Genomic DNA, 115,343 nt, shown 5'->3' with positions numbered 1-115,343 from the left:
ATGGCACAATTATCCAACCGTTTACAAAGACTTGCGCCTTCGGCTACACTCGCCATGTCGCAAAAAAGCTCTGAGATGAAAGCCCAGGGCATTGACGTGATTAACTTGAGCGTCGGCGAACCCGACTTCAACACGCCCGACCGCATAAAGGAGGCTGCCAAACAGGCTGTAGACGAGAACTACTCGCGCTACTCTCCCGTTCCTGGCTACCCTGAACTGCGAAAGGCTATCGTTGAGAAGTTAAAGCGTGAGAACGGACTGGACTATACATCGAATGAGATTCTGGTGAGCAACGGTGCTAAGCAGAGTGTGTGCAACACAGTGATGGCACTGGTGAACCCTGGCGAAGAGGTGATTATTCCTGCGCCCTACTGGGTGAGCTATCCTCAGATGGCACTGCTGGCTGGCGGCACACCTGTGTTCGTTGAGGCTACTTTTGAGCAGAACTTCAAGATGACACCCGAGCAGCTGGAGGCTGCCATCACACCTAAGACACGCCTCATCATCCTCTGCTCGCCCAGCAACCCTACGGGGTCTGTCTATAATAAAGAGGAACTGCGCGCACTCGCAAACATTATATTAAAGCACGAGGATCTGTTCGTGCTGGCCGACGAGATCTATGAACACATCAACTATGTGGGTCACCACGAGTCAATCGCTCAGTTCCCTGGCATGAAAGATCGCACCATCATCGTCAATGGTGTGTCGAAGGCTTACGCCATGACAGGCTGGCGCATCGGCTATATCGCAGCACCCGAATGGATTGTCAAAGGCTGCAACAAACTGCAAGGACAGTATACCAGCGGACCCTGCTCTGTGAGTCAGAAGGCTGCCGAGTTTGCCTACACCGACAGTCAGGAGTGCGTAGAGGACATGCGCAAGGCTTTTGAACGCCGCCGCAACCTCATCGTGGAACTGGCTAAGCAGATTCCTGGACTGGAGGTTAACGTGCCCGAGGGCGCTTTCTACCTCTTCCCCAAATGCTCAAGCTTCTATGGCAAGACAACACCCAGCGGAAAGGCTATCAACAACAGCACCGACCTGGCCATGTATCTGCTGGAGGAAGGTCATGTGGCTACCGTGGGCGGCGACGCCTTTGGTGACCCGAACTGTTTCCGCATGAGCTACGCTACAAGCGATGATAACATCCGAGAAGCCATGAAGCGCATCGGCAATGCGCTAAAATCATTAAAATAATCGTTAAATGTAGTTAAACACTGACGCGATAAACGTTTATTTTGTTACCTTTGCGAGGTCAAAGTGCCCAATGGCTAAAAAGCCAGTGGTATATACGCTCGCTAACTAGCATATTATTGAACAACATACATTTAATTCATTTAATAACTCAAAAACAAAAAAAACAAAATTATGGCAACAACAAAACCTGCTGCTCCCGCAGCAAAAAAGACAAGCAGCGTTGGTATTAAGGACGCTATCTGGGTGATTGCAATTTGCGCAGTTATCGCTTTCTTGAACTTCTTCCTGAACTTCGGTCAGTCAGCTAACTTCGAAGGTGGCGATCCCGCAGGTTCTCCTCTGAACATCTGGGGTACCATCTATAAGGGTGGTGTTATCGTGCCTGTGATCCACACTCTGTTGCTCACCGTTATCTTCATGGCTATCGAGCGCGTGCTCGCTCTGAGCAAGTGTATCGGTAAGGAGAAGCTCGCTGCTTTCCTGGCTAAGATTAAGGCTGACCTGAAGGCTCTGAACTTCGACGCTGCTCTGCAGCACTGCAACGCTCAGGGTGGTTCAGTGGCTAACGTTGTTCGCGCTACTGTTATGGCATACAAAGAGGCTGACGCCGCTCAGGGTGTAAAGAAGGAAGTGAAGATCGCTCGCATCCAGGCTGCTCACGAGGAGGCTATCGCTGTTGAGATGCCTACTCTGACCATGAACCTGCCCATCATCGCAACCATCGTTACTCTGGGTACTCTGACTGGTCTGCTCGGTACTGTGGTTGGTATGATCAAGTCATTCCAGGCTCTGGCACAAGGTGGTGGTGGTGACTCTGTTGAGCTGTCTGCTGGTATCTCTGAGGCTCTGATTAACACTGCCTTCGGTATCGGTACTTCTTGGCTCGCAGTTGTATCTTACAACTTCTTCACCAACCGCATCGACAAGATTTCGTTTGCACTGGACGAGATTGGTTATTCACTGGCTCAGACCTACAACGCTACACACGCAGACGAGGCTTAATTTTGTCTAACCCTTTAAATATTAAACCACTATGGGTAAGATAAAAATTAAGAAAACCGACGTCTGGATTGACATGACGCCCATGTCGGACGTGATGGTGCTGCTGCTGACGTTCTTCATGCTGAGTGCAAACTTCACGAAGAACGAAGTGGTGAAGGTTGTTACGCCTGGTTCTACGACCATGGCTAAGGTATCTTCATCGGCAGTGCTCGACATCACTATCGACCCACAGGGCCGCGTGTTGATGGGAACAGACAAGACCGTGACGTTGGAGAAAGCGCTGGATCAGATGCTGAAAGAGCGCGAAACAACCCTCACACCTGAACAGAAGAAGGATTTCCTGGTAGGTACTCAGATTGGTATTCCCGTGAAGAGCCTGCCCGAATATCTGAGCAGAACGCACGAGGATCAGGTGAAACTGCTGAAGACTACCGGTATTCCTACCGATAGCTTGCAGAACCGTGAGGACAAGATGAGTGAATTCCAACTCTGGGTGAAAGCAATGAAGAATGGTTATAAGGAGTGGTACAACGATCTGGCTGATGCCGAGAAGGTTGGTGTTGCCAATAAGCTCGAAATCTGCATCAAGGCAGATAAGGAGACTCCTTACAGCGCGGTTAAAATGGTTATTGCAGAATTGCAGGACATCAACGAGAGCCGCTATAAGTTGGTTACACAGTTAAAGAAATTGGAGGAATAAGATATGGCTAAACAAAAAGAAAGCAAGCAGAAAAAGATGAATGTCCGCGTCGACTTCACGCCGATGGTGGATATGATGATGCTTCTTATTACCTTCTTCATGCTGTGTACAACTTTGGCTAAGCCTCAGGCTATGCACCTGACCATGCCTGCAAAGGATGATACCATGACGGCTGAAGACAAGGATAAGTCAAAGACCGAGCAGACCATCACATTGTATCTGGCTGCTGATAACAAACTGTACTACTACATCGTGGACCACAAGGAAGACTTCGGTAAGCCCGAGTTCCTGAAGGAGACCACATGGGGTAAGGAAGGTATCCGCGAAGTGCTTCGCAACCACCGTCACGCTCCTACCAAAGTGCTGATGGACGCCAAGAAGCAGTTGGACAACTGGTTTAACGCTCTGCCTAAGAGCCAGCAGGAAGCCAATGACTCTGTCTATAACCGTGCTATGATCATGATTAAGAAGGGTCACGTGGATATTGTTAACAACGACCAGCTCGATAAGGCTCGCTACGACAAGGTTGACAAGGACATGAGAGACTTTACAGAGACCAATATGGTGCCCACACTGGCTGTGAACATCAAGCCTCTGGACAACTCAAACTACGACAACCTCGTAACGATTCTGGACGAGATGCAGATTTGCTGTATCGGTAAGTACGTGATCGATAAGATTGACCCTGAAAAGGATCTGCCTATTCTGATTGAGAACGGTATTAAGATCGATTAACCCATTAAAACGAAAGAACTATGTCTAAGATAGATCTGTTAGATCAAAAATGGATTGACCTCGTATTCGAAGGAAAGAACGAGGCCTACGGTGCTTATGCCATTCGTCAGAATACCAACAAGCGTAACCTCTATGCGATGCTGGCTCTCTTTGCCGGTATCATCGCTATCGTGGGTAGCTTCCTGCTGGTTAACGTGGCTTCTGAAGCCATCGCAGCAGCACAGGCTGAACACGAGACCGAGGTAACTCTTGAGCAGATTGAGGAAGAGGCTGAGGAACAGGAAGAGGAAGAGGTGGTCTACGACGTTGAGGAGCTGGAGCAGCTCGTTGCTGAGGAGACCGTCATGAACTCTGAGAAGTTCACCGCCTATGAAATGGAAGACGACGCCCCCGATCAGGTTACTAAGACTCAGGACGAAATCGCCCAGAGTGATGTGGCCGTAGGTGCCGTTGACTATGACAAAGGTAGTGACGAGGCTGACCACGTGTTGAAAGTAACTGAAAAAGTGGTAGACGAGGTTCCCCCTGTGAGAGAAGAGACAAAGGTTTGGGACGTAGTAGAGCAGATGCCTTCTTTCAAAGGCGGCGATCAGGCTCTGATGGACTACCTCCACAAGTCAATTCGCTACCCTGCTATTGCCGAGGAAAACGGTATCCAGGGTCGTGTAGTATGTACCTTCGTCGTAGAGCGTGACGGTTCAATCACCGACATCAAGGTGGTTCGTTCCGTTGACCCCTCACTCGATAAGGAAGCCGTACGTGTGCTGAAGGCTATGCCAAAGTGGATTCCTGGTAAGCAGAACGGTTCTGCTGTACGTGTGAAGTTCACTCTGCCTGTTACCTTCAAACTCCAGTAAGCATCAAACAAAAAAAATGAATAGAACCCAATTCAATACATTATTAATTGGATTGTCACTCTTTATAGGCTTGTTCCCATCATGTGGGAACAAGCCTTCTGACGATACCTACAAGCAGCAGTCTAAGTACTTTGCTGCCGACGAGAGTCTGAGTCCCATCATCAACGAGGAACTGGACATCTTCAACATGAAGAACAAGCGCGACTCCATCTATCCGCTCTACATCAGTGAGCAGGAGGCCGTAGAGAAACTGATGAACCAGGAAGTCCTGCTGGTGTTCACCACCCGCCGACTGACCCCCAACGAAGAAGAAACGCTTAAGCAAATGAAATATAGGCCAACATGCACCGAACTGGCTTACGATGCCTTGGCCCTCATTGTGAACAAAGCCAACCCCGACACACTGATCACTGTTGACACCTTCCGTAAGATTATGGCGGGCGAGGTGACTCAATGGAGCGAATTGAACCCAGAATCAAAGATGGGCAAAATTAAAGTGGCCTTCGACAACCCCAAGTCGGGCACACTGCGCTATGTGGTCGACTCCATCATGCAAGGCAAACAGGTGAAGACCGACGGCAATGTGAAGGCCGCCATGACCAGTGCCGAGGTGGTAGAATATGTAGAGAACAACAAGAACGCCATCGGCGTGGTGGGCTCCATCTGGTTGAACGACCAGCGCGACACCACAAACCTGACGTACAACCGCAATATCACCGTGATGAAAGTGGGAAGAGCCAAGGAGGCGCTGCGTGAGAATACCTACAAGCCCTCGCAGTGGAACATCGCCTACAACTATTACCCCTTCATTCGTACCATCTATGCCATCTGCATAGACCCGCGTTCAACGGGTGTGGCTCGTGCCTTCAAGAACTTCTGCTGGCTGCCTAATCCTGGTCAGCTGATCTTCTTCAACGCAGGTCTCTTCCCTGCCCGAGCCGAGTATTCCGTGCGCGACGTTGTCATAGACTAGATTAAACGATTAGTCAGAATAAACATCAAAGGTAAAAAGGATATCAATTTAGGATACGAAGTTTAACTGTTCAAACCCAAATGATTATGAAGACAATGAAATATTTTATGATGGGTGCCCTGCTGTTTGGATGCAGCGTTGGCACAATGGCACAGGACGGCACAAGCGCCGACGTTGATGCCCTGAAGAGTTTGATTAAGAACAAGCCCGCTGACTTCAGCAAGCAGGTAAAGAACTACGTTAACAAGAACAAGAAGAACGTCGACAACCTCATGGCTTTCGGTCGTGCTTTCTACGAGGCTGGTGACTCTATCAACGCAAAAGATTGCGCTAGCAAGGCTCTGAGTCTGAAGAAGAACGACTATGCTCCCGCATATATCCTGCTGGGCGACATCGCTGGAATCAACAACGGTGGTGAGGCAGCCAGAATGTATGAGCAGGCTATCTACTCTGACCCCAAGAACCCTGAGGCTTATCGTAAGTATGCTATCATCTATAGTAAGGTGAGTCCCGAAGGTGCTGTGGCAAAGCTTGAGGAGCTCCGTCAGGAGGTTCCCGGCTATCCCGTTGACCGTCTCATCGGCCACATCAGCTACTCACAGATGCGTTATGCTACCGCTATCGAGGCCTTCTCAAAGGTAGCCAAGAACGATCTCACCCGTATGGACTTCATCGAGTATGCTATGGCCAACTACCACGGTCGTCAGTATGCTAAGGCACTGAGCATCGTGAAGGACGGTCTGAGCAAGGAGCCTCTGAATGCTACCATGACACGTATTGCCATGCTATGCAGCAACGAGCTGAAGCAGTTCCCCGAGGCTTTGGAGTATGCCAACACCCTGTTCAACAAGGTTAACAAGGATAGCGTAACCATCTCAGACATGGACTATCAGAACTACGCACAGGCATTCTATGGCAATGGTCAGTTTGAGGAGGCTATCGCCAAATATAAGGAGGCACTGGCAAAGGCTGAGGACAAGAGCGTACATGCCGACATCTACAAAGGCATCTCTGACTCATACAAAAGCATGAAGAACTATCCCCAGGCTATCGAGAGCTATCAGCAGTTCCTGAACGCCAAGGCCGACGCCGACGCTACCGACTATGCCGGTCTGGGTCTGTTGCAGAACAGCTACGCTCGTTCTTTGGAAGGCGACGCTCGTATTGCAGAATTTGCCAAGGCCGACCAGATGTGGGCCGACCTGATTGCCAAGTATCCCGATGCCGAGGAGTTTGCACTGTTGCAGCGTGGACGTCTGAGCGCACAGCTGGATACCGAGTTGAAGGGCACCGCTAAGGCACACTTCACACGCCTTATCGAGCTTGTCAATGCTCACGAGACCATCGACGAGACCGACAAGAGCCGTCTGTTTGACGCTTATTCATACCTGATGCGTTACAACCTGAAGCAGAAGGACAACAAGACTGCCCTGAGCAACGCAGAGAAGCTGCTGGAGCTTCAGCCCAACGACGCCGAGGTAAAGAAGGCTGTTGAGACTCTGAAGAAGTTGGTGAAGTAATATTCATCTAACACATATACGACGAATGCCGACCCTGCACTACTGCAAGGTCGGCATTTATTATATATTAATACCAGAACCATGATAGATAGACTACAGAAAGATAATAGATGGGTAACGTATTTAATATATATACTTATAAGAAAAGCGGGGAATTCCGAAAGGAACTCCCCGCTTATGGGTTTATGAAGCTAATTGATTAGCCCAGGCTGATAGCCTCAGAAGGACAAACGCTAGCGCAGGTACCGCACTCAGTGCAAGCATCAGCGTCGATTACGTACTTATCTGCACCCTCAGAGATAGCCTCAACGGGGCACTCACCCTGACATGTACCACAAGAGATACAGTCATCGCCAATTACATATGCCATAGTTCTTAATTTTTATGAGTTAATACTTAATTATAGTGATGCAAAGATACTAACTTTTTCCGAACAATACCAAACTTTAGGTATGTTTTTTTAATAATTTATACTATGTCGAAATAATCACCAAAACAATAACCCACACATTTTTACGTTATTGATAATAATGAAACGAATTGTCAGTATCATGCTGCTCGTCCTTATCGCCATGACAGCAGTAGCACAGAAGCGAAAGGTGCAGAACAAACCCTATATCGACCTGCGCCCTCTACATTTCGGCATCAGTCTGGGAGTGAACATCCAGGATGCCGAAACAAGTAACGTGGGTCCGCAGCTCATGGAAGACGGCAGCACACGTACCATCACCTGCGATGTGGACAACTGGAACCCAGGATTCAGCGTAGGTGTGCTGGGCGACATGCGCCTCAGCGACAACTTCAACATCCGCATATCCCCCACCCTTCATTTCGGTTCCAAGCACCTGGTGTTTCGCGACTTCGACAACCTGAACGACGCAGGAAAGCCACGCGAAGAAACCCAAGACCTGAAGAACACCTACCTGTCGGTACCCATCGATTTGAAGTTCTCGGCACCACGCTTCAACAACTACCGCCCCTATGTGGTGGCAGGTATCAGTCCGATGGTCAACATGTCGAGCAAAGGACAAGACTACGTCCAACTGAAACGTTACGATGCCATGATAAACGTTGGTATGGGCTGCGACCTATATCTGCCGTTCTTCAAGCTCATTCCAGAGATTAAGTTCTGCTATGGCCTAGCCAACGTCCTCGACAAGAACCACGTCAACGAACTGACTGACGCCAACAAGCGCGTCTTCTCGAACAGTGTCAACGGCATTGATGGCGTCAGAACAAAGATGTTTCTATTTACTCTTTATTTCGAGTAAGTGTCAACTGCATCTTGCCCACAAAGACAGCATGCTTACCCTCGTGGTCAACAGGCACCTGACGCCCCTCCTTGTCAGTCACATAGCCCAGCGTCTTCAAGTAAGTATGACTATGCCCACCCAGCACCAGGTCGATGCCACTAGTCTGACTGATAAACTTATCATCAGGATACTCAGACACCTCCCAGCCCAGGTGACTCAAACAGATCACCACATCACACTTCTCCTGACGGCGCAACACATCCACCATTCGAGTAGTCACCTCCACAGGATCCAGGAACTTCAACGGACCGTAGTTCTTGGCCGACACCAGTCCCTCTAAAGGCGGACACAAGGCAAAAACGCCAATCTTCACCCCCTGACGTTTCAGCACGATATAAGGCTTCACGATGTCCTTCAATTCCGTATCGCCAAAGTCATAGTTCGAGCACACGATAGGAAACTCAGCCATCTTAAACAGTCGGATCATATTATCCAGGCCAAAGTCAAACTCATGGTTACCGATCGTCGCTGCATCATAATGCATGCGGTTCATCAGCTCCACCTCCACATCACCCTTGAACATCGTATAGTAGCTGGAGCCCTGCGAAAAGTCGCCACAGTCGAATAACAGCAGATTTGGTTCCTTCTGACGTTCCTGCTTCAGCATGGCGATGCGACGCAGGAAACCGCCGCGGTCGGCCAGCAACGTATCAGCCAGACTCTTATTCAGCGGCAATATACATGAATGCGTATCGCTGGTGTGCAACACTGTAATCTTCTTTGTGCCCTTAGCGCTGCCACAAACCACCACCAGCAGCAGGGCTATCATCATTACTATTCGTCTCATCTTCATAGAGTTATTCACCTTTCAAATATCACCTTTCACTTCACCACGATACGACCTTCCACCTCAGCGCCAACAATCTTGCCCGCCTTCATCATCTCGCGGAAATAGTCGGCAATGATATAACGCGCATTGTTCTTGGCATCCGAGGGAGAGTTCAGCACCGTAGCCTCCTTGAACACAGACAGTCCATCATTACCCTGCGCCAGATAGTCGATTGTCGTAATGCGATAACTGGCATTCGGATCAATCTCCTTTCCATTCAATCGCGCCGACACCAGAGCACCGTCCTTTGAGATAACCAACTGCACACCATGACTGACGCCCTCGCCACCACGCGCAGCAATCTGCTCAAACAAACGCGTCACCTGCTTGCCCGTCATGGTCAGGAAGCAAATCTTATTCTCAAACGGCGCAATGTCAAGCACATCACCCACCGTCACGTCACCCCTCAGCAAGGACGCACGGATGCCGCCCATGTTATACACGGCAAAGTCAGGCTTCTCCTGATAATACTTCGCCATATACATAAAGATATCAGGCAGCAGGTTCGACAACTTACTCTCAGGACGCTCCGCCACCATGTCGCAGGCAGCCTGTCCCACCACAGGACCCATCACCGAGTCAACCTTCTGCTTATAGGGTGCCAGAAAAGCCGTCGCAGCAGCATCAGGCGTTGCGTCGTAGGTATTATCAATCAATATTCTTGTACGACTCACATTCGTCACTTGATAGTGCGATGTGCAGGCTGTCAGCATCAAAAACGAAGCCACAGCCCCTAAGAAAACACCATTTCTCATAGTAGTTTATTTTTCTGCAAAATTAGCAAAAATAGTTCAGAGTCTGCAACTTACGGATGCGAATTTATTACTAAAAAACGTTAATAAAGACCACTTTTCACCATTCCATTACCACTTTTCACTTAAAAAGCAGTACCTTTGCACCCGCTTTCCGCGTAATCGCTGGCAGGAAGATAGGAGAGTTGCCTGTTATGTTGCGTTGGAACGATACAACAAATTTAATTTATCAATAAAACAATGGATTTAATTAAAGTTGCTGAAGAAGCATTTGCAACCGGCAAGCAGCACCCCACCTTCAAGGCTGGTGACACTGTAACTGTCGCTTACAAAATTATCGAGGGTACCAAGGAGCGCATCCAGCTCTATCGTGGCGTAGTCATCAAGATCGTAGGTCACGGTGAGAAGAAGCGTTTCACTGTTCGCAAGATGTCAGGCACCATCGGTGTGGAGCGTATTTTCCCCATCGAGTCGCCCAACATTGACAGCATTGAAGTGAACAAGGTTGGTAAGGTTCGCCGCGCTAAGCTGTACTACCTGCGTAAGCTCACTGGTAAGGCAGCCCGTATCAAGGAGAAGCGTACGGCTATCATCGCAAACAGCGAGGATTAAGAATCGCCTTCAACAAAAGAATAAAGCACCGCTATTCCCAAGGAACGGCGGTGCTTTTTTATGTCTTCACTCAACGCCTTATCACTCCAGGTATTCCTTTTGCAGCAGGTTACACTGTGTGATGTTGATATAATAGCCGTTCACAAAGAGTCCATGCTCGCGCAGGTTCACCACATCGTTGGCCGTCAGTATAATCCTATAGACCGTGGCCCCCTTACTAATCTGTACACATCCCCATGGGTTCTGCTCATTACTATTACCCTCGAGTGTTTTGGGCGTGGTGTTGATCACCGTCTTCAGCAACCAGTACGACACCTCCGGATTACTCGTCTCCGTCGATAACACAAACTCCAGTTTGTCGCCCTCATAGGCATCCTGAAACTTCTCCGGTCTCAGCAGGAAACCATCCTGCCAATTGCCAGTCTCGCAATTTCCCTTCCACAAGCTAATGGGAGTCCATGTAGCATTCTTGGGCGAGAGGTAAGCCTTGCTCAGCACCACGCGTCCCGTATCGGCCGTTTGCAGCACCACCTCGCTCACCGACTTCACATTCTGTCCATCGAAATAGCACGTCAGCGATTTGATGCCAGGCTTTCCCCACGTCTTCAGACTCGAGTTCACCATGATCTGCGTCACCACGTTCGTAGGTTCTGCAAACTCAAACGTCACCGACTCATAGTCCGACCAGTCAACCGGCAGGTTATTCTCCTTGACCGAAGCCACCAGTCCACCCCATGGCAATGAGTTATAGACAATGGATCCATCCTCCTGCTTCTCATAACTCTCATAGATGTTCCATGTGGTGTCAAAGCGCGGCATCAGGTTCAGCTCATCGTCTGCATCCTTCTTATCGCTGCAAGCCATCAGCCCAACCAAGCCAACCGCCATCAGAAGTTTAGTCATCGTGATCCCCATATTCCTTTGATTCGTAGTTAGTACGTCCGTCAGCCTCACCCTGCAATGCCTCCTGAAACGAATCCCAATCCTGGAAACCCACCAGCAGCGACAGGCGGTCCAGTGTTTTGTGATTAGGCTTGTGCAGCAGTTCCTTCTCCACTGCAGCCATCAGTTTCTTCAGTGCAAAATGTTTCTTTTCCATATCTCAAAGCATCTCTCTATATAAGTCCGCAAAACGCTGTGCAGCCCCCGTATTCTCAAAACGCTGCACATAAGTCATACTCCGTTCAATGCGCTGCTGTCTGCCCTCAGCCCCAAAGAGCACCTTACTGATGGCGTGCGCCATGGCCTCGTCGTCGTCAGGCGCCACATACAGGCTGTCAGGTCCGCCAGCCTCTTCCAGACACGAGCCCGTGCAGGCCACCACAGGCAGTCCCAAGCGGATGGCCTCAATGATGGGGATGCCGAAGCCCTCATAGCGCGAAGGATAGACAAACATGTCGGCCATGCGATAGAGCGCAGGCAAGTCCTCGTCGGGCACCCCATGCAGAATCAGCACACGTCCGCAGAGTCCTGTCTCATTCACATATTTCACCACCTCGTCGGCATAGGGCGTGCGACGCCCCACAATCACCAGCGACACGTCCTCAGGCAGTCGATGCAACGCCTTAACAGCCAGTAGCACGTTCTTACGCTGCTCAATGCTGCCCACGTTCAGTATGTAGCGGTCGGGCAAGCCATACTTTTGGCGCACCCGCCACAGGCCACGCTCGTCGGGCGAGTCAGAAAAGCGCTGGGCGCAACTCTGATAGATCACGTCCACCCTACTGGGGTCCACCCCACCCAACTCACATATATCGCGCTTGGTACATTCGCTGATAGCCACAATCCTGTCAGCCTCGCGCAGAGCATGATGAAACTTACGTGTATATATCTTAACGTCAATACTGTTGTAGTATTCAGGATGACGCATGAAAATCAAGTCGTGAATCGTGACCACCGTCTTGATGCCACGTTTGCGAATGCCCACAGGCAGTTCGCCCGACAAGCCATGAAACACCTGTACGCCATCTTCCACCATCTGTCCAACCATACCCTTCGTACGCCAGAGAGCCTTGCAGAAAGGCATCGTATAAAGGCCTTTCGGATAGCAATAGCTCAAGTTCCGTCGCTCAGGCACCTGTCCACGCAAATCATCCCTTCCTTTATCGGGTGCATAGAGTAGCAGGTTCAGTTCTTCCATAGCGGCCAGGTCGTTGGCCAGTGTTCGTCCATAGCTTCCCAATCCCGTGCCGTTTCGCACGATGCGCTTGGCGTCAAGTCCTATCTTTATGCTGTCATTCATAATCGTGTGCAAAGATAATAAATAAATTCTTAAAATGTTCGCCATCAAAGCGAAAAATATGCGTATTTTGTTCTGCACGAAGCGGATAGGCCATTGTTTTTTCAATATATTGACATATGCCAATAACTAAAAACAAAGGTTAAATAAACAAAACACCTTACAATATTTTAAATATTTCTTACGTTATATGCCTGCATTCACTTAACTTTGCAAACAATTCTCATAAACCCAAATAATGAAGAAATCAATCACCATCACCCAGCTACTTGCCTTCGTTGCACTGTTCATCTGTTTGACACCCCTTCATGCCGACGTTATCAAAGGTCGCGTGGTGGATGCCGAGACCAAGGAGACCCTTCCTGAAGCCACCGTCCGAATCATTCAAAGAACCGACTATGGCTCAAGTATTTATACCACCAAGACCGACAGCCTTGGCGTGTTCTTCTCGTTTGCCAGCGGGCGTGCCTCTGTCGAGGCCTCTATGCTGGGCTACTACAAAAAGAGCAAGTCCGTGTTGGCCTTTAGCGACAGTGACAAAGACACCATCGACGTTGGCACCATCGAACTAAAGATATCCCCCCAAATGCTGAAGATGGTCGAGGTGCAAGGCCATGCCCGCCGCTTCTCCGTCAGGGGCGACACCATTGTCTTCCATCCTGAGGCCTTCCACCTGCAGGAGGGTGCCCGCCTTGACGAACTCATCAGTAAGTTACCTGGCGTCGAGGTAGACAAAGAAGGCAAGATGACGTGGAACGGCAAGCCCATCCGCCTGACGATGGATGGCGAGAGCATGCTTGGTGGCGACCAACTGATGAAGCAGTTGCCTGCCGAGGCCGTGCAGGACATCAAGGCCTATAACAAAGCCTCCGAGTTTTCTGAGCGCACCAAGAAGGACGATGGCAAGGAGGATATGGTACTCGACCTCACCATCAAGCCAGGCTTCCTTGACCGCTGGTATGGCGACGTGACGGCTGGCTACCAGTCGCCCAGATACTACGAGAGCGAGCTGAGCATGAACCGCCTGTCGAAGAGCGACCCCATCATGGTTTATGCCGATGCCAACAGCATTGACAAGAGAGTACGCAAAGGCATGAACAGCTGGAGCAGCAGCTGGGGCAGCGGCTACGGACAGGAACAGGGAGGCACGGCAGGCTATCAGCATAAATGGCAGAAGAAAGAGGGCACACAGGAGATGAGGAGCCAATACTCCTTCACTGGTAGTCTGGTGCACAATGACAACTGGGAAACACGCAACACGGAAACCGACAACTACTTCCCCAACGCAGCAGCCAGTCGCAGTCAAAACGAGAACTACTGGCGCAGCCATTCCCTGACCCCCACCATCAATGCCGACCTGCGCTGGGCCAAGGACTCGCTAAACACCTATACCCTCAGCGCCTCGGCCAGTCACAAAAAGCGTCGCTCGCATAGCACAGACACCACTGAGGAAAGCGAGGCCGCCTCTTCCTCCGATACATACACCCCTATCTTGTCTCAGATAACGAAGACCCACGACGAGGGCTATCGAACCGACCTCAACACCAGGGCTGGATGGGAGCACTATGTCAAGGAGGGCTCGTTCGGCGCCACCTTCAACATCAACTATACCGACAACAAGGAAGAGAGCGAGACGCAGCGTACCATCACCTCGCACCAGGAAGGCATCGCCTCGTCCCTGCTCAACCAGCAATACACAGAACCCAGCACATCGCTGAACATCTATACCGATGTCCATCGCTCACACTGGATCACCAAGAAATGGATGGTTCAGGCACAGTATTCTTTCACCTACAACCAGAACCACAGTCGTCAGGACTTCATGACCAATGGTGTCGAGGACAACGACAACACCTATCGAAACCATCGCTTCAACATCAACCACAGTCTGCGCATTGGTCAGACTATCAATCTCACGCCCCTGCAACTCATGCCCAACGTCGAGGCAAGCTGGATTCGCACGCATCTCGACTACACACGCAGCAGTCTCGACACCACAGCCGTGCGTCGTCGCCTGCTCGTCACTCCCTCGCTACGTGCCACACTGAAGCTCACCAAGACCATTGGTTTCGAGGTGAACTACAGGTTTGACACCAGTCTACCCGACCTCTTCCAGACCATCGGCTATCGCGACCTCACCAATCCGCTTTATATCAGTGAGGGCAATCCCAACCTGAAAGACTCGCACAGTCACGACATCTCGCTGAGATATAATATGGTCCTTGCCAAGAGTCAGACCAACATCAGCGCCACCATCAGCCATCACACCTCTGACCGCGATCAGGTCAACGCCCTGAGCTACGACCCCACCACGGCCGTTTATACCAGTAGGCAAGAGAACGTGAAAGGCAGCAGGTCGTGGGAGTTCCGTCTGAACATTGACCAGGCCCTTGGCGACTTCGTGCGCCTGCAGAACGACTTCCGTCTGAGAGACGATCGCCACTATGGCTTCCTCACACTGCTGCCCACGCAGGCCGAGCGCACGCTGACACGCCAAACCGACTTCCATCCCAGAAACAAGTTGACCATCTCCTACGACAAAGACTGGCTCAAGTCGTCTGTCTATGCCATCATCGATGCCGATCGCATACGATACACTGCCTCGCCAGAGCAGAACACCACGCTGTGGAACAACGAGTATGGTCTGAACGTCGAGGCCACCTTTGGCAACTTCGTTTTCGAGAGCGACCTCTCTGACGAAACACGACGTGGCTATGCCATGCAGTCGATGAACAAGAACCTCCTCACCTGGAACGGATCCATCACTTGGAAGATTCTCAAGAACAAAGCGCGCCTGAAGATGGAGTTCCAGGACATCCTCAACAATCAGGACGGCTTCTATAGCAACCAGACAGCCTACCAGCGCACCACCTCGTGGAGGGACTTCCGCCACCACTATGTGGGCATCAGCTTTACCTATCACCTTGATGCCAAGAGTAAAGACAAATAAACTAAACTTATTATGAGACAATTACTCATCACCATACTCTTGGCCTTTACAACCCTAGCCATCTTCGCACAGACGGACAGCACCAAGGTGAAGAAGAAAAAGAAGGTTGAATATGTTACCCTTTCTGGATATGTGGCCGACGGATTCACAAAGGCCGCCATCCCCGACGTGCAAGTCACGCTGATGCGCGACGACTCCACCGTTATCCGCACTAATACGGTCTTTAAGAACGAATACGTATCATCGACAGCCACCACGCAATATTACTTTGGCATTTCTCATGAGCCTGCCAAATATATCATTAAGGCAGAGCACCCCAACTACGAGACAACCTATACCAACTTCGAGGTCAAGCACATCAGCAAGCGAGCCACCGATATCGACGGACCCAGAATCCATATGAAGAAGACGGCCAAAGCGCATCATTTCGAAGGCGGCATACTCAACGAGGTGGTGGTGCAAGCCACCAAGGTCAAGATGGTGTGGCGAGGCGACACGCTGGTGTTCAATGCCGACGCCTTCAACGTGCCAGAAGGCTCGATGCTCGACGGTCTCATCAAGCAGCTGCCTGGCGTTGAGCTGAATGACGACGGCGAAATCTTCGTCAATGGCAAGAAGATTGATAACCTGACGCTGAACGGTGCCGACTTCTTCAAGGGTCGAAACAAGATTATGCTCGAAAACCTGCCCTACTTCACAGTGAAGAACGTCGAGGTGTATAAGAAGCAGACTGAGAAAAACAAGTTCCTGGGCATCGACAACGAAGACAAGAAAGAATACACGATGGACGTCATCCTCAAGCGCGAATATAATATTGGTGGTTCGGCCAACATCGAGACTGGTGGTGGAGCATCCGACGAAGGCGACTGGCGCTATAAGCTCAAGGCCTTCGGCCTGCGCTTCTCCGACAGGACACGAAGTGTACTCTTTGGTGGCTTGAACAACGTTAACGAGTTGGCTGAGTTCTACGGCGGAGAAGACTATCGTGACAGGACAAGCCAATCGGGCGACAACCACTTCAAACAGATAGGCGGTCAGTTTGTGTATCGTGCGCCAGAAGACAAGTTCGAGAGCACCACTGAGGTGAATACCACATGGAACGACGAACGCACTGAGCATCGCAGCCAGAGCGAAACCTACATGAACGATGCCAGCACCTTCGGCCTATCTGATGGCATAGGAAGGAACCAAGCCAACAGTCTCAGGATTTCAAACACGTTGCGAGCCACAAGCAGCAAGTACCGTTTCTACTCAAGCCTCCGAGCCAGCTACGACCAGGCAGACTACAAAAACGACGGCTGGGATGTCAGCACTGCCGATATGCTGATGCTCGACAGCATCAACAGCTCGTGGTATCGCACACACAGCAACAACGGCAATTTTCTTACCAACGGCCACTTCGACCTCAGCAGGCGCTTGCAAACGGGCGACGCCATCACGCTCAACTTCGACGGCATGTATTACAAGCTCCTCAAGCACGAGTCATCAAACCTAAACTATTACACCTACCATAAACTGGGCACCCACGACATGCGCGACCGTCTGACCCGAAACCCTGGCCACAGAGCCCAGGCAAAAGCCACACTGGAATATACCTATCACATAGGAAGGAACATCCAAATAATGCCCTCTGCCGGCTTCCAGATCGACGATGAGAAGAGTAGCAGTCACGAATTCCTGCGCGACAGCATCGACTATCTTTTCGACACCCAGAATAGCTACGACCAGCACACACAATCCATTGACAAGACGGCTGGTGTGAGTTTCAATTTCAGTAAGGGAAATTACAAAAACGGAATCAGTCGCACCTTTCACGTCTCTGGTCATCTCCAAACCAATTTCCAACAAAAGAAGATGGACTACATGAGCGATCCGCTCACCACCGACATCACTCGCAACTATACGCTGTTCAATCCTCAGCTCTATGCCTATTACTCACGACACGACTCCATCCAGACTCAAAATATCAATCTTCAATACTATGTTTGGGACCTCACACCCGATGTCACTGATCTCATCGACCGTCCCATTACCAGCGACCCCCTCAACATCTATCAAGGTAATCCTGATTTGAAGCCTTCTTCCACACATACCCTCTCAACAGAGTATTACATACGTCGCGACAGCATCGACCAGACCATCAGGTTCAACCTCAGCAACGAGTGGACACGCAACCCCAGGGTCTCAGGCTGTAGCTACGACCTGACAACGGGTGTGCGCACCTATCGTCCTGAGAACATCAAAAGCGGCAACTGGTCAACCAGTTTGAAAACCACCTGGAACCGTGCCCTCGGCAAAAAGAAGTTCTGGTATATCGACAACTCGCTGACCCTGCGATACAAGAAGAGCACTGGTCTTTCCTTCACTGCTAACAGCACCAATGCCGAACTCAGTCGTGTGGGCACTTCAGAGGTCACCTTCAGCACCAAGGCTCGCTTCCAGAACAAGAAGTTCAACCTCAACATGAAGGGCGATGTGTCCTATCGCAACTTCCATCGCAACATCACCATCGGCGAACAGCCCACTGACATCTGGGACTTCTCCTATGGCCTCAACGGCAACTACAAACTGCCATGGAACTTCACCTTCGATACAGACCTCACCATACATTCGCGTCGAGGCTATACCGACAGCGAGATGAACGACAACCGCCTTTATTGGGATGCCACACTCACCAAGTCCATCCAGCAAGGACGATGGGTATTCAAGCTTCGCGGCTACGACATCCTTGGTCAGGTATCCAGTCTCCAATACTGGGTCAGTTCGCAAGGTCGCACAGAATACTGGACCAACTCCATGCGCCGCTATGCCTTGCTCACCGTCAGCTACCGCTTCTCGCAGAAACCAAAGAAAGATAAAAACGCAGAATAGCAACCTAACAATTATGAGATTTAAAACAATCATTACCATTCTCTTCACCCTACTCAGCGTGGGTATTGAAGCAAAAACGTTTAAGACGATTAAGAACCCTGTGGCTATGGCACACAACATCCCTGGGGGTGAGTTGAAGGCCCGCGAAGTTATCTTCAGGGATACGGCAACAACCGTTCACTTCACCATAGACTATCCCAAGGGACGGAATTTCAGCATCAACAGCACCAGTTTCCTAGTTGACGAGGAGGGAAATCGCTACCCATTGCGCTCAGCTGAGGGGATAGCACTCAACACATATGGAGAATCAACAGGGCCGAAAGACTTCACGCTGCACTTTGAGCCAATGCCTAAAAAGGTGCAACTGTTTGACTACAGAGAGGCTGACAACAGCAGAGCGTTCTATCTGATGGGTATCCACGACCAGAAGACAAAACTCAAGACGCCCACCATACAAGAGATTCAGGCAAAGAATCCCTATTCCGTGCCTGCCGAATGGTTCAAGACAGACACAATCACCATCAAAGGTAGCATTGAGGGATATAACGCCGAGCAGTTTGGCTTCACCTCAATGGAGTGCGTCTTTGAGGATGTCTTCGAGAAGGATGATGCCACCCAAGTGCTCGATATCAACCCTGACGGCACCTTTAAGAAGAAGTTCCAAATCAGCTACCCCATTTGGCAGTCATTCCATACACACGACTCCAAGGTTGGCTTCGATGCCATTCCGTTCTTTGCCCGTCCTGGCGAGACGATTGACATCACCATCAAGAAAAACGCTCAGGGGAAATATGAGTGCTATTACAATAGTGGTAGCAGTAAGGATGTGGAACGATTGCTAAAATCTGAGCATCCTTACCAGGAACTCATTTTCCCTTTAGCCTACTTCGAAGGCAAATTTAGCGAGATGCCTGCTATAGCTGAAAGCACATGGGAAAACATGCTTTATCTGCTCAACAACGAATGTCGCGACAAACACTACACGCCATTCGAGGCACAGCTGGCCCTCGCAGATATGCAGACCTACTATTCGGAAGCTGTCTTAGACTATGGTATGTATCATGAGATGGACCTGATGAAGCAAGAATTACGCGATGGCGTCTACTATACAGAGATTCTAGACAGCGTAGAGTGGAAGGAACTGTCAAACTTAGACAACTTCAAATTGCTGCACCGTGTGGACTTCGATAATCCACTGATGCTCTCCAGCAGTAGCTACAGCCATCTTCTCAACCGTGTTCAACATGCTACGCCAGTCAGGAACCTCGTGTTCAATTCTTTGACCTTAAATGATGATGTTGAGATGTTAATCTATGAGGCAACCTCTGAGAATGAGGTGAAAAGCATGCAACTCAGCTATGACGGTTGGCGTCAACTGATGGGATGTGACCATGATAACCTAATAGCACAAATCAGCATCCACAAGGATTTCATGAGTCGTTTCAATGGATGGCGCCAGAACGGATGGATTGACGATCTCACTCCTATCTTTGCCAACAGATACACAAACGCCTATATTCGCCAAAAGACGGAGCAGTATTATGAACGCAAGATGGCACAGAAGGAACTCTCCACTCCTCTGCCCGAGAACAATGTGGCTGCCGATTTGATTCGCAGCATCTCTGCCAAATATCCAGGCCGCTACCTGATGATTGACTTCTGGGGCATGGGGTGCGGGCCTTGTCGCTCTGCCATCCAAAGCAGCAAGGACCTGCGTACCAAGATTGCCAAGCGCGACGACATTAAGCTGGTATTCATTGCTGAGGAACGCATTGCCGGAGGTAGCGATGCATATAAGAATTATGTTGCCGAGTGGCTGGCCGACGAAGAGACCATCTGTATCACAAATGCCGAGTTCGCCCGTATGCAGGAACTCTTCCAGTTTAATGGCATTCCCCACTACGAGACTTTCACCCCCGATGGTCGTCGTGTGCGTGATGATCTACGCTTTAATGGATACTATAATTTTGACATGTACTTGAAAGAACTGAAAGAAAAGCTAAAATAATAACACATATGAAATCATTCATCATTACCTTCCTCCTCGCCCTCGTCACAATGGCAGGGCAGGCAAATACTTATAAGACCATCAAGAGTCCTGTTGCAATGGCCTGCGTAAATGTGGCGGACGGCGAACTGGAAGTCCGTGAGGTCATCATGAGCGATACGGCGACGACCGTACATTTCACGATGGAATACGAGACAGGACATCATTTCCGCTTCGTTAAGGAGAGTTACCTCATGGACGAGGACGGCAACCGCTATCCGTTGCGCTCAGCCGAGGGAATCGCCCTCGACGCATGGGTGCAGTCGCCTGAAAGCGGAGTGACAAACTTCACGATGCATTTTGAGCCGATGCCGAAAAAGGTGCAGGCATTCGACTTCATCGAAGGCGACGGAACAGGTGCATTCATGCTGCTTGGCATCCACGATAGCCACGTCAAACTGAATACCCCTACGATGCAACAACTGTCAGCGGCTAATCCTTTCACACTCCCAGACTATTGGTACAACACTGCCGCCATCACCATTCGCGGACGTATCGAGGGATATGATGCAGAACGCTTCGGATTCAAATCGTTGGAAGGTTTTGTTGGCGATGTTTTTGCGAAGGAGAACGGCATGATGGTCATCGATATCGCACCAGACGGCTCATTCGAGAAACAATTCATGGCCAGCTATCCCGTCAGCACTAAGCTATGCACCAAAGAGACGAAGGTTGATTTTGACGAGATACCCTTCTTTGCGCGTCCTGGTGAAACTATCGACATCACGGTACGCAGAAACGCAGAAGGCTGCTATGAGTGCGTCTATCATAATGGAAGTAGTCACGAGGTGGAGCGATGGCTGAAATCGAAATTAATGACGGGCTACCTGAGTAATCCGCTGGCACTTTTTCAAGGCTCTTTCAGCGATGCCGCGATGCTGGCTGAGGAGGTGTGGCGGAATATGCTTTATCGCATCGGCATGGTGAGTCATCGCGACCATTTCACACCGATGGAGATGCAATTGGCACTCTCCGACGCACAGCTCTATCTGGCTACTGCCTTCTTGGATTATGCCATGATGATGAAATACAACGTCATGAAACAGGTTGACGGCGTGTATTATGACGAGATTGTTGACAGCATCAACTGGAAAGCTCTCAATGACGCTAATAGTTATGCGCCTTTGCACCGTGTCGATTTTGACAATCCTTTGATGTTGTCTAATAGCCATTTGTTTTCCCTTGTCAACCGTCTCCAGTATGCATCACCCGCCACGCAAGCCTACTTCAAGGCTACAGGTCAAAAGCGGCTGGATGATTACTATGCGGTTTTGCGCGAAATGCTCGGCAGCAAGGACAACACACTCATAGCGCAACTTTGTTTGTACAAGCAGATGCTGACGGAGTTCCGTAATTGGCGGACAGAGAAAGAACGTACCATAGAGGCATTGAAGAATTCGCCAAATTTGCCAGACTCATTAAGAGAACGCGTATTGAACAGCATCCCTACCGTAGAGTCGAAATATACGATGGTCAGCAATACGTTTACACATCCCTATGTCAAAGCCAAGGCCGATGAATTCTACTCTCAGGAAATGGGGCAGACGGAATTGGCAACGCCACTTTCCAATGCGCCGATGGCTGACCTCATCCGTTCGCTTTCAGCCAAATACCCAGGCCGTTATCTAGTCATCGATTTTTGGGGCATGAGCTGCGCCCCATGCCGTTCTGCCATCCAGGAAAGTAAGGAACTACGTGCCGAGATAGGCAAACGCGACGACGTGAAACTCGTCTTCATCGCTGGAGAACGAACTACCGAAGGCAGCGATGCCTACAAGAAATATGTGGCCGAGTGGTTGGCTGACGAGGAGACCGTCTGCGTCACCAACGATGATTTCACCCGCCTGCAAGAACTCTTCCGCTTTGGCGGCATTCCCCACTACGAAACTATCACCCCCGATGGTCGTCGTGTCCGCGATGACTTGCAGATTCGCGGCTTCTATAACTTCGACCACGAGATGAAACAACTGAAAGAGGCACTAAAATAATAACACATATGAAATCATTCATCATTACCTTCCTCCTCGCCATCGTTGCAATGGCAGGACAGGCTAAAGACATTATTTGGAAGAATCCTTCAGCCTTTATGGGAAACTATAACGGCGAGTTTTTCATCACTCAAGTAGAACTGAAACCAACGGAAACGGTGATGCACATCACAGCACACTATAGGCCTGGCCAATGGATTCGCTTCGACAAGCATTCGTTTCTGAAGACTCCAGATGGCAAGAAGTATGGCATCACAAGTGGCGCAAAGACCAACGAGAAGGAGAGCGACCTGCTGCTCGACTCACTCTTCTGGATGCCTGAAAGCGGCATGGCCCAGCTGGCTCTACATTTCAAGCCCGTACCCCTCGACACCAAGGAGATGGACTTCCTGGAGAGCTATAACGATGGCGATTTCAAGTTCTGGAACATCTGCGGCAGCAAGACAAAACAGAATGTGGTGATCCCTGACGACTGGAAGAACGTGAAATATGCCAAGGACGAGACACTGCCCGCTGCCAAGATTAACAAAGGCATCGCCACTATCAAGGTGAAGATGCTGGGCTTTAAGAAAGGCATGGAGTTGGCTTTCTTCATGCTCAACTTTCAACCACTGGGTTCTAACGACCATTTCAATAAGGAGTTCCGCTTTGCTGACGATGGAACGGTGAAGGTTGAGGTGCCTCTATGGCTGACGCGTGAGGTGACCGTAGGCGTAGAGGGGATGGCTAATGCCAATATCGTTATCGCCCCTGGTCAGGAAACCAACATCCTGATGAAAGTTACCTCCGATCCTAATCCGTTTGTAGCTTTCAAGGGCTACATGGCCAAGACCAACATAGACCTCACAAATGCAGAAATCGAATTTGAGACCTTAATGGACGAAGACAATACCTATCTCAAGGTCAAGGACTGCAACACATCGGCAGAACGCCTGAAATGTCTGACGGACATCTTCAACCAGCGCATCGAAGCCATTAAAAAGACCAAATACACCACGGCAGCCAAAGACCTGCTGTGCATGGAGGCCGAAAGACAATTCGCAAAATGGACTCGCAATTTTGCCAGTACATTCAGTCAATATGGGTTGACGGCAAATGGTATGGTGTATAGGGGTAACGACAACTATTTTGAAGACGTAGAGAAGAACAAAAACATGCTTATCCTTCCTTATAGTGAGGCGAATTACACATGGAAATATCTCAATGAACCAGGCTCGCCATGCAGCGTAGCATTCTGGAATACGGAGTTGAGTGCCTACGACTTGAAAGCCCCTGAGAAGAGTGTTTTCAATACGGATGTGCGCACGATACCAGCCATCCTGAGAATCTTAAAGGACGATGCTTCCGATGACGTAGCAAAGGAAATGCTTACTGATGAGGATTGCAGGAATGTCGTCAGAGAATACCTGGCTGAACAACGGCGCATTGCCCAGCAACTGGGCAGTCAGGAGCATGTGTTCTATCAGAAACTCGACAACGTTGCGCCTGAGGACATCCTACAAACCATCCTCGATAAATACAAGGGCAAGGCCGTGCTCATCGACATCTGGGCTACGTGGTGTGGACCCTGTCGTGCAGGACATCAGGCCATGAAGCCTCTGAAGGAAGAGCTGAAAGGCAAGAACATTCAGTTTATCTATATCACCTCGCCCACATCGCCCCTCGCCACTTGGCAGGAGATGATTAAGGACATCGATGGCGACCACTTCTATCTCACCAAGGAGCAGTATAACTATATTCTCGACAAATACGAGTCGCAGGGCATTCCCACCTATGCCATCTACGACACCAAGGGCAACCAGATCTTCAAGCAGATTGGCTTCCCTGGCAACGACGTCATTCGCAACGAGTTGGAGGCAGCAAGCAAGAAATAAGATATTAAGCAACCTAACAAGACCGACCATACAACATGTAAAGAAATAGTGCCGAAAAAAGGGGTTCTGAAAAAATGCAAACTAGAACGCAAAAATGGGTCAAAAATGACCTTTCGGAGGACCCCTATCGATTTCACCATGCAACGGAGGCTGTTTTACAACCCAACGGAGGCTGTTTTACCATGCAAAACAGCCTCCGTTGCAGTGTAACTCAGGCTCCGTTACAACCTAAACGAATATTCGATTGCGTTCTAATTCTTTACACTTTTCAAGCTAATTTCGTAAGTCTCTCATTTTCAGTGATTTACGAACATGCTCATATTTCGCCTGTACGCACAGAAAAAATTTTTGGCTCAGAATTTTTAAATCTCAGAGGCGCTATTGTTAAGATTATTCACCAAATTCACTTAAAAGATTAGATACTGCAAGCAAGAAATAAGTGTCTAAATATTTGGTAGTTTGAATTATTATTCGTATCTTTGTACACCATATTTGATGTGTTAATCACAAAATTCAAGAGATACGCATAATATATGATGCAGAACAAATTCGTTTATGATCCTTATCCGCTACAAGTGACTATGCAGCGGTTGGCAGAGAACTTGAAGGCAAGACGCTTGGAAAAGAAACTCTCCACAAAGAGTCTTGCAGAGATGAGTGGCGTGCCTGCTTCATCCATTCAGCGCTTTGAATTGAAACACTCCATCTCTTTGGAATCGTATGTGAAGTTAGCGAAAGCATTAGGCTATTCCGAGGAAATCATGCAGTTGCTGTCAGAACCGAAATACGACACGATGGAGGAACTGCTGGAAATCAATAAGAACCGTACAAGAAAACGTGGCGTATGATAAAGAATATACATGCTGTAAGCGTGATGTATCATGGACGGAAAGTGGGAACTCTGTCTATGGGTAACAGATCGACTTGCCAATTTGAGTATGACAAAGACTGGCTTTCGAATGGTTTTTCTATTTCACCTTTGCAACTGCCGCTGAAAGCCGGTCTCTTTTCTGCTGACTATCAACCATTCAACGGCAACTTTGGCGTTTTCGAGGACAGCCTGCCTGGTGGCTATGGCGAATACCTACTACGAAAGGTACTCAAGGATTCTGGCATTGACCCACAAGGATTAACCCCTGTACAATGGCTGAGTATAGTTGGCAGTTCAGGAATGGGAGCCTTATGCTATGTACCAGAAACGAAACTCATTCGAGAGGATGGTCAACGCTCTTTTGACGAGATGCAGCAGATGGCACTTGATGTACTATCTGAAAAGACTAACGATAATGCCGATATGCTTTATTTTAAGAGCGGCAACTCTGGAGGCGTGCGCCCTAAGTGTATCTTCTCTGATGCCGACGGGCATTGGCTGGTGAAGTTCCGTCACACCTACGACCCCAAAAACATCGGCCAATTAGAATACGATTACAATAAGGTTGCTCGCCAATGTGGCATAGATGTCCCAGACTTCAAACTGATAGAAGGCAAATACTTTGCCGTTCGCCGTTTTGACATTGAGAACGACGTTCGCCTGCATATTGTCACAGCCAGCGCACTATTGAATGAACCAATTACTCCTCCCAAGATGGAATACCACAATCTGTTGCAGTTGACAGGCTATCTAACACAATCGCCTAAGGCTGTTGAACAGCAGTTCCGAAGGATGGCATTCAATGTCTTTGCCCACAACATGGATGACCATGCACGTAACTTCAGCTTCATCTGTCGTGATGGTGAGTGGTCGTTGGCACCCGCCTACGACCTGACCAACGATGCCACTCTGGGGGAACACGCCTCAACCATCAACTTCAAAGGCATACCCACTGACGAGGACATGATAACTGTTGGCATGAACATCCGCATGTCTCGTGAACGTTGTCAGCAAATCATCGAGGAAGTAAAAGAAGAAACTCGCGAACTCGAAAAATACTTTTAAAACGAACAAGAATGCAAGCAAGAAATAACTAGTCGCATTACAAACAAACATTGCGTCAGGGCGACACTTTTTTTCAAAAAAAGTTGGAAACAGTTCTTTGACGAGATACTCACAGTCCGACGCCTTCGGACTCTCAGTCCGTCCCCGTCGGACTGCGAGTCCGTTCACTACGGAAAAAAGACAGGCTGGGGAATACTTCTCAGCATCCCCCAGCCTTGTACCTGGTACTCTAACTACTTACTATTATTATTGACTTATTTGTCTGAATAATTCTACTTGGTTTGAAAATCGACAAGATGCTGCTCTGGCGAAGAAGGACTCTTCTTGAATACCACCTTCTTCAGGTCATCGGCAGGAAGATCGGGCAGACTGTTCCTATCGAAAGGCTCGCCATTAAGAGACAGTTTTACGTTTTCCTGTAGTATCAATCCAAAGTAGTCACTGGCTGACCTTTGGAGAACCATACCACGACGGGTGATGATATGTGACGAGCCTTCCATATCAACGTAGGTGGCACCCAAAGGAATGTTGACCAAGTAATACTGACGCAAACGCGGAGGCACTTTGCTATCTTTGTCCTCATGCCAAACTATCATTCTTTCGCGTTTGTTAAACGGTTGATGTCTCTGCGTGCGATCAAAGATGGGTACAACGAGATACGTATAGCCTTGCTTGGTAGTAAGGGGCAATAGTCCCTTCATCAGTGGTTTAGGCATCGCTTTCATTAGGCGTTGTACCTCGGCTTTCAACGCAGGGTCTAAGTTGTCTGGCCACTTTACATTGCCATAGCTACCGTCAGAGTTGACATAAGGCTGAACGGTGATATTACCACCAATGCCGCGTGCACGCATGTCATCGGTGTACTGCATGTTCTGCTCCAACCAATACATCACCATTTCATAGCGCTTGTCAGCATTATCTGGCATCGGTTTCTTGGCATCATACTCTAACGACTCGTCGCGCACAAAGGTGTAGACATAATCGTTGTCATTGCTGCCAGACAAAGGTTGGGCAACGTTCTTAACTTGAGCAAAGGCAGCAAGTGCCATTACACTCAGGGGCAAAAGATAGGCTGCTTTCAGCGACGCCCATCGTCGGGATGGTTTCTGATACATCATTTTGAATCTTCTTTTAATTGGACTTTGGTTCAAAGCGTTGACGACAGGCTGCAGTCCCGTGCCAGTGGCTTTACGTATTAATAACAGCTGATATTCTTCATCTTTAACACCCAAGGAGAGCACACGACGGTCGGCCTGGTATTCGTGAACATCGCGCAGGTCTTGGCGTAGCATCCATACAAAGGGCACACACCACAGCATGCGGCATACCAGTTCACAAAAGAGCATGTCCCATGAATGTCCCAAGCAGATATGAGCCTGCTCATGGCTGACGATGAGCTGTGCCGACTTCTCTCCCTTTTTCACTTGCATAGCGTCAGACGGACTGAGAATCATCCACCGCATCCAACTGCATGGAGTATCTACAGCGGGATGAGTCAACACATGCACATAGTTTGGCAGACCCTCCACCTCAATACGCTTGCCACGATGAATGAGCAGAAGCAAGGAGAAAACCTGCCAAAGGAAATACAGGATGCTCACCACAACACCAATTATATAAATGGCAATGAGGCCGACGATATAGATATTGGCATTCGGTGAGGCCTTAGCCTCTTGAACCTGATGTGAGTCTCTACTAACAGGAAGTGGCTGTAGTGATGCCTCCACATCCGGACTATTGGTGGAGAGTGGCATATTGGTCAGAAGCGGACTGTGGACGTTTTGAATCTGGCATTCAATCATCTCACGCCCTTTGGCCACAATATTGGTCTCATTAGTCTCTATCTGACACATTGGAAGCACCATGCTGGTTATGAGAATAGTCAACAACACCACACGGTTGACATGATGCAGCGTCTCACGCTTCATCATCAGTCCGAAGAACGAATAGAGGAGTGTAAGTACTAACCCCCAGCGTATGATATAAATGATGAATGATGCCATTGTGTTTTAGCGCTTATTGTTTTTCAGTTCCTGCAGGTAGTCCAGCAGTTCCTGTTCCGTCACGTTCTCATTCTCAATCAAGGCAGACACCAACTTGAGGTACGACTTCTTGAAATAGTGGTCTACAAAGGTACCCAACTTCGACTTTCCATAATCCTCCTTGGCAATGGTCGAGCTATAGACATAGCCACGTCCTTTTGGTTCGTGAGTCAGGAATCCCTTGCGTTCCAGAATCTGGAAAACGGTGGCAATCGTGTTGATATGGGGCACAGGCTCCTCATAAGTGGCCTGCACGTCCTTTGGAGCACATGGCTCAATCTGCCAGATCTTCTCCATTACCTCTTCTTCTTTCGTGGTCAACTTGTTCATAATCGTATGATATTTCGTTTTAAGTTTCAACGATGTTTTTAGTTTGATGCTGCAAAGATATATTTTTTTATTTGTTACTTCCAAATATTCAGCAATTTTTTAACCTATTTTTTTAGTTGAAAACCACATAATTATCATTCCAGCCCAAAGCCAATCAGGGTTTATAGGGCTGTCACCTTTGCCTTAAAGGGATAGTTTCTATGACCTGTTCGGATGGTTTCTATGACTCATTGCAATCATCTCTATACCCCCATAGGGATTATTGCAATGACTCGTTCGGATTATCCCAATGAACCTTATACACACAAAAACAATAAAAAACAATCTATAAAGACGCTTATTATCAGAAATAATGCGTAACTTTGCACCAAATATTCTATTTGTATTATGAAAATCCCTTTTTCGCCACCCTATATTGACGATAGTGTAATAGCAGAAGTAACCGACTCACTGAAGTCTGGCTGGATTACCACAGGCCCCAAGGTGAAGGCCCTGGAAGAGGAAATCCAGAAACTGTCAAACGCCCAGCGCGTGCTGTGCGTCAACTCATGGACAACAGGTGCCATCCTGATGCTTCGCTGGCTGGGCATCCAGCCTGGCGACGAGGTCATCGTGCCTGCCTACACCTATTGCGCCACTGCCCTGGCTGTGCTGTGGGCTGGCGGCAAACCTGTGATGGTGGACTCTGGCGAGGACCTGAACATATCGGTTGACGCCATCCGCAAGGCCATCACACCCAAGACAAAGGCCATCATCCCTGTGGACATTGCTGGTTGGCCCTGCGACTACGACGCCATCATGCAACTGGTCAACGAGCCTGAGATTAAGGCCATGTTCCAGGCCACATCGCCTGTGATGGAGAAGTTGGGACGCATCGTTGTGATGAGCGACTCGGCCCACTCTATCGGCGCCTACTATCATCAGCAGCACTCTGGCTCTGAGACTGATATCGCTATCTTCTCGCTCCATGCTGTGAAGAACGTGACAACGGCTGAGGGTGGTGCCATCTGTCTGAACATGCCTGAGCCGTTTGACAACGACGAGCTGTATGCAGAACTGCGCATGAAGGCACTGAACTGTCAGACCAAGGATGCCTTCACCAAGACAAAGGTGGGTGGCTGGCGCTACGATATCGTTGGCATGGGCATGAAGGCCAATATGGCCGACGTGAACGCTGCCATCGGTTTGGCACAGATTCGCCAGTACGACGACCTGCTGAAGGAACGCAAGCGCGTGTTCGAGGCTTATAACAACGCCTTCAAGAATCAGTCGTGGAGCATCCTGCCCCCCTGCAACGATGGGGTCAGAGAGAGTTCGTACCACGTGTATGCCCTGCGCATCAAGGATATCACGGAGGAGCAGCGCGACGAGATTATCAACGAGATATCGAAGAGCGAGGTGGCTGTCAACGTGCACTTCATCCCCATGCCCATGCTCACCTTCTTCCACGGACTGGGCTATCAGATTGAGGACTATCCGCAGGCCTACGAGAACTATCACCACGAGATCTCGCTGCCCTGCTATCCACAGCTGACTGCTGAGCAGCTGGACTATATCACCACGACAGTGATCAACGCCGTTCACACCGTATTGAAATAGTAGACTATGAGCGAAGACAACAAGATATCGGTGATCATCAACACCTATAACGCTGAGCAGCACCTGCGCAAGGTGCTCGACTCGGTGAAGGACTTTGACGAGGTGGTGGTGTGCGACATGGAGAGCACAGACCACACGCTGGAGATTGCCAAGGAGTATGGCTGCAAGATTGTGACCTTCCCCAAGGAGAACCACACCTGCTGCGAGCCTGCCAGGACTTTTGCCATTCAGAGTGCCTCGAACAAATGGGCCTTTGTGGTGGATGCCGACGAGATTGTGACACCTGAACTTCGCGAAGAGCTCTACGAGCTGATTCAGCAGCCCAACTGTGCCGCTGGCTACTATATTCCACGCCAGAACATGTTTATGAGCATGTTTGTGCGCGACTTCCACTACGACTATCAACTTCGCTTCCTGGTGCGCGAAGGCACAGAATGGCCACCCTACATCCATTCACTGCCAAAAGTGCCTGGACGCGTGGAGAAGTTGAAAGCAAGGAAGGAGGCTCGTCTGCTGCACCTGATGGACGAGACCATGCATGAGTATATCACCAAGATGAACATCTATACCGACAACGAGACCGACAAGAAGCAGTATGGTACGATGGCCCTGTTCTGGCGCCCTGTGTGGCGCTTCTTCAAGAGCTACGTGATGGACGGCAGCTTCCGCATGGGCACACGCGGCCTTATCCGCTCGTTGATGGCAGCTCAATATCAGTTCATCCTGGTGTCGAAGATTATCGAGAAGCGTTATCGCGGTTAACGAACGAACGCTTGTCCTGATACTGCCTGAAGGGCAGGTTATAATCCAAATAGAAGAAATTGTGCTGACGCTGGTTGTCGTGAGGAGGAACAACCATATAGTCGCCGTACTTATTGCGCAGATAGGCATCGGCATGCTCCACGCCCATCACCTCGTAGCCCTCAAACCTCACAGGCGTAGGTTTGCCCAGCATGGTCTTGGGAATCACGCCATTCACACCATCGTCGTAGTCGAGCACATACTCCGACTTTTCATAGTCGTAGGCCAGATAGGCCGCACGCAACTGCTTGCGCGCCCACTCGTGCGTAAAAAGTTTCTGGATGAGGAGCACTGGCCACGAACTGGGGCCATGGCCATGCTTATAGGGGTCGCGATGGAGGAAATAGAGTAACTTATCCATTGCCTTATAGCGAGCCACGCACAGACGGCGTGCCAACTTGGACGCTGGTGCGCCATCAATGGGAAAAACATCGATATAGATGCCGCCCACATAGTCACTATGCTCACGCTCAATCAGCGTGGTACTACCATCGACAATCTTGCCAAAGCCGCCAGGATAATGGGCGTCGGTCTCGATAGACAAGGCCTCGAGGGGCTGTGGCAGCCATTCGTGGGCATGCATCATCAGCTTGTCGTAGTCAGGACGAGGCATACAGATGTCCATATCATCGTCCCAGGGAATAAAGCCCTTGTGGCGAACGGCACCCAGCATGGTGCCTGCCCAGCAATAGTAAGTCAGATGATGCTCGCGACAGACCTTGTCAACTGACAACAGGATCTGCAGGATATGCTCGTGCAAAATGTCGATATCGTAAGATGCCATAATGATTCTGTGTTTTAACTTTGCCAAAGGTAGCACAAAAAACTGAAATGGCAAAATAATTCTTTTTATATTTGCACAATCACTGAATATTTAGTACTTTTGCAAACATAATACATATGAATAAAAGGAAAAATACAACGTCTGCATGAAGATATTCCACATTGTCTCTAATAAAGAATGGGGAGGCGGTGAACAATATGTTTACGACCTCTGTCAGCGCCAGCGCAAAGACGGTATTGAGGTGAACATCATCTGCAAACCCATCGACAGCATCAGCAAGAAATACGAGGAGGCTGGCATCACGGTCTATCGCCTGCCCCTGGGAGGCGCGCTCGACTTGAAGAGTGGCTGGCAACTGGCCTCTATCGTCAAGAAGGCCGGCAAATGCACTATACATGCTCACAACTTCAAGGATGCCTATACGGCATGCTATGCCAGGAAGTTCTCTGGCCGCAAGGATATCCAGGTGGTGATGTGTCGTCACTTGACGCGCCCTGGCAAGAACACCATGCTCTATCGCTGGCTGTATGGACAGTTGGACAGACTAATCATGGACTCACAGATTTCCACCGACGCATTCCTGGGCACCAACCCAACAATTGACACGAAGAAGTTGGGCATCGTCCATACGAGTATTGTGGTGCCTGAGAATACTGTTCCTGTGGATATCCGTACCGAGTTCAACATCCCAGCAGAGACTGTGCTGGCTATGTTCCATGGCCGACTGGATCCTGAGAAGGGCATTGACGTGCTGCTGGATGCTGTGGAGCAAATCAAGGACAAGAACTTCAAACTGGTGCTCATTGGCAAGGGAAGTGATGAGTATACGGAGCATCTGAAGACGACCGTCAAGGCGAAAGGCATCGGCGAGAAGATTATCTTCGCTGGCTTCCGCCATCCTGTGCTGCCCTATGTGGCTGGTGCCGACTTTGGCATTCTGGCCTCTACTGTACGCGAAGGTTGTCCGTTGTCGCCCCAGGAATATATGTCGCAAGGTCATCCTGTGGTGGTCACGGATAATGGTGGTCAGCGCGAATACGTAGAAGACGGTCGCAATGGCTTGCTCGTTGCGCCAGGCAATGCCAATCAACTGGCAGAGGCCATGAGCCGACTCATCGATGATGCCGACCTGCGCCAGAAGCTGGGCAGTCAGGCCAAGGCTGACTTCAACGACCATCTGAACTACGAGCATTTCTACGCCCAGATCAAGACGATATACGCAAACGACTAACACAGCACGATATGAAAAAAGCGTTATACTATCTGCTTTACGCTTCATGGTACCTGCTATCGCACCTTCCTTTAAGTGCGCTGTATGTGCTGAGCAACTTCATCTTCTTTATCGTGTTCCGCATCTTGAGATATCGTCGTCGCACGGTGTGGGTCAATCTCGTCACCTCTTTCCCAGAACTAGAACCTGAAGAGCATAAGGATATCGAGCGCAAGTTCTACAGATGGTTCTGCGACTATCTGGTAGAAAATATCAAGCTGATGAACATGAAGCCTGAGGAGATGAAGCAGCGACTGGTCTTCAAGAATACTGAGGCCGTGGACCAATGCGTCAAAGAGGGACAGTCGTGCGCCATTTACCTGGGACACCTGTGCAACTGGGAATGGATTACCTCACTCCCTTTCTGGATTACACCCGAGGCACAATGTGGACAGTTGTATCATCCGTTGGAGAACAAGGACTTCGACAGGCTGCTGCTGCACATCCGTCAGCGCTTCGGCTCTGTATGCATTCCCATGAACGACTCCTTGCGTCGCATCCTGGACTATAAGCGCCAGGGCAAGCAGACCGTCATTGGCTATATTGCCGACCAAGCGCCTTTCTGGTGGAATATCCATCACTGGTGCCCATTCCTTCATCACGACACGGCCGTGCTTTCTGGCACTGAGCGCATCGCCACGAAACTGGATCAGGCTGTCTTTTATCTCGACGTACATCGTGTGAAGCGTGGCTATTATGAGGCTGAGTTCAAGCTCATCACGCGCGAGCCAAGGAAGATGGAGGAGTTCCAACTGACAGACATCTATTTCAACGAACTGGAAAAGAGCATCCGCCGACAGCCTGAGTGCTATCTTTGGACGCACGACCGCTGGAAGCGCACGCGCGAGCGCTTTAACCGTCGTTTCGAGGTGATTGACGGCAAGGTGCACGAGAAACCAAAAGACCAACAGCACAGTTAGGTCGTTACCAATATATTGACTTGCGAATATGAAAATTACACTGATTATCTCTACTTATAACTTCCCTATAGCCCTGAACCTGTGTCTGGAGAGTGTTACCAAACAAACGGTGATGCCAGACGAGATTGTCATTGCCGACGACGGCTCTGCCGAAGAGACAACCAACCTTATCAGAGCATGGCGCCAGCGCCTGCCTATGCCCGTGAAGCACGTTTGGCAGGAGAACAAAGGCTTTCGCAAGACCATCGTGATGAACATGGGCTTTGCCGTTTGCACTGGCGACTATATCATCCAGATTGACGGCGACATCGTCATGGAGCGTCATTTCATTCAGGACCACATGCGCTATGCTCGTCGAGGTCAGTTCATCTGTGGCAGTCGAAGCCGAATCAACGAGGCGTATACCAACAAGCTGAAGCAGGGCAAGAAGCTGAAGTTCTCGTTCTTCAGACCAGGACTGGACGACCGCATGAACGCACTCAGATGCAGTTTGCTGACACCTTTCTTTAAGGACTACGACCACCTGAGAGGTTGCAACATGTCGTTCTGGCGCGACGATATCATGGCTATCAACGGCTATGACGAGACCATTGTGGCCTATGGCTATGAGGACGAGGATGTGCAGGAGCGACTGAAACGCATTGGTAAGAAGAAGTTGTTCATCAAGTTTATGTGCATTGAATACCACGTGTGGCATCCAGAACATCCCACCAAGAAGAACCTGGCTGAGACGCGCAAACTCATTGACCGCAACAACGAACAAAACCTAGTTCGCTCTGAGCGTGGCATTGAGCAGCACCTGAACGAAAACAACCTCGTGGAATAAATGCTCCCACTTCATGGATTCTTGGTTTTATTTAAAGGTTAAGACCTGTAAATTCCTGGCTAACACCATCTCGGCATTGGTGTTCGACAGGGAGAAGCGTCATGCACTGAGGGAGAAGTTGGACCCACTGAGTCCCAAACGGTGTGTGGCCTATATCAAGAAACGCTATACCGATGTTGAGCCTGTGACAATGGCCGGCTATGGCACCACAGGTCACACCATATGGATTTGCTGGCTTCAAGGCAGGGACAACGCACCAGACATCGTCAAGAACTGTATTCATTCCTTTGAGCAACTTAAGTCGGAGGGCATGCAGGTTGTCGTTCTGACCTCCAAGAATCTTCATCAGTATGCACAACTGCCTGCTTATATCGTGGAGAAATGGCAGAAAGGCAAGATATGTCATGCACATTTTACGGATATCCTGCGTGTTTATCTGATGGTGAGATACGGCGGATACTGGGTTGATGCCACCTGCATACAGACGGCTGCCATTCCTAGGTCTATCGACAGTCTTCCTGTCTTTCTCTTCAGGTCGCATGGTGAGTTCTCGTTCACACTGATACAGAACTGTTTCCTGCACAGCAACAGGAACCATTATATCATGGGCAAATGGTATGCAGCCATGCTAGCCTACTGGAAGGAGGAGGACAAAGCCATTCATTATTTTGTGCATCATCTGATGTTTCAGGCACTTCTGCAGGCCGACGACAGATTCAAAAAGGAATATGAAAAGATTCCCGTTTTGAGCGACGAGCCTATGCATATTCTCCTTAACAGTATGCTGGCAGGTGAGCCTTATACAATACAAAAAATGAACGAAGCCCAGGAGGCCTCGTTCATTCAAAAGCTTAGTTATAAGTTTCCGCAGGAACTTCTTGACGACAAGCAGTCAATGGCTTGTCATCTGTCTGCTCCGCTTACTTAGTAGGAAGTAGCCTGTTCTCTGTCATTCGCTCCATATACTGCTGAATGATGGCCTTTAACTCGCGCTCCATCTGCTGCTGGACAGGCACCTTTCCTATCAGATTGTTCTTCATCAGCGTATCATCGAGGGCATAGACAGCACGCGTCTCACGACCATCAAACTGGATGACATAGCCATACTTAACATACTGATAGATACCATTCAGATAGTTCACCGCCCACGTCTTGTCGGCAGGTGTGTGGAGCAGGTCAATGCCAAACGACAGATAAGGCTCATCATAGCCCAGATGACCAAGAATCGTCGGCATGATATCGGTCTGCTGAGCAATGGCATCCACCATACCACTTCCCATCTCGCCAGAGGGGTCATAGAAGATGACTGGCGAGCAGAAGCCTCCCAGGTCTGTCTTATACTCTGGCAGTTTGGTCATATTCGTATGGTCGCTGGTAATGACAAAGATGGTGTTCTTAAACCACGACTGCTTCTGGGCCGATGCAAAGAAATGCTGCAGGGCCATGTCGGTATATCGGATAACGGGATAGATAGGCATCTCTGGGTCCTCTTCTGGGAACTGATCCTTATAAGCATCAGGCACACGGAAGGGATGATGGCTCGACAGGGTGAAGAGGGCGGTCATAAAGGGTTCCTTCATCTCTGTCATCTTCTGGCAATAGTACTGCATGAAAGGCTCATCACTGATGCCCCACCAACCATCAAAGTCGGCATCACCACGCGTACGCGGATCGCTGTTGAAGTCCTCACGACCAAAATACTCCTGGAACTTGGTGGCACGTGCAAAGGCCATGAAACCCATAGAGCCACGCTCAGCACCATGGAAGAAAGCAGTCTCATAGCCCTTTTTGTTCAGACAGTCGGCCAGTCCGCTGACATCATTGACAGAATAGGGCGACAGGAAGAAGGGCTCTACGAACATGGGGATAGACGAGAGGATAGATGGCATACCATCAATCGACTTACGCCCATTGCAATAGCTGTGGGTGAAGGTCAGCGCGCCATTGGCCAGGAGTGAATCTGTAAAGGGCGTATAGCCTTTGTAGCCTGGCACATGGCGGTTATAGGTGCCAATATACTCTCGTCCGAAGCTCTCGATGATGATCACCACCACATTCTTTCTCTTGAAAGCAGAATCGCCCTGACAACCAGTGTGGATAGGCGAGTAAAGGGCTTCCATCTCTTCTTTATTATCGAAATAGGTGATAACCTCGAAGTTGTTCTTGCCAATAGTGCGTATCAAGGCGAACGGTGTGTTGAGAACCAAGCCCACCTCTGTAGGACGGTCGCAGTAGTTATTGGCATTTGAAATCGTGATAGGACGAATGTCTCGTGTCCATCCACCTCGCATGCCTGCCACGCAGAAAGGCACAAAAGTAAGGAGCGACAGGGTGATGGTGAGATAGTAGGGCAAGAGACGAGCCTTCTTTGTCAGCGGCTTCTGTGGCGAGACATAGAGTTTCCACAGTCCCCAGGCTATCAAGGCTGCCAAGAGGAAGAAATACCAATGACTGAGGGCCTCGGTGAAGAAGATGCCTCCCAGGTTGTTCTCGTTCTCGAACTCCTGGAAGATGGTGGTGGTGGTGCGTCGCATGCTATAACGGAAATAGACGCAATCGCCCAGGTTCAGAGCCAACGTCAGGATGTTGACAACCACAAACACCCAGCGGCACACGCGTTGATAGGCGGCTGTCTCTTTTTTATGCAAGGGGAACAGCACCATCAGCACCCACAGGGCATTGGTATAGAGAATAGCAGAGGTGTCGAACGTCAGGCCTCCACTCAGGATCTCGAGGAAATGACTCCAGGTGAGACTGTCGGCAAAGAGGTTCCAGTTCTCGAAAAGAAAAGCCATGCGGGCTATGAAATAAACCACATAGACTAGGAACAGATTACACGCAACGGCACCTAACGGTCTCAGGAACTTAATATAGTTTTTCATCTCTATCTTTACTATCTTTTCTAACTAAGACCACAAAGGTACGAAATAACGAGTGAAATGCAAAAGAAAAGCTCGATTTTCTTTGCATTTCCGAGTGTAAGTACCTTCGGCAAAGCCTAAGGTACGAAATAAATCATAAAAGGAGCCTATTTTCTAAAAAATACTGCGCTTCTTTAGACCGTTTTCATGTTTTTTTTCTAATTTTGCACGCATGAATATACTGAAGAAAGGTTTCACCTATTACGTTTTAGCCACCATATTCACATCTCTCATATTGATGTCTTACATCAAAGACGATGTCATCGTGCCCATGCTCGACCTGAGTGGCTGGCTGTTTTTCATTACTTCATGCATATCACATGCTGCCATACTGCTGCTGGCACTGTGGCTCATCTTCTTCCTTCCCTTGGCACTGCTTAAGAAGGAGCGTTGGGCCGTGGGACTCTTCATCGGTGCTGTCAGCGTCCTAGCGACGATGGCCTTCATCAACATGCAGGTGTATAAGATATACCGCTTCCACATCAACGGCTTTATCATCAACATGATTACGGGCCCTAATGCTGGCGATATCTTTGACTTCTCGCCCTATCTCTATCTTACAGAGGGCATCTCGTTGTTGGTGGTGATTGGCATCTGCATCGGCCTATGGCCAGCAGCAAAATGGCTATCATCACGCATCAGGAAGAGAGGCGTCACCATCCTGATTTCCTCGTTGGTTGGCATCACCCTGATTGCTAATGGCATTCATGTCTATGGTTCCTTTGTGGCCAAGCCATCCATCCTGCAGAGTGTACGCCTGGTGCCATATTACTTCCCCTTGTCTGCCAGCTCGCTGATGCAGAGTCTTGGCGTGAAGCGCGAGGTGGTGGAGGTCTCTGGCATGAGTGGCGAAGGCGAGATGTGCTACCCATTGCATCCGCTTCAGAAGGCAGATAGCAGCCAACTGGAACTGCCTAACATCGTTGTCATCCTTATCGACTCGTGGAGCCGTCAGTCGCTGACGCCTGAGTGCATGCCCAACATGTGGCAACTGGCACACGAGGAGCAGTGGTACAAGAACCACGTGAGCTGTGGCAATGGCACGTCGTTCTCAGTCTTTGGTATGTTCACAGGCATCCAGCCTTATTACTGGACAGCTTATCAGTCGGCCCGCTTGAGTCCGCTACTTGTTGACCGACTGCTGGAGTTGGGGTATGACTTCCGTGTGTATCCAAGTGCTGGCTTGCAGAGTCCGCCCTTCGACCGTCTACTGTTCCAACACGTGCCCAACCTCAGACTCGATACGCCGCTACCCACATCCTATGAGCGTGATTTGAAGATTAAAGACGACTTTATTGCGGACATGCCTCAGCTGAAGGCACAGAAGCGTCCGTTCTTCACGTTCATCTTCTTCGACCTGCTCCATGCCTACAGTCTGCCGAAGGAACTACTGAACCGCTTTCAGCCTTCGTGGGAGTATGGCCGCTTTGACGAGCTGAACAACGATATGGACCCAACGCCCTTCTGGAACCTGTATCGCAACTCGGCCTATCAGACGGACAAGATGGTGCATGAGGTAATCGCGAACTTAAAGGAACAGGGACTCTACGACAACTCTCTGGTGTTCATCACAGGTGACCATGCTCAGGAGTATAATGAGAACCATAAGAACTACTGGGGACATAACTCTAACTTCTCGCAATATCAGATTGGCGTGCCTCTCATTGTGCATCAGCCCGACCATGACACAACGGCGGTCTATACCCATCGCACCACGCACTATGACTTTGTGCCGACCATCATGCATAACTACCTGGGCATTAAGAACCCGTTGGAGGACTATACTGCTGGCAGACTGCTCAGCGACAAGACACCACGTCTGTGGCATTTTGTGGGCAACGAACTACGCTATGCTTTCATCGTAGAGGGTGATACGATCCTCACGAAGGAAGGTGCCGGATACATTGAGGTAACAGACAGTAAGTTGAACCCCGTGGACAACTATCGCATTCGTCCGAAGGAGTTCGACAAAGCTATCAAGGACCTGAACAGGTTCTTTAATCAATAAGCATTGATGATTCTAACCACTTCCTGGGCTTCCTCATGTGTCAAAACCGGACTCATGGGGAGGCTCAGTTCTTGTTGATGGATTTGTTCTGTTATAGGCAGAGACAAAAGGTTCCACTGCTTATAACATGCTTGTTTGTGGGGCGGAATGGGATAGTGGATGATGGTTTGGACGCCATGCCGCTCCAGATAAGTCTGAAGACCGTCACGCTGCTCGCAGAGCACAGGATAGACATGATACACATTCTGATTGTCGGCCATCTGGGTCGGCAGGATGATTCGCGGATTCGTGATGCCCTCATTATAGATCTTTGCGATGGTCTTGCGATGCTCGTTATCCTCATCCAAATACTTCAACTTCACATCGAGCACCGCAGCCTGAATCTCGTCCAAGCGACTGTTGCGTCCTGTATACTTGAAGACATATTTCCGCTGACTGCCATAGTTGGCTAACGCACGAATGGTGTCTGCCACGACCTTGTCATGACACGTCACAGCACCACCATCGCCCAACGCGCCTAAGTTCTTGCCTGGATAGAAGCTATGGCCAGCAGCATCGCCCAAGGAGCCAGTTCTGCGACCATCAGCGAAGCAACAACCATGCGCCTGGGCATTATCCTCCACCAGTTTCAGGTTGTACTTCTTGCAAAGACGGCCAATCTCGTCGGTATAGGCACAACGACCATAGAGGTGTACCAACAGGATTGAGCGAGTGCGTGATGTGATACGTGATTCTATGAGACAGTCATCCAGCTCGAATGTGTCCAGTCGTGGCTCCACGAGCACAGGCACCAGTCCATTCTCTGTCAACGCCAGGATAGAGGCAATATAAGTATTGGCAGGTACGATGACCTCATCGCCAGGCTGCATCACGCCCAGTTCGATATAGGCACGATAAATCCATATCAGCGCATCCAGTCCATTGGCCACACCCACACAATGGGGCGCACCAATATACCTGGCGTAGTCTTCCTCGAAGCGCTTCACCTCTGCACCCTGCAGATACCACCCCGAGTTAACCACTCGCTGCACAGCCTCACTGATCTCTGTAGCGTAAAGTTGAGTTACCTTTTGTAAATCCAAGAACTTAATCATCGGTTTTCGGCTGTAAAAGTACAAAAAATAATTCAAACAAGCATTATATGACAGGAAAATTATCTTTTCTGCAGGTCTTCCGTGGTCAACTGAATCATGGCCTTGTCCAAACGCTCCAGTCGCTCGGCATCGGGACTTTCGTTGATGGTGATGCGCTTCAGGTCGAAGTCGTAGAGCACATGACCAGTAGAATCGCATATCCACTGAACGTTATTGAAATTATGAACCACGGTTGGCTTCGTATAAGTCTTTGACAGTACGTCTCTGCTGAAAGTATAAGCATCATGATTCAGGTGCAACTGTCCCAACAGGGTGGCAGGCAGGTCACTCTGGTTACACAGCACATCAATGACGCGTGGCTCACGAACAGCACCACCTAGCCACAGCATGGGGATATGGTTCATCTGCAATGGCGTCATATGGTCTATCTTCCCATGCACAATACCATGGTCGGATGTGATAACAATCAGCAGGTTGTTCCATTGGGGTGTGGCCTTGAGCTTGCTAACGAAATCAAACAAGCAGTCATCCAGATAGCAGAAGGAGTTCTCTACCTCATCGTCCAACTTCTTCACGGGCACATCCCAAGGCTCGTGACTGGAGAGAGTGCTGTAGCCCCACAGATGATGCGTATTATGATCTGCCTGACTGATCCACTGATAAACAGTAGCAAAAGTGATATCATCACGCACACCCCACTGACTGGTGCGCTGCTCGCCCAACGGATAGTCACTCATACTCATCAGGTGCTCCCATCCCGTGGCAATCAGATATGATCGCATATTGGTGAAGTTGATATCGCCACCATAAAGATAGTTTGTTTTATAGCCTTGCTGCTGAAGACTCAAAGCAACACTTGGCAGGGTACTACTCTTCTCAGGTATCTTCATCACCGAGGTGTTAGGGAACGATGGATAGCCACTGAGCGCACATACAGTACCACGGTCTGTACGCCATGAGTTGGCGTAGCATCGACTGAAATAGACACCCTGTTTCTTCAGTTCCTGCAGATGGGGCATGGCATCAACGAACTGCTCACCAGCGCCCTCCATCAGGATTACCAAGACATTGGGGCGGTCGGTCGTGAGCAGGGTGTCGCCATGAACACTCTCGGTGGTATAAACGCCTTGCGTCATCTGCTCACATTCCTCTGTTTCAAAGAACTGGTATTGCGACTGGTCGTCCAACTGATGCGTCATGGAATAGAAGAAACTGAAGATGGGATTTACTGCCGAGTGATTCAAAAACTGGTTTTGCGAATAATAAGCCTGACCGGTATTGGTCGTCGACTCGCCCAATCCGCCACGGATACCAATAACAATCAAAGGTAACAAAACAACATAGAACATCAGTTCTTTCCACGTGCCACGCTTAAAGGCAGGCATGCCCACCACTCGGTTGTAAGAAAGAAACAGCAGGATGGTCAGAATGATAACCACCAAGGCACGCATCACCAGATAGCCCGTCGTCACGCTGGCCATAGCTTCTGTAGGCGTCTCTAAGTACTGCAGCCACGCGGCGTCTAACTTGAAATGCCAAAAAGCATACATACTCGTATCGCTGACAAAAGCCAGGGCAAAGGCTATAGACAGGAAAGCATAATAAGACTTCACAAGCCATTTAGGCAGTGTCAGCCACATGCCCGCCATCATCATCAGGAACGGCAGTGCAAAGAAGTAAAGAGCTGTTGACAAGTCAAGACTTAAACCGTGCCACCACACCTCCATCATATCGCCAAACGAGAACGAAGCCTCAGCGTGGTTACACAGCATGAATCCCCACTTGGCAACCATAAACACTGCCACTGTCAGCAAGTAGAACCTCAGAAGGAAAAGCACTCTCGATTTCATGACGACGCCATCATATTACAGACTTTGCATATCGTTCAATTTCTTGTAATAGCCATCAATGCCGAGCAGTTCCTCGTGTGTGCCTCGTTCCACAATCTGTCCCTCGTGCAGCACGAGTATCTCATCAGCATTCTTAATGGTCGACAAGCGGTGGGCAATGGCCACCGTAGTACGTGTCTTCATCAGTCGCTCCAGAGCATCCTGCACCAGTCGCTCACTTTCTGTATCCAGCGCTGATGTCGCCTCATCAAGAATCAAGATGGGCGGGTTCTTCAGAATGGCACGGGCAATGCTTACACGTTGACGCTGACCACCCGACAAACGACCACCACGGTCACCGATGTTCGTCTCAAACTGGTGCTCCGACTGCATGATGAAGTCGTAGGCATTCGCAATCTTGGCAGCTTCGGCAATCTGCTCGTCGGTGGCGTTGTCCACGCCAAACGAGATATTGTTGCGGAACGTATCGTTAAACAGGATGGCCTCCTGGTTCACATTACCAATCAACTGGCGCAGATCGTGAATACCCAGATCCTTCACATTGATGCCATCAATGAGCACCTCTCCCTCCTGCACGTCATAATAGCGAGGAATCAGGTCGACCATGGTTGACTTACCACTACCCGACTGTCCCACAATGGCAATGGTCTTGCCCTTAGGGATAATCAGGTTGATATCCTTCAGGATCCACTGCTCGCCATAACGGAACGACACATGACGGAACTCTATCTGGTGCTCAAAAGAAGCGATATGCTTAGGATGCTCCACCTCGGTAATGGTGTTCTCGGCCATCAGAATCTTGTCGATACGTTCCATAGAGGCCAGGCCCTTGGGGATGCTATAGCTGGCTTTCGAGAACTCCTTCAGAGGGTTGATGATTGAGTAGAGAATCACCATATAGTAAATGAACGTAGGACCTGTGATGGCCTGATTGTTCAGCACCAGCATACCGCCGAACCACAGCACGATGACAATCATCACCGTACCCAGGAACTCACTCATGGGGTGCGCCGACGACTGACGGATGTTCACCTTCATCAGGTGCGAGCGATAGGAAGAGTTGGTCTGGTCAAAACGGTGGTTCATCTTCTCCTCGGCACAAAAGGCCTTGATGATGCGCAGGCCACCCAGTGTCTCCTCCACCTGACTCATTGTGTCGCTCCACAGGCTCTGAGCCTTGGCCGAGTCCTGCTTCAACTTACGACCTACGAGTCCCATAAACCATCCCATCACGGGCACGATAACCAAAGTAAAGGTGGTCAACTGCCACGAGACGAACAACATCGTCGCAAAGTAAGCAACGATAAGAACGGGATTTTTGAACAGCATCTCGAGCGATGCCATGATAGAGTTCTCCACCTCCAGCACATCACCACTCATACGAGCAATAATGTCGCCCTTGCGCTCTTCCGAGAAGAAGCCCATGGGCAGTGATGTTATTTTCTCATACAACTGATTGCGTATGTCGCGCACCACACCCGTGCGGATGGGCACGATACATGCCGACGTCAGGAAATAGGCGCCCGTCTTTAGCAGGGTTGTGAATGCCAAGAACAAGCCTATCAGCAACAGTGTGGTAGTGGCACCGTAGTCAGAGATCAAACCATTAACATAATAGTTCAGGTTATTCATCAAGACACCCTGCACGTCACTCCAGTCCCATGCCATCACGTGGGTAGCCGTCTCTGCATCGCCCGTTTGGAACAGAATCTGCAGGATAGGTATCAACGCAGCAAACGAGAAGATGTTCAGCACTGCCGACAGGATATTAAAAAATACCGACAGGGCTAAATATTTTTTATAGGGAGGCACGAAACGCCTCAACACACGCAAAAAATCTCTCATATCTTTGTTGTTCTTTAATCTTAGTCAAGTCGTCCAGTGCTGTTTACAACGCTTCGCCGAAGAGTGTGGCACTGGTACTGCCTGTGATGCGCACACGTACCGTCTCGCCAATATGGTGATTCCCTTTGTCGAACACCACCATCTTGTTCTGCTCTGTACGACCGCACAGTTGCTCGCGACTGCGCTTCGAGAATCCCTCTACCAACACATCAAACTCCTTACCCTCGTCCAGCTTATTGCGCTGCGCCGACATCTCGGTTTGCAGGGCGATGAGCTCATTCAGTCGACGAATCTTCTCGTCCTCAGCCACATTATCGGGCAGGTGTTTCGATGCGTAAGTGCCTGGACGTTCTGAATACTTAAACATAAAGGCCGAGTCGTAGCCCACCTCACGCATCAGACTCAAGCTCAATTGATGATCCTCCTCCGTCTCGTTATGATAGCCCACGAAGATATCGGTTGAAAGACCGCAATCGGGGATGATGCGACGAATAGCTGCCACACGGTCCAGGTACCACTCACGGGTGTACTTACGGTTCATCAGTTTCAGTATCTTATCTGAGCCACTCTGCACAGGCAGGTGGATATGCTTACATACGTTAGGCACCTCAGCAATAACATGCAGTGTCTCGTCGCTCATGTCCTTTGGGTGCGAGGTTGTGAAACGCACACGCATCTGCGGTGCCTCCTCGGCCACACGGCGCAGCAACTCTGGGAAAGCAATTCGGTCGCCACTCCCATCCGATTTCTCACAGCTATATGAGTTCACGTTCTGGCCGAGCAGCGTCACCTCCTTGAAGCCACGGTCACGCAGGTCACGAACCTCACGAAGGATACTCTCCAAGTCTCTTGAGCGCTCACGTCCACGAGTATAGGGCACAATGCAGTAGTGACAGAAGTTGTTGCAACCACGCATAATACTCACGAAGCCACCAAGTTTGGCACCATGTAAACGCTGTGGTACCACATCCTTATAAGTCTCTGTGGTAGACAGTTCAATATTAATAGCCTTATGACCCGTCTCAGCTTGTGCCACCAGGTCGGGCAAGGTCAGATAAGCATCCGGACCAGCCACCAAGTCAGCTCCATGATTCTCCAGCAAATCCTGCTGCACACGCTCGGCCATACAACCCAGCACACCTACAATCAGCGGGCGCTTACGCTTCACAGCTCCAAGTGCCTCCAAACGGTGGTATATCTTCTGTTCGGCGTTATCACGCACAGAACAAGTATTCAAAAACACGGCATCGGCTTCTTCCACACTTTCACAAGTCTCATAGCCAGCCATCTGCATCACTGAGGCCACCACCTCAGAGTCAGCCACATTCATTTGACATCCGTATGTCTCGATAAACAGTTTTTTCATCTATTGCAATAAATTTTCGGCTACAAAGGTACAAATAAAATATGAAACTATCAAATAATCAGGCATTTTGCTGCCAAAGCACAACATCTCCAGAGAACAAAGAAGCCTGTACATCAATCAAACGTTGGTTCGACGAGCCCCTGAACAAAAGGTCCGGATTGCGCAGTGATGCTACATATGGTCCATCCACCAGCACGTCAATTTGCTCAAGCAGTTCACGCTGTTCCGGTTGGATAAGTTCCTCAAAACGGAAACCCGTAAAGCACCAGATATCCTTGTTTGTTCTACGGCGAATGGCATGCGCCAGTTCCGCAAACCCCGCTGCCTGATACATTGGGTCGCCACCTGAGAACGTCACATTGGCATAAGGGTCGGCCACGATGATGCGCATGATCTCCTCGGTCGACATCTCGCGTCCACCGCCAAAGTCCCACGACTGTGGGTTGTGACAGCCAGGACACCGATGACGGCATCCCGCACAATAAATGGAGGTCCGGAAACCCGGACCGTCCACCATTGTATCTTCTATAATCGAAAGTACTCTTATCATTGTATATTTTAACCTAGGATCTCCTAGGAAAGCCTAGGATTGCCTAGAAAAGCCTAGAAAAGCCCAGAAAAGCCCAGAAAAGCCCAGTATCTCCTAGAACAAACTCTTCTCACCGTCGTCAATATGCGTCACACGGTCGTTAAGCTCCGCCAACTTACCACTGTTCCAACGGTCGGTGGTGCCCACCAGATAGCCTGTGATACGCTGCAGACGGTCAATATTCGTAGAACCACACTTCGGACAAGCCTTCAGGTCGTTCTGAGCATTCTCATAACCGCAGTCCATGCAGCGATTACGGTTATGGTTCACTGAGCCATAGCCCATGTTCAGACGGTCCATCATGTCAACCACACTCATAATCACCTGTGGGTTATGCGTAGCATCGCCATCAATCTCCACATAGAAGATATGACCACCACGAGTCAGGTCATGATAAGGAGCCTCAACCTCAGCCTTATGGCGAGCCGAACACTTATAGTACACAGGCACATGGTTCGAGTTTGTATAGTAATCACGGTCGGTCACGCCAGGAATAACGCCAAAGTCCTTACGGTCGCGCTTGGTGAATCTGCCAGCCAAGCCCTCGGCAGGTGTTGCCAATACTGAGTAGTTATGGTGATAACGGTCGCAGAACTCATTCACACGGTCGCGCATATAAGTGATAATCTTCAAGCCCAGTTCCTGTGCCTCTTCACTCTCACCGTGATGCTTGCCAATGAGCGCCACCAAACACTCTGCCAAGCCAATGAAGCCAATACCCAGTGTACCCTGGTTGATCACACTCTCTACGGTGTCCGAAGCACCCAACTTATCTCCGCCAATCCACAAACTCTTCATCAATAGGGGGAACTGACGTGTGTAGGCAGTTTTCTGGAACTGGAAGCGGTCGTCCAGTTGCTGGGCTGTGATTTCCAGCATTTCGTCCAACTTAGCAAAGAATTGTCCCAGACGCTGCTCCTGTTCCTCTTCCCTACGGCATTCCAAAGCCAGACGAACCAGGTTGATGGTAGAGAACGACAGGTTTCCACGACCGATACTGGTCTTGGGGCCAAAACGGTTCTCAAACACACGCGTACGGCAACCCATCGTTGCCACCTCATGGATATAGCGCTTAGGATCATCGGCACGCCATTCCTCACTCTGGTTAAACGTTGCGTCGAGATTCAAGAAATTTGGGAAGAAACGACGGGCCGTCACCTTACAAGCCAACTGATACAGGTCGAAGTTGCGATCCTCAGGCAGGTAGTTCACGCCACGCTTCTTCTTCCATATCTGAATAGGAAAGATAGCCGTCTCGCCACCACCCACGCCCTCGTAGGTAGAGAGCAACAGCTCACGCATCACGCAGCGACCTTCGGCTGACGTGTCCGTACCATAGTTGATAGAAGAAAAAACCACCTGGTTGCCACCACGTGAGTGAATGGTATTCATGTTATGGATAAATGCCTCCATGGCCTGATGCACACGACCAACAGTTTTGTTGATGGCATGCTGACGCACACGGTCTGTACCCTGAAGTCCATCGAGCGGTTGCTTCAGATAATCCATCAAAGGCTCATTATACAGAGCGCTGAAGTCCTCACCATAAAGGTCCTCCAAGTATTTCAGTTCCTCAATATACGACAGACGTACAAAGGGTGCCAGATAGAAATCAAAGGCAGGAATAGCTTGTCCACCATGCATTTCGTTCTGAGCGCACTCCAGCGAGATACATGCCAACACAGAGGCTGTCTCAATACGCTTGGCAGGACGTGAGGCTCCGTGTCCGGCAATAAAACCGCAGTTTAGAATATGATCCAGCGGATGCTGCACACAGGTAAACGACTTCGTGGGATAATAGTCCTTGTCGTGGATGTGCAGATAGTTATGAGCCACGGCCGCGCGACTCTCTTCCGACAGCAGATAGTCATCAACGAAGGGCTTGGTCGTTTCCGAAGCAAACTTCATCATCATGCCGGCGGGCGTATCAGCATTCATATTAGCATTCTCACGCGTCACATCGTTGTTCTTGATATTCACAATATCCAAGAACACGTCACGCGTCTTAGCCTTACGGGCGATAGAGCGCTGATTACGATAGGCGATATACTTCTGAGCCACATCCTTTCGACTTGACTTCATCAACTCCAGCTCTACCAGGTCCTGGATCTGTTCCACAGTCATCTGCGTATCACCACGCTGGGCGATATGATCTGTTATCTGGTTGAGCAAGTGTTCATCCTCACCCTTGTCGGTCGTCATCATAGCCTTACGGATGGCGGCCATCACCTTCTGTTCATTGAAGCCCACGATGCGGCCATCGCGCTTCACCACGGTCTGTATCATAAGTGTCGATTCGTTTTTTATTAGTTATCAAAAAGCGATTGCAAAGATACGAAAATAAACCGATATTCGTATCCTTGCAATCGCTTTTTCTTATGTTAAAACAACTTAATATTCGAATGACGAACCACCCAAGAACTCACGTAATAATGAGGTTGGCGGGATCTGATCTTCGGGTATAGGACGTATGTATTTCAGGAACTTACGTAGGCGGTAGGCCTCAGCGTATTCGGGGCAATTTTCGGGTACCCGTTCAAGTAAAGGTTCAGCCTGACTCTTGATAACGGCCAACTCAAACAGCATGGCCGAGTTGAACATTTGGTCAGCATTCTCCTGATATGGGAAAATCCACTTATTCTCACCACGACGCACAGAAGGCCAGCGGCGGATGGTCTCCTGAGCCGACACATTGCGATATTTATAGTCGCGGATGATACGACGCAGCAGGCGATTATCTGTAGTGGGTATATAATTATGGTTGTCCAACAGGAGCGTGGTCAGCGCCGAGGCATAGACGCGATAGATCTGTTCTTGCGGCACACCCTCCATTAACTCAGGATTCAATGCATGGATACCTTCCACCACCAGCACCTCGCCTTCATTCAGACGCAACTTCCTGCCACTCTTCACACTCTTACCTGTGGGGAAGTCATAGCGTGGCAATTCAATCTCCTCACCACGGAACAACGCGTTCATCTGCTCTCTCAACAGTGGCAGGTTCAAGGCGTGCAGGTTCTCGAAGTCGTAATCACCTGTGGCATCACGGGGAGTAAGCTCACGGTCCAGGAAATAGTCGTCGAGCGAGATGGGAACCGGTTTAATGCTATTCACAGCCAACTGCACCGAGAGGCGCTTACACGTGGTGGTCTTACCACTTGACGACGGTCCGGCAATCAGCACCAGCTTAATGCCCTTCCTATTGGCTATCTCATCAGCAATCTTACCAATCTTTTTCTCCTGCAGAGCCTCACTAATCTGTATGAGTTTTGATGTAAAGCCCTTATCAATAGCCTCGTTCAGGTCGCCAATAGTGCGCATGCCCAGGATATCCTGCCAGCGATGATGTTCCTTGAAGATAGAAAACATCTTGTCCTGCATCACCAACTCGCCCAACTCCATAGGGTGTTCTACAGAAGGAATTCGCAACAGCAGACCATCATAGTATTTCTCCAGTCCGAAGAGATAGATTTGTGAGGTGCGGGTGAGCAAAGCACCATAGAAATAGTCGTAATACTCGTCTATGTCGTAAAACGTAGTATAGAGCGAGCCCGTACTCTTCAGCAGTTTCACCTTCGAATGGGTATGCAGGATACTGAACATATGGATGGCCTCCTCTGTCGTTGTTTCATGACGGTGGATAGGCAAATCCTCATCGATAATCTCCTGCATACGCTGACGGATGCGGCCTGCATCCTCCAAAGTAACAGGATGTCCGATGTTCAAATCCACATAGTAGCCATTACTCACAGGGATGTCAATGGCAACCTTACAAGGCGTGTACAGGTCGTGCACAGCCTTACAGAGGATAAAGAACAACGTACGAGTATAGGCGCGCTGACCCGAAGGCGAGGTAATATCCATAAATTCCACCTCCTTGGGCTTATACACGCGGAAATGCATTCCTTCTACCTTATTATTAACACGCGCAGTGATAGGAGGATAAGTCATCTGCAAGCCTATCTGCTCAAAGGCTTCTTTCAGCGAACAGCCCATGGGCACCTCATACTTCTGTCCATCGTTCAGACACCTTATTTCAATTTTCTTTTCCATAACTTTTCGCTAATTCTGGGCAAATATACAAAAAGTTTCAGAAATAAGGTTCCATTATCAGATATTTTTATTATTTTTGCACCGAATTTATATTATTAACGAACATTCACTCGTATGATGCTCACGATTTTCACCATGCTCGGTTCACTGGCACTTCTCATGTTTGGTATGAAGTCCATGAGTGAGGCCTTGCAAAAAATGGCCGGCCCGCAGTTGCGTCACGCATTGGGAGCCATGACATCCAATCGCATTACAGGTTTATTAACAGGCTCTGTCGTCACAGCCTCTGTGCAGTCATCAACGGCTACTACCGTGATGACTGTTTCGTTTGTAAACGCCGGCCTGCTCACACTGGCCCAGGCCATCTCGGTCATCATGGGTGCGAATATCGGCACCACACTCACGGCATGGATCATGGCCGTGACCAACTCATTCGACATCAGCATAGTGAGCTATATCGGTTTCTTTATCGGTATCATCCTCATCTACATGAAGAAGCATCGCTACACAGGTGATTTTCTCTTTGGCTTAGGCTTCCTACTAATGGGACTCACCACCCTGCGTCTCACAGGACAGGCCATGAACCTAGGCGAGAATCCCGATGTACTCTCGTTCTTTAAGTCGTTCGACATGCACTCCTACTGGACCATCTTCACCTTCCTCCTGCTAGGAGGTGTATTGACCTTCTGCGTGCAGTCGTCGGCAGCCGTGATGGCCATCACCATGTTACTCTGTAGCAGTGGCGCCATGCCCATCTCCATGGGTATTGCACTGGTGCTGGGCGAGAACATCGGAACCACCATCACCTCGAACCTGGCCGCCCTTTCGGCCAACACGCAAGCCCGCCGAGCAGCACTCGCACACATGTTCTTCAATGTGTTTGGCGTACTTTGGATTCTCATCGTATTCTATTGGTTCATTGACGGTATCGAATGGGTGGTTCAGTATGTAGGCAGCGAAATGCTTGACAAGGACATGAACACGATTCCCAAGAAGGACTACCTCACCTTTGTGCTGGCAGCCTTCCATACGGGTTTCAACGTAATTAATGCCTGCATCCTCATTTGGTTTATCCCACAGATTGAGAAGTTTGTATGCTGGGTTATCAAACCCAAGAAGGTGGACGAGGAGGAGGATTTCCGCCTGCATTTCATTACAGCTGGTTTCATGAAGACCCCCGAACTCTCAGTGCTTGAGGCCCAGAAAGAGATTCAGGCATTCTCCAACCGTATGCAGCGCATGTTTGGCATGGTGCAGGAGTTACTCAACCTGTCGTCGAGCGAGCGCAGTAAGGAGAAGAACAACGAACAGGACTTCAACAAACTCTACACCCGCATTGAGAAATATGAGGGTATTAGCGATAATATGGAACTCGAGATTGCCAAGTACCTTGAGAACGTGAGCGACGCCCACCTGTCTGACGAGACCAAGGGTAAAATCCGTGCCATGTTACGTGAGGTTAGCGAGCTGGAGTCTATTGGTGATGCCTGCTTCAATATGGCCCGCACCATCAATCGCAAATACTCGAAGAAGGAAGACCACTTCATTGAGAAGCAGTATAGTCATCTGCACCAGATGATGGGTCTCACCGACCAGGCACTCTCTCAGATGAACAAGCTCATGAGTGGCCGCAAGGAGGCCTACGATGTGAACCGCACCTTCAACATCGAGAATGAGATCAACAACTACCGCAATCAACTGAAGGCCCAGAACATCGTTGATGTGAACAATCACCTCTACACCTACGCAGAGGGCACTATCTATATCGATCTAGTGAACGAGTGCGAGAAACTGGGCGACTATGTGGTCAACGTCGTCGAAGCCCGCATGGGAACCAGACAACGCGAGGCGTAAGGACAATAAAAGAGGGGGGCATATCTGTGATTGATATGCCCCCCTTCTTTTATGTTTCTATTATTTGATATTCAGAACCACAATCGACTTCGCAGGCACCTGCACCGTCACCGTATTCTTCTTCAGTTTAGCATCAGTAAAGGGCTTAGGCGACACAACCTCCGGATGCTGGAAGTCATTGAAGTCATCCACCTTCTTCGAGGTAAGAATCTCGCCCTTCACACTCTTGGCCTGATAGCCTTCAATATTGAAATCAATCGTCTGGGCTTTGTCAAGACTCACGTTCGTGATGGCCAGAACCAGACTGCCATCAGTGGTCTTGGCTGCCGAGGCCGAGAGCATGGGACATGGACGATAGCCAGCATCCTTAGCACCCTCTTTCTCCTGGAAGTATGCCTTACTCACCTGAATGGTCTCTGTGGGCAGATCAACAGGCAGATAGGTAGCCTCTTGGAACGGAGTATACATCTTAAAGACATGATAAGTTGGTGTGAGCACCATATGACCTGTACCCTCCTGGTCGGTGAGTATCATCGACTGCAGCACGTTCACCACCTGAGCGATATTTGCCATTTTCACGCGGTCGGTATACTTATGGAAGACGTTCAGCGACAGCGAAGCCACAAAGGCGTCACGCAGAGCATTCTGCTGATATAGGTGACCGCTGATGGTGCCAGGTTCCTCGTCCCACCATGTGCCCCACTCGTCAACGAGCAGTCCCACGGTATTCTTCGGATCCTTCTCGTCCATGATGGCCTTGTGGCGCTTGATAACATCCTCAATCTCCAAGCACTTACCCAGTGCCCAGTAATACTGATCGGTATTAAACTTCGTTGCCGAACCCTTAGGACCATCCCAACCAGAACAGGTATAGTAATGCAGACTGACGCCCTGCATGCGGTTACCAATCTTATCCATCAGTACCTCCGTCCACTTATAGTCGTAGTCACTGGCACCACTACCAATGCGATAGAGTTTGTTGCCCGTATAGTCGCGCAAATAGGTGTTGAACTTACGGAACTCGTCCGAGTAGTACTCTGGCGTCATGTTACCACCGCAGCCCCAAGCCTCGTTACCAATACCGAAGTACTTCACGTGCCAAGCCTTCTCGCGACCATTTTGACGACGCAGACGGGCCATGGGCGTATCACCGTCGCTCGTCATATACTCCACCCACTGGGCCATCTCCTTCACCGTGCCACTGCCCACGTTGCCACTGATATATGGCTCGCAGTCCAGCATCTCACAAAGGTTCAGGAACTCATGCGTACCAAACGAGTTGTCCTCGATGGTACCGCCCCAGTTGTTGTTGCGTAGCGATGGGCGCTGGTCCTTTGGTCCGATGCCGTCCATCCAGTGATAGTCGTCAGCAAAACAGCCTCCCGGCCAGCGCAGCACAGGCACCTTCAAAGCCTTCAGTGCCTCGAACACATCCTTTCGATAGCCCTTGATATTGGGAATCTTCGAGTCTTCACCTACCCAGAGACCACCATAGATACACGTACCCAGATGCTCTGAGAACTGACCGTAGATCTCGCGGTTAATCTTGGCTCCCGCCCTATCGGCGTGAACCGTTGCCTTCACATTTTCTGCTGCCGACACACTCGCGGCGACAGTCAGCGCAATGGCTGTGGTTAGAATTATTTTCTTCATGTTGTCTTAGGATTTTTATTTTGGTTATTATGCTTTCTTAGTGCGTGTAGCCCAGATGAAGTAGCACATCAACAGGATATAGGCCACAAGAGCGCAGAACTCCGACAGCGGATTGGCCAGCCACTCGTCGCTCACGGGATTGAATCCACCGAAGCGCAACAGCGCACTCACCACACCCATCAACGCGCCACCGGCGATGAAGCCCGAAGCAATGAGTGTACCTTTCTCGCCACGTTTCTCGTTCACGGTCTTATCCTTCGAGCGTGTAGTGACATACCAGTTGATGGCACCGCCCACCAGCAAGGGGATATTCAGATCCAAGGGAATGAACATACCCAATGCGAAGGCCAGGGCTGGAATCTTCAGCCATGTGAGTACAATGGCCAGCAAGGCACCAATGCCATAGAGCAGCCAGGGTGCACCTGCACCATTCATCATGGGTTCAATGACAGCGGCCATGGCATTTGCCTGCGGAGCCACCAAATGTCCCTCCTGGTTGGGATCAAAGCCATAGGTCTGGTTCAGCAACATCATCACGCCACCCACGGTAGCGGCACTCACCAGCGTACCCAGGAACTTCCACTGCTGTTGCTTTCTGGGAGTTGAGCCCAACCAATAGCCAATCTTCAGGTCGGTGATAAAACAGCCAGCCATCGACAAGGCCGTACATACCACGCCACCCATAATCAGTGCTGCCAGCATACCACCAGAGCCATTCAGACCCACAGCAGCCATCACCACCGAAGCCAAGATCAGAGTCATCAGTGTCATGCCCGACACAGGGTTCGAACCCACAATTGCAATGGCATTGGCAGCCACCGTTGTAAAGAGGAAGGCAATCACCGTCACCAGCAGGATGGCCACCACCGCAAACAGCAGGTTGTGCATTACGCCCAGCCAGAAGAACACGAAAGTGATTACCAGAGCTGTGATCGATGCGATGCCAATAAACTTAAACGACAGGTCGCGTTCTGTTCGTTGCGATGTCATCGCAGCACCCTTTCCGCCTTTCATCTCCTTGGCAGCCAGTCCCACGGCATTTCTGATAATGCTCCACGAACGGATGATGCCAATGATGCCAGCCATGGCAATGCCACCGATACCAATGCTACGGGCATAGGTCTTGAAAATCTCCTCGGCCGACATGGCGTTCACGGCTGTTGTAGCCTCCACACCGCCCAGACTCAGTGTCTGGTCGCCGAAGATCAGTGCCATACCAGGCACGATGAGCCACCATACAGCCACTGAACCCAGACAGATATACATAGCATATTTCAGTCCGATGATATAGCCCAAGCCCAGCACAGCTGCCGACGTATTACACTTAAACACCAGCTTCGTCTTGTCGGCCAGCACCTCGCCCCAGCCAATCATACGACTCGTCACAGTCTCGTTCCACCAGCCAAAGGTAGCCACGATGAAGTCATAGAGACCGCCCACCAGTCCTGCCAGCAGCAAGGGCTTGGCCTGATCGCCACCCTTCGAACCACTCACCAGCACCTGCGTAGTGGCTGTAGCCTCGGGGAAAGGATACTTGCCGTGCATCTCACTTACGAAATACTTACGGAAAGGAATCAGGAAGAGGATACCCAGGATACCGCCCAGGGCCGAGGCCATAAACACCTGTAGGAACGAGGCCGCCATATCAGGATACTTCGCCTGCAGGATATAGATGGCGGGCAGTGTGAAGATAGCACCAGCCACCACAGCACCCGAGCAGGCACCAATAGACTGGATGATAACATTCTCGCCCAAGGCCTTTGAACGACGTGCGGCTGTCGACACACCCACAGCAATGATTGCAATAGGGATAGCAGCTTCGAACACCTGTCCCACCTTCAGTCCCAGATAGGCAGCAGCAGCCGAGAAGAGCATTGCCATCAGCACGCCCCAGGTTACCGACCAGCCATTCACCTCAGGATACTGACCCTGTGGCGACATCAACGGCTCATACTGTTCACCGTCTTTCAACTCCCGAAACGCATTCTCGGGCAGTTGCGTTTTCATTTCTTCCATTGTTATTGAGTTAATGTTTATTGTTCATTATTGATTGCACATTATTCAATGTACATTCTCCGCCACTCTTCTCAGCGCCTCCATCAGCAACGCCCTTGGGCAGGCCATGTTCAATCGGATATAACCTTCGCCACTCTGTGGACCATACATCGTTCCTGGGTTCACCCATACCTTTGCCTCCTTCATCAGCAGGTCGGCATATGCCTGAGCACTGAGTCCGGTAGCTGTAATGTCAATCCATGGCAGATAGGTACCTTCCAAAGGCAACATCTTCCATTGGGGAAGATGTTTGGCTGCAAACTCACAGATAGCCTGGTAGTTGCCCCACAGATAGGCATTCAACTCGTCAATCCAGTCCTCACTCTCGTTATAGGCAGCCATCAGTGCCACAGGACCGAAAGGATTCAGGTCGCACACCTCATTAATATTAATAGCACGATCCAGTCGGCGACGCCATTCCGGTTGTGCACAAATGATATTTGCTGTTTGCAGACCGGCGATATTAAACGACTTAGAAGGCGAGTTCAGGATGACACTGTTCTCACGACATGCATCACTAACCGCCGCAAAGGGTTGGAACGTATGTCCAGGCATCACCAGCTCGCAGTGAATCTCATCGCTTACCACCTTGACACCATACCTCATGCAGATGTCGTTCATCCTGCCAAGTTCCTCTTTCGTCCACACACGTCCCGTGGGATTATGAGGGTTACACAGCAGGAACACCGTGGTTTTCTCGTCGGCACACTTCGTCTCAAAGTCCTGCCAATCCACCTCGAAGCGGTTATCATCACGCCGCACCAGACACGTCTCCAGCACCTCGCAGCCATTGTTACGGATACTCGAGAAGAAACAATTATAGTCGGGCGACAGGATAAGCACCTTCTCGCCAGGCATCGTCAGGGCCTTGATTGCCACACTCATTCCTGGCACCACACCCGTCGTATAGAGGATCTCCTCACGACGGATGGTCCAGTGATGACGACGTTGGAACCACGAGATGACAGCCTCGTAATAGGGTTCTTCTACTAATGTATAGGCAAACACGCCATGCTCAGCACGTTTGCGGATAGCATTCTGAATGGCAGGCGCAGCCTTGAAGTCCATGTCGGCCACCCACAGAGGAATCATATCCTCACGGGGCATTTCATCCCACTTCACACAGCCAGTGCCGCGTCGGTTTACGATTTCATCAAAATTATATTTCATTGTCTTGTCTCAATCACGCAGTCATTCGGTGCCTTCACATTCTTGTCAATGGTGACACTACCGATAGAATCTGCCACGATATATCCACTACTGGGATTCTTGATGTTCTCAATATGTCCACGGATATCGGCACGCACATTGCTATACTCAAACACGCGGTCGCAAGCCTTGTCAAACGTGCAGTTCTCAAGCACCAGATTCTCGGCATAGCACAGCAACTGCTCACCTGCCAGATGACAGTTCACCAGTCGCACATTCTTCGAGTGCCAAGCCAGATACTCACCGTCGAGCACAGAGTTACAAATGGTGATATTCTCGCATTCCCAGAACGAGTCCTTCGTCACGATGTTGGCATTTGTCAGTTCCACGTTCTTACAATACTGGAACACATACTTCGAATCACTCTTTAAACCGTCAATCTTCACATTGTCGCAAAACATAAACGGATAGGTTCCTTCGTGCAGCGTCAGGTTCTTCGCCTCAATATTCTGGCAGCGCCAGAAGGTCTCGTCAGCATCGTTAATCACCACATTCTCCAACTTGATGTCGTGCATCTCACGAAACATCTTCGGACCGTCAATCCGTGTGTCTTTCATCTCCAAGTGATCGCTGTACCACAAGGCAGAGCGTGCACCTTCGTCAAACTGGCAACGGTTAATCTTGAAACCGTGCACATGCCAAAAAGGGTATTTCCCCCAGAAATGACAGTCCTCAGCCTCAATATTTGTACACTCCTTGATGGCACTTTCACCATCTCCAATAGTCACATCTTCCAATCGCAGGTTGTGTGACTCAAACAAAGGGCGCTCGCCCTCAAAATGTTGATTCTTTATGATATCCATGATTAGCATGCTGGTTTTCAAGCCGCAAAGATACTATTTTTTCTTCAAAAACGATATCACTTTACGATTTATTAAGTATCTTTGCAAGCAGAACCATATAAATTAGACACCTTATGAAGAAGAAGATTGTTGTTTTGACGGGTGCAGGCATGTCCGTAGAGAGTGGCTTGCGCACCTTCCGCGATGCCGACGGGCTGTGGGAGGAGTATCCTGTGGCAAAGGTAGCCACCCATGAGGGATGGGAGGCCGACCCCACATTGGTCACCAACTTCTATAATATGCTGCGCAAGAAATGCTGGAATGCGAAACCCAACGATGGTCATAAGCTGGTGGCCGCCCTGGAAGAGAAATACGATGTCACCGTAGTCACCCAGAATGTTGACAACCTGCACGAGCAGGCTGGCTCATCAAAGGTCATCCATCTGCATGGCGAGTTGATGAAGGTCTGCTCCAGCCGCGATGTGGACAATCCCTATTTCCAACAGACACTCACCCCCGACAACTGCGAGATCGCACCTGGCACCAAGGCCGGCGACGGTTCCCTGCTCCGTCCATTCATCGTGTTCTTCGGCGAGGCAGTGCCCTTAATCAGCGTGGCTGCCGAGGAGGCTCAGACGGCCGACATCTTTATTGTCATTGGTACCAGTCTTAACGTCTACCCCGCTGCCGGACTCCTTCACTACGTACGCCCTGGCACGCCCATCTATCTCATCGACCCCAACCCCATCAATGCCGGCTCCAGCGTCAAGCAGATACAGAAAGGCGCCAGCGAGGGCATGCGCGAGTTGAGTGAGATCTTAATGAAATAAAGTAACGAGGACTGATTACCAGTCCTCGTCTTCGTTTCCTACAATACCGTTCTTCACGGCCTCTTCCACCTTATCCATGATGGCGTTCGAGTAGGCATGTGTCATCACCAAAGCCTTCGAACACGTGCGTTTCTTGTTGTCTTTTTCCACAAAGGGATAGTGCTTGGCTATCTCCCACTGCTCATCATACAGGCGGCGGTCTGTCTTGTCGTCCTTCAGACGCTTGCCGTCACCATAGTAATTCTGGCGCTCCGTACGATTCTCACTATTATCGAGGATTCCCCCTATCCATCCAGCAGCCTCTGCCTTCAGAATGTCATAGTTCTGCACGGTATAGGTCACGCGCACACGCCCTTCCTTGATGTCTATCTTAATCACTGGCGTGATGCTCACCACATAGCGGTTCAGCGTACCTGTATGATCGGCAATGCCTTCAATAGGACTCGAGATGATGATACAGCCTGCGTCCTTGTCGTTCAGGGTGATGGCCTGCTTGTCCTTAAATGTGGCCGTCACCCAATAGTTCAGTGCCACATACAACTGCTGCTTGGTCTTTCCAGGAACCTCAATCACCTGTTGGTACGACAGTGACTCGTTCTTGTCCAACTTCAGGTCCTTAGCCAGGTTAGCAGCAGCATCAGCCCATTTATCGCCATATCTCTCCTTGGCATACTTCTCCAGGTCAGCTGCCTTCATCACCTGTGCCTGTACACTCATTGCGCCGCAAGTCAGGATGGCGGCCAGCATCAACATTTTCATCTTTTTCATGTCATTAGGTTTTATGTTATTAGGAAATTTTTTCGTTCTATCCCCTATCCTTCTTGATGAGGGCCAGCAAGTGGTCAACGGCCTCTTCCTCTGGGATGTTCTTCTCGACGCATTCCTTGGCACGATACAGACTGATCTTTCCACGACCAGCACCCACGTAGCCATAGTCGGCATCAGCCATCTCGCCAGGACCGTTCACAATACAGCCCATGATACCTATCTTCAGTCCCACAAGATCCTTCGTGGCAGCCTTGATCTTGGCGATGGTCTCCTGAAGGTTATAGAGTGTGCGTCCGCAACCAGGGCACGAGATATACTCGGTCTTGGTAAACTTGATGCGCGCAGCCTGGAGAATAGCATCGGCAAGGTCGTTAAGAGTCTTAGAGTCCTTAAGGCCTTGAAGATCGTTAATCACGAGATTGGTAGCCTTTCTGTCGATGAGCAGGGCTCCCACAGCCATTGAGGCTTTGAGTTGGAAGGTCTCCCAGTCGGGGGCGTCAATACTCAGCGTAATAGTATCGTCCTTGATGCCGGCCTCAGCCTCAGCACGCAGACGGGTACATTCTGGAATAAGGTCCACCAACTTGCGAGCCACGGGAATCTCACACTCCGGTTCCTCAGAGAGCGACACGCGGATGGTGTCGCCAATGCCCTCGGTCAGCAAGGCACCAATACCCAGGGCCGACTTGATTCGTCCGTCCTCACCTTCACCGGCCTCGGTGACACCCAGGTGCAAGGGATAGTGCATACCCTCCTTGTCCATGGTCTTCACCAGCAGGCGCACGGTGGTCACCATCACCACAGTATTCGAAGCTTTAATGCTGATAACTACATCATTGAACTGCTCGCGACGGAAAATGCGCAAGAACTCCATGCAACTCTCTACGATACCCTCGGGCGTGTCGCCATAGCGACTCATGATACGGTCGGACAAAGAGCCGTGGTTCACACCAATGCGCACAGCCGTATGGTGCTCCTTACAGATATTGATAAAGGGTACAAGTTTCTTCTCTATCTTCTCCAACTCGGCAGCATATTCCTCGTCGGTATACTCCAAATGCTTAAAGGTGCGGCCCGGATCCACATAGTTACCTGGGTTGATACGCACCTTCTCACAGTATTGTGCTGCCACGTCGGCCGTATGGGCTGTGAAGTGCACATCAGCCACCAACGGTGTGTTATAGCCATCAGCCTTCAGTCGAGCCGAAATGTTCTTCATGTTCTCTGCCTCGCGAATACCCTGGGTGGTAAAGCGAACCAGCTCACCACCGGCATCGATGATGCGCTTGGCCTGAGCCACCGAACCCTCGGTGTCGTTGGTATCGGTGGTAGCCATCGATTGGATACGGATGGGGTTATCGCCACCAATGGCAATGTTGCCCACATGGGCTGTTATTGTTTTTCTTCTCATAGGACTTAAGGGACTAATGGACTTAATTGGTTTTGAAGCTATACTTTACTTCTGCCAAGTCCTTATTGGCCTTCTCAATCTTCGACTTCAGACCACTCTTATAGTCGCTGAGGCGCTGTGCCAGAGCCTCATCACTCAGTGCCAGCATCTCGACTGCGAGGATGGCAGCGTTCTGTGCACCATTCACACCTACAGTAGCCACAGGGATGCCTGGGGGCATCTGGATGATAGAGAGCATGGCGTCAAGACCATCGAGCATACCCTTGATGGGCACACCAATAACAGGCAGTGTTGTCGAGGCGGCAATAACGCCAGGCAATGCAGCGGCCATGCCGGCACCTGCAATAATCACTTTCAGACCACGGTCTTTGGCTGTACGGGCAAACTCCTCCACAGCATCGGGTGTGCGGTGGGCCGAAAGGGCGTTAACTTCGAACGGTACCTGCATCTCGTCAAGCAACTTGCAGGCTTTTTCCATAACGGGCAGGTCACTGGTGCTGCCCATGATAATACTGACAATAGGTTTCATATCTTAATCTTTCAACTTTCAATAAAAAATAATTCCCAGGGTGGCACACACAAAGCCAATGCCAAACCCCGCCACCACCTGGGCAAGTGTATGCTGGCGCAGATACATACGGGCAGAGCCCAGCAAGCCGGCCACCAGAAACACCAGGCAGAACCACCACACGGGGTTAAACCCGAATATCTCGGCAAAGACGAACAGAGCGCCTGCCACACCACCGATGGCCGCTGTATGTGTAGAGATCTTCCACCAGATATTAATGACCGCACACACAATCTGAACCACCAGCGCGCCAAAGACGATACTCGACACGAAATGATAGATGTGCAGCGAGTAGAGTACCCATAAGCAAAGGGCATAACTCAGAATACTCAGCACGTAAGGCACCATACGACGGCGCTTCTGTCCCAACTCTAACAGCGACCAGCCTTGGAAACGGCGGTAGATATGAATGAGGAACGTGGGCAGCAGGATGGTGAAGAAATAGACCATCGCCATGACCAGCAGTCGATAGCCAAGGGGCAACAGACTCAGATAGCTGAACGTGAACAGCACAATCAGTCCCATCAGGGGCAGATAGAACGGCGTAAAAATCAGACTGACCGTACGCGCTGCATAAATAAATCCTTTTTCTCTTGTCACTTTCTCTATACTTTGGTCATTTCCTCAGTCGGGCAATGGGAATGCCTAACATCTCACGGTATTTTGCCACCGTACGGCGTGCAATGGGATAGCCCTTTTGATTGAGGGCCTCACACAGAGCTTCGTCGCTCAGGGGTTTTCGTTTATCTTCTGCCTCTACGACCTCGCGTAGGGCGGCTTTAATCTCACGGGTTGACAGTTCTTCGCCGCTCTCAGTCACATAGCCGTCGCTGAAAAAGTACTTCAGGGGGAACAGTCCCCAGCGTGTCTGCACATATTTCGAGTTCGACACACGCGAAATGGTACTCAGGTCGAGTCCTGTCTTCTCGGCCACATCCTTCAGGATCATCGGACGGAGCAGCGACTCGTCACCCTCCTCAAAGAAGCGGTGCTGCAAACGGATGATGGCCTTCATCGTCGTGGTCAGCGTACGGCGGCGCATCTGCACGGCATCAATAAAGCTCTGGGCGGCCTCTACTTTCTGTTTGGTGTAGAGCAAGGCCTCCTTCATCTGTCGGCTGAGTCCATCCTTATTGGTCTGATAATCTTTCAGCAAATCAGCAAACGACTGCGACACCTGCAGCTGCGGCACCTCGCCACTGTTCAGGGTAAAGGTGATGGTGCCATCGTCCAGGGTGTCCACAATGAAGTCGGGCGTAATCTGCTGCATCGAGCGACCTATTGTCTCACCCATGGCAGCACCTGGTTTGGGGTTCAGGCGTCGCAACTCACGCAAGAGCTCATCCGTCTGTAGGTCGGTCAGTCCCAGGGCACGTTGTATCTTGTCCCAATGCTTCTTGGTGAAAGCATCGAAATAGTCGGTAATCACACGGTGCATCAGGTTGGTCAGGTGCGAGGACGTTTTGCGTTCAATCTGGAGCAGCAGACACTCCTGCAACGTCCGGCCGCCAATACCAGGTGGATCCAACTGTTGCAGGCGACGTAGCACTTGCTCCATATCGCCCAGACTGATGTCAATGCTGTGATAGATGGCCAGCTCCTCGATGATTGTGTCGAGGGGGGTACGCAGCAGTCCATCGTCATCGAGCGAACGGATTAGATACTCCATCACATAACGGTCGCGGTCGGTCAGCTCCATCTCACCCACCTGCTCCAGCAGTTGGTCGTAGAACGACTGTGTATCGCCCAGCACCATGTCCTCGCGCTCATCGGCTGTCGACATGCCGCCGTGATAAACGGGCAGGTCCTCATCATCGCGCCCTATATTCTCAAGGGCAGCATCCAGTGCATCGCTGCGTTCCTCACGCTCACGCTGACTGTCAAAATCATCGGATGTATCCTGGGAATCGGAGAAGTCGGGCGACTCCGGGAAGTCGGGGTCTTCCGTGTTCGTCTCCAATGCGGGGTTATCATGCATCTCGGTCTCGATACGCTCCATCAGTTGCTGAATGGGCAACTCCACCAGCTGCGACTGCAACAGTTGCTGCTGCGAGACACTCTGCTGCAACTTCTGCTCAAGCTTCTGTTCTTGTATCTGACCTTGTGGCATTGTTTTTCTTTATAACACTATAGCCTTTTTTTGATAGAATAGCGCCTAACTCTTGAAATACGCTTTCAACTCCTCGGCATAAGCAGCCAACTGTTCTGTTGCTATGTTCCCATAGCGCTGCCATAACTGTCTGCACGACTGAAGCAGAGGCGAGGAGACTTTTTCTTCACGATTCAGGTAGGGATCACAGATCTGGAACATCTCAAGCACCTCAACGACATCCGCGGGCTTCACCTTCATCAGGCGGGCCAAGTCCTGCACCTCTGGCGTCTCGGTCACCATGGTGATGGTGCTCAGACGAAAATAAAGGTCCAGAATCAGTATCAGCATGATGGGCGTAAAACGGGCATCCTCTGCCAGCGGACGAAAGTCCTTCTCAAAGGTCTCCGCCACCTCAACGCCCTGATAGAAGTCATCGGCAGCACCAAAGCCTTTCATCTCACGCAACAAACGCACAGCCCTGGCCAAGCGGCGAGGGTTCTGACTGTAAGTCTGCCAGATGCGTTCTATGCGAGGCGTTTCCAAGCGTGCTATCTGCTGCATCTTGGAGTGCAACACCTGCGGAACGATATGCAACTCGATGCTCAGGTCGACTAACGTGCGACAGTAGAGCGGCTTCACACCTACAGGCTTCTGCAAGTATATCTGCATCAGCAACAGCCAATAGTCATCGTGCCAAACAGTGTTCTTTGCCATAAATCCATGAATTATGCCGCAAAATTACAAAAATTTTCGAAATCATACATCACCATTTCAATCTTTTTTGTATCTTTGCCCCCACTTAGTTGACTGAAATACATGAAAAGGCTTTTAATGATATATGGCATGCTGGTACTGGCGCTCACCGTCTGCGCACAGAAACCCCAGCAGGACATCAAAAAGAACCTCAGACTGTCTGGTGGGTCATTCCTGGCCTATCCTGGTCCCAAGCAGCATAAACTGACGTCAGCGCCAGAGAACAAAAAACCCTTTTATATCAGTCATTTTGGCCGACACGGTTCACGCTACCCAACGAAGACGGACGATTTCACCTATGTCATTGAGACCCTGCAGAATAGTGAGGACGCACATGCCCTCACGCCATTAGGCAGCGATGTCCTTCAGCGCGTTAAGATGATGGAACAGGAAGCCTACAACCGTGCTGGCGAGCTCACCTCCTTAGGCGCCCAGCAACAGCAAGAGATTGCCGAGCGCATGACACGCCGCTTCCCCACCGTGTTCGAGGGAAACGTCACCATCGAGGCCAAGAGCACCACATCCATACGTGCCATCCTGTCGATGACAAACGCCCTGCTTCGCCTGCAGGCCCTGAATCCCAAACTAAAGATCAAACTGGATGCCAGTCAGGCCGACATGGACTATCTACGCCATAACGACAAACTACTCAACACCAAGTCGCTGAGCGACGAAAACGTTGCTGTTTACAACGCCTTCGTCGACAAGCACTCACCATGGCAGCGCGTCATCGGACAGCTCTATGCCGACACGGCCTATCTGAACCACAACGTCGATGGTTTTAAACTGAACAAGTACCTGTTCCGCCTGGCTTCCGTGGTTCAGGACATGGACATCAGAAAGAAAATCACGCTCTACGACCTGTTCACGGATGAGGAGATTTACGAGAACTGGCGTAAGGATAATGCCTTCTGGTATCTGGGCTTTGGCTTTGCTCCCACCAACGGCGGCAAGATGCCGTTTGGACAGCGCTTCCTACTGAGGAACATCATCGAGAAGGCCGACAGCTGCCTCAGGTTAGACCATCCTGGCGCCACCCTGCGCTTTGGCCACGACACGGCATTACTGCCCTTGATATGTCTGATGGGCATCAACGGCTACGACCTGTCTACCAACGATCTCGACCAGATGGAGCGCCAGGGATGGGCCAACTACAAGATGATTCCCATGGCTGGCAACCTGCAGTTTGTGTTCTATCGAAACGGCATCCACGACAAGGATATCCTAGTAAAAGTACTACTCAACGAGAACGAGGCCACGCTGCCCTTGAAGACAGACATAGCCCCGTATTATCATTGGGAGGATTTCCGCAATTACTACCTGCAGCGCATCAACGCCTACAACGAGGAGCGTGCCCTGGAGGAGGAGTAACGCCCCTTTCTTGTTCTATTCTCACCCCTTTGCCTGGAAAGCCAACGCATACATACGCATCTGCTTGACCATGGCCAACAGGCCATTACTGCGTGTGGGCGACAGGTGTTCCTTCAATCCTATCTCTTCGATGAAATACAGATCGGCACCCAGAATCTCCTGTGGTGTCGCATCACTCAGCACACGAATAAGCAAAGCCACAATGCCTTTCACAATCAGCGCATCACTCTCGGCACTGAAATGAATCTTTCCGTCAGCATAGTCGGCCTGCAGCCATACCCTACTCTGACAGCCGTCAATGAGGTTTTGCTCTATTTTATATTTCTCATCAAGTGGCTCCTGTTCATTGCCCAAGTCAATGAGCAACTGGTACTTATCCATCCAGTCGTCAAAGCCTGCAAACTCTTCAATAATCTCGTCTTGTCTTTCGTTAATTGTCATATCTCTCAACTTTCTCGTTTTTTACCTTACCACCAAAGGCAAGTTACTCAACGGTCTCTATCTTAAACAACTTATCACTGGGGCGCACCTTCTCGGGCACCTTGATGCTGACACGTGTACCCTGCTGGGCTGTCTGCACACTGCTGGTATCGTCGTGAATCTCGTCGACGCTGACATAGAGTGCACCCGTTGTGGGACCTGTGATGAGCATCTTATCGCCCACACTGAAGGTGCCAGCCTCAACGGCAAACTCAGCCACACCGAGTTTCGAGAAGTACTTCACACCCTTACCAATATAGCGCTTGCGCTCCGTAGCATTGGAACCGTAGTTTGAGTTCCACTCGCCCAAGGTCTGTCCTTGATAGTAGCCATCCCAGAAACCACGGTTGAACACCGTTGCCAAGCGCTCGTCCCAAGCATCCTTCTTCTCTTCGGTAAAGGTACCGTCGAGCACACTCTGGATGGCTTCCTTATAGCACTGCACCACGGTGAGCACATATTCAGGACCACGTGCACGACCCTCAATCTTAAAGACGCGCACGCCACTCTTCATCATCTTGTCGATGAAGCGAACGGTCTTCAAGTCCTTCGGACTCATGATATACTTATTGTCAATCTCGAGCTCCGTTCCTGTCTCACGATCGGTCACGATATAGCTTCTGCGGCAGATCTGCATGCAGGCACCACGGTTGGCCGAACGGCCTGTGTTGTCAAGACTCATATAGCACTTACCACTCACGGCCATGCACAGCGCACCATGACAGAACATCTCTATGCGCACCAGCTCACCACTGGGGCCACAGATATGCTGTTCCTCAATCTGACGATAGATCTCGGCCACCTGGTCCATACGCAGTTCACGGGCCAGCACCACCACATCGGCAAACTGTGCGTAGAACTTCAGGGCCTCAACATTCGAGATGTTCAACTGGGTAGAGAGGTGCACCTCCATACCCACCTTGCGACAGTAGGTCATCACGGCAATATCGCAAGCAATGACGGCCGATATCTTTGCCTCGACAGCAGCATCCACAATCTGATGCATGGTCTCGATATCCTCACCATAGATGATGGTGTTCACAGTGAGATAGGTCTTCACGCCAGCCTCATTACAGGTGGCGGCGATATCGCGCAGGTCATCAATCGTAAAGTGATTGGCAGAATGGGAGCGCATGTTCAACTGCTCCACGCCAAAATACACGGAATCGGCTCCTGCCTTCAGGGCTGCAGCCAGCGAGTCGCGACTGCCCACAGGGGCCATTATTTCAAAATCATTCATTTTCATGGTGCAAAGTTACTACTTTTTTTTGTACCTTTGTCATTCCACTGCCGTTTTTTGCTTATCTTTGCACCCAAATTCAAAGAAACGTCATGAAAAGACTGTTGTTTTTCATCTTGATAATGAGCACTTTATGTAGTTGCACGCACAAGCCCAAGGGGTTTGTGAACGACGTGCTGCTGTCCTATACACCCGTCAAGGACCAGGACACCTCGCAGGTGTGCTGGGCCTATGCCATGCTGTCCACCATTGAGACAGAGCATATCATGATGGGCGACTCTGTTCACCTCTCTGTGGCATTCGTCGAGAAGGCCGTGGAGGCATGCAAGGAGGCGCCTGCCTCGAAGCGTGGCATGGGCATCACGGCTGTGAACATCATTCAGAAATACGGACTGGTGCCCTATAACTCGATGCGCACGGTGGATATCCCCAAGCCACGCCTGGCGTTTATGTATGGCGCCGAGTACACGCTGCAGGAGTTTGCCAGGAGTGTGTGTGCACCAGGTGAGTATATCGGACTAATGAGTGACAGCGACCTGCCCTATGGTCAGACAGCCGTGCCCCAATGGAAGGACAACTGGGAGGGCAACGCCCTGCTGAACCTGCCCATGGACTCGCTGCTGAGCATCACTGAGCGCGCCATCCGCACTGGTCATGGTGTGTGCTGGGAGGGAGACATCAGCGAACAGGGGTTCAACTGGGAGGAGGGCTATGCCGTCACCTCGCTGTGGAACGGCAGAACCACCGACGACCACTGCATGGCCATCGTGGGACTGGCACACGATGAGGAGGGCGAGCAGTATTTCATCATGAAAAACTCATGGGGCACAAAAAATCCGTATGATGGGTTGATGTACCTCTCATACGGATATTTCTTGCGTAAGACGGTAGCCGTCTTTCTGAATCGCCAACTTATTTATTCAACTTCCAGGTAACACCGTCCTTGGTGTCCTTCACCTCGAAGCCGGCAGCAGCCAACGCATCGCGAATCTGGTCGCTGGTGGCCCAGTCCTTATTGGCCTTAGCCTTGGCACGAAGCTCCAGCACCATGTCAACCACCTTACCGAAAGCTTCCTCACGACTATCGTTAGAACCACTCTTCTCTTCCTTCAGGCCAAGGATGTCGAAGGCAAAGAGACGCATGGTCTCTGAGAGTTCCTTCAGGCAGTCGGCACAGATAGTGGCCTTGTGGTCGATGAGCTTATTGACCACGGTGCAAGCCTCGAAGAGGTAGCTCAGCACAAGTGGTGTGGCCAGGTCGTCGTTCATAGCATCGTAGCACTTCTGGCGCAGGGCCTTTACCACCTTCTCGGTCTCAGCATCACACTTGTCTGAAACCTGCACACGCTCCAGATCGGCAATGGCATTCATCAACTTCTCGTAACCCTTCTCGGCAGCCTGCAGAGCCTCGTTCGAGAAGTCTACTGTGCCACGATAGTGGGCACTCAGCACGAAGAAGCGGATGGTCATGGGCGAATAGGGTTTTTCAAGCAACTCATGCTTACCTGTGAAGAACTGCTCCAAGGTGATAAAGTTGTTGTACGACTTACCCATCTTCTGACCGTTGATGGTCAGCATATTGTTGTGCATCCAGTATTTCACTGCAGGATGACCCATAGAAGCCTGGGCCTGGGCAATCTCACACTCGTGGTGAGGGAAGATCAGGTCCATACCGCCGCCGTGGATATCAAACTCCTCACCCAGGTACTTACGACCCATAGCCGTGCACTCGCAGTGCCAGCCAGGGAAACCATCGCTCCAAGGCGAGGGCCAGCGCATGATGTGCTCTGGCTGTGCCTTCTTCCACAGGGCAAAGTCGGCCTGGTTGTGCTTCTCGCCCACACCGTCGAGGTTGTCGCGCGAAGCGTCCTTGATGTTCTCCAGCGAGCGTCCGCTGAGGATGCCATACTGGAACTTCTTATTATAGGCCTCAATATCGAAGTAGATACTTCCGTTGCTCTCGTAGGCAAAGCCGTTGTCCAGGATCTGCTGCACCAACTGCTGCTGCTCGATGATATGACCGGTAGCATGGGGCTCGATAGAGGGGCGCAACACGTTCAGTGCATCCATATACTTGTGATAGCGGTTGGTGTAGTACTGGGCGATCTCCATGGGTTCCAACTGCTCCAGACGGGCTTTCTTGGCAATCTTGTCCTCACCCTCGTCGGCATCGTGCTCCAGGTGACCCACATCGGTGATGTTGCGCACATAGCGCACCTTATAGCCCAGGTGCTTCAGATAGCGGAACACCAGGTCGAAGGTGATGGCTGGGCGTGCATGTCCCAGATGAGGATCGCCATAAACGGTGGGGCCACACACATACATGCCCACATTGGGTGCATGCAGGGGCTCGAAGCGCTCTTTCTGGCGCGTCAGTGTATTATAAATAACCAATTTTGATTCCATAATGCTTTCTCCTATTCTATAATGGGTGCAAAGGTACGAAAAAAATCTCTCTCGCCTATCATCATACTGTGTATTTTTCAAATTATCACCTGTTTTTTTATGATTTGATAAGAGAAAAACAGCCATTTATATCCCATTTGTAACAATTTTATGGTCATTTAGAAAAATATAATAAACAATGTTTGGCTGATTGATTAAAATTTCTTAATTTTGCATGGCTTTTGGCAAAACAACAATCGCAAAAACAATAATCATAATTATATAACAACTAAACACTTAAGTATGGAATTTACTAAATTGCAAGTTAAAATGCTATCATGCTTTCTTCTTGCAGGGGGCATAATGTTGGCAGGCTGTTCTACCGACGATAGCATTGACGTGGGTGATGTGGACACCACCATCGGCGTAAACCTGAACGATTTCACTGTTCCTCTTGGAGGCAGTGAAGAAATCACCATTAAAGATCTGTTGAAGTTGAAAGACGACGACTGTATCCAGTTCATCATGGAAGATGCCAATGGCAAGTACATCACCATTGACAACAAGCGCATCGCCATCACTGAAGGCGAGAAGGGCGACTACATCTTCTATAAGAAGGGCGACGACGTTGATCCGGGTAAGCCTCATGTTGATGCCATCAGCATCAACGGTAGCGCAGATAACAACATCAACCCTAAGATTGGTCCCAGTCAGAAGCCTGCAGGATTGGACTACCTGAATGTGGGCGACGAGATCCCCAACTCAGCTGGCTCTGTGAAGGTGCGCCTGAATGCCTTCGACTATAGCACAGACAAGCCTGAGGACGTGGTGAGTCTAGAGACTGCTGGTGTTGACGGCAAGATGACGCTGAACCTTGAGTTCAACAGCAACCTGCAGGGCTTCCTCAAGAAGTTCAATCAGTTTGATATCGAGTTCCCTGAATACATGGTGCCTGAGCCTGAGAGTGCCACCTTTGGCACACTGGTGGGCAACGTGCTGAAACTGGGACAGCTCTACACGAACCAGAAATACACTACCACCGTCAAGATCAAGCAGTTGAAGTTTATGAACGTCGACGCCACCAATAAGTTGGCCATCGAGGGCGATAAGATCAACATGCTGGGCGATGTGAACGTAACCGTATCGTACGACAACCTGGTGAAGGGCAGCGGCGACATCACTGACATGAGAATCATGAGTAAGGTGAATATCGGCACTGTGAAGCTGACCAGCGCCACTGGTAAGTTCAATCCGAACATCGACATCAAGGACAGTGAGTTCAAGATTGACGACGTGCCCGACTTCCTGGACGACCCCCAGGTGAGCATCTCGCTCAACGACCCACAGCTCACGCTGAACATCAACAGTAATGTCGACCTCGACGCTGCCATCGACGGCACCCTCACCTCATATTTCAGCGACGGCACACAGAAGACTGTCGAGGTGAAGAACATCAACGTGCCTCGCAACAAGAACTCTAAGATCCTCATCTGCCGCCAGCCTAAGGCTGAGCCCTACGAGGACTACACGCAGGTGGTGGTGGTCAGCAACCTGTCTAACCTGATTGAGCGCATCCCTGACAAGATCAAGTTCCATGCTGATGTCTGCGTAGACAAGGAGAAGACTGGCACCATCCTGCTGGGACACAACTATCAGATCTCTACAGCATACGACTTCAAGGCTCCTCTCTCAATGCAGGAGAACTCTGTCATCGTTTACGACGACAAGGTGGACGGCTTCCACGAGGATATCGTTGACAACGACATCGACTTCATCGGAGAGGCCAACCTGGTGATCACTGGTAAGGTGACCAACAAGACCCCACTGAAGCTGAAGATCGAGCCTGTGGCCATCGACAACAGCAAGGAGCCTAAGGAACTGCCCAGCATCAAGCTGGAGTCTGACCAGGTGATTGCTTCTAACCTCTCTGGCAAGGAGCCCACTGAGTTGAAGATCACGCTGACCAAGCCTGCCGATGTCAACCTGAAGGACATCAACTTCGACGGCATCAAGTTCAAGGTGATTGCCACCTCTGTCGATGTCACCACCCTGAACAAGGACAAGCACTCTATCAAGATTGAGGACCTGAAGGTGAGCATCAACAGTAAGATCTCTATTGATACCGACAGCAAGAAGGACAAGAAATAAGTCTCGGAAAGTGAGTTAAAGTGATAAGTTTCAACACACCATATACATATATAGACAATGAAAACATCTTTTAGAAAATATATACTGGCCGCAGCACTCACGGCATCGGCTGGAACCATGATGGCGCAAGACTTGAACTCGGCCTACTTCACCGACGACTTCAAGTATCGTCACGATATGAACGCTGCCTACGGCAACGACCAGGGCTATGTGGCCATCCCCATCCTGGGTAACTTCGGTATGCGACTGCAGGGCTCTCTGGGCGTGGGCGATGTGCTGTTTAAGAACCCCTACTACGGCAATCCCAAATATCCCAACGCCAAGAAGACGGCCACCTTCCTGCACCCAGGCATCAGCGCCGACGAGGCTCTGAAGGGCATCAGCAAGGATGGCAACGACCTGATTCTGGATATGGACCTGCCCATCGTCTCTGTGGGTTTCAAGGGCTTTGGCGGCTATAACACCATCGAACTCAAGGAGCGCACACACGTTGGCCTCTCAGTGCCCTACTCGTTCTTCGACTTTGCCAAGAACATGGCCAACAAGGAATATTCGTTCGACGACCTCGGCGCTCGTGGATGGACCTATGCTGAACTCGGCTTCGGCCATTCTCGCCAGATCATGGACAACCTGCGCGTTGGTGCCAAGGTAAAACTGCTCTTTGGTGGTGCCTATGCCGACTTCTCAATGGACGGTGTCAAGGCCAACATGGTGGGCAACAAGTGGATCCTCAGTGGTAAGGCTCGTGGCGAGCTGAACATGAAGGGTGGCAAGTTCAAGACCGAGGAGAAGGAATACAAGGGTAAGGAAGACACCTACAGTCAGGTGAACGGCATCGACACTGATGGTGCTGGCCTCAGCGGCTTTGGTCTGGGCTTAGACCTGGGTGCTGTCTACGAGTTTAAGGACTTCGCCCTCGACTGGCTCGACGGCACAAAGGTGAGCCTCTCGCTCAACGACCTGGGCTTCATCAGCTGGAGCAACACCATGGTGGCCGAATCGGCAGGCAAAGACTTCGAGTTCACTGGTTTCCAGATGAAATATAACGACGGCAGCTTCGAGAATGGTGGCGACGATATTCAGGACGACCTGGCCGACTTCGCCCACCTGGAGGCTAAGGACGACGAGGCTGGCAAGAGCAAGGCTCTGGCTGCCACCGTACGTCTGGGCGTAGAGTATCCCCTGCCTGTCTACGACAAGATCACCTTCGGCCTGCTGGGCACCCATCGCTTCGATGGCATCTACAGCTGGAGCGAGGGTCGTCTGAGTGCCAACTACACCCCACTGAAGTGGCTCGATGGAGGCATGAACGTTGCGTTCACCTCTTACTGCACCACCATGGGTTGGGTGCTCAATGTTCATCCCAAGGGCTTCAACGTGTTCATGGGCATGGACCACATGATTGGCAAGACGGGTGCCTCTGGCGTTCCCCTCGACAGCAACGTCAGCTTCAATTTTGGTATGAACGTCACATTCTAAATAAACACAAAAAAGGGAACTTCGGTTCCCTTTTTTTATGTCTTTATCACAGCGAAATGTTCAGAGGTTGAGGAGAAAAATTGATGCAACGTTACTTCTTCATCATAACAAATGTGAACGTATCAGTTAGTCCAATAATATCTGTTGGGTAAACACGTTTAATCACCATTTTTCCAGTTGATTTATTGAAACTCTTGATGGCATAGCAATAAAAACAATCCATCTTAGAGTTATATTTAGTATAATAACATCCTTTTGTTCGTTTACCTACTTTTGTGAAATCAAATGCGGTAGGGATTGATGCAGACAAATAGTATGGATAAGAGAATGTTGTACCATCACTACAATGCCACAGAGCACTTTTGAGCGCAAATTCATAGAATGGTTTTGAGCGGGTATCATCTGTCTCTGTTAATTGCCATTTCGTGCCGATTAAATCAGAAGTAGAAATGGTTACTTGGCCAACGGCCATATTAGTACATGCAATGAGCATGCAAAAAAAGGATAATATCTTCTTCATTTGTACGGAGTAATTGTTGAGTTAGAAATCACGTTGCAAAGGTAACTCAATTGTATTTTGTCTCCAAATATCTGCGACAAAATAAATAAACAACAAATAAACAGCGACTAAACAATATGTAAATAACAAATTGCCTCATGATCTTTCAAAGAAATAATTACGCTTTTTCTTTTGTTTTATTTACGGATTCAAAAATAATGTGTACTTTTGTAGCATACAAACCAATATCGACATGAGTTATGACATACCTCAACCAATTCCACAAGGAAGTGACGGAGCGCAAAATGCAGAAAATAGCTGCATCTCAGCAATCACCGATGAGCTCAAGCGACTTTGCGCAGTATATGAAGCGCAACGTGGAGATTGCGTCGAAGATGTAAAAGCTCATGGGGATAACTCTTTGATTTCTCTCACTTATCAAGAATTCAAGCTGTATCCGTCCTGCTGATTTTAGATTATATCTTTGGATTTTTTCGAATTTTGCTGAATTATTTCTTTGGATTTTTTCATTTTTTGGCAAATTATTTGTTTGGATAATTTCTTTTTCGTATATTTGCACCCAGATAATCAGACAGTTGCATGTATTACGAAAGATTTATTGACCAACATCTTAGCGAATGGGCAGCACGCCCTGTTCATAAACCAATCTTGCTTCGTGGAGCAAGACAGGTAGGCAAGTCGACTGCTGTAAGACATCTGGGCGAATCATTCAAGTATTTTGTCGAGATTAACCTTGAAAAGCAACCAAACTATATAGAGTTGTTTAAGAAGGATCTTGATGTAAAACGTATAGTACCACAGATGGCTGCCATGTGTGGCACACCAATTGTGGCTAACGAGACGTTGCTATTTATCGACGAGATACAAGAAAGTCAGGAAGCCATTATGGCTCTGCGATATTTCAAGGAGGACATGCCCAATCTGCACGTAGTGGCAGCAGGTTCGCTGCTGGAGTTTGTGCTCGATGATATACCAACTTTCGGCGTAGGGCGCATACACTCCATGTATATGTTCCCCATGACATTCGATGAATTCTTGCTGGCCAACGGCGAGCAGCTTCTGCTGGATGCTCGTCGCCAAGCTAATGCTGATTCGCCCCTGCCCACCCCTCTGCATGACAAGTTGGTTGGATTGATTCGTACCTTCATGTTGGTAGGTGGAATGCCTGAATCTGTTGCCAAGTGGGCAGAAACGCACGATTATCTGCAATGTCAGGAGGTACAGGATGATATCATAACTGGTTACGAAGCCGACTTTCCGAAATACAGAAAGAAGGTTGATCCCCAATTGTTGGTTGCCACCATGCATAGTGCTGCTTCGCAGGTTACTAATAAATTTGTATACTCTCAGGTGGCAGGTGGATATAAGACTGCAGAAGTGAAAAAGGCGCTTGATTTACTTGTCAAGGCTGGAATTTTGATTCCTGTCATACATACAGACGGCAACGGGCTCCCACTGGGCGATGAGGCCGACGAGAGTTATCGCAAACTGCTACTGCTTGATACAGGACTGATGTTGAGACTGTTAAACATGTCGATGGGCGATATTTCGACAATCACCACACATATCCTTACTGCTACTGCAGCAGATTTGGTTAACAAAGGACCCATGGCCGAAATGCTTGCAGGATTGGAAGTGCTACACTATCTTTCACCTAATATCCATCACGATCTATTTTACTGGGTTCGTCAGGCAAAAAATTCGCTAGCCGAGATAGATTATCTGCTTTCGCGCGACATGAAAGTGCTGCCTCTCGAAGTTAAATCTGGCGTACAAGGTGGAATGAAGAGTCTATGGGACTTTATGCGCGACAAGAAACTATCACAAGCCATACGATGCTCGCTCGAGAATTTTGGCAAGTTCGATTATATCGACCCCAAAGCCGACAATGCCGTACGCCACGTTGAGATAGTTCCACTTTACGCTATATCTCAAATGTAAGCATATCTTTTCTATTCTTCTAGTAAAATAACGTCTTCCTCGTCATCATATTCTGGAAGATATACATCAGGAGACACATAACCCTGCGAGTTTGCCTCTGCCTGAGCTTCAGACAACAGATCCTTGTTATAAAGAGTCTTGATTTCTGATGAGCTAATCTTGCGAAACACCTTCTTTTCTTCTGGGTATAACGTCTTATTAACCAATTCGATTTTCTTACTGTTATACGTACCAACAAGCTCAATCTGACTCCAGAAATAATCATTTATCTGCAGCCAGGGATTGTATCCATTGGGAATCTCCTCTACAACACCAGCATTAACAGGACGGTTCGTATACTTATGATTCGTTGAGTTTAACACACAAGTAAACTTCCCTTTCTCCATTGACCAAGAGGTTGCCTTCAGAACAATAAAACCTGGAAAGACTCCCTCAGCCGGATCGTCAGAAAATTCGTTAGAACAGCCATAGAAGTAACAGCTTTTTGTGTTTCCATCCGATACAATCATCAACACCTCATCATCAAAAGAAGTTTTGCTTTCTAAGACCTTATCAAGAGAAGCATCGTGATAATAATAATAGGTTGTGTCGCTTGGCAATCCTGCAAAACAGGACAAACCAATAAGACAGTTTAAGATTAACAATCCAACTTTTTTCATATTTTGATTAAATAATTACGTTAGAACCTTGTTCTAAAGCCTAAAAGGACGACACCCTCGTTGCCATAGCCCAACTCAAAATAGGCGCGAAGCCAACTAGAACCGAATTCCACGCCTACAGCCGAGAACTGGTAAGCCAGTTTCCAGCTTTTGTCCTCTGGCAAGCTAACTTCAGGCTCTTCGTCATAGAAATTATAAAAAAGGCGACGATACTGAAGACCAAGTGCTGCTTTCGTATAGATGGCAGCTTTGGTGTCTTCCCACCACAGATGCTTTACAGAGGGCATCAACAGATGAGAGCGCACCAGGACATCACATCCCTCTGCATCGTCTGTAGAGATCAATTCGTCATATTTCCAATACGGATTTGAACGCCCAGCAGCGTATGCATAATTAAAACCTATGGCCCACTTCCTGCTCAGATAGTAGCTGTAGTGAAGGCCTATTGACGCAGCCCCCGGGTAGCCACAGAGAAAACCTTGTTCATAGCCAAGATTCTTTTCCAGATAATCTTCCATCTTCCGCATCCTGCCCTTATCGACACTGGCACCAATCCCCAAATGACATCCTATCTCGTGGCGACGGAATTTGCTATCACTCAGCTTCTTCGATTGCTCCAGGGGATAGCCCGTCACGCTGTAGATGGGCACGCCCAGCGAGTCACGCTTGCTTATATAAAAACGGTTATAGCGAGAAACAGAAGTCTTTTTTGCCCCCACGTCAATCAGTACGCCAAAGATACCACCAGCCACAAAATTTCCCCATACCCAGTTATTGAATTTCTCTCCAGGAATGGCCTGCACTGCGTTGGCCGAGTCAACAGACACGGTGATGGGCACTTTCAGGTCGTTGCTTGAAATCTTCACCACCTGAGGCAGCATCACCTGCTGATAGGTCGAGTCCTTCGTTTGAATGGAAACAGGCGTATCAATATTTCCCTCAAAGGACAGCTTCGCCTTACTTCCATTTATCGCGTCTACGATAGTAGCACATGAGGTGAGACACAATGCTACAGATATGATTAACAATTTAGTTAAGGTGTACTTCATCATTTCAAATAATTTCAAAAATCGCCACAAAGTTAAAGATTTTGATGTAAAGAACAAAAAAGATACGAATAATTATGATGATTTTTTGTATTTTTAAGAATTAGTCGTATATTTGCAAACGAGAAACATACACCATATTAATATATATATAAGTGGACCATGAGAAATAAGACGAAGCTATTCCTACTAGTACTACTGGTTCTCTGCCAGACCATCGTGTCGGCAGCAGGCCTCAGCAGCGCCAGCAACGAAAGTGTCGACTCTGCGAAAGTCGTTATCAAGGGCAAGGCCGCCTATCAATGGGTGGGCGAGCACCTGGACTCGCTGGCCGATGCCTATCTGACAGGAAGTGGCAACATACTCGACCCAGACAACGTGCGCGAGGGACTGAGATGCATTGGCTATAACGGACTGAACGTGACCGACTATATCATGGCAAGTCGACAGATAGACAGTCTGGTGCTGATAAAGTTGCTGAACCGTGCCGAGGCCGAGCACAACAAGACCATTTTCTTTATGATGGGCTCGACAGGCGCTGGCAAGTCGACCTCCCTGAGAAACAATCCCAAGTTGAAAGAGCTGGTGGACCGTGCCGGACTGGTTTACGATGGAGCGTTCATCAGCATCCCATCGTTCGAGACGCGCCTGAGGATGGTGCAGGAGCGTGGCTTCAAAGTGAGCGTGGTGTTTGTGCACAACGATCCAGAAACAGGTTTTACGAATGTGATAAACCGCATGATGCGGACCAACCGCTCCATGAGCTATCATTACTATATCTACTGCTATCCCCATTTCCGCAAGCGCATTGCCTATCTGCAGGAACAGCATCCCGACATCACGCTTTATTGCCTGGACAACAGTGGCAACAAAGGTGGTGTGCGCGTCAGCATAGAGGAGGCCCTGAAATGGGATTATACCATCACAGAGCAGATGGAGCGCAAGCTCTACGACATCATGCAGCACTTTATCGACTCAGGCCAGTTGACCCCTGAGCAGATTAAAGCCCTGACTGCTCAATAAAAACAAAAGCATTTTTTAGCGCCAAATTCTCCAAAACCCTTGGTACCAAGGGGCTGGTACTCACAGTACCAACCCCTCTGGTATTTTTAGTACCAACCCCCTTGGTACTCTCAGTACCAAAGCTTGGTAGCCACACTACCAAGCGTTGGTAGCCAGGCTACCAAGCCGTGGTAGTGTGCCTACCAAAGGTCGGTAGTGTGCCTACCAAAGGTCGGTAGTGTGGATACCAAATGGTGGTAGCGTGGATAATACATTGGCCAAGAAGTATGAACAGAACACAAGAATAGGACAAAAACAACAAAGAGAGGGCGGAAAAGGGAAAAAAATGACTTTTCAGCCCTCTCTTTTCACTTTTTTTAGTACCTTTGCATCTGATTTTTTTGATGCCCTGATAGTTAAATGGATATAACAAGGCTCTCCTAAAGCTTAGTTCCGAGTTCGATTCTCGGTCGGGGTACCATGAATAACAAACTGAGAACCAATTAAGAATTATAACATGAGGTACACTGAGTTAGGACGGACGGGAATGAAGATTTCCCACCTGAGCTTTGGCGCATCGTCGCTGGGCAGCGTCTTTCGCGAGACCAACGAGAAAGAGAGTTTTGAAGCCGTTGAGGCAGCCATCGAGGGTGGCATCAACTTCATCGACGTGAGTCCGTACTACGGCCACTACAAGGCCGAGACCGTGCTGGGCAAAGCCCTGCGCAACATTCCACGTGACAAGTATTACCTGAGCACCAAGGTGGGACGCTACGGCAAGGACGGCGTGAACACCTGGGACTACTCTGCCAAGCGCGTCACCGACAGCGTTTATGAGAGTATGGAGCGCCTGGGTATCGACTTCATCGACCTCATTAACGTACACGATATTGAGTTTCAGGCGGCTCGTCCTGGAGGCCTGCAACTGGTGGTGGACGAGACCCTGCCCGCCCTCTTTGAACTGAAAGACAAGGGTGTGGTGGGTCATGTGGGCATCACCGACCTGCAGCTGGAGAACCTGAAATGGGTGGCCGAGAGAGTGCCCGTGGAGAGCATCCTAAACTTCTGCCACTATACCCTGAACGACGACGCCCTGACCGACTATCTGGATTTCTTCGAGGCCAAGGGCATCGGCATTATCAACGCATCGCCCCTGAGCATGGGACTGCTGTCGCAGCGTGGCGTGCCTGCATGGCATCCTGCACCCAAGGCGCTGGTGGAGGCCTGTCAGAAGGCTGCCGAGCACTGCAACGCCAAGAACTATCCCATCGAGAAGTTGGCTGTGCAATACTCTGTGAGCAACCCTCGCATTGCCTCAACCCTGTTCTCATCGGCCAACCCTGCCAACGTGCGTCGCAACATTGAATGGGCCAACGAGGAGCCCGACTGGAACCTGGTGAAGGAGGTTCAGGAGATTATTGGCGACCAGCAGCGCGTGACCTGGGCCAACTCATAACTAACCACGACGATATAAGCAATAAATAACTAACAACCGACAATGAAAAAGAATCAACTTGCCCTGGGCCTTATCTTCTGCCTGTTCTTCCTCTGGGCCATCAGCAGCAACCTGCTGCCTACGATGATTCGCCAGCTGATGAAGACTTGCGAACTGAACACCTTCGAAGCCTCGTTTACTGAGAGCGCCTACTGGTTGGCATACTTTATATGCCCCATCCCCATCGCCATGTTCATGAGGCGATTCAGCTATAGGGTGGGCATCGTCACGGGTCTGCTCATCGCTGCCTGCGGCGGACTGCTGTTCTTCCCTGCAGCTCAGGTGAAGAGCTATGGCGTGTATCTCTGTATCTTCTTCGTCATCGCCACGGGCATGTGTTTCCTTGAAACGGCAGCCAACCCCTACGTCACCGTATTGGGCGACGCAGAGACGGCTCCACGACGCCTGAACCTGGCACAGTCGTTCAACGGACTGGGCGCCTTTATATCGGCCATGTTTCTGAGTAAGCTGGTGCTGAGCGGCAACGATTTTACACGCGAGACCATCCCTGCCGACTATCCTGGCGGATGGGAGGGCTTTATCCAGACCGAGACGGACGCGATGAAGCTGCCCTACCTCATCCTGGCCCTCGTGCTGATTGCTGTGGCCGTGATGCTCATCGTGGTGAAACTGCCTAAGGTGGGCGACGAGAGCACGGACAAGAAAGGTAAGCTCATCGACTTCTCGACACTGAAGAAGCCACACCTGCGCTGGGGCGTCATCGCACAGTTCTTCTATAACGGCGGTCAGACAGCCATCAACAGCCTGTTTCTGGTTTACTGCTGCACCTACGCCGGCATCGACGAAGATACTGCCACCACGTTCTTCGGCCTCTATATGCTGGCCTTCCTGCTGGGACGATGGGTGGGCACTCTCATCATGGCTAAGATTGAACCCACGAAGATGCTCACCTTCTATGCACTGGCCAACGTGGTGCTGTGTGTGGTCATCATGAGCTTTGGCGGCTATGTAGGACTTTATGCCATGCTGGCTGTGTCGTTCTTCATGAGCATCATCTATCCCACGCAGTTCTCACTGGCCCTGCACGGCCTGGGCGAACAGACGAAGTCGGGCTCGGCCTTCCTCGTGATGGCCATCGTGGGCAACGCCTGCGTGCCTCAGTTCACGGCTTACATCATGCACCAGAACGAGACGTTCTATCAGGTGGCCTACATCGTGCCCCTGGTTTGTTTCGCTGTGTGTGCCTTCTATGGATACAAATATAAATCACTATTAAAGGTTAACAAGTAAGAATCATGAAAGCAATTCAGATTTCACATCAGCAGGAGTTGAATGTTATAGACATAGAAAAGCCCCAGGCTCTGGCCCAGGGCGAGGTTCTGCTGAAGTTGCACTATGTGGGCTTCTGCGGCTCGGACATTAACACGTTTATGGGACGCAACACAATGGCACTGAACCCTGTGATTCCAGGTCATGAGGTGGGTGCCGTGATCGAGGCTGTGGGCGCTGGCGTGCCCGACAACCTGAAGCCAGGCATGGTGGTGACCTGCAACCCCTATACCAACTGCGGCAAGTGTGCATCGTGCCGCAACCGCCGCGTGAACGCCTGTCAGCACAACGAGACACTGGGCGTGCAGCGCAATGGTGCCATGATGGAATATATCGTGCTGCCCTGGGAGAAGGTGATCACGGCTGGCAGCCTGACACCTAAGGTGTGTGCACTGGTTGAGCCGATGAGCGTGGGCTTCCATGCTGTGAGCCGTGCCGAGGTGACGGATATCGACGTGGTGATGGTGATTGGCTGCGGCATGGTGGGCATGGGCGCCATCGTACGCTCGGCCCTGCGTGGTGCCACGGTGATTGCCGCCGATATCGACGACGAGAAGTTGGCACTGGCCAAGAAGATGGGTGCCACCTATACCATCAACACCAAGAACGAGGATGCTCACCAGCGCCTGCAGGAGATGACCAACGGCTTTGGTCCTGACGTGGTGATCGAGGCCGTGGGCAGCGTGCCCACCTATCAGATGGCCATCAACGAGGTGGCCTTCACGGGTCGTGTGGCCTGCATCGGCTATGCCAAGAGCGAGGTGTCGCTGCAGACAAAGTACTTCGTTCAGAAGGAGCTCGACATCCGCGGCTCACGCAATGCCCTGCCTTCTGACTTCCGTGCTGTGATTCACTATCTGGAAAACAACGAGTGCCCCATCGACACTCTGATCACCAAGGTGATAAAGCCCGAAGAGGCACTCGAAACTATGCGTTGGTGGAGCGAGAACCCTGGCAAGGTGTTCCGCATCCTGGTGGAGTTCTAAGAGATTTGCTGTTTGCGCCAGAAGCGATAGGTGATATCTTCAAACTCACCATCGGCGGTCTGGCGATAGAGACGCTGATTGGTGGTGGGACTGTTCAAGGGTCCCAGATGACGGATAAAAGGACCGATTTTGATATAGTCAAAGTCGGTCTTTTTGATGACCGCCGGCACACGCAGTCGGCCACTATACCAAGCCACCTTGAACTGTGGATAGGTCTCGTGGATATACTGCGCCAACAGATTGACACTCTTTGGGTCGGCATCACCGCCCATAAACGAGATACAGGTGATATCATTGCCGAAGCGCTCTACGAAATCATCGAGCGCTTCGGTATTCAGAGGAAGGCCAACGTCTTCCCAGAGATACTGGCTATGGCAGCCCGGGCAGCGGCATGGACAGCCACTGATATTGATGGCCAAAGTTACTTCGTCGGGTATCTCTTGAAAGACAATGCCTGTGTTTACGTATTTCAACATATTTCTATTGCGATAGCAAAGATATACTTTTTACCTTTTTACTTTTCATTTTGCGGCATGGGCGTAGAAGCGACGGGCAGCCTCTTCCTGACGTGGCTGCGAGAAGTTGCTCACTCGCTTCAGATAGCCAATGATACGGGTCATATAGTCCACATTCTTTGAATGACACTTAGGACACTCGTGCAGATAGCGCTTGTCGATATGACCGCAGTCGTTACATACGGTGTTGGGGATATTGAACGTGAAGTAGTTACAACCTTCCTTGGCAGCCACCTTCAGCAACTGCAGGTACTGCTCCTTCGACAGGTGCTCGTCGAGGTTCATGTGCAGGGCCGAACCACCAGTGAGGTGCTCAATATAGGGAGCGCCGTGCAACTTGAATTTGTCGATGACTGAGAGTGAGTCGTCCTCGACCACATAGAAATAGCTATTGTAGCAGTCGCGTGGCACGAAATAGCCGTCCTCACGGTCCCACTTGGCATGCTTCACACCCACATTCTCGGCAGGAATCATCTCGCAGTTGAACATCACGTCCTTGGTGCGATACTGCTTGTTGTACTTCTCGATAAGACCCAGGATGCCCTGCACGAAGTTCTTATAGTCGTCGTTAGGCGTGATCTTCAGTCCCATGAACTCGGCAGCCTCTACCAAGCCGTTGATACCAATGGTGAGGTACTGACGACCGATATTGATATAGCCAGCATCGAACAGCGGCAGCATGCCATGCTCCTGCAGTTCCTTCAGGTTCTCGTTATAGGCCATCTGCACCTTATGGCACAGGTCGATGATGCCACTCAGGTACTCCAGATAGTCCAGCTTGTTGTTCACGGCATACTGGATACAGCGATTGAGGTTGATGGTGAGCACTGACTTAGATCCTGTGCTGACGCCACCTGCACCCAGGGTATAGCTGAAGCCATTGTCGGTGATCTCGTTGCGCAGACGGCAGCAACTTGACAGCGAGTCAGCATTATCACTCATATAGGTGAAGAACGAGTGGCCCTCAGCATACATCTCGGCCGTAAACTCGCCCCACTCCTTATCCTTGCAGTCGCCATTCTCGTCGACCAGCAGGGCCATCGTCTCAACGGGGAAGGTCAACAAGGTCTTGGTGCGCTCTTTGTTGAACCATTTCATGAAGCGCTTCTGCAGCCATGACAGTCCATCCCAGTCGGGCTGTGAGCCATCAGGGAAGTAGAACTCGCCGAAGATGCTCTGGAAGTAGTACTTGTCGTAGTAGGCAATGTTCCAGAACACGGCCTGATAGTTGCGGGCACCTGTGGGCTGGTTCAGCGTATAGACTATCTGCTCGAAGTAGTCGGTGATAATCTTGTCGATGGTGCGCTTCTTCAAACTCAGGTCGGCCTGCTCGTCGGCACGCTTGTAGTAGTCCTGTCCATACTCCTTACCCATGAAGTAGTTCATATACATCAGGAACTCTGGTGTGGCGCAGGCGCCACTCAGCATGGAACTGACCATGAACACCATGTTGACGAAACCACCAGCGAACGACTTCATGTTGGTGGGAGCTGTTGAGTTGCCACCAATGGCCAGCGTGCCACCAATGAGCCAGGGATACATGGTGATAGAGGCACAGTAGTTGGCCAGCGAAGTCTCGTCGTTCTTATATATAAAGTGGTGTGTCAGCTTGTCGATATATTCGTCGGCCAACTGCTTGCCATACATCTTCTTGATGCGGTCGGTGAGCAGACGGCGGTTCAGACGGATGAAGTTTGACTTAGGCAGCTCGCCAATGAGTGTGGCAATGTTCTTGTGCTCCACATTGGCATTGGCATCGTACTTAGAGCCTGTGGCAGCGTTCACCGATTCCATATACTCAGAGAGGAACATCATCTTCTCCAAGGTCTCGCGGTCCTCGGTATGCTCCTGACGATAAAGGATAAAAGACTTTGCCACCTTATAGAAGCCCTCACGCATCAACGCCTCCTCAACCTGGTTCTGGATATCCTCCACCTTGATATCATCCTTAATATCCAGGTGACTGATAATCTTGGAAACAGTGCCAAGGTCAGCAGGTTCATCAACACTCTCGAATGCCTTGGTAATAGCATTCATAATCTTGTCTAATGAGAAGCGGTCTTTCGAGCCATCTCGCTTCGTGATGGTAAAGTTCTTAATTTCCATTATTATGTTAAATTTACGTTTTGTTTTTAGGTTCACACTTACAATAAAAGTTTTCTGTTTTGGACAACTTTTTGATTTTTGGATTTTGAAAAGTTTTCCAAAACCGTCAACTTCATTTCGTTTGCAAAGATAAGAAAATTCTATAAAACAACCACACGTTTTACGGAAAAAATTAACGGGAAAAAGATATTTTTCTTTTCTGCACAAGCCACTAATAGTGTGCACTTCCTAACAACAAGACATAAAAAAAGGATGCACGCACACGCGTACATCCTTATATATCAGAGCAATATCTGCTTAAGCCTCAGCAACTGCCTCCAGCTCTTCCTTGCGATCCTTCTTGCTCATGGTGAGATAAGCAGTAGGAGCAGCGATGAAGATTGAAGAAAGCGTTCCAAATACAACACCCAGGATCATGGCGAAGGCGAATGAGCGGATGCTATCGCCACCCAGGAAGAAGATGGTGAGCAACACAATCAAGGTTGTCACCGAGGTGTTGATGGTACGAGCCAGCGTCTGGTTCAGCGAATCGTTGAACAGGTGCTTGCGGTCGCGCTTGTTGTAGAGGGCCATATTCTCACGGATACGGTCGAACACCACCACCTTATCGTTGATAGAGTAACCAATCACAGTCAGGATAGCACCGATGAAGGTCTGGTCTATCTCGAGTGACATGGGCACCCAAGTGTGGAGCAGTGAGTAGAAACCGATAACTGCCAGAGCATCCAGAGCCAACGCAAAGATAGCACCTACAGAGAAGGCCAGGTTGCGGAAGCGGAGCAGGATGTAGAGGAAGATAGCAATCAGAGCCAGCAGCACGCTGATGATAGCGCCCTTGGTGATGGTCTTAGCCACAGAAGGACCTACCTTTGTTGAGCTAACGATGGTACCCTTAGAGGTATCGCTCTCGTTAGCGGGAGGAGTACGGAACTCCATCTTGCTGGTCTCAGCATTGATCAGGCCGGCGTTGGTCAGCACACCATAGATGCTATCCTCGATGATATCGTCTACAGCAGGACTGTTCACATCGTAGTCCCAGTTGGTAGAGATACGAACAGTGCGGTTGGCAGCCTCGCCCAGTGCGATGATTGAGGTACTTGCAGGAGCGCCAGGGTTGGTGCTCTGCTCGTCGTTCATAGCGAATGCGCCAGTGAAGGCCTCACGTACATCCTCAACGGGCACCTGCTTATCGAGAACCACTACGTAGTTACGACCACCGGTGAAGTCGATACTCTTGCTCAAGCCACGAACTGCGAAGCTGATAACGAAGATGATAGCAGCCACAGCCCATACAGCGTAAGACATCTTGTATGCACCCATGAAGTTGAACTTCGTGCCCTGCATCAGGTTCTGAGACAGACCAGTAGAGAAGGTGAGGTTCTGCCACTTATCCTTCTTCATCTGACGGTCGTAAACCAGACGGGTCATGAACACAGCAGTGAAGAACGATACACAGATACCGATGATCAGTGTCGTTGCGAAACCACGGATAGGACCTGTACCGAAGACGAACAGGATGATACCTGTGATCAATGATGTCAAGTTAGAGTCGAAGATAGCTGAGAAGGCGTTAGAGTAACCCTTGTTCAGCGCCTCCTTAATATTAAGACCCCTGCGCAGTTCCTCCTTCGTACGTTCGTAAATCAGCACGTTAGCATCCACAGCCGTACCCAGCGTGAGCACGATACCTGCGATACCAGGCATGGTCAGAGCAGCCTGGAACGAGGTCAGAATACCTAAAGTGAAGAACAGGTTGAACAGCAGGGCGCAGTTGGCCAGCATACCAGGAATCCAGTTGTAGAGCACAACCATCACAACCATCAGCAGCACAAAAGCCACAATGAATGAAACGATACCCTGCTGGATTGACTGAGCACCCAGAGAAGGACCAACCATCTGATAAGAAGCGATTGACAGAGGAGCAGGCATCTTACCTGAGTTCAGGGTGTTTGCCAGGTCCTTGGTATCGGCCTGAGTGAACTTACCAGAGATCTGTGAGCTACCACCAGGAATCTCACCGTTCACACGAGGAGCACTATAAACAGCTTCATCGAGCACGATGGCGATGGCACGACCCACGTTCATCTTGGTCAGGTTAGCCCAGATACGTGTACCCTCGGTGTTCATCTGCATAGACACCACAGGACCCACGTTACCAATCTCGTTACTATAGTCGTCCTTGGCAGTGGTCACCACATCACCAGTCAGAGGAGCCTTACCATTGGGATCAGAGATCTTGATGGCATAGAGAGCCAGCATCTTGATCTTCTTGCCGTTCTCCAAGGGGAGCTTGGTAATCTTAGCATCCCAGTAGAGGCGCATCTCCTTAGGAAGTACAGTCTTTGCAATCTCTGAGTTGATCACCCGGTTCACCTCGGCAGTATCAGTTACGTGAGCGTAGCCCACCATACACTGACTCTCCTGACCAGCGAAACGAGTGTCGAGCAGGGTGAGCAGGTTAATAGCGTCCTTACCACCCTCCTGAGCCAGCTCGCTCTTCTGAGCAGCAGCGGCAGCCAGGTCAAGGGCGTTCACACTGTCAGCAGCCTCAGCCTCAACAGCAGCGGTGTCAGCAACCTCAGCCTTCTTGCCGGCCTTCACGTTGCTCATCTCTGCCATGTAGGTGTTAGCCAGCTGCAGGATGTAAGGCATCGCCTCCTCAACCATATAGGTCTCGTGGAACTGCAGGTCGGCGCTACCAGCGAGGAGCTTCAGGATACGATCCTTGTCCTTCTGTGCACCAGGCATCTCCACCATGATGCGGCTCTGACCACTCAGCTTCTGGATGTTTGGCTGAGCCACGCCGAACTTATCGACACGAGTACGAACCACTGTCTCGGCGTTGTCGATAGCAGCCTCAACCTCGTCGTTCAGGGCAGCTACAACTTCCTCGTCAGTGCTCTTGGTGTTCACCTTGTCGCGCAACTGCTGTGTAGCGAAGACAGCGTTCAGGTTACGACCACCGCCGAACTCCTTCCAACGCTCTACGAAATGGGCGATGAAGTCCGACTGATTGTTCTTACCATCGGCCTTGGCAGCGTCGAAGGCTTTGCGATAGCCCTCGTCAGTGTTGTACTTGTTGCCAGCCAGGAAGTTAACGATGTCAGGTACAGACACCTCCAGGATGACGTTCATACCGCCCTTCAGGTCAAGACCCAGGCCAATCTCCATCTCACGGCAGTCGTCCAGACTCCAGGCTCCGAGCCAAATGTGGTCCTCGGAAGAAATTGAATCCAGATACTCCTCTGCTGCCTTGTCTCCAAGCTCCGCACGCAGTGCCTCGGCCTTACTTTCGTAGTGGCGAGTCACAAACGAGAACGAAAGATAGAAACAGCACACCAGGATGAGTGCAACTGCAATAAACTTTACAATTCCTTTGTTTTGCATTTTGTTTGTTATGTTATGTATTATAATGTTCGCGTTAATAAGCCTGCAAATATAGTGATAATTCTACACATTAGAAAATTTTTAGGCAACTTTCATACATTTTTTAATGATTATCGCACTTTCCAAGTGTACAAATTAATGGATAATGGTCACTTGCATCCATTTTATTATCAATATAACAGCGGTATGGACGAAAATGGTCCGAACACATCATATGGTCGATGCGCAGGTTGAATCCTTTCTGATTATAAGACAGCCCGAAGCCGCAACCAGCAGTCACGAAGCAGTCGGTGAGTCCTTGAGCAATGGTACGACGGGAATAGGAAATAGGCGTGTCGTTGAAGTCGCCACACACAATAATCGGATACTGACGATGTGCCACGATATAGTCGTGAACGGCCTCGGCCTGCGGTGCCCTTCTGGCCATGTTCTCACCCAGTTTTCCAGCAATTAGGTGCACCTCTTCGCTGGCCTTCTCGTGCTCCATCTCACCCTTCAACACTTCCTTATAGCGGTTTCGCTCGGCAGTAGACAAGTGCGTGCTTTCCAGGTGGTTATTAATCACAATGACGGTATCATCGGCTATCTTCAGATAGAAAGCCACAGAACCATTGGCAATAGACCTATAGTCAATACGTTCTTTTCCAACAATGGGGAAACGCGTATGGATACCCACTGCATTAACCAACTGGTCAGCGCCAGACACGTGAACAGTATCGTTGTAGGGGTAGAGCTCCTTCATCTTGTCGAAGCCGCTACCCCCTTTTCCACCCATATCCTCCTGCAAGCAGACGATATCAGCATCCACCCGTCGCAGATAGCCTGCCACAGTGTCCACCGCCTGCTCGTATTTATAGTTGCCGCCAAAGCCACACACGTTATACGACACCACCGTGATAGCATCGTCGGCAGGCGACCCTTCCGACAGATTGATAGGGAAATAGGTTCGTATAGGTACATACGCGAGCGCGAAACCCATCAGGGGAATCAGTGCCAGCTTCCATTTTACGAAGATCAGGAAGACCATCAGCAACAGATTAGCCACAATCAAGAAAGGAAACACCAAGCCAGCGCAGGCCAGCAGCGGATGCTCCACCGGACTGAGTTGGTCGCTGTAACCCACAGCCACCATCAGCAGGGCCGAGAAGACACTGGCACCTGTCAGCATTGCCAGGATTGTGTTCTTGATGTGCTTCAGCATCACCCTTACATCTCGTGACTGGCCTCGAACAGTCGTTTCTTCTCATCCTTCGACAGACTGTCGTAGCCACTCTTGCGAATCTTGTCGAGAATCTGGTCTATCTCCTCCTGACGTGCCTTCTTCTGGGCGTTGTACGCCATATCATTGGCAGTATCGTTGACTGGTCTGTTCCATTGATACTTGTTGGCTGTCTCTTTCCTTTTCTTCTCTTCCGAGAATCGCCAGAACATAATCATCAGGAAGCCAAAGAACATACCGCCTAAGTGAGCCATATGGGCATAGTCGTCGCCAAACTGGAATTTCCAGATGAACAAGAGTTCTAATACAATATATCCCATCACACACCAACGCGCTTCAAGAGGCTTGATAAAGAAGAAACGCCAGATGGAGCGTGCAAAGGTACTCATAGGACTGACAAACGAGATGAAGATCGCAATGAAGAAGAGGTTGTTCAACAGTGTCAGCACCCCATCAATCACAGGATGGGTGTTGACCAAATCCAACATAATCAGAGCCACGATAGTCAAGGGCACGCCAATGACACGCTTAGGGAAAGTCATACCGAAAGCTAATAGGATGCCATAGACAGCACCAGAGGCGCCAATCGTATATGCGCCATTCAAATCACTACGGCTCAAGATGGCTATCACCTCTTGGAAGTCGGCATCAGGAAACTGCGAGATGGCCACGAAATAGAACTCCACAAACTGCACAATCTCTTGGCACAGACCTGCACCAATGCCGCACAGTATGTAATAAATAAAGAATTTCTTTGATCCCCAGGTTTCCTCAATCATACAGCCAAACATCCACAGTGCAAACATATTGCCAAGGATATGATACCATCCTGCATGCAGAAACTGATAGGTGATAAATTGAAGTGGATTGAAATCAGAAGCCAGAAAGAAATGCAAAGCGCCCCACTCTGTCAGAGGAGAGCGTACTGGAGAGCCAGAACCCACGAGCATAGCCATCAACATTACCACAAAATTGATGATGAGCAGGTTCTTTGTAACTATCGGAATATTACGAAACATCGTCTATACAATTGGTTTTACGTTAATTTTCTATGATTTACATTTTGAGCGCAAAATTACGAAAAATATCTGTTTTAAAGCAAAAAAAGGCGCCTAAACAACTTTTTTTCAATAAAAATCTCATTTTTTCTGTTTTTTTGTTTGTTTTTTAAATACTTTCTCTTATATTTGCGACAGTTTTTAAAACATAAATCATTTATTTCACTTAAAAAAACTAACAAGATTATGAACAAGACAGAATTAGTCGAGAAGATTGCAGCTGGTGCTGGTCTCTCAAAAGTTGACGCAAAGAAGGCTCTGGACGCTACTGTAGCAGCTATTAAGGACGCTCTGAAGGCTGGTGATAAGGTGGCTCTCGTTGGTTTCGGTACATTCGCTGTTAGCGAGCGTCCCGCTCGTGAGGGTATCAACCCCGCTACCAAGGCTAAGATTAAGATCGCTGCCAAGAAGGTTGCTAAGTTCAAGGCCGGCGCTGAGCTCGCTGACGCTCTGAACTAATTTCTTTGTAAGAAAAATAGAACGGGCGCTTCCAATGGAGGCGCCCGTTTTTTATGGATATGTCCTGTCCAACTTATTTTGGCTGTTTGCCGATATAAGCCAAGATACCACCGTCTACATAAAGGATATGGCCATTCACAGCGTCTGAGGCATGCGAAGCCAGGAACACAGCAGGTCCTGCCAACTCCTCAGGGTTAAGCCAGCGGCCAGCAGGCGTCTTGGCACAGATGAACGAATCGAACGGATGACGAGAGCCATCTGCCTGACGTTCGCGCAGCGGAGCCGTCTGAGGCGTAGCAATATAACCTGGGCCAATGGCGTTGCACTGGATGTTATACTCGCCATACTCCGAGCAGATGTTTCTGGTCAGCATCTTCAGTCCGCCCTTAGCGGCAGCATAGGCCGACACAGTCTCGCGACCTAGTTCACTCATCATCGAGCAGATATTGATGATCTTACCCTCCTTGCGCTCCATCATCTCAGTAATCACCGCCTTGGTCATGATGAACGGGCCCACCAGGTCGATATCAATGACCTGCTGGAACTCCTCACGCTTCATCTCGTGCATAGGTATGCGCTTGATGATGCCAGCGTTGTTCACAAGGATATCTATATGGCCCAGCTCCTTACGGATGTCGGCCACCATCTTCTCTACCTGCTCCTCGTTAGTCACATCACAGAGATAGCCATGCGCCTTGATGCCCTTAGCCTCATAGTCGGCCAGAGCCTTCTGCAGATGTTCCTCACCACGACAGTTAAAGGCAATCTCGGCACCTGCCTGAGCCAGTGCCTCGGCAATTGCAAAACCAATACCATAAGCAGCACCCGTGACAAGTGCCACCTTTCCCTCTAACGAAAATAGATTTGCCATATTAATTAGTTTGTTTTATTGATAAGTAATTTGAGTTCTTTTATTCTGCAGCCTGCTGTACCTGCTGCATCACACGCAGGAAGTTGCCACCCCATATCTTCTGGATGTCCTGTCTGTTAAACCTGCGGGCCAGCAACTGACGGGTGAAGTTCAGCAACTCGCTGGCATCAGCCAGTCCACGCACGCCACCATCACCATCGAAGTCGGTACCCAGTCCCACATGGTCGATGCCCATCACGTCGATGGCATGCTCCAGATGGGCCATAGCGTCGAGTATTGTAGCCTCGCCATCCTTTTTCAAGAAGCCATGATAGAGAGTTGTTTGTGCCACACCACCCTTTTGTGCCAACGCACGCATCTGGTCGTCGGTCAGATTGCGGGGATGATCACATAACGCGCGTGCCGAACTGTGGCTACACACAATAGGCGTCTTCGACAGCTCCAGCGCGTCGTAGAAGCTCTTTTCGTGGGCATGACTCAGGTCTACCATGATGCCCAGGCGGTTCATCTCGCTGATGACCTGTGCGCCAAAAGCACTCACGCCGCCGTGCGTCTGTTCACCACGGGCCGAGTCGCATATCTCATTATCACCATTATGACACAGTGTGACATACACAATGCCGCGCTCCTTGAAATGGCGCAGATTCTGCAAGTTGCCATCTAGGGCAATACCGTTCTCGATGCCCAGCATGATACTCTTCTTACCCATATACTTGTTCGCCCACAGTTCATCGGGCGTACGCGCCAATGCCAGATAGTCGCTGTTGCGCGCCACCATCACCTCAATCTGGTCGAAGATATTATCAGCAAACTGCCTGGGTTGGTCGGTAGGCTGCGGCAGATAGGCCACCATAATCGTGGCATCAAGTCGTCCTTCCGTCATCTTATGCAAGTCTACCAAGATGCGTGGGTCGCGACTGCCAAAGTCCACATTCTGTGGAAAGAACATGGGCGTGTCACAATGCGTATCCAGCGTCAGGATGCTATGATGCGTCAGCTTTACCTTTTGAAATTTCTCAGCCTCGTCCACCAGCCAGCGGAAGAGGGGCAAACCACTCTCGCCCATGCACTCAGGATGCCACTGCACACCCAAAACAGGCTTGAATTCCGCACTCTCGATGGCCTCAATCACACCATCGCTGGACTTGGCTACCACGCGAAAATGCGCACCAGCCTCGCTCACAGCCTGATGATGGAACGAGTTAACATATAATGTGGCGTTCTGACCACCATTATATATTTTATATAAGATAGAGTCTTTTTCAATGGTAACAGCATGCGTAGGCTCCGAACGGTCGGCATCCTGCGAATGCTTGATATCGGTACTGATATGCTGGGCCACCTTGCCACCCAAGGCCATGGCCAGTGTCTGGATGCCACGACAGATGCCCAACATGGGCAACTGGCGGTTGAAAGCCAGACGCGCCAAGAGCAACTCGGGCAGGTCGCGCTCGCTGTTAATGCCTCCTAACTGCGGTACAGGGTCCTCACCTTGGTAAAGCGGATTGATGTCGGCACCGCCACTCAGCAGTACGGCGTCAACCTGGTTCAGTGCGTTCACCAGCACAGCCTCATCGGCCACTGGCGGAATGATAAACGGCACGCCTCCAGCCGCCACCACCTGCTTATAATAGCCCTCGCCCAACTTACAGGTCAGGTCACCATAGTTACCTGTGATGCCAATGACCGGCCGACGCTGTGCCACAGGGAAAGTCTGATGCATGTCGGCCATAACGGCGTTCAGATCAAACTGCTTCATTTAGTCTATCTCCTCAAAGTGTACGGGAATCTCGCGCTTGATGCTCTGTTCCAAAGAGATAAGTGTCTCTGTGGCCACCACGCCAGGGATGCCCTGCAACTGCTCGTTAATCAGGTGCATCAGTTGCTCGTTGTCGCGTGCGTAGAGCTTCACCATCATGGTGTATGGACCTGTGGTAAAGTGGCATTCCACCACCTCAGGAATCAAGTCGAGGCGCTTCACCACATCCTTGTACATGGAGCCGCGCTCCAGATTAATACCCACATAGGTACAAGTACTGTAGCCCAGCGACTTGGGGTTCACGTCGAAACCGCTACCAGTAATCACGTCGCTGTCAATCAGGCGCTGAACACGCTGATGAATGGCTGCACGCGACACGCCACACTCTGCGGCGACATCCTTAAAGGGAATTCGTGCGTTTTTTGACAAGATGCTCAAAATCTTCTTGTCTAGGTTATCAATTTTCTCCATTTAAAAAGTGTACTTTTGCATTATGATAGCAAAAGTACACTTTTTTATTGAATTATGCAACCTTTTTACGAAAAAAGTGCGTTTTTTATTTCTCGATGCTTAACAATTCGACATCAAAGATCAAAGTTGAATAGGGAGGAATCTGTCCGGCCTGGCGCTCGCCATAGCCCAGCTCCTGAGGAATATAGAGGCGCCACTTCGAGCCTACAGGCATCAGTGACAGAGCCTCGGTCCATCCCTTGATCACCTGGTTCAGACCAAACACAGCAGGCTCACCGCGCTTAATGCTGCTGTCGAACACAGTGCCGTCAATCAGTCGGCCCTCATAGTGACACTTCACCTTATCAGTCTTCTGGGGCACCTCGCCCTCACCCTTCTTCAGCACCTCGTACTGCAGACCGCTGGGAGTGGTGATGATGCCGGCTTTCTTACCGTTCTCTGCCAGGAAGTCGCGACCCATCTTTATCAGTTTCTCGGTCTTCGCCTTTCTGTTGGCATTCATCTTCTCCTGCTGCAGCATCTCGGCCTTAGCCATGTTCATAACGGTGGTGTCGTTGGTGAGGATATCCGTGAAGCCGCGATAGAACAGGGCGTCCACAATCGAGTCGTTGGCATCTTTCAACTCTTCCTTGATACCGCTCAACATGCGACCGTTCAACTGCTCGGCAATCTCCATACCAGCGATGCGAGCCTTCTGACGCTTGTCGTTCATGCCTGCCACAGCCTCGTTAAAACCCTGGATAAAGTCGGCCATATAAGCCGTATCAACACCCAGCTGCTTCTGGACATAAGCCATCAAGCCATTGGTCACCGCAATACCCGAGGCATAGCTCAGCGAGTCGCTGCTGGTAGTCAGCACCACAGCCTGCTTTGCCACCTCTTTCTTGTCGTTCTTCTTCTTTTTAGCAGCATCAATGTTGCTAAACGAAGCACTCGCCATGACGGCGAGTGCTATAAGGATGATTTTCTTCATCTCCGTATTACTTAATCTCTAAGAGTTCAACCTTGAAGATCAGCAGTGAGAAGGGAGGAATGCTACCCTGCTGGTTAGCACCGTAAGCCAACTCCTGGGGAATGTAGATCTCCCACTCAGAACCTACAGACATGGCCTTCAGAGCCTCCTGCCAGCCCTTGATTACCTGACCTACACGGAAGGTAGCAGGCTCACCACCATGACTCTTGTTTGAATCGAACACAGTACCGTCGATCAGACGACCTTCGTAGTTCACAACAACTATTGAGGTATCGGCAGGCATAGCACCATTGCCATCCTTCAACACCTTGTACTGAACGCCGCAGGGCAGAGTCTTCACACCCTCTTTCTTAGCGTTGGCAGCCAGGAACTTTGCACCCTCAGCCTTGTTGGAGCCGAACTGTTTCTCCTGACTCTTTGCCTTGATGCGCTGGAACAGTACCTCAGCCACTGAGTCGGCCTCATTAACAGTCATCTTGCTGTCCTTACCTGTTACGCCACTCACAAAACCAGCCATGAAGTTGTTCAGAGAAACCGTCTGAGTAGAATCCTCACCGAAGAGGTTGTAGTTCAGACCCTTCATCATGTTGTTGGCAATCTGCTGACCAATCTCGATACCTGCAAAGTAAGCAGCCTTCTTCTTGTCGTCACCAGCATTTGCGCCATCATTCACACCCTGCAGGAACTCTGCAATGTAAGTAGTGTCAACGCCCTTGGCATTAGCCAGGTAGTCCATCAAGCCCTGAGACTGACTCATACCAATAGCATAGCTCAGTGTATCAACATCGCTCTTCAAACTGGGTTTGGGGTTGTTGCCACACGACATCATCGTTGCAACGGCAATGGCCACAGCGGCCATAGAGAAAATCTTTTTCATTGTTTTGGTTTATTGTTTAATTTACATAACTTCAATCAACTCAACGTCGAAAATCAGCGTTGCGAAGGGAGGAATCATAGCACCTGCGCCACCCTCGCCATAAGCCAGGCGGTAGGGGATAAAGAAACGGTACTTGCCACCCTCAGACATCAGCTGCAGACCCTCGGTCCAACCAGCGATCACCTGCTGCAGACCAAATACGGCGGGCTCGCCACGCTGTACGCTGCTGTCGAACACAGTGCCATCGATGAGGAAACCCTCGTAGTGACACTTCACCGAATCTTTGGCTGTGGGCTTCTTACCGTTACCCTCTTTCAGCACCTGATACTGCAGGCCGCTGGCAGTGGTAATCACACCCTCTTTCTTGGCATTCTCTGCCAGATATTTCTCGCCCTCTTCCTTTGCAGCCTTGCCCTTCTCGGCACGCTCTGCATTCATAGCGGCTTCCTTCTTTGCAAAATAGTCTTGCACAATCTGCTGGGCCTCGCGGTGCGACACCTTCAGCTCGCTGCCGTTCAACACGTCTTTGATTGACTGTGCAAAGTCATCCACATTCAGCTCCGTGGCACCCATCTGTGCCAGCTGCTGTCCAATGCCCAGTCCAAGGGCATAACTCAGTTTATCCATGCTTTCTTTATTATAATAATGTATATATCCGAAAAATTGGTGCAAAATTAAACAATTTCCATGATACGAGTATCAACTACCCATAAAAATTAGTTTTTATTAAGTGTTTCACAAAAAAAAGAATCCCAAAGCATCGTGAAGAAGCTCTGGGACCTGATGTGTTTTCCATGAATAGATTTTTTCACTTAATTACAACCTTATTTTCCAATAATTACATAGACAACCTTCTTCGTGGGTTTACCTTCTGGCAATTACATCCCACGTGCCCTAAACTGCTATCAACAGCAGCACGGGCATTTTTTCGTTTATTATTTCCTTTTTACTTTTTTGTTAGAGTTAATAGACTTAAGATATCATTATGTTTTATTATTATTGCTCTTTTTCAGTGGGCGGCCTGGCTCGATCATCGTTTGTGACATATATGTCAGGATGTTTGTTTTGAATACTTTCAACGATGAATCGTGCCAGAGCCCGCTTGACCCTCCTTAGTTCTCTTCGTTGCCACATACACAACGTTACGAGTACAGCTACCACAACAATTAGCATGGCCGTCAACAGATACATATCAACAATAGTCATCAATAAACTCATCATGCGGTTAGCTGTTGTTATTATATGTAAATATCAAGGTTAATCGCTTTGTCTGCTGCAAATATATAAAAGAAATGTTGTCTGTGCAATAGCTAAGACAACATTGGTAGCGAAAAAGACAACATTGGTAGTGAAACAGACGATTTTGATAAGAGGAAAGACGTTTTTTACCCTCCCTTCCTGCATCCTACTGACGTGCCCTACGAAATTCTGTAGGCGTCATACTGAAGAGTTGGCGGAAACGATCGGAGAAATATTTATGACTGTTGAATCCACAGTCGGTAGCTATCTCCTCAATACTCTTCTGTGGCTGCTCGACGAGCAGTTTTGTGGCATATTGCAAACGCAGATGCTTGACATAGTCGGACAGGTTACTATATTCACAGCCTTTTGAGAACATAGCACCAATACGTTCCTTGGACAGTTGGAAGGTGTCGATAAGGGTTTGGCGGCCGAAACGGGAATCAAGATATAGACGGTCGCGCACAACAACCTCGTTAACATACTGAAAGAGCTGTTCGTCGGTAAGCACATTAAGATCGGCAGGGGCCTGTGCTGGTATCTGCTGACGTTTCTCCTCCCAATATTTCTCTTTATAGTCTATACCCTCAGTTATCTGTTCGGCCAGAAGACGATTCTTACGACTAATCGTTCTGTTTTTGAGCAATACGATAACGGCAATGACAAGGAAGAAGAAGGCCAAACAACCAATGGCAACACTCCGCAGGTTGGCCCTGGCAGCACGAGTCTGATGACGCTCTGCCTCCATCTGTTGTTGCAGGGCGTTATAGCGGGCAACATGCTCACGGGCTGTCGACGCACGCACACTATTCTCAATCTGACAGAAAGCATCAATCATATTACCCTGCTCGCCCAGCGAGGCATAGGCAGCGGTGAGGAAGCTTTGGGCCTGATTGCGATAGAAACGAATATAGTCGGCACGCATAACAGAGTCTGTGGGTTCGCGATGACTACCGTCATGATACTGGTCTGGATGCGCCTCGTAGTCATCTAATCGCTCAATAATCTGGCGCGACAATGGCAGCGTCTCGGCATAACGGTTGCGAGAACCGAGCAGCGCTATCTTGCGTTTCAGGGCAATGACGAGTGCATCAAGTCCATCGAACGTACCCTTGGTACTGAGAAGGGCTATCACACTATCCAATCTTTCCATCCCATCCTCGTATCGACCAATAGCAGGAAACGCCGAAGCGATCTCTGCCTCTGTGCGCAAAGCATCAGTCTCGGCCTCAGAACCTATCTTATGACACACATCTACTAGTTGGCGCGACCACTTTATCCATCCCAGAGTGTCGCCCTGAATGCGATTAGCATAAGCCAGGACCTCCAGCACATCGCGCAGACGATTCACATCGGCCTTGACAGAGTCGTTGTGGAGCAGGCGCTCACCTACAGCCTGAGCTGAGTCGAAGCGAACACTCTCTGGTCCACCAAGGAGCGAGTCCACCTGACTGAACATCTGTGTGAACGCATAGATGCGGGCACGACACTGGTCGGCCATCGACTCATCCATATGGCCCACGATGACAGCCGAGTCGATCAGCAACAGCGCACGCAGGGGCTGATAGGCATAGATATTCATGGCCGCCTCTTGGGTGTAGAGGCTGTCCGACGGCTGAGGAACATGGGCGACGCCCTGCTCCTTCTGCTCACCAGTTGACTCATTACAGCCAACGGCCATCAGTATCATCAATATGACTATAAGATATTGCAGTCTATGCATGCTCAGTTCAAGAAGGTCTTAACGAGGTTAAAAGTTGTAATTATTCAGGTTTATTTCGTTCTCTTCATCTGCAAAAGTACAAAAAAATATTTAAGCACAAACTTTTTTTTCAAAAAAAGTGGCTAGTCATCACGACCAGCCACCAACAATTTACTAAACAAATACTTTATGAATATTATTCCTGTGATTACAATTCTAGAGTAATAGCTGCTATCCAGGCGTCGATACGCACATCGGTCTTATCATCCTCGTTGACATCATCAAGAGGCAGACCAATAAACTTACCGTCAATCACGGCCTCTGAATCGTCGAAGGTGTAACCGTCGGTCTCTACGCTACCAATGAACTTGGCGCCGCTGGCTTTGATACCGTTATAGAGTTCGCCAATACCACCCACAAAGGTGTCGCTATAGCATGAACAGTCGCCGCAGCCGAAGAGGGCGATGGTCTTGCCGCTGAGGTCACATGCCTTAAGTGTGTTCAGACCATCGTACCAGTCGTCCTGCAGTTCACCGGCACCCCAGGTAGAGGTACCAAGAATCAGGTTATGGTTGGCATTGACGATATCGGCTGTCAAGTCTTGCACATTCAGAGCCTCGCAGCCCAGTTTCGAGGCAATCTTCTCAGCGATAGCCTCGCATGTTCCTGTGGAGGAACCATAGATTACAATAGTTGCATTCATTTTTCCAATCAATTTATATGGCTAATTCTTTTTGATACACTTGCTGTCGCAGTCTCCTTTACAGCCATTCTTACGCTTGCAGTAGCGCTCGCATTGGGCGCAAAGATCGTAGCCCAACATCGCCCCAAGGATAAAATCCTCCTCTGGCGTCAGTTGGTTGAGCGGACGGGTAACGATAAGTCGGATAGCCTCCAGGCACTCGCGGCGTCCGAAGTACACGTTGAGGTTCTTCTGACCAACAGGCTGAAGCACATAGGGGATGCCCTGACTCTCCAGTCGCTCCACGGTCTGATCACCATATCTTTTATCGCAGGTGAACAGCACCATCTGGCGCACACCCTTCTGCAGTTCGTAGATGTGGTTCATTAAAACCTTGATTTCCGTGGGGATAGCTGCCGTTCTCATCGTCTTATTGCTTGTTATTTTCATGGGTGCAAAGTTACGGCGAAAAAGAAAAGTGTGCAATACCTAAAACGGAGTGTTTTAAGTATTGCACACCATAAACAACCTGCAAAAGCAGATTAATCAAAAGTAGGTATTACAGCGTGATAGGTATCACCACCTTGAATGTGATATTGCGCCCCATGTTATATACGCCACGACGACCTGTAACCGCGTTCTCATCGGCATACTTCAAGCGACTCAGGTGGTTCTGATAGGCTTTGTCCAACAGGTTATCGGCTGTAAAATAGAATTCAGCCACCTTCTTTCCATGCAACTGAAGGTCTGTACCTGCCGAGAGCGAGAGCAAGGCATAGCCTGGCGTCTCTGTCTCAGTATCATCGGCACCATAGATGTGCGACTGCTTCAGGAAACAGTCTAGTCCGGCTGCTACATAAAGATTGTTGAGGAGCGAACGATGAGCCGCATCCGTTGTATGATGATGGGCAATCGTTGGGTGTGAATGGTGCGACAGTTCCCACTTCAACTCCGACGACCATTTTGGAGCAGGCGTAAAAGGCAGATACTTGGTACCTGGCGCCGCATGCATCTGTTGTGCATCAACATACGAGAATGCGTTTGAGAAATGCACGGAGTGGATGGGGTGAAAGTCCACACCAGCCTCGAAGCCCAGCAGTCGGGCATCGCCCTGAGTGTAGGCATAGGTGAGATAACCCTCTTCCTTCTCTTCTGCCACACGATGCGTGAAGATATAATTGTTGATGCGATTGGCAAAGAGGGCCAACTGTGCCGATACATAGCGCGAGGTGAAGTCGAGGCCCAGGTCGGCCTGCAGGCTGTATTCCGACTTCAGCTGCTGGTTACCCAGTTCGTAGCGCACAGAACCCTCGTGCACACCATTCGAAGCCAATTCACTCATGTTGGGCGTACGGAATCCACGGGCAATATTCATCTTCAGGTTCAGGTTGTCGCTCACATTAAGCACAGCCCCAATGCTGCCCGTCAGTCCATTGAAGTGGCGCGAGAAATCCGTGAAGCGCAGTTCATCATCCTCCATCAGCTCATAGCCATGCAGGTGGCGATGGTCATAACGCACGCCACCGTTCAGCGTCCAGCGGTCACCCAACTGCTTCGTGGCTGTGGCATAGAGGCCGAAGTCAAACAGGCGGTAGTCTGGAATCAGGTATTCCTCACCCTCGTTGCCCGATTTCTGATACATACCACCAATACCCGTAGAGAGTTTCCAGCCGTCAAACTCGTTGGTCACGTAGCGCAGGTCGTAGGTCAACGTGTGCAACTTGAAGTATAACTCATAGTCATCCATCGACTCCTCGAACTCCTGACGGCGGTTCTGCTGATAGCCGATGAGCGCCTTGAGATAACCCGACGAGAGGTTCAGCGAGTTATCCCACACCAGTTTATAATGCTTCACCTGCTGAAAGGGCAGCGACTTCGAGTACTGATGCCCCGTCCATCCATCTTCATGTTCCAGTTCACCAGTTTGGGCGTCGCGCTCGCCCTCGATGATGCTTGGCATCAGGTGATAAGCAGTCCACGTCAGTCGTGAGTGTCCCCATCCTTTGTTCACCCCCAGCATCAGACGTCCTGCCCTTTCACGAAACTGCGAACCAGGCACGTAGCCATCATATTTATTCTTATAGGCATGAGCCATTTTGTCGCTGAAGCTGGCGTCCCATACAAAGCCTTTCTGATTGCCTGCCATCTGCAAATGATAGGCAAACAGTCCGTTATTGGTCTGATATTCTGAAGTTACGTTAGCCTTCATCTCGCCCTCGGCCAGCGTAGGCTGCTGGTGCAGAATCACCACACCCGCCATCGCATCCGAGCCGTACATCAGCGAGGCCGGACCCTTCAGTATCTCCACACTGTTCACGCTGTTGCCGTCCACCTCTACGCCATGCTCGTCGCCCCATTGCTGACCCTCCTGGCGCACGCCATCACTCATCACCACCACGCGGTTGTATCCCAATCCGCGGATGATGGGTTTTGAGATGCTGCCGCCCGTGGTCAACTGACTCACGCCTGGCTGATGACTGATAGCATCAATCACGTTGGTCGAGGCCGTGGCCCTGAGAACCTGTGGCGACACGATGCTCACGGGTGCCGTCACGTGTTTCAGTTTCGTATCGCCCGTCACGCCCGTCACCGTCAGCTCGTTCAGTTGCAAATGGCGATAGAACACGTCCGTCGAGTCCTCTGCATGTTGATGTTTATTGTTATGATTCTGTGCTGCCATTGCCATACTTACACACAGCAATGGCAGAATGATGTATTTCGATTTCATTCTGTCTTTATGATAAAAATGTATATAAAAAAAATGTGTAAAACGGTCCTCCTTACTGCATCAGAAAGCAGGCGGCCCACGTGTCACGATGGCGCCACAGCAGGCAGCATCATGGCCGCACAAAAGCTGGGCGTAACATTTCTTATATACATGAATCAACAGCGTGACAGCCACCGCTACAGCTGTCAGCATCGTCAGCGTGAGGAACTGGCACAGCACACAGTCGTCCATGTGTACCGTGGTCTGCGTCAGGTGACCGCCGCAATGGTTGTGCAGACAGTCCACACAGGTCACCTCGGCACTCTCAGCCGACTCGTGCACGTGAATCGACGACAACAGCAGTATTGGCAGGAACACCGCCAACATCACAAACGCTGCTATCTGTCTCTTCATTGCTATCACGACTGCAAAAGTACAAAGATTTCCGCAAATGCGCTTAAGTCATCACGGAAATCTCGTTCAATTTAACATTCAATAAGAGAATTGTTTTGTGCTTTTATCTCTCTTATTCAGGCACATAGATAATCTCACCGTTGTCCAGTTCGTAGGCCACACCCACGCGTTTGCCCTTGGTGCCGTCGGCATTGGATTGGTCATCGCTAGGCGTATAACGGTTGATTTTCTGTCCCTCCTTGGTAATTATCTCCATGTTGTCCTTGCCTGGGTTCTTCACCATGGTAAAGTCCTCCTGCGAGAACATCTCGGTCATGTTGTAACGGCTAACGAGGGCCACCATCAGGGCAAGGGCAAAGACCATCGCCACATCAAACAAGTTGCTGACCACCGACATGGGGTCGTCGTCCTCGGCCTCCGCAAGCATCGATTTATTTCTTCTTTTCAGCATAAACTTTCAACTTTCACCTTTCAACTTTCACTTTTTTTACAGCAAATCTAATCATATCTTTCATCTATCATCTCTCATCTACCATCAGGTCCGCCAGGAACTGCAGGTTCACGCTATCATGACGATACCAGCGCGTCTTGACCTGACCCGTGATGAAGCCGATGGCGGCAGAGAAAAGTCCCACGACGGTGGTGGCAAAGGCCACCTGCATGTTGTAGGCCATCGTGGCAATGTCGCCCGTAGAGAGTCCCACGAGGGCAGGTCCCATAGGAATGAGCGTGCCCATGAGGCCGAGCATAGGTCCCATCTTGGCCAGGGTCTTACTCGTGGCGAGGTCGGCAGCGGCGGCGAGGTCGAAATCAGAAAGCAACTTCTGCAGATGCGCCTCGCTGTCACGATGGTCCATCATCAGGCGGATATAGCGCACCACCAGCGACTTATCACTCTTAGGCAGACGGTCGGCCAGGGTGGCAAGGTTTTCGCTATTGAGCGCGTCGAACTCGCCCTTGAGCAGCGCCTCGGTCTTACGCACGGCCACATACTGACCAAAGAAGGTGCCGATGAGCAGCAGGGCACGACAGAAAAGCAGGATGAGCAACACGATGACAGGCACCAAAAGACCTGTGGAAATCCAATAAAGAATGTCGGTAATGTAATTCATATCGTTTTGTTTGTATTTGTTTATCTTCCGTTGACGGTGGCAATGATGCCAAGGATGGCGATGAGCGCATTCGAGAGGAAAAAGACCTCGAGGCGCAACTCTTTCTCGGGGACGAGCCATCGGACGCCCCAGGTGAGCATGGGAACAAGGATGAAGACGCAGGCAGCCAGCCCGTAGGCCACCACCTGGAAATCGGCACCCGTGAAGAGGAACATGCCTTGTGTCTCGATGTAGAACAGCACAGGAAAGATGAGCAGACCAGGAAACCAGCGCAGCAGGCGATAGAGCCAGATGGTGCGGCGGCGCACCTTGCCCGTATAGGCCAGGTGGACAGCCAGGATGCAGTAGGCCATCTGGATAATCACCTCAATGCTGAGCACCACGGCCGTATCGAGCATCAGCTTGGGATTGTTGAGCCAGTCGTGCAACTGACTCTTGCTCTGCTCGATGGCCCATGGCCAGACCACGACCACGAACAGGGCGCACACCACAGCGCTGACCAGCACATACCACGGCTTGCGGTAGGTCTGCTTCAGCACAAAGTTGAAGCAGACCAGGAATATCATGATGAGAAGTACTGCCTCCATGTCTATTCACTCATGTTTTGACGACGGCGACGCACCAACAGCGCTATCAGGATGATAAAGACGATGGCGATGACAACGACAGCCACGCTGTTGACAATCGTGGTAGTGGTGTTGGTAGAAGACATCTCCTCCTTCTTCAGCACCTGACTGTTCTGGTCGCTCACCTGCTCGTGGCGCACCTCGTTGATCTGCTGCTGATAGGCCTTGGCCGAGGCAGCATCCACCTTCTTGGCGATAAAGTCCTGCAACTTCTGGTTGTCGCTCACCATCTGCGAACCGCTGGCGCCATATTTCTTCACCAACTCGGTGTGCAGTTGGGCGATGTCCTTGAGTTGGGCATCGCTGGCCTTCCAGTAGCCCTTGCGGGCCGACTCCATCATCACGGCCGTCATCTCCTGCAGGGCGGCGGGGTTCTTCTGTTCGAAGAAAGTGCGCGTGCCCAGGTTAAACTGGTCCTTGACGTAAGTATCATAGATACCATCCCACATCTCGTTATCGATAGCCTCGGGCTTCATCACGTTCCATCCGTAGGTATTCTGAACCAACTCGGCAAAGGTGTTGGCATCGCTGGCGCCACCCTGCATCTTCTCCTTGATATAGGTGGGGTTGAACAGTGTGGTGCGACTCTCGACGCCGATGGCCTCCTTCACCTCCTGCATCTTGGCATGATTGCGGTTGCGATAGTCGGAGAGGTAGGCATCGGGCTCTTTACCCGTGACATGACGTACGGCCATGTTCATGCCGCCCATAAACTCATAGACGTGGTCGAGCGACAGGGCACCCCAGGTGTTAGACTGGCGTGGCTGGATGACGGCATCAGTATTAGCCAGGGCAGCCTCGAAGGCATACTGACGCATATCCTCCCATTGGTCTTCCTTACCATAGTAGGCACCCATGTTGTTGAGATAGACCTCGGCTAGTTCCGACTCGTTTTCCCAACGGTCGCTGGCCATCGTCATACCTTGGATGCCCGTGCCGTAGTTGCCGTTGACACCACCAAACACACGGTGGGTACTCACCTCACGGGCTTCCTTGGGCGACAGGCCCTTTTCTACCAGTACGCGCTCGGCTTCCTTCACGCCCTGTGCCACCATGTTGGGATGCTCCTTGTCCTCAGCCTGTGCAGCCATCTCGACGGCACGGGTGATGAGGAACAGGCGCGAGGCGGCTAGGTCGCGTAACTGTCCTGAGGTCTGCACCACTACATCGATGCGGGGGCGACCCAGCTCCTTCGAGGGAATCAAGCGGATATCCGTGACACGACCAAAGGCGTCGCGGATGGGTTCTACGCCAAGCAGATAGAGACACTGGGCGATGGTAGCACCACCCGTCTCGATGAACTCGCTGGACCACAGCGTGTAACTCACCTTGCGGGGGATGCTGTCGTGATGGCGCTCACGATACAGGCGGATGGTGTTCTCGGCCAGTTCCTTACCCTTTTCCCAGGCCTGCTCCGTGGGGCAGGTCTCGGCATTGATGCCATAGAGGTTGCGTCCTGTAGGTACGGCGTTGGGGTTACTGATCACATCGCCACCAGGTGAGGGCGCCGTATAGCCACCACACAAGGCGTTGAGCAAACTCGTCATCTCGATTGTAGGCGACGTAAGCAGCGCTGTGCGATAGTTGCCAACATTGCGAATGGTGCGCTCCACCTCGAGTACGACACGAGAAAAATCCTTATCCTGCTTGGAGAGCATACCAGCCTCAGCCACCTTATCGACGATGGCCTGCATGGCGGGCGACATATTTTGCATTTTACTGTCAGTATGCTTATCCGTTGTACCTTTCTTGCCCATCATGGCCTCCTTCATCTTTTTCAACTGTTCTGGGGTGGCACCCATCATCTTGGCCATGGCCAAAGCTTTCTTGGGACTCATAGAAGACCCTCCCTCTGCCCTCCCTGCAGGGAGGGAGTGGTTACCTGGCATCTTGTTTTTCTTCATAGCAGGACTATTTTTCCCTCCCTTCAGGGAGGGTGAAGGGTGGGTCATCCCATTACTCATCATCATCGACATCATCTGCTGGGGAGCCGCAAGAATAGAGTCGATATGGTGAGCGCGATGTAGGTCGGCTGTGGTGATATGAGCTATCTGACAGACCTCGGACTCGGTCACCTCACCCTGACGACTGAGCAGTTTGGCTACCAACGCCTTGGCGGGATTCAGGTAGCGGGCGGTGAAGAGCGAAGGATGCTTCTCGGTATCGGCAGCGGCACGATGCTGCATCTTATCAAGTGCCAAAAGACTATAGGCGATGGGCTCTGTGGCCATGGCGAAGACGGACGACTGGATGCGGTCCTGCTCGTATGGCACGCCCAGGGTATAGAACTTACTCGTGATCTTCTCGTTCATCAACTCCTCAGCAAAGGCCTCGATGCGGGCTACTTCAGCCTCGGTATAGGGTTTGGTCTTCACGGAGTCGAGGTGCAATTCGCGATGAATACCCATCTGGATAGTGAGTGCTTTCACGGCCAGCGATGCCTTTTCGCTAGGTGTTTTGTCGTAGGTCTCGAGGGCAACACTCAACTGGCCATACAGTCCACGCAGATTGCTCTCCATGAAGGGTGGCGTGAGATACGACACCAGTGAGGCATAGGTGCGACGCTTGGCAATCATGGCCTCGCCCACATTACTGATAGTATAGAGGTAGAAATGCGGCAAGGTGCCCACAAGGCGGTCGTTCCAGCAGTTCTGCGACAGCGCCACCTGTTTGCCGGGGGTATATTCTAATGAGCCGTGGGTACCGAAATGGATGAGGGCGTCGGCCTTGAAACCCTCCTGCAGCCACAGGTACTGGGCGATATAGGGATAGGGCGGAGCCGTCTCTGTGCCATGCACCATCTTGAACGAGTCACTACCTGTGCCAGCAGGCATCTGCGGCATCAGTACGATATTACCCAAATGAATGACGGGCAGACCCAGCGTCTCGGCATCCTTGGCTAGGTAATGACCAGGATACTGTCCGTTGACACGCAGCATCTCGTCGTGCATCTCCTTGGTGAAGAGTGCCTTCGTCCACGTGTTGAAGTCGCGCTTGGTGATAAGCTGCGGCTGTCCCTCGTTGAGGAACTTGGCCTGTGCACCCTCGGCATAGGTACCAAACACGCTGCCAGAGTGCTGGATGAGGGCATCAAGACCTTCAGCCGATGCAGGCAGATCCTTTACAGTATAGCCCTCCTCTCGCATCTTGACCAAGAGGTTATAGAGCGAGGGAACCACCTCCAGTCCTGAAGCCGTGAGGGCGTTAGAACCAGGACCCTTAAAATAGACGATGGCCACCTTCTTGTCCTTGTTACTGATGGTCTTCAGCGCCAGGTGCTTGTTCACGGCCTTCACAAACGTCGCGAGTCGTTCAGGGATGGTATAAGCCTCGGGCAGTCCGTCCTTACCCTCGCGGATGGCGAAGAGTACGAAGGGACGAATCATGCCATCAATCTCAGGGGTGATGATGCTCTGCGACAGGAAGCCACCCTGCATGCCTTGCTTGTCGGCTTCCCACTCTTCCGTCATGCGGTTCACATTGACGGTAGAGAACAGAGGGATATTTTGGGTTTTTAGGTAATCTACGACCGCATCACCCAGTCGTCCGTGGGCCATGTTGATGATGGCCGATGGCTGGATGCTGTCGATGGCGTGGGTCTTGATGAGCGTGTTCAGGTCGCGGGTGGCATACACCACATCACCTGATGCCTCGAGGGCCGCAATCAGGTCGGTAGCATCGCCCATCATACCGCTGATGAGGATGCGTGGGGCGTTGCCCTGGTGAGGCGCACCCAGGTGATAGAAAAGTTCTGCCTCCTGCTCCTCCACGGGTTCTACTTCGTCGAGGAAGAAGAGTTTACCGTCCACCTCGTTGCGCAAGTAATTCAAAAAACTGCGGTAGTTCTTGGTGCCACCCTCCGCGAGGTACTGCTTCAGCGAGTCGGCATCCCACTCGTCCATGCTCACAATATTGTTCGCAGGATTCGTCACAGCGGTGGTCAGGATGGGCAGTCCCTTATCGGCCAGCGTCTGAATCTGCTGGCGCTGTTCCTCCGTGATGCGCAGTCCCATACCGTTGATCACAACGGCATCGTAGTCACTCCACGAGTCGATATCGTCGAGAGGTGCCACATGCAGGCGGATAAAACTGTTGTCGTTGGCCTTCGAAATCTCGCCCAGCGTGATGACCTGGTAGTTGACAAAGGCCACATCCGTCCTACTGCACATGGTGCGCCAGCAGGCCGTTAGGATGAAGACGAGCAAGGCCGAAAGGAGGCTTAGAAAGATATATTTCTTCTTGATTTTGATTCTGTTCATAGCATTTTATTGATATCAATAGACACGCCAAGCGTCAGCGTTGTGCCCAACGTGACAGGCGAGTTGGCAGCATAGGTCTTAGGCTGATAGTTAAACAGGTTGTCGACGGCACAGTTGAGCGTGATGCCCTTCATGAAGCGCTGCGAGAGCGAGAACTTCCAGATGGCATAGCCGTCGTAGTGGGTCTTGGTCATCTCGTCGAGCGTGCTGGAGGTGTACTCCGTCACGTTGACAGCCGAGAGGAATCGGCCTGAGAGCGACACGTAGAGTCCGTAGTTCTTCGTAAACTGATGGTCGTAGTCGGCACGCCACGTGAGCGAGTGCGGACGGGCAGCAGTAAGGTCGGGCTGTCCCTTCTTCACGATATTCTTGGTGAAGGCATACGACACCCTGGCGCCAAAGCCGTTGTGATGATGCAACTGTGCGTTGACGTCGGCCCCAGCTATCTGCTGGTTGGCAATGTTGGTATACATCTGTCCACTCTTCCCGTCGCGCACCACCGTAGCCGTGGTGATATAGTTGCTGAAGAAGTTATAATAGCCGGTGGCCGTCAAGCAGTATTTCAGGTTGCTGGTAATCGAACCGTAGTTGGTCCACGAAAGCGACAAGTTATGGTTGGTCTCGCACTTCAGGTCAGGATTACCATAGATCTTGAAGATGCCTCCCATAAAGAAATCCATATAGAGTTCCTTGAGCGAGGGGGCACGGAAGCCAGAGGCATAGGAGGCACGCAGACTGTTGTGTCCGCTTTTCCACATACCCGCCAGTTTCCACGTGGGCATACCTTTTGCGGCAGCCGAGAAATAGTCGTAACGCAGTCCGCCGATAACCTCCCATTGCTCCGTGGGGGCATAGTCCCATTGCACAAAGGCGTCGTAGCTGTTTTGCGACTGGTGGTTATTATCGGCGGCAAACTGATAGGTCATCAGGTAGTCGTTCATGAAGTCGGCACCCAGGATAAGTTGAGAGTTGAGAGTTGAAAGCTGAGAGTTATAGACGGCACGTGCCACATGCTGACGGTTGGAATAGTCGCGCAGGTCCTTATGTGTCAGCATGTTCAGGTCCGACTTATCATACTGGTCAAAGCTATAGCCCACCTCGAGGTGCTGCTGCGGCGTGATACTCCAGTTCATCTTCAACCCGTCGCTGAAGTCGCGATAGCGCTCATGACTCACCTCGCCCGACTCCCTCTCGCGGAAGAAATAACCCAGTCGGCCCGTCAGCGACAGGTCGTGGCGCAGTTGCCAGACAAGGCGTTCCTTCACGTTGTACGAGCGTCCGCCATAGGTGGGCAACGACGAGTCCTCGCCCAAATCCAGCGCCTTTGCACGGGTCATCTGGAAGGTAGTAAGCGAGTTCAGTTTACCCATGTTGAAATCGACACTTCCGCCGTGGCGCCACTCCTTGGTAGCACCCTCGTAACGGGTGTTGAGGTTGGCGCTCCACGTGTCTGACGGCCCCTTAGTGATGATATTGATGACACCACCCATCGCCGACGAGCCGTAGAGCGTAGAGGCGGCACCCTTGACAATCTCGATACGTTCGATACTGTTGAGGTTGAGACGCGAGAAATCGATGTTATCCATTGACTCGCCCGCCATGCGTTCGCCGTCCACCAGAAACAGGATGTTATTGCCATCGTAGCCACCCATGTTCAGCACCTGCTGACCCATAGAATAGGTAAACTCCAATCCTGGCAGTTCCTGTTGCAGCATGTCCTTGATATTAGTGGCATCGGCCTTTTGGATATCCTCTGCCGTGATGACACGCGTAACCACAGGGATATCCTTCAGCGTCTTGGGAGTGCGAGTGGCGGTGACGACAACGGTCTGCAACTTCAACGGATCATCGTTCCACAGCACGCTGTCGGCAGGATCAGTTGCGGCTTGCATCGTGCTACAGAGGCACAAGGCCATCATCATCAATTCACTTTTCAATCTTTCAACTTTCACTTTTCAAAATTCACTTAAAGATAGGATACTTATAGTTCACCGTCATCCAGCCTTTCACTTGATAACTGTCTGTACTCATAAAGTTGGCCAACTGTATGGCGGCGTAGGTGCCGTCGGCTAGGCGCAGCAACATCACGTTGTCGTGCATTGTGTAATTGGGCGGCATATTACTCGTGTCCACCTCCACCCATTGTCCTATCACCATGTTCTTACGACCAGGGGCATACACCAGATAGCCCTCCATCATGTGCGACATATCCACGGTGATGCATTGTTCACTCTCTTCATCGGCTGTCCACTCGCCATCACTAGGCAGTCCGGCCTGCTCCAGGGCTTCAATCGAGTGATAGGGCGTCATCATCACGGTGGCGCCGTTGGTCTTCACGTCGTAACGATGGTGAGCGATGTCCCACTCTTGGGGTGCACCCGTCTCCGTGAGGTCGTCCAGACTGATGGTCGAGATGGTGATGGTGGGCACAGGCGTGTGGAGGTTGATGTACACCCACTGGGCATAGTCGGTGGCGTCCACATAGTACTGTCCCGCCTGCTTCTCTACCACAGGGTCGTCATACACGTCCTCCAACATATCGCAAGCTGAGAATAGTCCCATCATCAGGACTATTCCCAGCAAGCATAATGGTGTTTTAATACTCATTATTAATCCTTGTTCTGAGCAGCTTCAAATACCTCCTCGAAATCGGAAGGGTTAAACAGTACGGTAGTGCCACCCATCACAGCTGGTACATTGAATGTCGCCACCAGCTTGTCGCCACTGACGGTACCCTCGAAGGTTGCGGCATATTCTGTGCTTCCGCCCTTCATGCTGGGCATCAGGGTCTTACCCTCACCAGCCAGTGTGAACGAACCGTCATTCTGCTTTGTCACCTTGACAGCTTCAAAGGTAAACTCGCCCCAGGTCGTTGAGGTGTAGCTCAGCGTAGCAACATCAGCTGTCTGAGTAGCCTTCACGAAAACGGAGTCGTTCTCTGTGGGCTGATAATTCTGGAAATACTTGCAGTTGGCATAGGTACCACCCACATAAGTTCCTTCTACACTCTCAGCAGCAGTCTTCTCGGGTTGTGTGTTGTCATCATCGTCAGAGCACGAGGTGAACACGGGGAGCAGCGCCAAAGCTGCTACCATAGAAATCAGAATCTTTTTCATTTTTATTATTATTTAATTGGTTTGTTATTCCAAAAACATCTGCTTTACAATTGATTCTCTAATCGGCTGCAAAGGTACTATGAATAAAAAAGGTGCGCAATACCTAAAACTAAGGGTTTTAAGCATCGCGCACCAGCGTGTACCTACATAATAGTATTAATCAAAAGTAGGTATTCATGACTTCTTCCCCATCCTCGATGCAAAACTGATGGCTAGGGAGCCAGCAGCAAGGACGAGAATGATGACAAGGAAGAGGACCCAGATGGACGAGAGTGTTTTGAGACCCTCGGCATAGTCGGCGCCGATCTCTTCGGCAGCACCCTGATAGTACCATTCGGAAGCAGTCCACAACTTCATGAGCCACACGAGGATACCCAATGGCAACACGGGATAGGCCAGCAGGATGCTGCGCTTATAAGAAGTACCTATCGACTGACGCACCACATCCGATGCAATACCCACAACCACCATCAGGAGGGTCTGCGTGAAGTCAATCTCGTCCATCACGAGCAGGATGACGGCAAGGACCAGTGCAAACAGCGTACCCAAGCCAAAGCGCTGCCAACGGCGGGCAGCCCAGAGATACGAGGGTGCACCCAGCACGGCGGCCAGAACGGGGAATACGACGATCCAACACCAAGGACTCAGGAAGCCCAGGAAGGCGCAGACGAAAGACGTTACGGAATAGAGGATGGCACATCCGAGGATGACCAGCATGTTGTTGTTTGATTTTTCCATTTTAAAAACTGTATTTTAGTTTGACGAATAATTCTGAGTTCTTTTTGTAAACAGTAAAGATGCCACTGTCAGCATGAAAATAGTCGTAGCCCACGATGGCATGCAACTGGTCGTTGAGGGCGTAGTCGGCACTCAAGCGATTGAACACGCCACCATTGGTTACGTCGATATAGGCGAAGGTCTGCAACGAGAGTGTATTGTGCAGCAGGTCCTTCTGGATGCGGAGGGTCGAGAGACCCGTGTTTCTGTGCTCGCCCAGCGCCACGTACTTATGCGAATACTGCGCCGAGAGCGTCCAGTCGTTTCCGGCATACCAGTCGAGGCCAAGCAAGGCATTGGTAGAGGCAGCACGCGCTCCCCCACTCTGCAACTCGTCCAGATACTCTGCCACTTCGCCTCTTACCACGCACTTCCCCACAGGCACAGACACGTCGCCACCCAACATCGTCATGCGGCGATATTCGCCTACGCCTTTGCAGACGACAGGCTGTTTGTTCCATGTATGCAGAGCCGAAAAAGAAAAATCGATGCCGCTGAGGAAGAACGACAGTCGGCCACCATACTCCATATTACACAAACGACGCTTAGGCTCTTCGCCAATAGGGACAGGTCCCACCGACCACGGGTTCTCGGCATCCGTAGGCAGGTCAAAGAAACTGCTCACAGGTATCGCCACCGCCTCAGCGCTCCATATGTCACGCGAGTAGCGCAGACGCAAGCCACCCACAGGAATACGGATATCGTCGTAGTCCTGCGCCAAAAACTCCGTGTAGTCCATTGGCGAGATGATGTCCGTGAGCCGCAGTGCATCTGCCACACCCCAAGTGATAATCTGCCGTCCTGCTCGCACGTCCCAATGATCGTCGGAATAGTAGGCATAGGCCTCACGCAACTGGAAGCCTGAGCGGTCTTTCAGGATAGCATTGTGAATCAGGTTGGCCGACACGAACGCACCCGCATTTCCTTTCTCCAGCGTCACCTCGCCACGCACACGACTACGCGACGACATCCAGTCGTTGGGCGACTCCGTACGTACCGCATGATACATATCCACGAAGCCCTTTACGCTGACGCGGAGGGAATCCTCATCCTGCGCCGAGGCTGGACGAGGAATGATGCACAAAAGTAGTGCGAAGAGAGCGAGAGTTTTCATAAGCCTTTTTCCAGTTTAGCCACCGTAAACAGCGCCTTGTCCACCTTTACGTCGTACTGCGTGTTCTTCACCACAATGGTGGTACTGTGCTCCGTCTGCACGTTCTTCATCTCCATCTTCAGCACGGTCCAGAAGCCCTGAATCTTCTTCACTTCCTGAATAGTGAGCACACGGTGCAACTTGTTCAGTTTGTCGTAGTACTCTACATGGTCGGCTATCAAACAGTCCTGACGAATCCACGACACCTTGCGACTATATATCTCATGCTTGTCGACAGGTACCGACTCTACCACCCAGCACTTATGCCCGCCACGCATCTCCTCGCGCAGCAACTTGTGCGTGTCCTCATCCACATGGCGCTGACCCATGTCGTCATACGTAAAGTCAGTACCCATAAAATAGTCTGTTTTCGACGACGAGCCGCTGATGCGGCGCGTTTTCTTCATCGCTGGCAGGTAGAGCCATTTCGCATCCTCCTTACCAATCTCGTCGTAATCCCAGGTCAAGAATCCCGTGCCCTTCACATCGCCTGGGTAGGTAAAGAACATCATCTTCTTCGTGTCCTTACCCTCGTCCATCGCCCACGACGTCACCTTCCTCTGGCGCGTGCTGCCGTTCTTCTTTTTGAGCGTCAGTTCCATCTCACCGTAGCGCGTATCGCCGTCGGCACGGTCCTTTACTTTCTGAATTACTTGGCGGCCTGTCAACTGCTGACCGCTCATCTCACTTGCTGCCAACAGAAAGGCAGCCATTATAAATAATACCTTTTTCATATCGTTTTACTTTTTACCAAATACCTTACACTTATTAACAAGAATCGGCGTTACCAAAAGGTCAGCAGCCAATGCCGAGAGAATGCCGATGACAGCCATCAGACCGAAGTTGATACACATGGTGCAGGCCGAGGTGCAGAAGCCAGCAAAGACGGCTGAGGTGATGATAGACGTGATGACGATGGCGACACCCACCACGCGGAACGTACGACGGATGGCCTCACGATAGTGGTGCGTGCGGTCGAACTCCAACTTGGAGTGATTGATGAAATGGATGGTGTCGTCCACAGCCATACCCAACATCATGGGCAACAGCGTGGCGGTCATCATGTCGAGCGGCACACCCATCCAACCCATATAGCCACCCACGAAGATGGCAGGCATCATGTTGGGGATAAGTCCAATCAATCCCACGCG

General features: G+C 50.3%; 96 protein-coding genes and 1 tRNA gene (1 of these 97 running past the window's edge). 37 read left to right on the top strand and 60 right to left on the bottom strand.

The annotated features are described in order from the left end of the window. The 7 genes from M1D30_RS01125 (at position 1) to M1D30_RS01095 (ending at position 6,984) form a co-directional block, all read left to right on the top strand. Positions 1-1,197 carry a pyridoxal phosphate-dependent aminotransferase gene (locus M1D30_RS01125; protein WP_248505367.1) on the top strand — a complete coding sequence of 399 codons (1,197 nt, stop codon included), beginning with the start codon at positions 1-3 and terminating at the stop codon, positions 1,195-1,197. A 171-nt stretch (positions 1,198-1,368) separates the two neighbouring features. Continuing rightward, positions 1,369-2,199: a MotA/TolQ/ExbB proton channel family protein gene (locus M1D30_RS01120; protein WP_248505366.1), complete on the top strand. Its 831-nt coding sequence runs from the start codon at positions 1,369-1,371 to the stop codon at positions 2,197-2,199. 31 nt (positions 2,200-2,230) lie between these two features. Continuing rightward, positions 2,231-2,899, top strand: coding sequence for a biopolymer transporter ExbD (locus tag M1D30_RS01115; protein ID WP_248505364.1), 669 nt, complete (start codon positions 2,231-2,233; stop codon positions 2,897-2,899). 3 nt (positions 2,900-2,902) lie between these two features. Beyond that, positions 2,903-3,634, top strand: a complete 732-nt coding sequence (locus M1D30_RS01110) for a biopolymer transporter ExbD (RefSeq protein ID WP_248505356.1) — start codon at positions 2,903-2,905, stop codon at positions 3,632-3,634. Between the two features lie 20 nt (positions 3,635-3,654). Beyond that, positions 3,655-4,491, top strand: coding sequence for an energy transducer TonB (locus M1D30_RS01105; protein WP_248505354.1), 837 nt, complete (start codon positions 3,655-3,657; stop codon positions 4,489-4,491). Between the two features lie 16 nt (positions 4,492-4,507). Further along, positions 4,508-5,464, top strand: coding sequence for a PstS family phosphate ABC transporter substrate-binding protein (locus tag M1D30_RS01100; RefSeq protein WP_248505352.1), 957 nt, complete (start codon positions 4,508-4,510; stop codon positions 5,462-5,464). Between the two features lie 86 nt (positions 5,465-5,550). Then, positions 5,551-6,984 carry a lipopolysaccharide assembly protein LapB gene (locus M1D30_RS01095; RefSeq protein WP_248505350.1) on the top strand — a complete coding sequence of 478 codons (1,434 nt, stop codon included), beginning with the start codon at positions 5,551-5,553 and terminating at the stop codon, positions 6,982-6,984. 199 nt (positions 6,985-7,183) lie between these two features. On the opposite strand, the gene M1D30_RS01090 is transcribed toward M1D30_RS01095, so the two are convergent. After that, a complete protein-coding gene (locus M1D30_RS01090; RefSeq protein ID WP_091813699.1) occupies positions 7,184-7,354 on the bottom strand; it encodes a 4Fe-4S binding protein in 171 nt (56 codons plus the stop codon). A 160-nt stretch (positions 7,355-7,514) separates the two neighbouring features. On the opposite strand from M1D30_RS01090, the gene M1D30_RS01085 reads away from it, so the two are divergent. Further along, complete coding sequence (locus M1D30_RS01085; RefSeq protein ID WP_248505348.1) at positions 7,515-8,255, top strand: porin family protein; 741 nt, start codon at positions 7,515-7,517, stop codon at positions 8,253-8,255. Here M1D30_RS01085 and M1D30_RS01080 read toward each other — a convergent pair. Next, a complete protein-coding gene (locus M1D30_RS01080) occupies positions 8,236-9,084 on the bottom strand; it encodes a bifunctional UDP-sugar hydrolase/5'-nucleotidase (RefSeq protein ID WP_371874141.1) in 849 nt (282 codons plus the stop codon). The genes M1D30_RS01085 and M1D30_RS01080 overlap by 20 nt on opposite strands. 35 nt (positions 9,085-9,119) lie before the next feature. Next, the gene (locus M1D30_RS01075; protein WP_248505346.1) at positions 9,120-9,881 is read right to left on the bottom strand and encodes a 5'-nucleotidase C-terminal domain-containing protein; all 762 of its coding nucleotides are present in this window, start codon (positions 9,879-9,881) and stop codon (positions 9,120-9,122) included. Between the two features lie 237 nt (positions 9,882-10,118). Between M1D30_RS01075 and rplS the strand changes: the two genes are divergently transcribed. Further along, complete coding sequence (gene rplS / locus M1D30_RS01070) at positions 10,119-10,490, top strand: 50S ribosomal protein L19 (protein ID WP_248505344.1); 372 nt, start codon at positions 10,119-10,121, stop codon at positions 10,488-10,490. Positions 10,491-10,571: 81 nt separating this feature from the next. Here rplS and M1D30_RS01065 read toward each other — a convergent pair whose 3' ends face one another. From M1D30_RS01065 to M1D30_RS01055, 3 genes are read right to left on the bottom strand one after another with little or no spacing between them, the layout of a single operon-like run. After that, positions 10,572-11,393 (bottom strand): hypothetical protein, encoded by an 822-nt coding sequence (locus tag M1D30_RS01065; protein ID WP_248505342.1) that lies wholly within the window; start codon positions 11,391-11,393, stop codon positions 10,572-10,574. Beyond that, positions 11,386-11,589, bottom strand: a complete 204-nt coding sequence (locus M1D30_RS01060; protein ID WP_248505340.1) for a hypothetical protein — start codon at positions 11,587-11,589, stop codon at positions 11,386-11,388. The genes M1D30_RS01065 and M1D30_RS01060 overlap by 8 nt, the downstream gene beginning before the upstream one ends. Before the next feature lie 3 nt (positions 11,590-11,592). Further along, complete coding sequence (locus M1D30_RS01055) at positions 11,593-12,732, bottom strand: glycosyltransferase family 1 protein (RefSeq protein ID WP_248505338.1); 1,140 nt, start codon at positions 12,730-12,732, stop codon at positions 11,593-11,595. Between the two features lie 235 nt (positions 12,733-12,967). Between M1D30_RS01055 and M1D30_RS01050 the strand changes: the two genes are divergently transcribed. From M1D30_RS01050 to M1D30_RS01020, 7 genes are all read left to right on the top strand, one after another. Further along, entirely contained in the window at positions 12,968-15,679 is a 2,712-nt protein-coding gene (locus tag M1D30_RS01050) for a TonB-dependent receptor (protein ID WP_248505337.1), read from the top strand. 12 nt (positions 15,680-15,691) lie between these two features. After that, the gene (locus M1D30_RS01045; RefSeq protein ID WP_248505335.1) at positions 15,692-18,550 is read left to right on the top strand and encodes an outer membrane beta-barrel protein; all 2,859 of its coding nucleotides are present in this window, start codon (positions 15,692-15,694) and stop codon (positions 18,548-18,550) included. Between the two features lie 13 nt (positions 18,551-18,563). After that, complete coding sequence (locus M1D30_RS01040) at positions 18,564-20,558, top strand: thioredoxin family protein (RefSeq protein ID WP_248505333.1); 1,995 nt, start codon at positions 18,564-18,566, stop codon at positions 20,556-20,558. Between the two features lie 8 nt (positions 20,559-20,566). Further along, a complete protein-coding gene (locus M1D30_RS01035) occupies positions 20,567-22,585 on the top strand; it encodes a hypothetical protein (protein WP_248505331.1) in 2,019 nt (672 codons plus the stop codon). An 8-nt stretch (positions 22,586-22,593) separates the two neighbouring features. Then, positions 22,594-24,459, top strand: a complete 1,866-nt coding sequence (locus tag M1D30_RS01030) for a TlpA disulfide reductase family protein (RefSeq protein ID WP_248505329.1) — start codon at positions 22,594-22,596, stop codon at positions 24,457-24,459. Positions 24,460-24,995: 536 nt separating this feature from the next. Continuing rightward, positions 24,996-25,307 (top strand): helix-turn-helix domain-containing protein, encoded by a 312-nt coding sequence (locus M1D30_RS01025; protein WP_248507674.1) that lies wholly within the window; start codon positions 24,996-24,998, stop codon positions 25,305-25,307. After that, positions 25,307-26,395, top strand: coding sequence for a type II toxin-antitoxin system HipA family toxin (locus M1D30_RS01020; protein WP_371874180.1), 1,089 nt, complete (start codon positions 25,307-25,309; stop codon positions 26,393-26,395). Before M1D30_RS01025 ends, M1D30_RS01020 begins: the two co-directional genes overlap by 1 nt. Positions 26,396-26,667: 272 nt before the next feature. On the opposite strand, the gene M1D30_RS01015 is transcribed toward M1D30_RS01020, so the two are convergent. Together M1D30_RS01015 and M1D30_RS01010 are read right to left on the bottom strand one after the other, a co-directional pair. Continuing rightward, on the bottom strand, positions 26,668-28,398 hold the full coding sequence (locus tag M1D30_RS01015; RefSeq protein WP_248505324.1) for a M56 family metallopeptidase: 1,731 nt from the start codon (positions 28,396-28,398) through the stop codon (positions 26,668-26,670). Positions 28,399-28,404: 6 nt separating this feature from the next. Then, a complete protein-coding gene (locus tag M1D30_RS01010) occupies positions 28,405-28,767 on the bottom strand; it encodes a BlaI/MecI/CopY family transcriptional regulator (protein ID WP_248505322.1) in 363 nt (120 codons plus the stop codon). A 387-nt stretch (positions 28,768-29,154) separates the two neighbouring features. Here M1D30_RS01010 and M1D30_RS01005 point away from each other — a divergent pair, with 387 nt between their 5' ends. Together M1D30_RS01005 and M1D30_RS01000 are read left to right on the top strand one after the other, a co-directional pair. Then, positions 29,155-30,366 carry a DegT/DnrJ/EryC1/StrS aminotransferase family protein gene (locus M1D30_RS01005; protein WP_248505320.1) on the top strand — a complete coding sequence of 404 codons (1,212 nt, stop codon included), beginning with the start codon at positions 29,155-29,157 and terminating at the stop codon, positions 30,364-30,366. Positions 30,367-30,372: 6 nt separating this feature from the next. Next, positions 30,373-31,128 carry a glycosyltransferase family 2 protein gene (locus M1D30_RS01000; protein ID WP_248505318.1) on the top strand — a complete coding sequence of 252 codons (756 nt, stop codon included), beginning with the start codon at positions 30,373-30,375 and terminating at the stop codon, positions 31,126-31,128. Here M1D30_RS01000 and M1D30_RS00995 read toward each other — a convergent pair. Further along, complete coding sequence (locus M1D30_RS00995) at positions 31,103-31,951, bottom strand: phosphorylcholine transferase LicD (protein WP_248505316.1); 849 nt, start codon at positions 31,949-31,951, stop codon at positions 31,103-31,105. The genes M1D30_RS01000 and M1D30_RS00995 overlap by 26 nt on opposite strands. Positions 31,952-32,096: 145 nt before the next feature. On the opposite strand from M1D30_RS00995, the gene M1D30_RS00990 reads away from it, so the two are divergent. The 4 genes from M1D30_RS00990 to M1D30_RS00975 are packed head-to-tail and all read left to right on the top strand — an operon-like array spanning position 32,097 to position 35,895. After that, positions 32,097-33,182, top strand: coding sequence for a glycosyltransferase family 4 protein (locus tag M1D30_RS00990; protein ID WP_248505314.1), 1,086 nt, complete (start codon positions 32,097-32,099; stop codon positions 33,180-33,182). An 11-nt stretch (positions 33,183-33,193) separates the two neighbouring features. Next, positions 33,194-34,141 (top strand): lysophospholipid acyltransferase family protein, encoded by a 948-nt coding sequence (locus M1D30_RS00985; protein WP_248505312.1) that lies wholly within the window; start codon positions 33,194-33,196, stop codon positions 34,139-34,141. Between the two features lie 28 nt (positions 34,142-34,169). Continuing rightward, entirely contained in the window at positions 34,170-34,967 is a 798-nt protein-coding gene (locus M1D30_RS00980) for a glycosyltransferase family 2 protein (RefSeq protein ID WP_248505310.1), read from the top strand. Positions 34,968-34,980: 13 nt separating this feature from the next. Then, positions 34,981-35,895, top strand: coding sequence for a capsular polysaccharide synthesis protein (locus M1D30_RS00975; protein WP_248505308.1), 915 nt, complete (start codon positions 34,981-34,983; stop codon positions 35,893-35,895). On the opposite strand, the gene M1D30_RS00970 is transcribed toward M1D30_RS00975, so the two are convergent. Next, entirely contained in the window at positions 35,888-37,849 is a 1,962-nt protein-coding gene (locus M1D30_RS00970) for an LTA synthase family protein (RefSeq protein ID WP_248505306.1), read from the bottom strand. The genes M1D30_RS00975 and M1D30_RS00970 overlap by 8 nt on opposite strands. 211 nt (positions 37,850-38,060) lie before the next feature. Here M1D30_RS00970 and M1D30_RS00965 point away from each other — a divergent pair, with 211 nt between their 5' ends. Then, the gene (locus tag M1D30_RS00965) at positions 38,061-39,896 is read left to right on the top strand and encodes a sulfatase-like hydrolase/transferase (RefSeq protein ID WP_248505304.1); all 1,836 of its coding nucleotides are present in this window, start codon (positions 38,061-38,063) and stop codon (positions 39,894-39,896) included. Here M1D30_RS00965 and M1D30_RS00960 read toward each other — a convergent pair. From M1D30_RS00960 to M1D30_RS00930, 7 genes are all read right to left on the bottom strand, one after another. Continuing rightward, positions 39,890-40,990: a DegT/DnrJ/EryC1/StrS aminotransferase family protein gene (locus tag M1D30_RS00960; RefSeq protein ID WP_248505302.1), complete on the bottom strand. Its 1,101-nt coding sequence runs from the start codon at positions 40,988-40,990 to the stop codon at positions 39,890-39,892. The two genes, M1D30_RS00965 and M1D30_RS00960, sit on opposite strands and share 7 nt — an antisense overlap. 59 nt (positions 40,991-41,049) lie before the next feature. Beyond that, positions 41,050-42,840 (bottom strand): LTA synthase family protein, encoded by a 1,791-nt coding sequence (locus M1D30_RS00955; RefSeq protein WP_248505300.1) that lies wholly within the window; start codon positions 42,838-42,840, stop codon positions 41,050-41,052. Positions 42,841-42,855: 15 nt separating this feature from the next. Further along, a complete protein-coding gene (locus M1D30_RS00950; RefSeq protein WP_248505298.1) occupies positions 42,856-44,685 on the bottom strand; it encodes an ABC transporter ATP-binding protein in 1,830 nt (609 codons plus the stop codon). 43 nt (positions 44,686-44,728) lie between these two features. After that, positions 44,729-46,051 (bottom strand): tRNA (N6-isopentenyl adenosine(37)-C2)-methylthiotransferase MiaB, encoded by a 1,323-nt coding sequence (gene miaB, locus M1D30_RS00945; protein ID WP_248505296.1) that lies wholly within the window; start codon positions 46,049-46,051, stop codon positions 44,729-44,731. Between the two features lie 58 nt (positions 46,052-46,109). Then, positions 46,110-46,601, bottom strand: coding sequence for an anaerobic ribonucleoside-triphosphate reductase activating protein (gene nrdG, locus M1D30_RS00940; RefSeq protein WP_248505294.1), 492 nt, complete (start codon positions 46,599-46,601; stop codon positions 46,110-46,112). Between the two features lie 93 nt (positions 46,602-46,694). Continuing rightward, positions 46,695-48,926: an anaerobic ribonucleoside triphosphate reductase gene (locus tag M1D30_RS00935; protein WP_248505292.1), complete on the bottom strand. Its 2,232-nt coding sequence runs from the start codon at positions 48,924-48,926 to the stop codon at positions 46,695-46,697. Positions 48,927-49,031: 105 nt separating this feature from the next. Beyond that, entirely contained in the window at positions 49,032-50,693 is a 1,662-nt protein-coding gene (locus M1D30_RS00930) for a nucleoside kinase (protein ID WP_248505290.1), read from the bottom strand. A 114-nt stretch (positions 50,694-50,807) separates the two neighbouring features. On the opposite strand from M1D30_RS00930, the gene M1D30_RS00925 reads away from it, so the two are divergent. Then, positions 50,808-52,547 (top strand): Na/Pi cotransporter family protein, encoded by a 1,740-nt coding sequence (locus tag M1D30_RS00925; RefSeq protein WP_248505288.1) that lies wholly within the window; start codon positions 50,808-50,810, stop codon positions 52,545-52,547. A gap of 60 nt (positions 52,548-52,607) precedes the next feature. Here M1D30_RS00925 and M1D30_RS00920 read toward each other — a convergent pair whose 3' ends face one another. From M1D30_RS00920 to M1D30_RS00905, 4 genes are read right to left on the bottom strand one after another with little or no spacing between them, the layout of a single operon-like run. Then, positions 52,608-54,200, bottom strand: coding sequence for an alpha-N-arabinofuranosidase (locus M1D30_RS00920; protein ID WP_248505285.1), 1,593 nt, complete (start codon positions 54,198-54,200; stop codon positions 52,608-52,610). A gap of 27 nt (positions 54,201-54,227) precedes the next feature. Continuing rightward, entirely contained in the window at positions 54,228-56,216 is a 1,989-nt protein-coding gene (locus M1D30_RS00915; protein ID WP_248505283.1) for an OPT family oligopeptide transporter, read from the bottom strand. Positions 56,217-56,261: 45 nt separating this feature from the next. Beyond that, positions 56,262-57,425, bottom strand: coding sequence for a MalY/PatB family protein (locus tag M1D30_RS00910; protein ID WP_248505281.1), 1,164 nt, complete (start codon positions 57,423-57,425; stop codon positions 56,262-56,264). Then, entirely contained in the window at positions 57,422-58,267 is an 846-nt protein-coding gene (locus M1D30_RS00905; protein ID WP_248505279.1) for a DUF3737 family protein, read from the bottom strand. The genes M1D30_RS00910 and M1D30_RS00905 overlap by 4 nt, the downstream gene beginning before the upstream one ends. Before the next feature lie 113 nt (positions 58,268-58,380). Here M1D30_RS00905 and M1D30_RS00900 point away from each other — a divergent pair, with 113 nt between their 5' ends. Beyond that, positions 58,381-59,076, top strand: coding sequence for an NAD-dependent deacylase (locus tag M1D30_RS00900; RefSeq protein WP_248505277.1), 696 nt, complete (start codon positions 58,381-58,383; stop codon positions 59,074-59,076). Positions 59,077-59,091: 15 nt separating this feature from the next. Here the strand turns inward: M1D30_RS00900 and M1D30_RS00895 are convergent, their stop codons facing one another. From M1D30_RS00895 to M1D30_RS00870, 6 genes are read right to left on the bottom strand one after another with little or no spacing between them, the layout of a single operon-like run. Next, positions 59,092-59,844: a DUF4468 domain-containing protein gene (locus M1D30_RS00895; RefSeq protein ID WP_248505274.1), complete on the bottom strand. Its 753-nt coding sequence runs from the start codon at positions 59,842-59,844 to the stop codon at positions 59,092-59,094. Between the two features lie 37 nt (positions 59,845-59,881). After that, positions 59,882-61,255 carry a (E)-4-hydroxy-3-methylbut-2-enyl-diphosphate synthase gene (ispG, locus tag M1D30_RS00890; protein ID WP_248505272.1) on the bottom strand — a complete coding sequence of 458 codons (1,374 nt, stop codon included), beginning with the start codon at positions 61,253-61,255 and terminating at the stop codon, positions 59,882-59,884. A 22-nt stretch (positions 61,256-61,277) separates the two neighbouring features. Continuing rightward, entirely contained in the window at positions 61,278-61,784 is a 507-nt protein-coding gene (gene purE, locus M1D30_RS00885) for a 5-(carboxyamino)imidazole ribonucleotide mutase (RefSeq protein ID WP_248505270.1), read from the bottom strand. A gap of 18 nt (positions 61,785-61,802) precedes the next feature. After that, positions 61,803-62,423: a phosphatase PAP2 family protein gene (locus M1D30_RS00880; protein ID WP_248505268.1), complete on the bottom strand. Its 621-nt coding sequence runs from the start codon at positions 62,421-62,423 to the stop codon at positions 61,803-61,805. A gap of 16 nt (positions 62,424-62,439) precedes the next feature. Then, positions 62,440-63,933: an RNA polymerase factor sigma-54 gene (gene rpoN, locus M1D30_RS00875; RefSeq protein WP_248505266.1), complete on the bottom strand. Its 1,494-nt coding sequence runs from the start codon at positions 63,931-63,933 to the stop codon at positions 62,440-62,442. A 45-nt stretch (positions 63,934-63,978) separates the two neighbouring features. Beyond that, entirely contained in the window at positions 63,979-64,629 is a 651-nt protein-coding gene (locus M1D30_RS00870; RefSeq protein ID WP_248505264.1) for a hypothetical protein, read from the bottom strand. A gap of 102 nt (positions 64,630-64,731) precedes the next feature. On the opposite strand from M1D30_RS00870, the gene M1D30_RS00865 reads away from it, so the two are divergent. Beyond that, positions 64,732-66,039 carry a histidine-type phosphatase gene (locus M1D30_RS00865; RefSeq protein ID WP_248505262.1) on the top strand — a complete coding sequence of 436 codons (1,308 nt, stop codon included), beginning with the start codon at positions 64,732-64,734 and terminating at the stop codon, positions 66,037-66,039. 21 nt (positions 66,040-66,060) lie between these two features. Here M1D30_RS00865 and M1D30_RS00860 read toward each other — a convergent pair whose 3' ends face one another. Together M1D30_RS00860 and M1D30_RS00855 are read right to left on the bottom strand one after the other, a co-directional pair. Continuing rightward, complete coding sequence (locus tag M1D30_RS00860) at positions 66,061-66,480, bottom strand: SufE family protein (protein ID WP_248505261.1); 420 nt, start codon at positions 66,478-66,480, stop codon at positions 66,061-66,063. Positions 66,481-66,523: 43 nt separating this feature from the next. Next, the gene (locus M1D30_RS00855; RefSeq protein ID WP_248505259.1) at positions 66,524-67,765 is read right to left on the bottom strand and encodes a peptidase U32 family protein; all 1,242 of its coding nucleotides are present in this window, start codon (positions 67,763-67,765) and stop codon (positions 66,524-66,526) included. Between the two features lie 86 nt (positions 67,766-67,851). Between M1D30_RS00855 and M1D30_RS00850 the strand changes: the two genes are divergently transcribed. Beyond that, positions 67,852-68,694 carry a C1 family peptidase gene (locus M1D30_RS00850; protein ID WP_248505257.1) on the top strand — a complete coding sequence of 281 codons (843 nt, stop codon included), beginning with the start codon at positions 67,852-67,854 and terminating at the stop codon, positions 68,692-68,694. Here the strand turns inward: M1D30_RS00850 and cysS are convergent. Continuing rightward, positions 68,672-70,165, bottom strand: coding sequence for a cysteine--tRNA ligase (gene cysS, locus M1D30_RS00845; protein ID WP_248505255.1), 1,494 nt, complete (start codon positions 70,163-70,165; stop codon positions 68,672-68,674). The two genes, M1D30_RS00850 and cysS, sit on opposite strands and share 23 nt — an antisense overlap. A gap of 342 nt (positions 70,166-70,507) precedes the next feature. Between cysS and M1D30_RS00840 the strand changes: the two genes are divergently transcribed. Both M1D30_RS00840 and M1D30_RS00835 read left to right on the top strand, forming a co-directional pair. Then, positions 70,508-72,292, top strand: coding sequence for a hypothetical protein (locus tag M1D30_RS00840; RefSeq protein WP_248505253.1), 1,785 nt, complete (start codon positions 70,508-70,510; stop codon positions 72,290-72,292). Positions 72,293-72,349: 57 nt separating this feature from the next. Further along, positions 72,350-73,771, top strand: a complete 1,422-nt coding sequence (locus M1D30_RS00835; protein WP_248505251.1) for a DUF5723 family protein — start codon at positions 72,350-72,352, stop codon at positions 73,769-73,771. A gap of 91 nt (positions 73,772-73,862) precedes the next feature. Here M1D30_RS00835 and M1D30_RS00830 read toward each other — a convergent pair whose 3' ends face one another. Then, positions 73,863-74,291, bottom strand: a complete 429-nt coding sequence (locus M1D30_RS00830) for a hypothetical protein (protein ID WP_248505249.1) — start codon at positions 74,289-74,291, stop codon at positions 73,863-73,865. 239 nt (positions 74,292-74,530) lie between these two features. Here M1D30_RS00830 and M1D30_RS00825 point away from each other — a divergent pair, with 239 nt between their 5' ends. Beyond that, complete coding sequence (locus tag M1D30_RS00825) at positions 74,531-74,671, top strand: hypothetical protein (RefSeq protein ID WP_176756963.1); 141 nt, start codon at positions 74,531-74,533, stop codon at positions 74,669-74,671. Between the two features lie 199 nt (positions 74,672-74,870). Next, on the top strand, positions 74,871-76,232 hold the full coding sequence (locus tag M1D30_RS00820) for an ATP-binding protein (RefSeq protein WP_248505247.1): 1,362 nt from the start codon (positions 74,871-74,873) through the stop codon (positions 76,230-76,232). A gap of 11 nt (positions 76,233-76,243) precedes the next feature. On the opposite strand, the gene M1D30_RS00815 is transcribed toward M1D30_RS00820, so the two are convergent. Together M1D30_RS00815 and M1D30_RS00810 are read right to left on the bottom strand one after the other, a co-directional pair. Then, on the bottom strand, positions 76,244-76,831 hold the full coding sequence (locus tag M1D30_RS00815; protein ID WP_248505245.1) for a hypothetical protein: 588 nt from the start codon (positions 76,829-76,831) through the stop codon (positions 76,244-76,246). Positions 76,832-76,911: 80 nt separating this feature from the next. Then, on the bottom strand, positions 76,912-77,943 hold the full coding sequence (locus tag M1D30_RS00810; protein WP_248505243.1) for a hypothetical protein: 1,032 nt from the start codon (positions 77,941-77,943) through the stop codon (positions 76,912-76,914). A gap of 156 nt (positions 77,944-78,099) precedes the next feature. Between M1D30_RS00810 and M1D30_RS00805 the strand changes: the two genes are divergently transcribed. The 5 genes from M1D30_RS00805 to M1D30_RS00785 all read left to right on the top strand — a co-directional run bounded on the left by M1D30_RS00805 (position 78,100) and on the right by M1D30_RS00785 (position 82,710). Beyond that, a complete protein-coding gene (locus tag M1D30_RS00805; protein WP_248505241.1) occupies positions 78,100-78,960 on the top strand; it encodes a zeta toxin family protein in 861 nt (286 codons plus the stop codon). 385 nt (positions 78,961-79,345) lie between these two features. Continuing rightward, positions 79,346-79,420: transfer RNA gene (locus tag M1D30_RS00800), tRNA-Arg, on the top strand. Positions 79,421-79,456: 36 nt separating this feature from the next. After that, on the top strand, positions 79,457-80,395 hold the full coding sequence (locus tag M1D30_RS00795) for an aldo/keto reductase (RefSeq protein WP_248505239.1): 939 nt from the start codon (positions 79,457-79,459) through the stop codon (positions 80,393-80,395). A gap of 42 nt (positions 80,396-80,437) precedes the next feature. After that, the gene (gene fucP / locus M1D30_RS00790) at positions 80,438-81,685 is read left to right on the top strand and encodes an L-fucose:H+ symporter permease (RefSeq protein WP_248505237.1); all 1,248 of its coding nucleotides are present in this window, start codon (positions 80,438-80,440) and stop codon (positions 81,683-81,685) included. Positions 81,686-81,690: 5 nt separating this feature from the next. Beyond that, a complete protein-coding gene (locus M1D30_RS00785) occupies positions 81,691-82,710 on the top strand; it encodes a zinc-binding alcohol dehydrogenase family protein (RefSeq protein ID WP_248505234.1) in 1,020 nt (339 codons plus the stop codon). On the opposite strand, the gene nrdG (M1D30_RS00780) is transcribed toward M1D30_RS00785, so the two are convergent. The 5 genes from nrdG (M1D30_RS00780) to M1D30_RS00760 all read right to left on the bottom strand — a co-directional run bounded on the left by nrdG (M1D30_RS00780) (position 82,707) and on the right by M1D30_RS00760 (position 90,956). Further along, entirely contained in the window at positions 82,707-83,186 is a 480-nt protein-coding gene (nrdG, locus tag M1D30_RS00780) for an anaerobic ribonucleoside-triphosphate reductase activating protein (protein ID WP_248505232.1), read from the bottom strand. The two genes, M1D30_RS00785 and nrdG (M1D30_RS00780), sit on opposite strands and share 4 nt — an antisense overlap. A gap of 45 nt (positions 83,187-83,231) precedes the next feature. Next, complete coding sequence (nrdD, locus tag M1D30_RS00775) at positions 83,232-85,331, bottom strand: anaerobic ribonucleoside-triphosphate reductase (RefSeq protein WP_248505229.1); 2,100 nt, start codon at positions 85,329-85,331, stop codon at positions 83,232-83,234. A 297-nt stretch (positions 85,332-85,628) separates the two neighbouring features. Beyond that, a complete protein-coding gene (gene secDF / locus M1D30_RS00770; RefSeq protein WP_248505227.1) occupies positions 85,629-88,718 on the bottom strand; it encodes a protein translocase subunit SecDF in 3,090 nt (1,029 codons plus the stop codon). Between the two features lie 103 nt (positions 88,719-88,821). Beyond that, positions 88,822-89,919, bottom strand: a complete 1,098-nt coding sequence (locus M1D30_RS00765; RefSeq protein ID WP_248505225.1) for an endonuclease/exonuclease/phosphatase family protein — start codon at positions 89,917-89,919, stop codon at positions 88,822-88,824. Between the two features lie 5 nt (positions 89,920-89,924). After that, entirely contained in the window at positions 89,925-90,956 is a 1,032-nt protein-coding gene (locus M1D30_RS00760; RefSeq protein WP_248505223.1) for a rhomboid family intramembrane serine protease, read from the bottom strand. 225 nt (positions 90,957-91,181) lie between these two features. On the opposite strand from M1D30_RS00760, the gene M1D30_RS00755 reads away from it, so the two are divergent. Further along, entirely contained in the window at positions 91,182-91,454 is a 273-nt protein-coding gene (locus tag M1D30_RS00755) for an HU family DNA-binding protein (protein ID WP_248505221.1), read from the top strand. A gap of 73 nt (positions 91,455-91,527) precedes the next feature. On the opposite strand, the gene M1D30_RS00750 is transcribed toward M1D30_RS00755, so the two are convergent. The 22 genes from M1D30_RS00750 to M1D30_RS00645 form a co-directional block, all read right to left on the bottom strand. Beyond that, positions 91,528-92,325: a gluconate 5-dehydrogenase gene (locus M1D30_RS00750; RefSeq protein WP_248505219.1), complete on the bottom strand. Its 798-nt coding sequence runs from the start codon at positions 92,323-92,325 to the stop codon at positions 91,528-91,530. A gap of 40 nt (positions 92,326-92,365) precedes the next feature. Beyond that, on the bottom strand, positions 92,366-94,084 hold the full coding sequence (locus M1D30_RS00745; RefSeq protein ID WP_248505217.1) for a membrane dipeptidase: 1,719 nt from the start codon (positions 94,082-94,084) through the stop codon (positions 92,366-92,368). Next, entirely contained in the window at positions 94,085-94,555 is a 471-nt protein-coding gene (locus M1D30_RS00740; protein ID WP_248505209.1) for an Lrp/AsnC family transcriptional regulator, read from the bottom strand. Between the two features lie 85 nt (positions 94,556-94,640). Continuing rightward, the gene (locus M1D30_RS00735) at positions 94,641-95,528 is read right to left on the bottom strand and encodes an FKBP-type peptidyl-prolyl cis-trans isomerase (protein WP_248505207.1); all 888 of its coding nucleotides are present in this window, start codon (positions 95,526-95,528) and stop codon (positions 94,641-94,643) included. A gap of 7 nt (positions 95,529-95,535) precedes the next feature. Next, entirely contained in the window at positions 95,536-96,405 is an 870-nt protein-coding gene (locus tag M1D30_RS00730; protein WP_248505205.1) for an FKBP-type peptidyl-prolyl cis-trans isomerase, read from the bottom strand. 21 nt (positions 96,406-96,426) lie between these two features. Beyond that, entirely contained in the window at positions 96,427-97,032 is a 606-nt protein-coding gene (locus M1D30_RS00725) for an FKBP-type peptidyl-prolyl cis-trans isomerase (protein WP_248505203.1), read from the bottom strand. 778 nt (positions 97,033-97,810) lie between these two features. Then, entirely contained in the window at positions 97,811-99,367 is a 1,557-nt protein-coding gene (locus tag M1D30_RS00720; protein ID WP_248505201.1) for a helix-turn-helix domain-containing protein, read from the bottom strand. Positions 99,368-99,554: 187 nt separating this feature from the next. Next, complete coding sequence (fldA, locus tag M1D30_RS00715) at positions 99,555-100,049, bottom strand: flavodoxin FldA (protein WP_248505199.1); 495 nt, start codon at positions 100,047-100,049, stop codon at positions 99,555-99,557. Between the two features lie 21 nt (positions 100,050-100,070). Next, positions 100,071-100,478 carry a DUF2023 family protein gene (locus M1D30_RS00710; protein ID WP_248505197.1) on the bottom strand — a complete coding sequence of 136 codons (408 nt, stop codon included), beginning with the start codon at positions 100,476-100,478 and terminating at the stop codon, positions 100,071-100,073. 109 nt (positions 100,479-100,587) lie between these two features. Further along, positions 100,588-102,756: a TonB-dependent receptor gene (locus M1D30_RS00705; protein WP_248505196.1), complete on the bottom strand. Its 2,169-nt coding sequence runs from the start codon at positions 102,754-102,756 to the stop codon at positions 100,588-100,590. Positions 102,757-102,816: 60 nt separating this feature from the next. Then, a complete protein-coding gene (locus M1D30_RS00700) occupies positions 102,817-103,149 on the bottom strand; it encodes a hypothetical protein (protein ID WP_248505194.1) in 333 nt (110 codons plus the stop codon). Positions 103,150-103,261: 112 nt separating this feature from the next. Next, complete coding sequence (locus tag M1D30_RS00695) at positions 103,262-103,600, bottom strand: DUF2149 domain-containing protein (protein ID WP_091818846.1); 339 nt, start codon at positions 103,598-103,600, stop codon at positions 103,262-103,264. A gap of 67 nt (positions 103,601-103,667) precedes the next feature. After that, on the bottom strand, positions 103,668-104,261 hold the full coding sequence (locus M1D30_RS00690) for a MotA/TolQ/ExbB proton channel family protein (RefSeq protein WP_248505192.1): 594 nt from the start codon (positions 104,259-104,261) through the stop codon (positions 103,668-103,670). A 20-nt stretch (positions 104,262-104,281) separates the two neighbouring features. Beyond that, positions 104,282-104,848: a hypothetical protein gene (locus M1D30_RS00685; RefSeq protein WP_248505190.1), complete on the bottom strand. Its 567-nt coding sequence runs from the start codon at positions 104,846-104,848 to the stop codon at positions 104,282-104,284. Positions 104,849-104,850: 2 nt separating this feature from the next. Next, positions 104,851-109,131 carry a cobaltochelatase subunit CobN gene (locus M1D30_RS00680; protein WP_371874179.1) on the bottom strand — a complete coding sequence of 1,427 codons (4,281 nt, stop codon included), beginning with the start codon at positions 109,129-109,131 and terminating at the stop codon, positions 104,851-104,853. Positions 109,132-109,142: 11 nt separating this feature from the next. Beyond that, positions 109,143-111,083 (bottom strand): TonB-dependent siderophore receptor, encoded by a 1,941-nt coding sequence (locus M1D30_RS00675; protein WP_248505186.1) that lies wholly within the window; start codon positions 111,081-111,083, stop codon positions 109,143-109,145. Between the two features lie 25 nt (positions 111,084-111,108). Further along, complete coding sequence (locus M1D30_RS00670) at positions 111,109-111,753, bottom strand: HmuY family protein (RefSeq protein WP_248505183.1); 645 nt, start codon at positions 111,751-111,753, stop codon at positions 111,109-111,111. A gap of 2 nt (positions 111,754-111,755) precedes the next feature. Further along, positions 111,756-112,262 (bottom strand): calycin-like domain-containing protein, encoded by a 507-nt coding sequence (locus tag M1D30_RS00665; RefSeq protein WP_248505181.1) that lies wholly within the window; start codon positions 112,260-112,262, stop codon positions 111,756-111,758. A 174-nt stretch (positions 112,263-112,436) separates the two neighbouring features. Further along, entirely contained in the window at positions 112,437-113,000 is a 564-nt protein-coding gene (locus tag M1D30_RS00660) for an MptD family putative ECF transporter S component (protein ID WP_248505180.1), read from the bottom strand. A gap of 1 nt (position 113,001) precedes the next feature. Beyond that, positions 113,002-114,153: a DUF1302 family protein gene (locus tag M1D30_RS00655; RefSeq protein WP_248505178.1), complete on the bottom strand. Its 1,152-nt coding sequence runs from the start codon at positions 114,151-114,153 to the stop codon at positions 113,002-113,004. Further along, entirely contained in the window at positions 114,150-114,926 is a 777-nt protein-coding gene (locus M1D30_RS00650) for an outer membrane lipoprotein-sorting protein (protein WP_248505176.1), read from the bottom strand. The genes M1D30_RS00655 and M1D30_RS00650 overlap by 4 nt, the downstream gene beginning before the upstream one ends. 6 nt (positions 114,927-114,932) lie before the next feature. Continuing rightward, positions 114,933-115,343, bottom strand: the end of a protein-coding gene (locus tag M1D30_RS00645) for an RND family transporter (protein WP_248505175.1). 1,932 nt of this gene lie beyond the right edge of the window; only the last 411 of its 2,343 coding nucleotides appear in the window; its start codon lies beyond the right edge, outside the window; its stop codon occupies positions 114,933-114,935.

This window comes from Prevotella sp. E15-22, assembly GCF_023204875.1.
In the GTDB taxonomy this organism is placed as follows: domain Bacteria; phylum Bacteroidota; class Bacteroidia; order Bacteroidales; family Bacteroidaceae; genus Prevotella.
The sequence above is the reverse complement of the archived record's forward strand: the minus strand, read 5'-3'. Positions and strand labels throughout refer to the sequence as shown.

Bases quoted from the DNA above. Each gene is read 5' to 3' on its own strand.
- M1D30_RS00665 (WP_248505181.1), bottom strand. From the start codon at position 112,262: ATGAAAAAGATTCTGATTTCTATGGTAGCAGCTTTGGCGCTGCTCCCC.
- M1D30_RS01080 (WP_371874141.1), bottom strand. From the start codon at position 9,084: ATGAGACGAATAGTAATGATGATAGCCCTGCTGCTGGTGGTGGTTTGT.
- M1D30_RS00895 (WP_248505274.1), bottom strand. From the start codon at position 59,844: ATGAAAAAGATGAAAATGTTGATGCTGGCCGCCATCCTGACTTGCGGC.
- M1D30_RS01030 (WP_248505329.1), top strand. From the start codon at position 22,594: ATGAAATCATTCATCATTACCTTCCTCCTCGCCATCGTTGCAATGGCA.
- M1D30_RS00900 (WP_248505277.1), top strand. From the start codon at position 58,381: ATGAAGAAGAAGATTGTTGTTTTGACGGGTGCAGGCATGTCCGTAGAG.
- M1D30_RS00960 (WP_248505302.1), bottom strand. From the start codon at position 40,990: ATGATTAAGTTCTTGGATTTACAAAAGGTAACTCAACTTTACGCTACA.
- M1D30_RS00735 (WP_248505207.1), bottom strand. From the start codon at position 95,528: ATGAAGAAAATCATCCTTATAGCACTCGCCGTCATGGCGAGTGCTTCG.
- M1D30_RS00975 (WP_248505308.1), top strand. From the start codon at position 34,981: ATGGATTCTTGGTTTTATTTAAAGGTTAAGACCTGTAAATTCCTGGCT.
- M1D30_RS01005 (WP_248505320.1), top strand. From the start codon at position 29,155: ATGAAAATCCCTTTTTCGCCACCCTATATTGACGATAGTGTAATAGCA.
- M1D30_RS00855 (WP_248505259.1), bottom strand. From the start codon at position 67,765: ATGAAAATGAATGATTTTGAAATAATGGCCCCTGTGGGCAGTCGCGAC.
- M1D30_RS00655 (WP_248505178.1), bottom strand. From the start codon at position 114,153: ATGAAAACTCTCGCTCTCTTCGCACTACTTTTGTGCATCATTCCTCGT.
- miaB (WP_248505296.1), bottom strand. From the start codon at position 46,051: ATGAAAAAACTGTTTATCGAGACATACGGATGTCAAATGAATGTGGCT.
- M1D30_RS00985 (WP_248505312.1), top strand. From the start codon at position 33,194: ATGAAAAAAGCGTTATACTATCTGCTTTACGCTTCATGGTACCTGCTA.
- M1D30_RS01075 (WP_248505346.1), bottom strand. From the start codon at position 9,881: ATGAGAAATGGTGTTTTCTTAGGGGCTGTGGCTTCGTTTTTGATGCTG.
- M1D30_RS00980 (WP_248505310.1), top strand. From the start codon at position 34,170: ATGAAAATTACACTGATTATCTCTACTTATAACTTCCCTATAGCCCTG.
- M1D30_RS01010 (WP_248505322.1), bottom strand. From the start codon at position 28,767: ATGAACAAGTTGACCACGAAAGAAGAAGAGGTAATGGAGAAGATCTGG.
- M1D30_RS01110 (WP_248505356.1), top strand. From the start codon at position 2,903: ATGGCTAAACAAAAAGAAAGCAAGCAGAAAAAGATGAATGTCCGCGTC.
- M1D30_RS00745 (WP_248505217.1), bottom strand. From the start codon at position 94,084: ATGAAGCAGTTTGATCTGAACGCCGTTATGGCCGACATGCATCAGACT.
- M1D30_RS01055 (WP_248505338.1), bottom strand. From the start codon at position 12,732: ATGAATGACAGCATAAAGATAGGACTTGACGCCAAGCGCATCGTGCGA.
- M1D30_RS01095 (WP_248505350.1), top strand. From the start codon at position 5,551: ATGAAGACAATGAAATATTTTATGATGGGTGCCCTGCTGTTTGGATGC.
- M1D30_RS00995 (WP_248505316.1), bottom strand. From the start codon at position 31,951: ATGGCATCTTACGATATCGACATTTTGCACGAGCATATCCTGCAGATC.
- M1D30_RS00810 (WP_248505243.1), bottom strand. From the start codon at position 77,943: ATGATGAAGTACACCTTAACTAAATTGTTAATCATATCTGTAGCATTG.
- ispG (WP_248505272.1), bottom strand. From the start codon at position 61,255: ATGAGAAGAAAAACAATAACAGCCCATGTGGGCAACATTGCCATTGGT.
- fldA (WP_248505199.1), bottom strand. From the start codon at position 100,049: ATGAATGCAACTATTGTAATCTATGGTTCCTCCACAGGAACATGCGAG.
- M1D30_RS00795 (WP_248505239.1), top strand. From the start codon at position 79,457: ATGAGGTACACTGAGTTAGGACGGACGGGAATGAAGATTTCCCACCTG.
- M1D30_RS00930 (WP_248505290.1), bottom strand. From the start codon at position 50,693: ATGGAAAAGAAAATTGAAATAAGGTGTCTGAACGATGGACAGAAGTAT.
- M1D30_RS00670 (WP_248505183.1), bottom strand. From the start codon at position 111,753: ATGAGTATTAAAACACCATTATGCTTGCTGGGAATAGTCCTGATGATG.
- M1D30_RS00825 (WP_176756963.1), top strand. From the start codon at position 74,531: ATGACATACCTCAACCAATTCCACAAGGAAGTGACGGAGCGCAAAATG.
- M1D30_RS00835 (WP_248505251.1), top strand. From the start codon at position 72,350: ATGAAAACATCTTTTAGAAAATATATACTGGCCGCAGCACTCACGGCA.
- M1D30_RS00860 (WP_248505261.1), bottom strand. From the start codon at position 66,480: ATGACAATTAACGAAAGACAAGACGAGATTATTGAAGAGTTTGCAGGC.
- M1D30_RS00660 (WP_248505180.1), bottom strand. From the start codon at position 113,000: ATGGAAAAATCAAACAACAACATGCTGGTCATCCTCGGATGTGCCATC.
- M1D30_RS00740 (WP_248505209.1), bottom strand. From the start codon at position 94,555: ATGGAGAAAATTGATAACCTAGACAAGAAGATTTTGAGCATCTTGTCA.
- M1D30_RS00685 (WP_248505190.1), bottom strand. From the start codon at position 104,848: ATGGAGGCAGTACTTCTCATCATGATATTCCTGGTCTGCTTCAACTTT.
- nrdG (WP_248505232.1), bottom strand. From the start codon at position 83,186: ATGTTGAAATACGTAAACACAGGCATTGTCTTTCAAGAGATACCCGAC.
- M1D30_RS00920 (WP_248505285.1), bottom strand. From the start codon at position 54,200: ATGAAGAAAATAATTCTAACCACAGCCATTGCGCTGACTGTCGCCGCG.
- M1D30_RS00820 (WP_248505247.1), top strand. From the start codon at position 74,871: ATGTATTACGAAAGATTTATTGACCAACATCTTAGCGAATGGGCAGCA.
- M1D30_RS00925 (WP_248505288.1), top strand. From the start codon at position 50,808: ATGATGCTCACGATTTTCACCATGCTCGGTTCACTGGCACTTCTCATG.
- M1D30_RS00865 (WP_248505262.1), top strand. From the start codon at position 64,732: ATGAAAAGGCTTTTAATGATATATGGCATGCTGGTACTGGCGCTCACC.
- M1D30_RS00650 (WP_248505176.1), bottom strand. From the start codon at position 114,926: ATGAAAAAGGTATTATTTATAATGGCTGCCTTTCTGTTGGCAGCAAGT.
- rpoN (WP_248505266.1), bottom strand. From the start codon at position 63,933: ATGCCACAAGGTCAGATACAAGAACAGAAGCTTGAGCAGAAGTTGCAG.
- M1D30_RS00915 (WP_248505283.1), bottom strand. From the start codon at position 56,216: ATGGAAGAAATGAAAACGCAACTGCCCGAGAATGCGTTTCGGGAGTTG.
- M1D30_RS00830 (WP_248505249.1), bottom strand. From the start codon at position 74,291: ATGAAGAAGATATTATCCTTTTTTTGCATGCTCATTGCATGTACTAAT.
- M1D30_RS00965 (WP_248505304.1), top strand. From the start codon at position 38,061: ATGAATATACTGAAGAAAGGTTTCACCTATTACGTTTTAGCCACCATA.
- M1D30_RS00840 (WP_248505253.1), top strand. From the start codon at position 70,508: ATGTTGGCAGGCTGTTCTACCGACGATAGCATTGACGTGGGTGATGTG.
- M1D30_RS00700 (WP_248505194.1), bottom strand. From the start codon at position 103,149: ATGAAGAGACAGATAGCAGCGTTTGTGATGTTGGCGGTGTTCCTGCCA.
- M1D30_RS01015 (WP_248505324.1), bottom strand. From the start codon at position 28,398: ATGGCATCATTCATCATTTATATCATACGCTGGGGGTTAGTACTTACA.
- M1D30_RS01000 (WP_248505318.1), top strand. From the start codon at position 30,373: ATGAGCGAAGACAACAAGATATCGGTGATCATCAACACCTATAACGCT.
- M1D30_RS00870 (WP_248505264.1), bottom strand. From the start codon at position 64,629: ATGGCAAAGAACACTGTTTGGCACGATGACTATTGGCTGTTGCTGATG.
- M1D30_RS00910 (WP_248505281.1), bottom strand. From the start codon at position 57,425: ATGAAATATAATTTTGATGAAATCGTAAACCGACGCGGCACTGGCTGT.
- M1D30_RS00755 (WP_248505221.1), top strand. From the start codon at position 91,182: ATGAACAAGACAGAATTAGTCGAGAAGATTGCAGCTGGTGCTGGTCTC.
- M1D30_RS01040 (WP_248505333.1), top strand. From the start codon at position 18,564: ATGAGATTTAAAACAATCATTACCATTCTCTTCACCCTACTCAGCGTG.
- M1D30_RS00850 (WP_248505257.1), top strand. From the start codon at position 67,852: ATGAAAAGACTGTTGTTTTTCATCTTGATAATGAGCACTTTATGTAGT.
- M1D30_RS00990 (WP_248505314.1), top strand. From the start codon at position 32,097: ATGAAGATATTCCACATTGTCTCTAATAAAGAATGGGGAGGCGGTGAA.
- M1D30_RS01035 (WP_248505331.1), top strand. From the start codon at position 20,567: ATGAAATCATTCATCATTACCTTCCTCCTCGCCCTCGTCACAATGGCA.
- nrdG (WP_248505294.1), bottom strand. From the start codon at position 46,601: ATGATAAGAGTACTTTCGATTATAGAAGATACAATGGTGGACGGTCCG.
- M1D30_RS01120 (WP_248505366.1), top strand. From the start codon at position 1,369: ATGGCAACAACAAAACCTGCTGCTCCCGCAGCAAAAAAGACAAGCAGC.
- M1D30_RS01065 (WP_248505342.1), bottom strand. From the start codon at position 11,393: ATGACTAAACTTCTGATGGCGGTTGGCTTGGTTGGGCTGATGGCTTGC.
- M1D30_RS00730 (WP_248505205.1), bottom strand. From the start codon at position 96,405: ATGAAAAAGATTTTCTCTATGGCCGCTGTGGCCATTGCCGTTGCAACG.
- M1D30_RS00725 (WP_248505203.1), bottom strand. From the start codon at position 97,032: ATGGATAAACTGAGTTATGCCCTTGGACTGGGCATTGGACAGCAGCTG.
- M1D30_RS01050 (WP_248505337.1), top strand. From the start codon at position 12,968: ATGAAGAAATCAATCACCATCACCCAGCTACTTGCCTTCGTTGCACTG.
- M1D30_RS01085 (WP_248505348.1), top strand. From the start codon at position 7,515: ATGAAACGAATTGTCAGTATCATGCTGCTCGTCCTTATCGCCATGACA.
- M1D30_RS01025 (WP_248507674.1), top strand. From the start codon at position 24,996: ATGCAGAACAAATTCGTTTATGATCCTTATCCGCTACAAGTGACTATG.
- M1D30_RS00720 (WP_248505201.1), bottom strand. From the start codon at position 99,367: ATGCATAGACTGCAATATCTTATAGTCATATTGATGATACTGATGGCC.
- M1D30_RS00705 (WP_248505196.1), bottom strand. From the start codon at position 102,756: ATGAAATCGAAATACATCATTCTGCCATTGCTGTGTGTAAGTATGGCA.
- M1D30_RS00905 (WP_248505279.1), bottom strand. From the start codon at position 58,267: ATGGATATCATAAAGAATCAACATTTTGAGGGCGAGCGCCCTTTGTTT.
- M1D30_RS00950 (WP_248505298.1), bottom strand. From the start codon at position 44,685: ATGAGAGATTTTTTGCGTGTGTTGAGGCGTTTCGTGCCTCCCTATAAA.
- M1D30_RS01100 (WP_248505352.1), top strand. From the start codon at position 4,508: ATGAATAGAACCCAATTCAATACATTATTAATTGGATTGTCACTCTTT.
- M1D30_RS00970 (WP_248505306.1), bottom strand. From the start codon at position 37,849: ATGAAAAACTATATTAAGTTCCTGAGACCGTTAGGTGCCGTTGCGTGT.
- M1D30_RS00750 (WP_248505219.1), bottom strand. From the start codon at position 92,325: ATGGCAAATCTATTTTCGTTAGAGGGAAAGGTGGCACTTGTCACGGGT.
- M1D30_RS00935 (WP_248505292.1), bottom strand. From the start codon at position 48,926: ATGATACAGACCGTGGTGAAGCGCGATGGCCGCATCGTGGGCTTCAAT.
- M1D30_RS00760 (WP_248505223.1), bottom strand. From the start codon at position 90,956: ATGTTTCGTAATATTCCGATAGTTACAAAGAACCTGCTCATCATCAAT.
- nrdD (WP_248505229.1), bottom strand. From the start codon at position 85,331: ATGGAAATTAAGAACTTTACCATCACGAAGCGAGATGGCTCGAAAGAC.
- M1D30_RS01060 (WP_248505340.1), bottom strand. From the start codon at position 11,589: ATGGAAAAGAAACATTTTGCACTGAAGAAACTGATGGCTGCAGTGGAG.
- rplS (WP_248505344.1), top strand. From the start codon at position 10,119: ATGGATTTAATTAAAGTTGCTGAAGAAGCATTTGCAACCGGCAAGCAG.
- M1D30_RS01105 (WP_248505354.1), top strand. From the start codon at position 3,655: ATGTCTAAGATAGATCTGTTAGATCAAAAATGGATTGACCTCGTATTC.
- M1D30_RS01045 (WP_248505335.1), top strand. From the start codon at position 15,692: ATGAGACAATTACTCATCACCATACTCTTGGCCTTTACAACCCTAGCC.
- cysS (WP_248505255.1), bottom strand. From the start codon at position 70,165: ATGGAATCAAAATTGGTTATTTATAATACACTGACGCGCCAGAAAGAG.
- M1D30_RS01115 (WP_248505364.1), top strand. From the start codon at position 2,231: ATGGGTAAGATAAAAATTAAGAAAACCGACGTCTGGATTGACATGACG.
- M1D30_RS01090 (WP_091813699.1), bottom strand. From the start codon at position 7,354: ATGGCATATGTAATTGGCGATGACTGTATCTCTTGTGGTACATGTCAG.
- secDF (WP_248505227.1), bottom strand. From the start codon at position 88,718: ATGCAAAACAAAGGAATTGTAAAGTTTATTGCAGTTGCACTCATCCTG.
- fucP (WP_248505237.1), top strand. From the start codon at position 80,438: ATGAAAAAGAATCAACTTGCCCTGGGCCTTATCTTCTGCCTGTTCTTC.
- M1D30_RS00710 (WP_248505197.1), bottom strand. From the start codon at position 100,478: ATGAAAATAACAAGCAATAAGACGATGAGAACGGCAGCTATCCCCACG.
- M1D30_RS00955 (WP_248505300.1), bottom strand. From the start codon at position 42,840: ATGAAATCGAGAGTGCTTTTCCTTCTGAGGTTCTACTTGCTGACAGTG.
- M1D30_RS00695 (WP_091818846.1), bottom strand. From the start codon at position 103,600: ATGCTGAAAAGAAGAAATAAATCGATGCTTGCGGAGGCCGAGGACGAC.
- M1D30_RS00785 (WP_248505234.1), top strand. From the start codon at position 81,691: ATGAAAGCAATTCAGATTTCACATCAGCAGGAGTTGAATGTTATAGAC.
- purE (WP_248505270.1), bottom strand. From the start codon at position 61,784: ATGAAACCTATTGTCAGTATTATCATGGGCAGCACCAGTGACCTGCCC.
- M1D30_RS01125 (WP_248505367.1), top strand. From the start codon at position 1: ATGGCACAATTATCCAACCGTTTACAAAGACTTGCGCCTTCGGCTACA.
- M1D30_RS00765 (WP_248505225.1), bottom strand. From the start codon at position 89,919: ATGCTGAAGCACATCAAGAACACAATCCTGGCAATGCTGACAGGTGCC.
- M1D30_RS00805 (WP_248505241.1), top strand. From the start codon at position 78,100: ATGAGAAATAAGACGAAGCTATTCCTACTAGTACTACTGGTTCTCTGC.
- M1D30_RS00690 (WP_248505192.1), bottom strand. From the start codon at position 104,261: ATGAATTACATTACCGACATTCTTTATTGGATTTCCACAGGTCTTTTG.